The organism is Pseudomonas sp. FW306-02-D09B (assembly GCF_058782685.1).
The window spans coordinates 20,457-135,799 of record NZ_JBYSXY010000010.1; the positions used below are offsets into that span (position 1 = coordinate 20,457).

Below are 115,343 nucleotides of genomic sequence, written 5' to 3' on the forward strand. Positions count from 1 at the left end.
TCATTCGCCGGGGTGTCGACCACCACGGAACCGGAAGTCTTGCCGGCCTCGATATTGATCACGGCGCCATTCGACAGAGTCACGCTCATCGCGGTGCCGGCCGGATTGGTCAGCGTCGCGGTGTAGGTGATCTGGCCGCCTTCGGTAATCGTGTTGTCGGCGGTGAGTGTCAGCCCGGTGTTGTCGATCGAATCGGTGATGGTGGTGACCGCTGGCGTCGTGCTCGGGGTCAACTGCTCGAAATTGCCGCCCGTGGTGCTTTCAATGGTGGTGCTGACGGTGCTGCCGTTTTTGTAGACGTCATTCGCCGGGGTGTCGACCACCACGGAACCGGAAGTCTTGCCGGCCTCGATATTGATCACGGCGCCATTCGACAGGGTCACGCTCATCGCGGTGCCGGCCGGGTTGCTCAGGGTCGCGGTGTAGGTGATCTGGCCGCCTTCGGTAATGGTGTTGTTGGCGGTGAGCGTCAGGCCGGTGTTGTCGATCGAATCGGTGATCGTGGTGACCGCCGGGGTGGTGCTCGGGGTCAGCTGCTCGAAATTGCCACCGCTGGTGCTTTCGATGGTGGTGCTGACGGTGCTGCCGTTTTTGTAGACGTCGTTGGCCGGGGTATCGACCACCACCGAACCGCTGGTTTTGCCGGCTTCGATGTTGATCACGGCGCCATTCGACAGGGTCACGCTCATCGCGGTGCCGGCCGGGTTGGTCAGGGTCGCGGTGTAGGTGATCTGACCGCCTTCGGTGACCGAACCATTCGCCGTCAGGCTGAGGCCGGTGTTGTCGATCGAGTCGGTGATCGTCGTCACCGCCGGGGTGGTGCTCGGGGTCAACTGCTCGAAGTTGCCACCGCTGGTGCTTTCGATGGTGGTGCTGACGGTGCTGCCGTTTTTGTAGACGTCGTTGGCCGGAGTGTCGACCACCACCGAGCCGCTGGTTTTACCGGCCTCGATGTTGATCACGGCGCCGTTCGACAGGGTCACGCTCATCGCGGTGCCGGCCGGGTTGCTCAGCGTGGCGGTGTAAGTGATCTGACCGCCTTCGGTAATGGTGTTATTGGCGGTGAGCGTCAGGCCGGTGTTGTCGATCGAGTCGGTGATCGTCGTAACGGCTGGGGTGCTGCTCGGGGTCAGCTGTTCGAAGTTGCCGCCCGTGGTGCTCTCGATGGTGGTGCTGACGGTGCTGCCATTTTTGTAAACGTCATTGGCCGGGGTGTCGACCACCACCGAGCCACTGGTCTTGCCAGCTTCGATATTGATCACCGCGCCGTTGGACAGGGTCACGCTCATCGCGGTGCCGGCCGGGTTGGTCAGCGTCGCGGTGTAGGTGATCTGGCCGCCTTCGGTAATGCTGGTGTCGGCTGCCAGGGACAGGCCGGTGTTATCGATCGAATCGGTAATCGTCGTAACGGCCGGGGTGGTGCTCGGGGTCAACTGTTCGAAGTTGCCACCGGTGGTGCTTTCAATGGTGGTGCTGACGGTGCTGCCGTTTTTGTAGACGTCGTTGGCCGGAGTGTCGACCACCACCGAGCCGCTGGTTTTACCGGCCTCGATGTTGATCACGGCGCCGTTCGACAGGGTCACGCTCATCGCGGTGCCGGCCGGGTTGCTCAGCGTGGCGGTGTAAGTGATCTGACCGCCTTCGGTAATGGTGTTATTGGCGGTGAGCGTCAGGCCGGTGTTGTCGATCGAGTCGGTGATCGTCGTAACGGCTGGGGTGCTGCTCGGGGTCAGCTGTTCGAAGTTGCCGCCCGTGGTGCTCTCGATGGTGGTGCTGACGGTGCTGCCATTTTTGTAAACGTCATTGGCCGGGGTGTCGACCACCACCGAGCCACTGGTCTTGCCAGCTTCGATATTGATCACCGCGCCGTTGGACAGGGTCACGCTCATCGCGGTGCCGGCCGGGTTGGTCAGCGTCGCGGTGTAGGTGATCTGGCCGCCTTCGGTAATGCTGGTGTCGGCAGTCAGCGTCAGACCGGTGTTGTCGATCGAATCGGTGATCGTCGTAACGGCCGGGGTGGTGCTTGGAGTCAGCTGTTCGAAGTTGCCACCGGTGGTGCTTTCGATGGTGGTGCTGACGGTGCTGCCGTTTTTGTAGACGTCATTGGCCGGGGTATCGACCACCACCGAGCCACTGGTCTTGCCAGCTTCGATATTGATCACGGCACCGTTCGACAGGGTCACGCTCATCGCGGTACCGGCCGGGTTGGTCAGCGTGGCGGTGTAGGTGATCTGACCGCCTTCGGTAATGGTGTTGTCGGCAGTGAGCGTCAGGCCGGTGTTATCGATCGAGTCGGTGATGGTGGTGACGGCCGGCGTCGTGCTTGGGGTCAGCTGTTCGAAGTTGCCACCGGTGGTGCTCTCGATGGTGGTGCTGACGGTGCTGCCGTTTTTATAGACGTCATTCGCCGGGGTATCGACCACCACGGAACCAGTGGTCTTGCCAGCTTCGATGTTGATCACCGCGCCATTCGACAGGGTCACGCTCATCGCGGTGCCGGCCGGGTTGGTCAGCGTCGCGGTGTAGGTAATCTGGCCGCCTTCGGTAACCGAACCGGTCGCCGTCAGGCTCAGGCCGGTGTTGTCGATCGAGTCGGTGATCGTGGTAACGGCCGGCGTCGTGCTCGGGGTCAGCTGCTCGAAGTTTCCGCCCGTGGTGCTTTCAATGGTGGTGCTGACGGTGCTGCCGTTTTTGTAAACGTCATTCGCCGGGGTGTCGACCACCACGGAACCGGTGGTTTTGCCGGCTTCGATGTTGATCACCGCGCCGTTGCTGAGCGTGACGGTCATCGGCGTGCCGGCCGGATTGCTCAGGGTCGCGGTGTAGGTGATCTGGCCGCCTTCGGTGACCGAACCGGTCGCCGTCAGGCTCAATCCGGTATTGTCGATCGAATCGGTGATCGTGGTAACGGCTGGCGTGGTGCTTGGCACCAGGTTTTCAAAGTTGCCACCGGTAGCCCCGGTGATGGTGGTGCTGACCGTGCTGCCGTTTTTGTAAACATCGTTCGCCGGAGTGTCGACGTTCACCGTACCGGTGGTTTTACCGGCTTCGATGGTGATGGTCGAGCCGTTGGACAGGGTCACGGTGACCGGCGTTTGCGCCGGGTTGGTCAAGGTCGCGGTGTAGGTGATCTGACCGCCTTCGGTGATGGTCGAGCCTGCCGTCAGGGTGACGGTGGTGGTATCAATCGTGTCAGTGACCTGTGTGACGGCGGGCGTCGGATCGACGGTCAGCACCAGGCCGCCACCACCGGTGGTGCCGGTGACATTGACGGTGATCTGGTGCGGGTCGTTGTAGACACTGTCATTCGGTGCCAGCGGAACATTGACGCTGCCACTGACCTGGCCGGCCGGGATGACGATGACCGAGCCATTGGACAGGGTGATGCTCAGGTCAGTCAGCGGCGCCCGGGTGACGTTTGCGGTGTAAACCAGCACACCACCGGCTTCGGTGATGGTCGATGTAGCACTGAGGCTCAGGGTCGAGCCAACCAGCACGTTGGTGCCGTTATTGGTGTTCTGGCCACCCGTAGTGACGTCGACGGCGGAAGTAGTTGCGCCAATGCCTGCGGTCGGAAAACCAATGGTCGGGGCTACGCGGGCAGCTGTTTCGTCCAGTGCCACGAAGCTGTGGCCTCCGCCGGCAGCACCCGTGCCTGTTGCAGTCGGGCCTGCGGCGGCGGCTTCTATATCAGTGGTCGGGTCGACGCCCGCGAGGATGGCTTGTTGCAGTTCTGCTACCGAAGGCGCGGCTTGCGCAGTGGCTTGTGCCAAGTCAGTGCTGGAGTCCGGAGCGCTGCCGCTCCACTGGGTATCACGGCCCAGGTCCAACGTGCGACCGTCGGCCAGTTCAAGCGTCACCGCGCCCGTCGGACCGGTATCGAGCTGGTCGCCCGTGAACAGTCGGTCACCCTCAATCAGCACACGTCTGATGCCTTCCGGGGACACCGCGAAAACTTGACCAACAATGCTTTTGACGATGGCAACAACACTGCTCATTGAGGACTCTCCAAGTGTTCCGTTCAGTAGGCTTCCATAGACCTGAAGAGGCCGTCTGCCAATTCAGTCTGGACGTACTTTCAAAGTGGGGCGCATTAATTTGACGCTGCCGCGTCAATAATTTGGCTGGTTTTTTTCACGATTAACTTTGTGCCAAACTATTGACCTTCTGGGTGCCATCCTAAACAATCGCCCCGGTAATGTCACATTGATATTTGTGTGACGACCTGCCGGCAGCGTGTGACCCAGTTCTGATTTTTAACTTTCCGACATACGGTCATTTCGGTTGCCATTTTCCGTCGCAGCACTGCGATCTGCTGTGATTTGAGACAAGAAGTCCAGGGAAATTCTTATATGCGCTCACACCTGTTCAAGGCTCTACCATTTGTTCTTGCTGCCAGTTTTGTACAAGCTCAAACCCTGCCTCAAGCCATGCAACAAGCACTGGATGTCCACCCGGAAATCCAGGCTGGGGTGAACAGTCGCCTTTCCGCGGACTATCAGCTCAGAGCCGCTCAGGGTGGCTACTTGCCAAAGGTCGATCTGCTAGGGGGGTATGGTCGTGAAGGCACTGACAACCCGACCACTCGTGCTGGCGCCGGCAACAATCATTGGGAAACCTTGAACCGCGGCGAGTCGAGCGTGCGTTTGCAGCAGATGGTTTTTGACGGTTTTGCGACATCCAGCGAAGTCGGGCGTCAACAAGCCACCGTCAACTCCCGCGCCTATTCATTGCTGGGGACTTCCGAGCGCACGGCACTGACTGTGGCCCAAGTTTACCTCGACGTGCTGACCCGTCGCGAGTTCGTGCGCTTGGCCGAAGAGAACCTGAAGAGCCACGAACGGATTTTTGACCAGATCAAACTGCGCACCTCGCGTGGCGTGGGCAGCGGTGCCGACCTCGATCAGGCCGAAGCGCGTATGGCCCAGGCCCGCAACAACCTGATCACTGAGCAGACCAATCTTGCGGACGCCGAGACCAACTTCCTCAGCGCCGTGGGTCAGATGCCCGATCAACTGGAGCGTCCGGCACCCTTCCTTGCGCTGCTGCCGGCGAACCTGAATGAAGCCCGCCAGCAAATGCTCGAAAACAGCCCGGTACTGCGTTCCGCCGAGTCCGATATTGCCGCGGCCGAGAAGCAGTACGATGCTGCCAAGTCGACGTTCTATCCACGTTTCGATGCCGAACTGGGCCGCACCGCCGACAATAATCTGGATGGTGCGGTTGGTCATAACAATGAATGGCAGGCCATGCTGCGCATGCGCTTCAACCTGTATTCCGGCGGCAGCAACAAAGCTGATCTGGAATCCAAGTCCTATCTGTCGAACCAGGCGCTGGATATCCGCAACAACGCCTTGCGCGTGTTGAACGAAGAGTTGGGCCTGGCATGGAATGCCCTGAACAACGCCAACGCCCAAGTGCCGATCGCTCAGCAATATGTCGATCGCAGCAGTGCCGTGCGCACCGCGTATCAGCAACAGTTCAGTTTGGGTCAACGTACTTTGCTCGACTTGCTCGACAGCGAGAACGAACTGTTTACCGCTTCCCGTCGTCTGGCGGATATCAAAAACATTCAGTTATTTACTCAATATCGAATCAAGGCGACCATGGGCGAATTGCTCAAAAGTCAGGGTGTAGTTGCACCCATGGCTTCCGTCGTGTCGAACGATGTGAAGACCAAGGTCCAACTGCCCGGTATGAATTGAGCAGATCCTTCTAGTTAGTTAGCCAAGAGTGCCAAGCGTGGAATCAGAAGCCAGTCGAGTTCATCTCCGTCATGATCCACGCGCGTTGCACGACGATCCGTTACTGGACGGCCTGCTAGCCCTCTGCACGCTGCACCAGAAACCGGCGAGCGCGGCGATGCTGACCACCGGTCTGCCATTGCCCAAGCAGCGCCTGAGTGTCGAGTTGCTCCCGCGTGCGGCGGCCCGCGCCGGCCTGCAAGGGCGGGTGCTGCAACGCAAGCTGGCGCAAATTCCGGCGATTGCCATGCCGGCACTGTTGCTGCTCAAGGATGGTCGCAGTGCCGTGCTGCTGGGCTGGCTCGGCGATGACCAGGCGCGTCTGCTGCTCAGTGAAAGCGATGGCGGTGAAGTTCACGTCAGCCGCGAACTGCTGGCTGACGATTACACCGGGCAAGCATTTTTCGCCCAGCCTCAACATAAATTCGATGTGAACCACGGCACGCTGATCCCGCGTGCGCGCTCCTGGTTCCGCGATACCCTCAAGCGCTCGCGCTGGCTGTATGTCGACGCCATCGCCGCGAGTTTCCTGATCAACATCATCGCGATGGCCGCGCCGCTGTTCGTGATGAACGTCTACGACCGCGTGGTACCGAACCAGGCCGAAGCGACCCTGTGGGTGCTGGCTCTCGGCATCACCGGGGCTTACCTGTTCGACCTGGTCCTTAAAAGCCTGCGCAGTCTGTGCCTGGACCTGGCCGGCAAAAAAACCGACCTGATCATTTCCGCGACGCTGTTCGAGCGGATCGTCGGCATGGCCATGAAGTACCGCCCGGCGCGGGTCGGCAGCTTCGCCCAGAACATCCACGAGTTTCAGAGCCTGCGCGACTTCCTCGCCTCGCTGACCCTGACCAGCCTGATCGACCTGCCGTTCACCTTGCTGATTTTCCTGGTGATCGCCCTGCTGGGCGGGCACCTGGTGTGGATTCCGGTGCTGGCGTTCCCGATTGCCCTGCTGATCGGCTACGCCTTGCAGAAGCCGCTGGTGGCGACCATGGAGCGAACCATGGCGCTGGGGGCCGAGCGTCAGTCGAGCCTGATTGAAACCCTCGCCGGGCTTGATGCGGTGAAGGTCAACAACGCTGAAAGCGAGCGTCAGTACCAGTGGGAGCAGACTATCGGCACCCTCAGCCGCCTTGAGCTGCGGGTGAAAATGCTCTCCGGCCTGGCGATGAACATCACCCTGCTGATCCAGCAACTGGCCGGGGTGATCATGATTGTCTTCGGGGTTTACCAGATCATTGCCGGCAACCTCAGCATGGGCGGCCTGATCGCCTGCTACATGCTCAGTGGTCGGGCCCTCAGCCCGCTGGCGTCGTTGTCCGGTCTGCTGACCCGTTATCAGCAGGCGCGGGTCACCATGACCTCGGTCGACCAGATGATGGAGTTGCCGCAAGAGCGCAACTTCGAAGAGCGCCCGCTGAGCCGCAAAGTCCTGCAGGGTGGCATCGAGTGTCGTCAGTTGAACTTCACCTACCCGGGTCAGCAGAATCCGGCGCTGAAGAACATCAACCTGATCATCAAGCCGGGTGAAAAGATCGGCATCATCGGCCGCAGCGGCTCGGGCAAGAGCTCGCTGGCCAAACTGCTGGTCGGCCTGTATCAGCCGGACGATGGCGCGTTGCTGGTGGATGGCGTGGATATCCGGCAGATCGATGTCAGCGAATTGCGCCACAACATCGGCTATGTACCGCAGGACATCCAATTACTCGCCGGTACGTTGCGTGACAACCTGGTCTCCGGCGCCCGCTACATGGAAGACGAACTTGTTCTGCAGGCTGCTGAACTGGCCGGCGTGCATGAGTTCGCCCGTTTGCACCCGCAAGGTTACGAGTTGCAAGTCGGTGAGCGCGGGCAAAACCTCTCCGGCGGTCAGCGTCAGAACGTGGCCCTGGCCCGTGCCCTGCTGCTCAATCCGCCGATCCTGCTGCTCGACGAACCGACCAGCGCCATGGATAACACCGGTGAAGAACGCTTGAAACAACGCCTGCAAGCCGTCGTAGAGAACAAGACCGTGGTGCTGGTGACGCACCGGGCTTCATTGCTGTCGCTGGTCGATCGGTTGCTGGTGATCGATCGCGGGCAAATTCTGGCCGATGGTCCAAAAGCCTCGGTGATGGAAGCGTTGAAGAAGGGGCAGATCAGTGTTGCTTAAGTCCGGAATGCGCGACTCGATCCGCCGCTACTTCAAAGGCTCCGAATCGCTGCAAGGCCAACCCTTGCCCGAGGTGAACAAGGCGCTGATCGAAGACGCCCCGCGGGTGGTCCGCTTGACCATCTGGGCCATCATCGGCTTCTTTCTGTTCCTGCTGCTGTGGGCCAACTTTGCGGTGATCGATGAGGTCACCAAAGGCGATGGCAAGGCGATTCCATCCTCCAAACTTCAGAAAATCCAGAACCTGGAGGGCGGTATCGTCGCAGAACTTTTCGTTCGCGAAGGGCAAATCGTCGAAGCCGGTGCGCCGTTGATTCGTCTGGATGACACGCGCTTTCAGTCCAACGTTGGCGAAACCGAAGCCGACCGTTTGTCGATGTTGCTGCGTGTAGAACGCTTGAGCGCGGAAGTCGACGACCGCCCGCTGAGCTTTCCTGACGACGCAATGAAAGCTGTGCCCGGTCAGGCCGCCAGCGAAAAATCACTCTATGAGAGCCGTCGCCAGCAACTGCACGATGAAGTCGGCGGCCTGCAGGAGCAACTAATCCAGAAACAACAGGAGCTGCGCGAATTCACCTCCAAGCAGGCGCAGTACCGCAGCGGTCTGGCGTTGCAACGTCAGGAAATCAACATGTCTGAGCCACTGGTGGCTCAGGGCGCGGTGTCGCCGGTGGAAGTGCTGCGACTCAAGCGCGCCGAAGTCGAAACCCGTGGCCAACTGGACGCCACCACCCTGGCGATCCCGCGTGCCGAGTCGGCAATCAAGGAAGTGCAGCGCAAGATCGACGAGACCCGTGGCAAGTTCCGCAGTGAGGCGCTGACTCAGCTCAACGAGGCCCGCACCGACCTGAACAAGGCGAAGGCGACCGGCAAGGCGCTGGAAGACCGCGTCAGCCGGACGCTGGTGACCTCGCCGGTGCGCGGTATCGTCAAGCAGCTGCTGGTCAACACCATCGGTGGCGTGATCCAGCCCGGCAGTGACATGGTCGAAATCGTGCCGCTGGACGACACCCTGCTGGTGGAAGCGAAGATCCGTCCGCAAGACATCGCGTTTTTGCACCCGGGCCAGGAAGCCATCGTCAAGTTCACGGCCTATGACTACACCATCTATGGCGGGCTGAAAGCCAAGCTGGAGCAGATCGGCGCCGACACCATCACCGATGAAGACAAGAAAACCACCTACTACATGATCAAGCTGCGCACCGAGCGCAGCCACCTGGGCACCGACGAAAAACCCTTGCTGATCATTCCGGGCATGGTCGCCTCGGTGGACATCATCACCGGCAAGAAGACCATTCTCAGCTACCTGCTCAAGCCGATCATCAAGGCGCGGGCAGAGGCGTTGCACGAGCGTTAACTTTTTGGTGAGGCTGATGGCCTCTTCGTCGGATCGCCGCCCGGAGCAAGCCCGCTCCCACATTAGATCTGCGCCGTACACAAATTTTGTGTTCGATGGAGATCCAGTGTGGGAGCGGGCTTGCTCGCGAAGGCGGCCGCAAAAACTCCACATTACAAAAGCCATATCGTTATTCATTAACGGTATTTAAATTCGCATTCTTATATCTATAAAGTCAAACCCCTGCGTACCCACCGACCAATCGGCGTGCCGCACGAAATGAACCCACACGGGACCTCCGTGAGTTTCTGATCGACGCGCACGCCATTGGGCGTGCTCTGCGTGGGAGTGATATATGCCTGTACTGTCCGCTTCGCCCAGCGCCGCGAGCCTTGCGCCGCAATCGTTCGAGATCCGCCCGTTCAGTGGGGCTGTCGGTGCCGAAATCATCGGCCTGAACCTCGCCTTGCCCATCAACGATCAGGACTTCGCACGGATCCACCGCGCGCATCTGGATCACCACGTCGTGGTGTTCCGCGACCAGCGCATCAGCCCCGAACAACAGATCGCCTTCAGCCGCCGTTTTGGCGTGTTGCAGATCCACGTGCTCAAGCAATTTCTGCTGGCCCATCACCCGGAAATCCTCATCGTTTCCAACATCATCGAAAACGGCCAGGCTATCGGCCTCGGTGACGCCGGCAAGTTCTGGCACTCCGACCTGTCCTATAAAGAACTGCCGAGCCTGGGCTCGATGCTCCATGCCCAGGAGCTGCCATCCGAAGGTGGCGACACACTGTTCGCCGACCAGCACAAAGCCTGGGACACCCTGCCCGATGCGTTGCGCAAGGCGGTTGAAGGACGCTCTGCCGCACACTCCTATACCGCGCGTTACAGCGAGAACAAATTCGAAGGCAACTGGCGCCCGACCCTGACCCCGGAGCAACTCGCTCAGGTCAACGAAGTGGTGCATCCGGTGGTTCGCACTCACCCGGAAAACGGCCGCAAGGCACTGTTCGTCAGCGAGGGTTTCACCACCCGCATTGTCGGTTTACCGGAAGACGAAAGCCGGCAACTGCTGGCCGAGCTCTACGCCTACAGCGTGTTGCCGGAAAACATCTACCGCCATCAATGGCAGCCCCACGACCTGGTGTTCTGGGATAACCGCTCGCTGATTCACCTGGCCGCCGGTTGCCCGAGTCATCTGCGCCGCAAGCTCTACCGCACCACCATTCAGGGCGACGCGCCTTTCTGATCGGCTGCATTTCGGAGATACCTGCCATGTCCAAACGTATTCCATTCGCGCCGCTGGCCGCCGCCATCGGTCTGGGTTTCAGCCTGCTCGCCGGGAGTCTGGTCGCACCGACTGTGGCGCACGCCGAAGGCGAAATTCGCATCGCCGAGCAGTTCGGCATCGTTTACCTGCTGCTCAACGTAGTCCGCGACCAGCACCTGATCGAGAAGTACGGCAAGGAAGAGGGCATCGACATCAAGGTCGACTGGACCCAGCTCTCCGGCGGCGCGGCGGTCAACGATGCGTTGCTCTCAGGGTCCATCGACATTGCCGGTGCTGGCGTTGGCCCGTTGCTGACCATCTGGGACCGCACTCACGGCAAGCAGAACGTCAAAGCGGTCGCCTCGCTGGGCAACTTCCCGTATTACCTGGTGAGCAACAATCCGAAGGTCAAAACCATCGCCGATTTCACCGAGCAGGACCGTATCGCGGTGCCGGCGGTCGGGGTTTCCGTACAGTCGCGATTCCTCCAGTACGCGGCGGCCAAGCAGTGGGGTGACAAGGAATTCAATCGCCTCGACAAGTACACCATCGCTGTCCCGCACCCGGACGCCACGGCTGCGTTGATCGCTGGCGGCACTGAACTGACCGGGCACTTCTCCAATCCGCCGTTCCAGGATCAGGCGCTGGAAAACCCTAACGTCCATGTCGTGCTCAACACCTATGACCTACTGGGCCCGAATTCGCCGACCGTGCTGTTCGCCACCGAGAAATTTCGCAACGAGAACCCGAAAACCTACAAAGCCTTCATCGAAGCCCTGACCGAGGCTGCTGAATTTGCCCAGAACGACAAGGGCGCAGCGGCGGACACTTACCTGAGGGTGACCAAAGCTAAAATCGACCGCGCCGCGCTGCTGAAAATCATCGACAACCCGCAGTTCGAATTCAGCGTCACGCCGAAAAATACATATCCGCTGGCTGAGTTCCTCTACCGCGTCGGCGCGATCAAGAACAAACCGGACTCGTGGAAGGACTACTTCTTCCAGGACGCCAAACCGCTGCAAGGGAGCTGATTGCCATGAACGCTCGCTTGCAAGGCCACGCGGCCAGCAACCCGATCGCCAGCACCCAGGCGTTGCTCGCGGTCGATCACGTCAGCCTTGAATACCGCACGCCGCAACGGGTGGTCCGGGCAACGCATCAGGTCAGTTTCGAGGTCGATCCCGCCGATCGTTTTGTGTTGCTCGGCCCCTCCGGCTGCGGCAAGTCGACCTTGCTCAAGGCCGTTGCAGGGTTCATTGCGCCCTGTGAAGGGCAGATCCGCCTGCAAGGGCAGGTCGTCAATGCTCCGGGTCCCGACCGGATTGTGGTGTTTCAGGAGTTCGATCAACTGCCACCGTGGAAAACCGTCAAACAGAACGTGATGTTCCCGCTGCTGGCCTCGCAAACCCTCAAGCGTCGCGAGGCTGAAGAGCGGGCGTTGCACTACCTCGACAAGGTCGGGCTGGCGGCGTTTGCCGATGCCTATCCACATACCTTGTCCGGTGGCATGAAGGCGCGGGTGGCGATTGCCCGGGCCTTGGCTATGCAACCAAAAATCCTGCTGATGGATGAACCATTCGCCGCGCTCGACGCGCTGACCCGACGCAAGATGCAGGAGGAATTATTGCTGCTCTGGGAGGAGGTGCGTTTCACCCTGTTGTTCGTCACCCACTCCATCGAAGAGGCACTGGTGGTGGGTAACCGGATCCTGTTGCTGTCGCCTCATCCCGGTCGGGTGCGGGCGGAAATCCACAGTCATCAATACGATTTGCACAGCCTTGGCGGCGTGGCGTTTCAGCAGTCGGCACGACGCATTCATCGGTTGCTGTTCGATGAAGGTCAGTCTGCCGAGAGCGATCACGAACTGGATTTCAACGATATCCGCATCGCTTATTGAGCGGCTGGAGGAGTGCCCGATGAGCCATTCATCACCTGCGCGACAAGAATATGAAGTTGAGTTGCAACCCCTGTCGAGCGTTGCGCTGGAGCGCGAATTGCCCCTTGGCCAGCGCCTCTGGCAGCAGGGCTGGTTGCGTAAAAGCCTGATCCTGATTCTGCTGGCGGTGCTCTGGGAGGCCATCGCCCGCTATCAAGACAATGACCTGTTGCTGCCGAGCTTCCTGCAAACCGGCCATGCGCTGTACGACGGGTTGCTCAGCGGAGAGTTGCTGGGCAAGGTCGGGATTTCGCTGGTGGTGCTGCTCAAGGGGTATCTGGTCGGTATCGTCCTGGCGTTTGCCCTGACCACGCTGGCCGTGTCGACCCAGTTCGGCCGCGACCTGCTGAGCACCCTGACCTCGATGTTCAACCCATTGCCGGCGATTGCCTTGTTGCCGTTGGCACTGCTGTGGTTCGGGTTGGGGCAGAACAGCCTGATTTTCGTGCTGGTGCATTCGGTGCTCTGGGCACTGGCCCTGAACACTTATGCGGGATTTCTCGGGGTCTCGGAAACCTTGCGCATGGCCGGCCGAAACTACGGCTTGAGGGGGATCCGGTTTGTGCTGTTCATCCTGATTCCCGCCGCGCTGCCGTCGATCCTTGCCGGGCTGAAAATCGGCTGGGCCTTCGCCTGGCGCACGCTGATCGCCGCCGAACTGGTGTTCGGCGCCACCAGCGGCAAGGGTGGCCTGGGCTGGTACATCTTCCAGAACCGCAACGAGTTGTACACCGACAAGGTGTTCGCCGGGTTGGCGGTGGTGATCCTCATCGGTTTGCTGGTGGAGAACCTGGTGTTCGACACTCTGGAGCGAATCACGGTGAAGCGCTGGGGAATGCAGCGCTAGGCTTCTGGTTCTGTGGTGATAGGGATGTTTGCTAGGATTGCGCCTGAATCAATTCTGATCAGCGATGAGTGCTCAGCATGCAACTCCCGGACATGAACCTGTTGGTCGCCCTCGACGCCTTGCTCGACGAGGGCAGTGTGGTAGGCGCGGCGCGGCGGATGAACCTCAGCCCGGCGGCGATGAGCCGGACCCTGACCCGCGTTCGCGAAGCGCTCGGTGATCCGATTCTGGTACGTGCCGGTCGCGGGTTGGTACCGACGCCCAAGGCGCTGGAGTTGCGCAGCCAGGTACGTGATGTAGTGGAACAGGCGGCGATGCTCTTTCGTTCGGCGGACAAGGTGGATTTGCGCACCCTACGCCGACGTTTCAACGTGCGCGCCAACGACTTTTTCATCGGGGTCTACGGCGGCCGGTTGATCGACACGCTGAACCGTCAGGCACCGCATTGCGAGTTGCGCTTTGTGCCGCTGGGCGATGGTGACGATGAGGCGCTGCGCGAAGGGCGGATAGATCTGATGGTCAGCAACACGCGCCCGCGAACGCCGGAAGTTAAGGTCCAGAACCTGTTTGCCACGCATTTTGTCGGTCTGGTACGTGAAGGTCACCCACTGCTTGAAGGCGAAATCACTGCAGAGCGTTTCGCCGGGTTTTCGCACATTTCCATGTCTCGTCGCGGTATTGCCCGAGGGCCGATCGATACGGCGCTCAACGGTTTGGGGCTGGAGCGTCGCGTGGCCTTGATCGCTCCCAGCTTTCACGCGGCGATGTTCGTGCTGCCAGACTCCGATCTGATTCTGCCGGTTCCCAAAGAGGCATTGCTCAGCGTGGCCCGACTTGGGTTGCGGCTGAGCTCCTTTACTTTGCCGATCCCGCTGCCAACCTTGATGCTGACACAGGCCTGGCACCCGCGTTACGACAAGGACCCGGCCCACCGCTGGCTGCGCGAAACCTTGAAAGCCAGTTGTGATGAGACATGGCTGGCGGCGCAGCCGTCCTGACAGCAGCAGACTACTTTTGTGGCGAGGGAGCCTCGCGATTCGTGTGTCTGGCGCACTTATAACCTGTCGATAAGTCAGTTTTCGTCAGCTGTCTGCGTTCATAAACTGCCCCGGTATTCCTGTAATCCGGAGCTGTACTGAACATGACCTCCCTCGCTGTCCCCGCAACACTCGAAGCGGCCAGCAAATCTTCCGTCGGTATCCCACCGATCTTCGGTCCACGCATCATCATCGGTCTGATCGGTGTGTTGTTGGCGGTGCTGGTGTCGGGCCTGAATGACATGGTAACCAAGCTCGCCCTGGCTGACATTCGCGGTGCCTTGGCCATTGGTTACGACGAAGGCACCTGGCTCGTCGCCAGCTACACCGCGACCTCCGTGGCGGCGATGGCGTTTGCGCCCTGGTGTTCGGTGACCTTTTCACTGCGGCGTTTCACCCTGTGCGCTATCAGCCTGTTCACTGTACTCGGTGTGCTGAGTCCCTTCGCGCCGAACTATGAAAGCCTGCTGCTGATGCGCACCTTGCAAGGCCTGGCGGGTGGGGCGTTGCCGCCGATGTTGATGACCGTCGCCCTGCGGTTTTTGCCGGCCAACCTGAAACTCTATGGGCTGGCCGGCTATGCCCTGACGGCGACGTTCGGCCCCGGACTGGGCACGCCGCTGGCGGGTTTGTGGACGGAGTACCTGAGTTGGCGCTGGACCTTCTGGCAAATCATTGCGCCGAGCCTGCTGGCGATGGTCGCAGTGGCGTATGGATTGCCACAGGATCCGCTGCGTCTGGAGCGCCTGAAACAGTTCAACTGGCGTGGCCTGCTGCTGGGCTTCCCGGCTATCTGCATGCTGGTGATCGGGATCTTGCAGGGCAATCGCCTGGACTGGTTCGAGTCGAGCCTGATCGGTTGGCTGCTCGGTGGCGGGCTGTTGTTGCTGGTGCTGTTTCTGGTCAACGAATGGTCGCAACCGGTGCCGTTCTTCAAATTGCAGATGCTCGGCATCCGCAACCTGTCATTCGCCCTGTTGACGTTGGCCGGGGTGCTGGTGGTGTTGCTGGCGGTGATCATCATCCCGTCGAGTTACCTGGCGCAGGTTCAAGGCTATCGGCCGATTCAGACCGCCCCGGTAATGCTGCTGATGGCCGTCCCGCAACTGATTGCGCTGCCGCTGGTGGCGGCGCTGTGCAACTTGCGCTGGGTCGATTGCCGTTGGGTACTGGGCATCGGCTTGAGCCTGTTGGCGCTGTCCTGCATCGGCGGTTCGCAGCTGACGTCGGCGTGGATTCGCGATGACTTCTACGGGCTGCAATTGCTGCAGATTTTCGGCCAGCCGATGGCGGTGCTGCCGTTGTTGATGCTCGCGACCGGCAGCATCAGTCCGCAGGAGGGGCCGTTTGCGTCGGCTTGGTTCAACACCGTAAAAGGCCTAGCGGCGGTAATCGCCACTGGTGTGCTGGATACGCTGACCACGGTTCGCCTGCATTTCCACTCAACGGTGCTGGTCGACAACCTCGGCAACTCACCGCTGGCCGACAGCGACAGCGCGGGTCTCGCGCATCGGTTGCACCAGCAAGCGGTGGTGCTGACCTCGTCAGACTTGTACCTGTGTATGGCCGGGATCGCGCTGGCGCTGATCCTGCTGATTTTCTGGCTGCCGACGCGGATCTATCCGCCGCGCGCGCCGACGTGAACGCTTACTGAAACAGAAGGTTTTTATGACGATCCCTATGAAATCCAAACTCACCGGTGCAGCCGTCGCGGTGTTGGCGGCTGGCGTGCTGGTTTACCTGTTGGCGCCGGGCGTGTTCGGCAACAAACCTCAACAGACCACCAACGACGCGTTTATCGCTGCCGACTTCACGCTGGTCGCGCCGCGCGTGGCCGGGTTTATCAAGCAAGTGCTGGTCGAAGACAACCAGCAGGTCAAGGCCGGGCAGTTGCTGGCGCTGATCGATGACCGGGATCTGCGCGCCGCAGCGCAAGCCGCGGATGCCGAAACCCTGGTGGCCAAGGCACAGCTGCAAAACGCTCGGGCAACCCTCGAACGCCAGGCGTCGGTGATCGCTCAGGCGCAGGCCACGGTGGTGGCCGCGAAAGCAGAAATGGCTTTCGCCGAACATGAACTGAACCGCTACAACCACCTTGCCGGAGTCGGCGCCGGCACGGTGCAAAACGCCCAGCAAGCGCGCACCCGCATCGACCAGGCTGGCGCACGACTGGCCAATGCCACCGCAGCGCTGGCGGCAGAACGCAAGCAGGTGGAAATCCTCACGGCCCAGCGTGATGCGGCCGAAGGAGGGTTGAAGCGCGCCCATGCAGCGCTGGAAATGGCCAGTTTCGAGCTGTCCTATACGCGCATCGTGGCGCCGGTGGATGGCATGGTCGGCGAGCGTGCGGTACGGGTCGGTGCCTATGTCACGCCGGGCAGCAAGATTCTCGCCGTGGTGCCGCTGGCGCGAGCGTATGTGGTCGGCAACTTCCAGGAAACCCAACTCTCTGACGTACAGTCTGGGCAAAACGTGGAAGTGCGCGTCGATAGCCTCGGTGGTGAAACCTTGACCGGTCGGGTCGAGAGTGTCGCACCGGCTACCGGCGTGACCTTCGCTGCCGTGAAACCTGACAACGCCACCGGTAACTTCACCAAAGTCGTGCAGCGAATTCCGGTGAAGATCGTCCTCGATCCCGGCCAACCGCTGGCAGAGCGTTTGCGGGTGGGGATGTCGGTGGAAGCGAGTATCGACACCGTCGGACCAAAGGCCAGTGCGCGTGAGGTGACCCAGCGATGAGCACTGGCAAACACCCATTTCTGTGGCGAGGAGGCTTGCTCCCGTTGGGCCGCGAAGCGTCCCCAAAACCTGCCGCCGCGTTTCCCTTGGTACACCGCGACAGCTTTTTTGCGAGCACTACGCACTCGGGCGGGAGCAAGCTCCCTCGCCACAAAGGCCTTGGCCAGTCAGTGATTGTTGCGCTGGGTTTGTTTTCGCTGGCGGCCTGCACCGTCGGCCCGGACTTTGTGCGACCGCAAGCACCGCAGATCGAAGAATGGTCAAAACCACAAAAAGCCGCTGCCAGCCAAGCGGTGACGGCCGAAATGAACGAACGCTGGTGGGAGGTCTTTCATGACCCGCAGCTGTCGGCGCTCAGCCGCCGTGCATTGACCGGTAATCTCGACCTGCAACTCGCCAGCAGCCGCTTGCAGCAAAGCCGCGCGGCTCGCCAGGTGATCACCGCCGAGCAGTATCCCACCACCGCCGCAACCGGCAGCTACGGACACAAACGCAACAGCGCGCAAGGCTTGATGGACCCGTCCGGCAACAACGGCCGCTCGGCGTTCAACCTCTGGGATGGCGGATTCTCAGCCTCCTGGGAGCTGGATTTCTGGGGGCGTGTGCGGCGCGAAGCCGAAGCCGCCGACGCGACTCTGGAAATGGCAGAGAATGATCGCCGGGGTGTGCTGCTCTCAGTGTTGGCGGAAACCGCACAGGACTACATTCAACTACGCGGCGTGCAAAGCACCCGGGTTGTCACCGAGCAAAACCTCGAGGTCGCGCGGCACAGCCTGAAGTTGTCGCAGTTGCGTCTGGCCGATGGTGTGGCCACCGATCTGGATGTCGCCGAAGCCGCCGCTCAGGTGGCAAGCATCGAAGCGCGCCTGCCCGCACTTGAGCAGCGTCAGGTGCAGTTGATCAACGCCTTGAGCCTGTTGATGGGAGAACGGCCGCAAGCGCTGCAAGCCGAGTTGTCGAAGGACGCCCCGGTGCCGCAAACCCCGCGTCAAGTCGCGATCGGCCTGCCGTCGCAACTGGCCGAGCGGCGCCCGGACATTCGCCAGGCCGAGGCTCGACTGCATGCCACCACCGCCAGCATCGGTGTGGCCAAGGGCGATTTTTATCCGCGCATCACACTGTCTGGAAACCTCGGTTCGCAGGCCATGCAATTGAGTGATTTTGGTTCCTGGGGTTCGCGTCAATTCGGCATCGGCCCGCAGTTCAACCTGCCGCTGTTCGATGGTGGTCGCCTGCGCGGTATGCTCAATTTGCGCGAGGCGCAGCAACAGGACGCGGCGCTGGCCTACCAGAAAACCGTGCTGCGGGCCTGGCATGAAATCGACGATCAGTTGACGAGCTTCAACGCCAGCCAGCTACGCCGCGACAGCCTTGCCGAAGCCGTGCGCCAAAACCAGATCGCCCTGCATACCGCGCAACAGCAATACGTCGAAGGCGTGGTCGATTTCGTCAACGTCCTGACCGTACAGGGCGCGCTGCTGGCGACCCAGGAACAACTTGTGGAAAGCTCGACCGGCGTGTCGCTGGCGATGGTGGGGTTGTACAAGGCGCTGGGAGGTGGGTGGGAGTCGGTGTATCCGTTGGCTCAGAACGTGAGGGAGTGATGAGACTGAAGCGTGCCGTCACCAGTACTCGGGTTTGATTGCAGGTGCTTTGCGTGTAGGGACTCGAGAGGGAAACTGATGAGTCTCTAGCTCCTGCGCAGTGATGACCCGTCGCATCCAGTGTGAGAATTCTTTTAGAGAACCTGGAGCGGCACGCTTGAACTCAGGTCTGTGAGGTAGAACGATTCCTACGGTCATCTCAGGGAAGTCTTCTCGAATGGCTCTCAAGGCCGGTGTCATGTCGGTATCACCAGAGACCAATATCAGTTGTTCGATGCGATCTGTCTCGCTGATGAGGGCTTGTCTGGCTGCAATGCGGTACATGCTGATTGCGATATGTACGTCTGTTTCTTTCTCTTCGAGCTTCCAGATGTCGACTTTGTCCTGACGCGACGCTCCGGTTTTTTTATCAATGAAGCGTGGGGCCTTGGCGGGCTCGAGCTGATGTCGGCCATAGTGGACACGGACATCACTGGCTTTCAGCGCTCGGACATAGGAGTCTTGGGCTTCCTTTGATACTCGGCCGCGGGTCGCAAGCTCAGGTTTGACAGACGAGGTGAAATAATCGACGGATGCCAACGTGCTGGCCGGGTTTTCTACGTAAGCGATATGGGCCAGTAGTTTCGACAAGTCCAGCCACTTGTAGGGCGTACCCGCCAGCAGGCCATAGAAAAGGTTGTAACCGTCGACGAAGAACGCTGTGCGCACAATTCCAATCCCTGAAAACGAAAAAACCGGCCGAAGCCGGTTTTTTCACCCCAACTGCCAGCGAACTGAATCACTGCGTACGGGGTTGAGTAGTGGGGCCGATGCTAAGTCGAGTTGACACTGACGTCAACTGCAACCTAACAAAGAGATCATGCAGGGATGGCCGACGCTCCAGCACCCGCGGTGGTTGTTTTTGCCCTAGCAGGCCATTGGCGTCAAGTCATGGCGAGCTTGGTTTTATGAGCCCATATTACGGTTGCGTTTGCGTCATATAGCCTGCCTACCGATTCTGCAAAAACACCACATACCCGCGAAACCACTCGTTGTCCTTCAAATACCCCGGCTCCTCCCATTCGCCGCCCTGAATCAGCCCGACCTTGAAAGGTAAGCCGAGCCTGTTCAGCCTTGGCAGGTAGGCGGCGTAGTTGGGGATGCTGTGGCGGCCCTGGTAGGTTTGCACCACCACTTCGTCGACCACGCCTTTGAGTTGGCCGATCACCTGCGGATCGGCGTGGCTGCTCCAGTCCATCAGGCCGGTGATGCTCAGGCGATACTGGGCGGGCAGGCGTTGGCGCAGGTCTTTGAGGAAGCTGACGTATTCGTCGAGGTAGCGGGTGCGGGCGTCGAAGTCGATCTGGATGCCGACCACCGGGTTACCCGCTTGCTGCCAGCGCTGCACCTGCCCCAGCAATTGCTGATAGACCGGCTCCGGCCAGCGTAGCGTGTGGGCGCGGTAGGTCACCCAGACTTCGCCCTGGGTCAGGCGCGGGATAGCGATGCCTTGGGCGATGAAGCGCACGCCGCGTTGTGGCGTGCGGCGTGATTCGCTGATCTGCCCTTGCAGGACGTACAGGGTTTTCGCCTGGGCCAGCACCGGTTGCGTGCTGACCCCGCTCCACAGCCAAAAGGCGTCGTACTCGCCGGCGTCGACGGCCGCAAAGGACGGGGCGCTGACCAGCAGTGCGAGCAGCGCCAGGCCTTTGAGGAAATCTCTCATGGCTTACCAGTAATACTGCAGCGACTTGCCCCATTGAGTATCGGCAAAACCGCTTTTCAGCTGGCGGAACCAGGCCTTGCGCACAGCGGGTTCGACATCCTTGCCGCCGCAGCTGTTATTGCCCGAGGGCGCATAGCAGTTGATGGCGCGGAACAGAGCGTAAGCGCGGTCTTCCTTCGGCGCTTTGGCGTTGTCGATGACCTGGCGATAACCTTCGTGCCGGGCGTAGATCTCGTCTTTGAACGCCGATCCTGTGGCACCGAGTTCGGACTTGTTGGGTTTGGCTTCCAGCGGTGAACTGTCGAGGCCATTGCGCAGGATGAACTCACCCAGGCAGTTCAGGCCTTTGGGGTTCTTGCCGTCCGCCTGAAGGGCCGCGGCAATCTCGGCGATGCTCGGGCAGTGGTAACCCGATTCAGCCTTGTCGCCCTGCCAGCGGAACATCGTCAGCGGTTGGCCGGTGCTGTAGAAATAGCCAATGCTCACACCGAGTTTGTCCGTCGACGGCTCGGCCGGCAGTCGTTTGAAGTCTTCGGCAAACTCGGCGTACTGACTGCGCAGCAACTCTTTGTAGAGCAGCACGAACAGCGCGCTGTTGCGCTCGGTGGCGTCCGCGCCCTGGCTGAATTGCTGACGCAGCAGTGGGGCGTCGGCCACTAGCCGTTGCAGGCGATAACGCACGGCAGGTGTCTTGATCGGTGAGTCGGCGGCGAACACTTTGCCCAGCCGCTGGCTGAGTTCGTAGTTGAAGGCCAGCGCCAGTTCGACCTGCTCGCGCTGCAACGGCTGTTTGACCTTGCCCAGCAACTCCAGCCACAGCGCTTCGGCTTCCGGCCATTTGTGCTGCTCATGCAGGGCAATGCCACGCAGCATCTGTTGGCTGAAGGCCAGGTAATCGAGTTTGTCCGGGACGCTGCCCGGGAGGACGTTCAGTGCCTGCTCGGGATTTTTCTCGAGGTACACCAGCACCGCAGCTTGCAGGTAATCGTAGAGCGCTGGTTGCTGGGCAAACGAGGCTTTCTGCGCTTGCAGCGTCTTGAGGTTGAAAGGCGTCTGGTAGGTGCCGATGCTCAGCAAGTCTTTGACCGCCAGCAGCAGCGGCGCCTGAATACCGTTATCCGGCTGGGTCAGCAGTTTGCTGTCGACCTCTTCCACCAGTTCCGGCAGGGTTTTGTTGCGCTGGGCGTCAGTGGCCTGGGTGAGTTGCCAGGCGTAGTCATCGGCGAGTTTCTGATCTTCGCCGGCCAGCCAGTGCACGCGGCGGATCAGGCCTTTGGCCGACGCGCTGTATTCGCCCTGTGGATAAGTTTTCAGATAGTTGTCGAAGCCGGTTTCGGCCAATTGCAGGTTCGCGTTATCCACATGTTCGAGCGTCGGCAGGCCCATCTCGTCGAAAGCGTTTTGCTGGGCCGCGTTGAGCGCAATGCGCGCGGCCATGTACAGCGCGGTTTCCTTGAGCCAAGGCTGTTCGCTGTTGTTCAGGCTGGCGAAGGTTTGTGTGGCCTCGGCGAACTGGCCGCCATAGAACTGCGCCGCGCCGCGCACGTACGTGAGGAAGGCTTTACCCGGTTCCGAGGTGATTGAGGCGGGCAGCAGGCTGTTCAGTTGATCGGCTTCCCAACTGCATGCGGCGAGCATCTGGAGGCGACTTTGCGCCAGGCTTTGGCGTTCTTCGGCGGGCAATTGAGTGGTTTTCAGCAGTTGCGCGAGGAACGCGGCGGCGCTCTCTTCACTGTTGCTGCGGCAGCGGCTGCCTTCGCCTTCGATGAACTGATTGCCGGCAATGGTCGAGGCTTCGTGGCTGATGCCGAGTTGGCGCAGGGGCTCATCAAGTACGGAAACCGGGGCCGATTCTGGGGGAGGAGTAGGTGCAGGAGCTGACGGTGAGTCGAGACGTCCGAGGTCGAACGGCACCGGGCCGTAGCCGGCCTCGCGGTCAAAATCACTCAATGGCGCCGGGTTCAGCGCTAGCGCGCCTTGATCGGAGAGCAGCAAGCGCAAATTGGCGCGGCTGTCGTTGCCAGGGTTGAGGAAAGCCACATTGTTGCAGCGTCCGGCGCCGCTGAGCGACAGTTCAGGCGTACAGGCGTCCTGATCGTAGCTGGCGTGGGCCGGGAGTGCGCAGGTTGTGGCAAGTGCCAGAGCGAGGGGCGACAGAAGACCGGTACGCATGAATTGTCCTTAATCCGCAAACGCTGAAATCGAGGCCGTGATCATACCGCGCGCTGATCTCGAATTTGCAGTGCCGAGCCGCAATTTCGGGCAGTGATGGCTAATTGCTTGACGCTGGTCGAAGCTGTCTTAGACTCCGACCATCTGTCAGGGAGACATGGCTATGCGGCGTTTTCGTGGTTTGGCGTTAGGTTTGATCGGGCTGGCAGGCGTGTCACAGGCGCAAACGCCCGTGCCAGACGATCCGCTGCTGGAAAGCACCAGCACAGGCAGTCATGCCACAACCAGCAGCGAAGCCCGCGGTGTGTTGCGTGCTCGCGATCAAGCGGTGCTTGCCAGTGAACTGCCCGGCAGAATTGTCGAGTTGCCGTTCAGTGAAGGCGAGTCCTTCAAGAAGGGTGACACCCTGGCGCGTTTCGATTGCTCGGCCTTTCAGGCGCAGCTCAACGCCGCACAGGCCGCCAGCCGGGGTGCCGGCGAAGAGTTGGCGCACAACAAACAACTCGCTTCGTTGAACTCGGTCGGGCGTTTTGAAGTGGCGCGAGCCGAAGCCAAACTCAGCGAAACCCAGGCGCAATCTCAGGTGTATCAGGTTCAGGTCAAACGCTGCAGCGTCGTCGCGCCGTTTGACGGCCAGGTCGTCGCACGCAAGGTTCAGCGTTATGAAAGCGTCGCCGCCGGTGCGCCGCTGTTGGACATCGTCGACAACCGTAGCCTGGAAATCCACCTGCTGGTGCCCTCGCGCTGGATGGGCAAACTCAAGCCCGGACAGACCTTCAGCTTCGTTCCCGATGAAACCGGCCAGCCCATCGACGCCACGGTCAAACGCCTCGGCGCGCGAATCGACGAAGGCAGCCAGACCTTGCTGCTGGTCGCAACGGTGCCCAACGCCAGTGGCTTACTGGCCGGGATGAGCGGCACGGCGCGCTTCGCGGAGCTCAAATGAACGCGCCCGTCACGGGTGGCGCCGAGCAGGTCTTCGCGCGCTTTCTGGAGCTGGAGCGCCAGACTCGCGCCGCGCGCACTGCCGACCAACTGGCTTACAGCCTGGCCAATGACGGTCAATCCTTGTTCGGTTTTCGTCATGCGGCGCTGTTGATTGCCGGCAAGGTGCGGGCGATTACCGGTGTCAGTGCCGTGGAGCCGAATGCGCCGTTTGTAGCGTTCGTCGAGCAAGCGGTGGCGCAGTTGTTCAAGCTCGAACTGGTGAAGCAGGCGCGGGTTATACCGGCCTCTGCGTTAAGCGGCCCGATTCAGGCCGACTGGCAAAGTCTTTCTGCCGCACAGGTGTTCTGGCTGCCGCTGATTGATCGCCAGGGCCAGGTATTCGGCGGTGTGTGGCTGGCTCGCGATGTACCGTGGAATCCGTCCGAGCAAGTGCTGTTGTCGCAACTCGGTGACACCTACAGTCACGCCTGGCTGGCGCTGCAACCGCGTCAACCGTGGCGCTTGCGCTGGACCCGCAAACGTCAGGTCGCCTTGGCGGCGGTGCTGGTGCTGGGTTTGCTGATTCCGGTACGCCAGTCGGTGCTGGCGCCGGCCGAAGTCGTGCCGCTCGGCGGTCGGGTGGTGGCGGCACCGTTGGATGGGGTAATCGCCGAGTTCCTGGTCAAACCCAACCAAAGCGTGAAGACCGGCGACCTGTTGCTGCGCTTCGAAGGCACCACACTCAAAGCCCAGGCGGATGTCGCCGATCGGGCCTTGGGTGTGGCAGAAGCCGAGCTCAAGGCCAACGCCCAGCGCGCCTTTGCCGACGCCGAGTCGAGTTCGAAAATTGATTTGCTGGCCGCACGCGTCGAGCAGAAGCGTGCCGAACGCGATTACGCCCATGAGCTGCTCAAACGCAGCGAAGTGCGTGCCGAGCGCGATGGCATTGCGGTGTTCGCCGACGCCGAGCGCTGGACCGGCAAACCGGTGCAGACCGGCGAGCGGCTGATGGAAATCGCCGACCCGAGCCAGGCGGAGTTGCGCATCGAACTGGCGGTGGGTGATGCGATTGCACTGGAGTCGGGCGCGCAGGTGGCGCTGTTTCTCGACAGCGATCCGTTGCAACGGCATTCGGCCAGACTCGAACGCTCGGCCTATGAAGCGCAACCGACGGCCGGTGGCCAGTTGGCGTATCGGCTCGATGCCAGTTTCGAGGCCGCGCCGCCGCGTATCGGCTTGCGCGGTACGGCGAAAATCTTCGGCGATCGCGCGCCGCTGGCGCTGTACCTGTTGCGCAAGCCGCTGGCCGGCTTGCGCCAAAGTGTAGGTCTCTAGATGACATTGCCCAGCCTGCGTGCCGATTTACAGTTGCAGATGGCCGCCCCGGCGCTGGACGGATCGCCGCGTTGGACCTTGGCCGACCCGCTGCGCGGGCGCTACTTCAAGCTCGGTGCCGCGGCCATGCGCTTGCTGCGTCATTGGTCGTTGGGCGATCCCGAGCAAGTGCTGCGCGCCGCCAATCGCGAACCGGGCTTGCCTCTGGACGTTGCTGAGCTTGAGCAGTTGCTGAGTTTTCTGCGCGCCCACGACCTGATTTCCGCCCTCGACCCGCAACAGCGCGACAGTTATGGCCTCAAGGCCGCGGCACAACGTCAGAGTGTCTGGCAGATCTTGCTGCATCAATACTTGTTCTTCCGGATTCCACTGTGGCGCCCTGACGCTTTTCTCAATCGTGCCTGGCCATGGCTCGCGCGTTTTGGTCCTGGAGCGCTGCGTTATGGTTTGCCGCTGATCCTGGGTCTGGGGGTATTTCTGGTATCGCGGGACTGGCAGCGCTTTATCGCGACCTTCCCGCACTTGTTCAGTCTTGGCGGTGCGTTGGCGTTCGGGGTGGCGTTGTTCTTTGCCAAGCTCTGTCATGAGTTCGGCCACGCCTTCATGGCCAAGCGCGCCGGTTGTCGGGTGCAGAGCATGGGGGTGGCGTTCATGGTGCTGCTGCCGATGTTTTACACCGACGTCAGTGACGCCTGGCGGGTCAATGATCGGCGCGCGCGGTTGCTGATCGGCGCGGGCGGGGTGCTCGCCGAGTTGCTGCTGGCATGTATCGCCTTGCTCGCCTGGTCGCTGTTGCCGGACGGGCCGGCGCGGACGGCGGCGTTCATGCTCGCCAGCGCGACCTGGCTCACTACGCTTGCGGTCAACCTGAACCCGTTCATGCGCTTCGATGGTTATTTTTTGCTCAGCGACTTCTGGGAAGTGGACAACCTTCAGGGTCGGGCATTTGCCTTGTGTCGTTGGCGATTGCGCGAGGCACTGTTCGGTTACGGCGCGCCGGCACCGGAGCCTTGGTCGCCGTCGATGCAGCGGCGTTTGCTGTGGTGGGGATATGGCTCGTGGCTGTGGCGCGCGGTGCTGTTTTTCGGGATTGCGCTGGCGGTGTATCACCTGTTCTTCAAATTGTTGGGGATCTTCCTGATGATGGTCGAGCTGGTGTGGTTCATTTTCTTGCCGATTGCGCGTGAGTGGCGTGAATGGTGGAGCCGCCGCGAACAGGCCCATGCACCGCGGGCGTTGCTCAGTGGCCTGGGATTGCTGGCGGTGATTGCCGTGTTGGTGCTGCCGTGGCGTAGCGCGGTGGAATTGCCGAGCATGCTGGAAGCTGGCCGGGTCAGTGCCTTGCATGCGCCGGTGGCGGCCCGGGTCAAACAGTTGAATGTCCACGACGGGCAGATCGTCGCCCAGGGCGATGTGTTGATCGAGCTGGAGTCGCCGGACCTGGATTCGCGTCAGGCCATCGCGCGCCGGGAAATCGAGATCCAGCAATTGCAGATGCGTCGTCAGGCCGGACGCAGCGAAACCGCCGCCGATGCCGGTATCGTCGAACAGCGGCTGGCAGAGGCGGTGGCCGAGTATCGCGGTTTGGCGGCGCAGCGCGAGCGCCTGCTGCTGCGGGCGCCCCAGGCCGGTCAGGTGCGCGATCTGCTGCCGCAACTGGCTGTTGGCCGCTGGTTGTCGCCCAAAGAGACACTGGCCCGGGTTGTCGAAGACGGCGCGCGGTTGCGCGGTTATCTGGCCGAAGCCGAGCTGTGGCGGGTTGCACCCGGTGCGACGGGACGGTTTATCGCCGAGGACCCGATGCACCCGGCGGTGGCGGTCGAGTTGACTGAAATCGACACCAATGGCGCGGCGGTTGTCGATCAGGAAGCGCTGACCTCCGACCACCACGGGCCGATTGCCGTGCGCCGCGATCAGAGCCAGCGCGCCGAGCCTGTGCAAGCGCAATACGCGGTGCGGCTCAAGGTGCTCGAGAGCATTGCCACCCCGGTGCAGCCATTGCGGGGGCTGGTGGTATTGCAGGGCGGCAGTGAGTCGTTGCTGGGGACGGCCTGGCGCCGATTGGCGGCGTTGGGCGTGAGGGAGAGTGGTTTTTAGCGCAAGGAGCATCACGATGCTGAACAACAATGCCAATGCCGCAGACGGTCTGGTGGTGCGCCCTTCACGGGCAACCGATGGGCCGTTTCTGGAAAGCCTCTATCATGCGGCGCGCCCCGATCTGCAATGGATCGACGGCGAACGCGAGCTGGTCGAGGAAGTCATCGCCCAGCAGTTTAGGGTGCAGGAGCAGGGCACCGGGGAGCGTTTCCCCAACGCGATGCACTATGTGGTCGAGAAACTCGACACCCCGATTGGCGCCTTGAGCGCCGAGTTTGGCAGCAACGAAATTCGTGTCCTGTACCTGGCGTTCATTCCGGCGGCCCGCGGCAAGGGCTATGGCCGTACGGTGCTGCAAGGCGTGCAAAAAGCCGCCGAACAGGTGCGCTGCCCGGTGAGCACGGTGGTCTGGGCGAGCAACCCCCATGCGCGCCAGCATTATCTGGCGCTGGGGTTTCAGGTCGAGGAGCAAAGTGTCGCGGCCGAACGCCTGGTCTGGTATCCCGGCCAGCCGCAGATTCTGGTCAGTTGAAGGTGATGTAGAAATACGCCCGGCTTGCATCGCGCCCCAGGGCCAGGGTGCGCGATACGAATATGCCTTCGATACGGCCCAGTTCAGGCAAGTCGATCGCGCAGAGTCCATCGACGAACGAAGTGAGGTCCGGGCTGCTCAAGGTCACGCCAAAAGGCATCCGGCTGCTCTCTGACAAGCGTGCCCTTGGTACGTCCTCTACCAATTCGATGATTACGGACAGTTGGCTGCCATCCTCCAGGTACAAGAGGGTGGGTGTTTCCAATAGCTGTCGAAAATGATCGCTGTTGACCTGTTGCTGCATGGCCTGGCTCCAGAAAAGTAAAGAGCCGGGGCCTTGGGCCCCGGCGGCATGTTCAGTTGCGAGACGGGAAAAGACCGTTGAGGCACATGCTGAAGTTCAGCACCAGGAACGGGTTCATCGTGTCCATGGGCACGCCACCGCCGATGGGCGCTACGGAGACGGCGACGTTGACGGTGCCGCCAACGGAGGTGCTGACACCTTGCAGCGGCACGGGCGCAGTGCCCTGTGCGGTGGAGTAAATATTGGCCGTGCCCGGGCCGCCGCTGGAGGCACCGATAAAGGCATTGGTCGTTGAGGGCACGCTCGCGGGGGTGGCAGCGACACTGGCCAGGTTGACGGTGGTGCTGGCCGTCAGGTTAGGGGTGCCGACGGCGGTCGCGGTAGGCGTATGGATGGGCAGGTTGCTCACCGTGGCGGCGGTTTTTTCGGCGCCGGAGGCGGTGCCGATCACCCGTGGGGTGAGGTTCAGGCCCAACCCCTGACACAAAGGCAGGCGACCGCGCAGGTCCGGCAGCATGAAGTTTGTCGTGCCATTGCCGCCGTAATTGGTGCCGAGCAAGGCGAACAGCGCCTGGAACTGGCCGACTTGCATGGTCTGCCCGTTGCACAGCGCCCAGCCGCTGGGAGGATAGTTGAAAGCGAAGGTCTGGATGGTTCCGGTAAACACTTCCATGGTTGTTATCCCTGTGTTTTTTGGAGGAGGCCGGCGTGTCCGCCGACCACCGATCAGCGTAGCCGCAAAGACGAATGCCGCTACATTGCGTGCGTGCAGGGAATGGGGCAGCATCCACACCCAATTCGAGGTCCAAGCCTTATAGGGCCTTATCAATCACCCAGGGGGACAGATGGAATACCGAAGAGAAACAGAGCTTGCCGGCAAGCCTGATGCGTGTGCTGCGCGCACTCGGCTGGCGGCCTCGGCGCGTCTGTTTCAATGGCTGACCGATTACGGGATCTGGCCAATTTTGCTGTTGGCGGCGTTCATGCGGTTTTACGACCTGACAGCCGCGGCGATTTGGGGCGATGAAGGCTCCAGCCTGCTGATGAGCCAGTACGATCTGGCCGGGATCTGGTTCCACGCGGCCCGTGATGTGCATCCACCGCTCTACTTCATGGTGTTGCATGGCTGGATCGAACTGTTTGGCGACAGCATGCTCTCGATTCGCGGCTTGAGTGCGCTGCCGGGGATCGCCACGGTGGCAATGGGCGTCTGGCTGGTACGGTTGATCGCCAACCCGCGGGCGGCGTTGCTGGCCGGGTTGTTGCTGGCGCTATTCCCCTCGGCGGTGCGTTACAGCCAGGAAGTGCGGATGTATTCGCTGCTGGGCGTGTTGCTGCTCGGCGCGACCATTGCACTGGTGTATTGGGTCAAACAGCCCCAGCGTGCACGGTATCTGGTGATCTATGCAGTGCTGATGGCCGCCGGGTTTTACACCCACTACTTCACGGCCCTGTGCGTGATTGCCCATTGGTTGTACCTGCTGGTGCTGCGGGTGCAGCCAGGCGAGCGGTTGCGGCACATCAACCGCCCGGGCTGGTGGCTGACCAATGCGGCGATCGTGCTGCTGTTTCTACCGTGGTTCCCGGAGTTGCTGAGCCTGGTTCAGCACATGCCGGAACTCAAGGCCAGCGGCGATGTGGGCTGGGAAGATCCGGTCACTCTTAGCTCTCTGCCATCCATGGTCTGGACCTTCATGATCCAGAGCGATGATGACTTCCTGCCCAGGTCGGTGTTTTTCGCACTGCCGGTGCTGTTGCTGGGTGTGATCGTGTCGACGGTGCTGCGTGATCGTAGCGTCTACCGCTGGAGTGCCTTGCTGGCGATTTACGCGGTGGTGCCGCTGGTGCTGGTTTTCCTGGTGTCGTTCATTTCGCCGGTGTTTATCGAACGCTACGTGACGGCCTACGCGCTGGGGTTACCGCTGATCATCGCCCTGAGCGTCGATGGCCTGAAAAAAGGGGCCCGGGTGCTGGCCCTGGCATTTCTCATGCTGTTTATCGGCATTGAAGGGGTGGGCCTGAAAAACAACGCGACGGTCGATCCAAATGACCAGCTCAACGTGACGGTGGAGTTCATCAATCAGCATTACGAGCCGGGGGATCAGGTCGTCATCAGCGATCTGCTCTGGTACATGCCGTACGTCTACTACGATCGCACCGTCGTCCAGCCGCGGCTCTTTACTCCGCCCTTGGCCAATGGCACGTCCAGTCGCCCGAATGCCTACGGTTTCGGTACGCTGGTAGAGGAAGCCGCCGACAAGATTTACCTCGATCGGCTCACCGACCTGCCGCCCGAAACGCACCGTGTGTGGCTGTTCAGCACTGCTGACCAACCTGATGAGTTCGCACCGTTGCCCGCCGATTGGCAGAAGATCAGCGAAAAAGTCGCCGGCAATGCGCGGGCGCGGTTGTTTGTCATCAGCAGCCCCAAAAAATAACCTGTAAATCTGTAGGAGCTGGGCGCCCCCCCGCTCCTACAGACGCGCGTTGCAGCTGAAGACCGTACTCGATCAGCTTAAACGTTTCACTCTGTCCGCATTCGTTACAACCACACCTTCTGCAAGGTTTTTGCTCCGATTTGATATCAAAAGCCCACTAGTCGGATCCAAAATCGTAGGCTACGCTTTGTCCTACAAAGGACTGACGACTACGGTGAAGGGATTGCAGAAATTCCACTTTATCTCCGGCTTGCCGCGCTCGGGCTCGACCCTGCTTTCTGCAATTCTGTTGCAGAACCCGCGTTTCCATGCCGGCATGACCAGCCCCGTCGGCTCGCTGTTCACCAGCGTCCTGGAGCAATGCAGTGCCGGCAGCGAATTTGGCGCGGTGATTGACACTCCGCTACGCCGTCGTCTATTGCGCGGTCTGTTCGACTCCTTCTATGCCGATCAGGCAGATACACCCGTTATCTTCGATACCAATCGCCAATGGTGCTCGCGTCAGCCTGCGCTACGGGAACTGTTTCCCGAGGCCAAAACCATTGCCTGTGTGCGCAATGTCGCCTGGGTGATGGACAGCCTTGAGCGTCTGTACCGCGCCAATCCGTTCGAGAACACCAAGCTGTTCAATGACGAAATCGAGCGCCATACCGTTTACAGTCGTTGTGAAACCCTGGCCCAGCGCAATCGTCTGGTGGGTTTTGCCTGGACCGCGCTGAAAGAGGCTTATTACGGCGAAAACGCCGACTCGCTGCTGATCGTCGATTACGACCTGCTGAGCCAGGCGCCTGACCGGGTCATGCGGTTGATCTACGATTTCATTGGCGAACCCTGGTTCGAGCACGATTTCAACAACCTCGCCTACGATGCGCCGGAATTCGACCAGGCACTCGGGGTATCGGGGCTGCACAAGGTCAAGCGCTCGGTCGCACTGGAGCCTCGGCGCACGATCCTGCCGCCGGACCTGTTCGACAAATACGCAGAATTGTCCTTTTGGCACGATGGCTCAGCCAGCGCCGCCAACGTTATTCGCATGAAAGCCGACGCCGCGATCAGTTGATCACGGCGTTTTTTATTTGCGCGGTAATAAAAGTTCGAGTCCGGGTGAGCAGCATGTGGTGGAGCAAAGGCAAGTCGCAGGTCACGGAGGGCGTACGCGTCCTGGCATCGCCAATGATCATGTCCCTGGAACCGCGAATGCTGTTCGACGGCGCAGTGGCGGCCACGGTTGCCGATACCGCCGCCCAAGCTGACAGCCACGCCACGGCGGACGCTGCCAAGGCACCGGTTGCCGACCACCCGGTGGCCAGCAAGGACACCCACGGCCAGGCCGACAACACGTCAGCGGCCACGCCCGCGCCCGCTGCAACGCCCACCGCCGTGCCCGGTCAGAGCGTGGTGTTCGTCGATTCGCGCATCAAGGACGCCGATAGCCTGCTCAAAGGCGTGGCGCCCGGCACCCAGGTGGTCCAGCTCGACGCAACCAAGGACGGCTTGCAACAGATCGCCGATTATCTGGATACCCACCACGGCGTGAGTACCGTGGAAATCATCGCCCACGGCAATAGCGGCGACTTGTGGCTGGGCGACACTTACCTGTCGGCCGATAACGTGGCGGCTCGCAGCGCGGTGCTGGCGCGCATCGGCAATGACATGAACGTCGGCGGCGACATTCTGATCTACGCCTGCAACACCGCCGCAGGTGACAAGGGCATCAGCTTTGTCGACTCGCTGGCGCAACTGACCGGGCGCGATATCGCCGCGTCGAACAACCGTACCGGCGTGAGCGGTGACTGGGATCTGGAAATCGCCACCGGAACCATCGAGAGCCATAACGTGCTGTCGGCCCAGTCCATGGCTGCGTATCAGTACAGCCTGGCGACCCTGACGGTCACCAACAACGGTGACAGTGGGGTCGGCTCATTGCGTCAGGCGCTGAGCGATGCCACGGGGGGGGACACGGTGACGTTCAGCACCACCATGACGGTCAATCTGAATTCGCAACTGACCATCACCAAGAACGTCACGCTGGAAGGTGACCTGAACCACGACGGCATTGCCGATGTGACCCTCAACGGTCAGTACAAGACCCGGGTGGTTCAGGTCGCTTCCGGGGTCACTGCGACCTTCGACGGGCTGATCATCAAGCAAGGCCTGGTGACCGGCAATGGTGCTGCCGCCGGTACGGACGGCACGGCGTCCATGGGCGGCGGTATTTTCAACTCCGGCAACCTGACTCTCAAGAATGTCACCGTGACCAGCAACGCCGCTTCGGGCGGCGGTGGCGGTGGCGGGGTCACCTCACCTTACGTCGGTGGCGCGGTCGGTGGTGGTGGCGGCGGTGGCGGTGCGTTGGGCGGGCAAAGCGGCGGTCATGGTGGCACCTCCGGTTTCGGCACGGGTGTGTACGGCGGTACGAGTGGTAGTGCCAACACGGGCGGTAACGGTGGCGGCTACAACCCCAACTACATGGGCGGTCGCGGCGGTAGCAGCAGCGGTGGCGCGGGCGGCGTAGGGGCTGCCAACTACAGCAACGGTGGCGCGGGCGGTACGGCGAACAATGGCACGATTTCCATCGGCGGTGGCGGTGGCGGCTCCGGTTGGGACAAGCCCGGCAGGGCCGGTGCATCGGCTGCCGGTGGTATTTACAACGCCAGTAGCGGCACCCTGACGGTTATTGGCACTTCGGTGATTTCCGGCAATATCGCCGCCGGTGGTGGCGGTGGCGGCGGTGGTGGCCTGGGCGGTTCCGCCGACTCCGGTGGTGCGGCCGGTAAAGGCGTCGGTGCGATCTGGAACAAAGGTACGGTACTGATGACCGCCGCCAACTTCGCGGCGCTGTCCGGTAACGTCGGTGGCAGTGGCTCCGGCGGTCCGGCGCTGGGCGGCGGTAGTACCGGTGCCAGCGTGGCGGCCGTGAACAATATCTTCAACGACGGCGGCACCGTGAACACCGCCTATGCACCGGCACCGAGCGCTACCATCGTGGTGGCGAACAGCGCCCTGCACATCGGCCAGACTTCGCTGGTGACCATTACCTTCACTGAGGCGGTGACCGGTTTCACCAACGCCGACCTGACGATTGCCAACGGCACGCTGAGCGCGGTGAGCAGCAGCGATGGCGGGGTGACCTGGACGGCGACTCTCACCCCGACCAACGCCATTACTGACACCACTAACCTGATCACCCTGGATAACACCGGGGTCCAGAGTGTGTCGATGGGCACAGCCGGGGTTGGCACCAGCACGTCCAACAATTACACCATCGACACCGTACGGCCGACGGCGACCATCGTGTTCACCGATACCGCACTGAAAATCGGCGACACCTCACTGGTCACCTTCACGTTCTCTGAAGCGGTGAGCGGTTTCACCAACGCCGACCTGACGATTGCCAACGGCACGCTGACGGCGGTCAGCAGCAGTGATGGCGGCATCACCTGGACCGGGACCTTCACCCCGACCGCGAGCATCACCGACACCACCAACCTGATCACGCTGGATAACACCGGAATCGCCGACCTGGCGGGTAATGCGGGCACAGGTACGACAGATTCCAATAACTATGCCATCGACACCGTGCGCCCGACCGCGACCATCGTGGTCGCCGACAGCACCCTCACGGTCGGTGAAACATCGTTGGTGACCATCACCTTCTCCGAAGCCGTGAGCGGCTTCACCAACGCCGACCTGAACATCGCCAATGGCACGTTGAGCTCGGTGAGCAGCAGCGACGGCGGGATCACCTGGACCGCGACTTTCACCCCGACCGACGGGGTATCCGATGCCACCAACCTGATCACCCTGACGAACGCTGGTGTCAGTGACCTGGCGGGCAACGCGGGCAGCGGCACCACCGATTCGGGCAACTACGTGGTCAACACCGCACACCCGACCGCGACTATTGTGGTCGCGGACAACGTTTTGGCAATCGGTGAAACCTCGCTGGTGACCATCACCTTCAGCGAGGCGGTGACTGGTTTCACCAACGCTGACCTGACCATTGCCAACGGCACGCTGACCGCAGTCAGCAGCAGCGATGGCGGCATCACCTGGACCGCGACCTTTACCCCGACCAACGCCATTACTGACGCCACCAACCTGATTACCCTGGACAACACCGGTGTACAAAACACGGTGGGCAATATTGGCCTGGGTACGTCCAGTTCCAACAACTACGCGATCGACACAGTGCGGCCAACGGCGACCATTGTGGTCGCGGACAACGCCCTGAAAATCGGTGACACCTCGCTGGTGACCATCACCTTCAGTGAAGCGGTGACCGGCTTTACCAACGCCGACCTGACGATTACCAACGGTACACTGACCGCCGTCAGCAGCAGTGATGGCGGCATCACCTGGACCGCGACCTTTACGCCGAGCGCCAGCACTACCGACGCCACTAACCTGATTACCCTGGACAACACCGGGATCGCCGATCTGGCCGGCAACGCCGGCAGCGGGACCACCGACTCCAACAACTACGCCATCGACACTGTGCGGCCAACGGCGACCATCGTGGTGACGGACACCGCGCTGGGGATCGGCCAAACTTCGTTGGTGACCATCACCTTCAGTGAAGCGGTGACCGGTTTCACCAACGCCGACCTGACGATCCCCAACGGTACGCTGACCGCGGTCAGCAGCAGCGATGGCGGTATCACCTGGACCGCGACGTTTACCCCGACCGCGGGCATCAACGACACCACCAACCTGATCACTCTGGCCAACGCTGGTGTGGCTGATCTGGCCGGCAACGCGGGCAGCGGCACCACCAATTCCGGCAACTTCACCATTGATACCGTGCGTCCGACGGCGACCATCATCGTTGCCGACAACGCGCTGAAGATTGGCGACACCTCACTGGTGACCATCACCTTCAGCGAGGCGGTGACTGGATTCACCAACGCTGACCTGACCATTACCAACGGCACGCTGACCGCCGTGAGCAGCAGCGATGGTGGTATCACCTGGACGGCGACCTTTACCCCGAACGCCAGCACCACCGACGCGACCAACCTGATCAGTCTGGACAACACCGGGATCGCCGATCTGGCCGGTAATGCGGGTAGCGGCACCACCGACTCGAACAACTACGCTATCGACACCCAACGTCCGACGGCAACCATCGTGGTGACAGACACCGCGCTGGGAATCGGTCAAACCTCGTTGGTGACCATCACCTTCTCCGAAGCGGTGACCGGTTTTACCAACGCCGACCTGACAATCGACAACGGTACGCTGAGCGCGGTGAGCAGCAGCGATGGCGGCGTGACCTGGACCGCCACCCTGACGCCGGTGAACGGCGTCACCCACAGCGGCAACGTGATCACCCTGGACAACACCGGGATTGCCGACCTGGCCGGCAACGCCGGTACCGCGACCACCGATTCCAATACTTACGCTATCGACAGCCAGCGCCCGACCGCCACCATCGTGCTGGCCGACTCGACGCTGGCCGCCGGTGAAACCTCGCTGGTGACCATCACCTTCAGCGAGGCGGTGACCGGTTTCACCAACGCCGACCTGACAATTCCCAACGGTACGCTGAGCGCGGTCAGCAGCAGTGATGGCGGTATCACCTGGACCGCCACCTTCACTCCGAATGCGGGCATCTACGACACGACCAACCTAATCAGCCTGGCCAACGCCGGCGTGGCTGACCTGGCCGGCAACGCGGGCAGCGGCACCACCAGCTCCGCCAACTTCACCATTGATACCGTGCGTCCGACGGCGACCATTATTGTTGCCGACAACGCGCTGAAGATTGGCGACACCTCACTGGTGACCATCACCTTTTCCGAGGCGGTGACCGGCTTCACCAACGCCGACCTGACGATTACCAACGGCACGCTGACCGCCGTCAGCAGCAGCGATGGCGGCATCACCTGGACGGCGACCTTCACTCCGACCAGCGCCATTACCGACGCCACCAACCTCATCACCCTGGACAATACCGGCGTGCAGAACGGTTCCGGCAACGTCGGGACGGGCACCACCGATTCGAACAACTACGCCATCGACACCCAGCGTCCGACGGCGACCATCGTGGTGACGGACACCGCGCTGGGGATCGGCCAGACTTCGTTGGTGACCATCACCTTCAGTGAAGCGGTGACCGGTTTTACCAACGCCGACCTGACGATCGACAACGGTACGCTGAGTGCAGTGAGCAGCAGCGATGGCGGCGTAACCTGGACCGCCACACTGACGCCAGTGAATGGTATTACCCATAGCGGCAACGTGATCACCCTGGACAACACCGGGATTGCCGACCTGGCCGGTAATGCCGGTACCGCGACCACCGATTCCAATACTTACACGATCGACAGCCAGCGCCCGACCGCGACCATTGTGATCGCCTCGCCAACGCTGGCAGCCGGGCAGACGTCGCTGGTGACCATCACCTTTTCCGAGGCCGTGACCGGTTTCGACAACAGTGACCTGAGCGTGCCCAACGGCACCCTGACCAGCGTCAGCAGCAGCGATGGCGGCATCACCTGGACGGCCACCTTCACCCCGACTGCGGGCATAAAAGACACGACCAACCTGATCACCCTGGCCAACACCGGCGTCGCCGACCTGGCCGGTAACGCCGGTAGCGGCACCACCGACTCCGCCAACTTCACCATCGACACCGTGCGTCCGACGGCGACCATCGTGGTGGCCGACAACGCCTTGAAAATCGGTGACGCCTCGCTGGTGACCATCACCTTCAGCGAGGCGGTGACCGGCTTCACCAACGCCGACCTGACCATCGCCAACGGTACGTTGAGCGCGGTCAGTTCAAGCGATGGCGGTATTACCTGGACAGCGAGCTTCACCCCGGCCGCGAATATCACCGACACCACCAACCTGATCACCCTGGACAATACGGGGGTGCAGAACGTCTCTGGCAACGTTGGGGTGGGCACCACCGACTCGAACAACTACGCCATCGACACGCAACGTCCAACGGCAAGCATTGTGGTGACCAATCCGCTGCTGGGCATTGGCCAGACCTCACAGGTGACCATCACTTTCAGTGAGGCGGTCAGTGGTTTCGATCTGTCCGACCTCAGCGTGGCCAATGGCACTCTGTCCAATTTGCTGAGCAGCGACGGCGGCAAGACCTGGACGGCGACCCTGACGCCGACCGCGAATATCAACGATGCCACCAACCAGATCGTGCTCGACACCGCCAATGTGCAGGACAGCGCCGGTAATGCGGGCAGTACCGTAACGCTGTCCAACAACTACGTGCTCGATGCCGACCGGCCCACCGGGACCATCGTCGTCGCCAAACCGCTGCTGGGCATCGGTCAGACCTCGGGGGTGACCATCACCTTCAGCGAAGCGGTAAGCGGTTTTGACCTGTCCGATCTGAGCGTGACCAACGGCACGTTGTCCAACCTGGCCAGCAGTGACGGCGGCAAGACCTGGACCGCGACGTTCACGCCGACGGCGAACGTGACGGACCCCAGCAACCTGATTGTGCTCGACAACAGCAATGTCAACGACGCCGCAGGTAATGCCGGGACGGGGCTGGCCATCTCCAACAACTACGCTCTGGACAGTGATCGCCCGACCGCGACCATCGTCGTCGCCAACCCGAACCTGGGCGTTGGCCAGACCTCGCAGGTGACCTTCAGCTTCAGCGAGGCGGTGAAGCATTTCGATTTGTCCGACATCAGCGTGGCCAATGGCACCCTCACCAACCTGAGCAGCAGCAACGGCGGCAAGACCTGGACCGCCACCCTGACCCCGGCGGCCAACATCAACGATGCGACCAATTTCATCGGGCTGGACAGCAGCAACGTGACCGACCGCGCCGGGAACGCGGGCACTGGGGTCGCGATCTCCAACAATTTCACAGTCAACACGGTGCCGGCCGTCGTGGTCTTGGTCAGCGACCCGACACCGCCGCAAAGCACTCCGAACATACCGTTGCAGCCGATTGTCTTTGCACCGCCGACCGGCAATCTCGGCTCACCGCTGACTTTTGCGCCGTTGTTCGAACAGCGGGTATTGGGCGATGGCATCCGCCCACTGGGGGATATTTTCATCAATCGTGGCGCACTGAGCCCCAGCTATATCGCTCAGGTGTTCACTAGCAGCGACAGCGGCGGGAATGGCTCCGCTCACGGCTTCCTGGGTTTTGGCGGGGGTGATGGCGGGGTGTTTGGCAGCAGCACGCTGTCGAGTCTGTTCAGTCATGAGTCGGGCAATGGTGACAGTTCGTTCAATGCGTTCGGCGACAAGTCGATCCAGCACGGCGGCGATGCCGCTCAAGGCCTGCACGGTGTATATGGCGCACTGACCTTGGGCGAGCAACTTCAACAACTTGAAAACGCCGAGAAGCAGCAGATCCAGGCGTTGGCTGCAGCGTTGCAACAGGTTGGCATCAGCGAAATGCAGGCCTGACTAAAAACCTAAAATTGTGCGGTACCTAGGGGCGGTCCAAGGATGAAGAAAAGTCAGAAACTATTCGGCGCCAGCCTGCTGGCGCTTGCAATCAGCGGATGTGCGGTAACCAGTGAGCCGATTGAACGCAGTGTCAGCGAGCAGCGCGCCAGAAGCGATTTGGCGAGCATGTACAAGGATCAGGAGCCCCTTAGCGGCCCACTGACGCTGCATCAAGCCATGGCCCGCGCAGTGAAATACAACCTCGAAGGCCGGTTGAAAATCATGGAAGAGGCGTTGGCCAAGCGCCAACTCGACCTCGCCAGCTTCGACATGCTGCCGCGCATGGCCCTGGACGCCGGTTACGTGGGGCGAAACAACACCAGCGCCTCCAGCAGCCAGAGCGTGCGCACCGGCACCCAGTCCCTGGAGCCTTCGACCTCACAGGACCGCGACCGCAGAGTTGCCGACCTGACCATGGTCTGGAACGTCCTCGACTTCGGCGTCAGCTACATCAACGCCAAGCAGCAGGGCGATCAACGGCTGATCGTTCAGGAACGTCGGCGCAAGGTCATCAATACCATCGTTCAGGACGTGCGCTCGGCGTATTGGCGGGCGGTGGCCGCTGAACGCCTGCTCAAGCAGATCGATAGCCTGATGGCGCGGGTCGATGCCGCGCGCGACAACAGCCAGAGCATGAGCGAGCAGCGTATCGGCGACCCGGTGCAGGCCTTGGGTTACCAACGTTCGCTGATCGAAGCCACGCGCCAGCTCGAAGAACAGCGGCGGGCACTGTCGCTGGCGAAAACCGAACTGGCGACCCTGATCAACCTGCCGATGGGCACCGAGTTGACGTTGGCGACGCCGGAGGATTACCCGATTCCGGAACTCAAGGTCGGCATGGCCAGCCTTGAGCAGGAAGCCCTGGCCAGCCGCCCGGAACTGCGCGAGCAGGATTATCAGACGCGCATCAGCACCGCTGAAACCCGCAAAGCCATGCTACGGCTGCTGCCGGGGCTGGAACTTTCGGCGGGCGGGCACTACGACAGCAACTCGTTTCTGGTCAACGACAAGTGGGCCGACTACGGGGTGAAAATCACCTGGAACCTGTTCAACGTGATTTCCGCTCCGGCGGCCATCGACGTGGCCAAGGCCGGTGAAGAAGTGGCCAAGGCACGCCGTCAGGCAATGTCGATCGCGGTGCTGGCGCAGCTCTACGTGGCCAACGCCAACTACCGCGAAGCGCTGCGCCAGTTCGAGACCAACCAGCAGCTGTCGAATATCGACGGGCAGATCCTTGGCCAGTTGCGTAATCGTCATCAGGCCGCGGGCATCGGCGAACTGGAGCTGATCCAGGGCGAACTGAACACCCTGCAAGCCGACCTGCGCCGCGACCTGTCGTACGCGGATTTGCGCAACGCTTACGGGCAGATCTTCGCCAGCGCCGGGCTCGACCCACTGCCGGATCAGGTGCAGTCGACCCAAGTGCAGTCGATCGCCACGGAACTGGCCAGCCGCGAGGATGCGTGGGCCGCCGGCAACATCACGGTGCCGACAGCCCATGTCCAAAGCAAGTAATCTGCTGGCGCCCACGGCCAGCATCAGCCGGGCGCAACGCGAAGAGCGCCATGGCCATCGCGGAGCGGCGATCCTGCTGACCGGTTTACCGGCGGCAGGCAAGTCGACCCTGGCCCAGGCACTGCACGCCGCGTTGTTCGAACGCGGCCTGCACAGCCTGGTGCTCGATGGCGATGGACTGCGGGTCGGGCTCAATCGCGACCTCGGGTTTGCCGACAAGGATCGTCAGGAAAATATCCGCCGCGCCAGCGAGGTCGCAGCGTTGCTGGTGGAGAATGGGCAAATCGTTATTTTGGCGATGATTGCGCCGTTGGTTGAACTGCGAGAAATCTTCGCCCGGCGTTTGGGTGAGGACTACCGCGAAGTCTGGTGCAGTGCTGCGCTCAACGTTTGCGAGCAGCGTGATCCGAAAGGTCATTACGCCCGTGCGCGCAGCGGTGAACTGCCGGGCTTTACCGGTATCTCCGCACCTTACGAGCCACCCGCGTCGGCGGCGTTGGTGCTCGACACCGGCGTGCTGTCGGTGGACGCCTGCCTCGATCGCTTACTGACCTGGCTCGGCGAATGCGCGGTGCTACCGCACCGATGACTCGACCGGCGTTTTCCCGCCTGCCGGTGACGGTGCCTCTGCCGTTACTGTTGCAGGCATTGGCGCAAATCAAGGACAGCGACTGGCATAGCCATTTCAACAGCCACTATTTCAGTGGCGACTGGAGCGGGGTGGCGCTGATCAGCGCGGCTGATGCGCTGACGGAGCTATCCCCTGGCCATGGAAAACCGGTGTTGCGAGCGCCGTGGCTGCTCGATGGTCGATGGCAGCGTGCATTGCAGGAATTACCGTTGGACATCGTCTCGGCAAGATTGCTGAAGCTGGGGCCCGGCAGTCGGATTCACGAGCACCGCGACTATGATCTTGAGGAGCCAGAGGCCGATCTGCGGCTGCATATTCCATTACTCAGCCCACCGAATGTCGACTTTCTGCTCGACGGTTTACGGATGCCGATGGAGGCCGGCGAATGCTGGTTTCTCGACCTGTCGCGGCCTCACAGCGTCGACAATCGCGATAGCCGCGAGCGGGTGCATCTGGTGATCGATTGCAGACCCGACCCTTGGTTGGAACAGGCGATTGTCGAGGGCGTTTCAACCACGCCGGCGCCTGGCGTCGGTCATGCAGCGCAAGCGCTGGCACAGTTTCGACGGCTGCTGGAAAACGATCCGCAGCTCTGCAAGACCTTGCAGGGCGTGACCGACAGCGAAGCCTTTATCGCCACCACCCTGAAGCTGGCTGCCGAGCGCGGCCTGGCGTTCTCCCGTGAAGAGTTGCGTGCTGCGATGCGCAATGGCCGTCGCCAATGGAATGAACAATGCAGCGCCTGAACCTCGACGGCTGGTTGCCGATTCGCGTCTGGCAGCAGGCCGGGGAGTGGCGGGTCGATTGGTGCTGGTTTGGTGATCAGCCGTTGCGACAGCCGTTTTTCCGCGATGCGGTGGAGGAGGCGCTGCGCCTGCCATTCAACCAGGCTTTCCGCCGTCAAACGCCGCTGAGTGTGCTGAGTGATTGGCAGACGATCAGCCCGGGGCTGGTGCCGAGTGCGTTCATTTTTCATGCCTCGCGCTGTGGCTCGACGCTGATCAGCCAGATGCTGGCGCAACTCGACAACCACATCGTCATTTCCGAACCACCACCTCTGGATGCCTTGCTACGCAGCGAACTTCTGCCTGCAGAACGCAACGCGGCGATTCGCGGTTTGCTCTCGGCCTATGGCCAGCCGCGCCGAGGTGTGGAACAACGCTTGGTGATCAAGCTGGACGCCTGGAACATCGGTGAGCTGAAGCGGTTGCGTGAGTGCTTTGCTGAAACGCCCTGGCTGTTTGTCTATCGCGATCCGCTGGAAATCGCCGTGTCCCACCTGCGTCGTCCGGGCCTGCACATGGTGCCGGGGCTGATCGGCGCCAGTGCATTGGACGATGGGGCAGTATTCGATGGGCGAGAGGATTTCATCGCGCGGCGCTTGGGCAAACTGCTGCAATTAGGCGTTGAACATTGCCACGAATTTGCCGGACTGGCGGTCAACTATCGTGAGTTGCCGGGCGCCATGGAGGGCCGTTTGGCGGCGTTTTTTGCGTTGAATGCCGAGCAGCGGACCTGCGTGTTCAGCGCCGTGAGTCAGCACGCCAAACAACCGGCCGAAACGTTTGTGGCCGACAGCGAAGGCAAACAACAAGAGGCTTCGGCGCAGCTCAGAGAACGCGTTGAGTGTTGGGCGCACGGGCATTACGAAGCATTGGAGCAATGGCGAACCGCTTCTTGTGGCGAGGGAGCTTGCTCCCGCTGGGCCGCGGAGCGGCCCTAAACTGGCAACGAACGGTATTTTGTCAGGCGCACCGCATTGGCTGAATAACGACAGCTTCGCCCGAACGCGGATCGGCCGACGGGAGCAAGCTCCCTCGCCACAGGTGAATCAACAGCTCAGCTCTTCGACGATAATTCCGCCATGCCCTTGAGCAATTCGATCGGCAGCGGAAAGACGATGGTCGAACTCTTGTCGCCGGCAATCAAACTCAGGGTCTGCATGTAACGCAACTGCATGGCGCCGGGCTGGCGACCGAGCATTTCGGCGGCTTGCATGAGCTTTTCCGAGGCCTGCAATTCACCTTCGGCGTGGATCACTTTCGCCCGCCGCTCACGTTCGGCTTCGGCCTGTTTGGCGATCGCGCGGATCATCGATTCGTTGAGGTCGACGTGCTTGATCTCGACGTTGGCGACCTTGATCCCCCAGGCATCCGTCTGGGCGTCCAGCACTTGCTGGATGTCGAAATTCAAGCGCTCGCGTTCGGCCAGCAATTCGTCCAGTTCATGTTTACCGAGCACCGCCCGCAAGGTGGTTTGCGCGAGTTGGCTGGTGGCCATAAGGAAGTCTTCGACCTGGATGATCGCTTTCTGCGAGTCGAGCACACGGAAGTACAACACGGCGTTGACCTTCACCGAGACGTTGTCGCGGGTGATCACGTCTTGCGGCGGTACGTCGAGCACCACGGTCCGCAGATCGACCCGAACCATTTGCTGCACCACCGGAATCAACAGGATCAGCCCCGGGCCCTTGACCTGCCAGAAGCGTCCGAGCTGGAACACCACGCCGCGCTCGTATTCGCGCAGGATGCGGAAGGTCGATCCTGCCAGTGCAATCATCAGCACCAGCAGCGCGGCAAAACCCAGTTGCAGACCCATGATCATTCTCCTTGCGGCGCCGCGTCAGCCGCGGCCACTTCCAGCAGCGTTCCCTTGCGTGCCACCACTCGCACCCGTTGCCCGGAATGCAAGGGTGTCTTGCAGTGCACCTGCCAGCGTTCACCTTGCAAATGCACCCAGCCCTTGTGCGTGTTGTGACCCTGCAACGCGGTCACCTGCGTGACGCTGCCGAGCAGCCCGGCATCGCCACTGACAATGTGGCGCGGTCGGGTTTTCAGCGCGTGGAACAGCAGGGCGATCAACAGCAGGGCGCTGATCAGTCCAAGACCGATGATCAGTGGCGCAGGGACATCGGCGTTGCTCACCATCACCGCGCCGATCACAAACATCGTGATGCCGCCCAGCCCGACCACACCGTAATTGGGCAGCACCACCTCCGCCACGAGCAGCGCGATACCCACCATCATCAGCCAGACGCCAAGCGGGTTGGGGACGACCACCACAACCGTGTCTGTCGCGAAAGCCGATCCGCTCAAACCCAACAACAGCGCAACCACATACCACCAGCGAGTGTTCACTTGACCCTCCAGGAGAGTCATCCGTCCGCGAGCCACACGGTGGCCCTGCTTATAGTCTAGTTGAGCCTTTGGCTGGATGATTCTTGATCATTTTTTGCGAGTTTCCAGTGGGCAGATTTATCACCGGGTACCGGCAGCAGGCCTAGACTTTAGAGGAGACGCCAACCTGTCTAATCATCGTCCGTCCGCCTTGCGACGGACACCGAGGTGCATCATGCGTATGGCAAGAACCGTGCAGCGCAGCCTGGAAGAGGCGCACTGCGAATTCGACGTAGTCTCTCACCCACATTCGGCCAGCAGCCTGGAAACCGCCCGGGTCGCGGGCATTCCTGCTGAGCGCGTGGCGAAATCGGTGATCCTCGACGACCACCACGGCCACTACCTGATGGCCGTGTTGCCAGCCAGCCGACATCTGGACCTGACCAAAGTGCGTGGCAGCGGTGAATGGCAAGTCACCCGCGAAAGCACCCTGGCCCACCTGTTCAACGACTGTGAACGCGGCGCCGTTCCGGCCCTGGGCGAATCCTATGGCCTGGACATGGTCATCGACCCGATGCTGACCCGCCAGAAAGAGATCTACGTCGAAGCCGGCAACCACAACAACCTCGTGCACTTGAGCATGGACCAGTACCTGAAAATGGTGCCTCATGCCGAGGTATGCGAGTTGAGTCAGTAGCCATTACATTATTGGCGGTGAAAGCACCGCCGCCATCGCGGGCAAGCCGCGCTCCCACAGGAACCGCCGTGTGTGGGAGCGTGGCTTGCCCGCGATGGACTGCGCAGCAGTCCCCAACTTTCCCCCAAACAACTCAGGAGCCAACCCCCATGGAATCACCTACCCACAGCCTCCCCAACCTGTTCAAACAACTCGGCCTGCCTGACGACGCCGAAAGCATCGACAAATTCATCGCCACTCACTCACCGCTCAAACCCGAACTGCACCTGGCCGACGCGTTTTTCTGGACCAAGAGCCAGGCGGACTTCCTGCGCGAGGACATCCTCGACGATTCCGATTGGGCGGAGGTGGTGGATCAACTGGATGTGCTGCTGAGGAAGGGGCGGGGGGTGTAAAAAAGCTGAGAGAAAAGGGCGAAATGTAAAAAAATCTGAGGGAAAACGGCGCTTGTCAGTTTTTTCTGGGGTTGTTTAACAGGGAGCGATAGACCAGATTAACGGTCTGAATAGAGGTCTTGATGATGCAACGTGTTCTGGCCGACAAGGCTGTCAGCGTTTCCGAATTGAAGAAAAACCCGTCTGCCGTACTCAGCGGTGCAAACGGTGGGTCGGTTGCCGTGCTCTATCGCAACCGGGTGATGGGCTACATGGTGCCCACCGAGGAGTTCGAGTCCATGGTGGAACGTTTGGACGATCTTGAGCTTACCGAGCTGGTTCGGGCTCGAATCCACGAAACCCCGGTCCCGGTAACGTTGGATGATCTTTAAACTCGTTTCGATGGGGCTGTCGACAAGCATGAGCTCAATGCCCGTGTACGAACGGGCTAAAAAACGCTAGGAAAAGTCCGTAGCGGTTTTGCTCGGTTGCTAACACCGAAACACTTCCTATAGTTCGACACGTCGCCGCACATCGGCGACAGGATATGGCGATCCTAATTCTACGTAGAGGCTGTTCCTAAACTATCTACGAGATATTCCCTATGCACCCATATCGTCCGCTTAGTACCAACCCAACCCCCGGCTGCGTTCTGGCCTACAACATCCTCGCACCGACCCATTTTCTCCACGAAACTGCCTGTAGCCGAATCCGCATCGGCACCGATCTGCTGGAAACCCTCACCTCGATCACCCTTCGCGATCTCAACGACTAAGACTTCTATCGCCTGATCTATGCCGCGTATGTGTCATTGCGCGATGGGCTGGATCTTATGGAAGAGCTGCAACACCCTTAAGCCCCCCCCCATTCGAGGTGAACACCAAACCTGTGGCGAGGGGGCTTGCCCCCGTTGGGGCGCGTAGCGGCCCTGATAAGCGATCACCATATTTCTTCAGCCATATACGACGGGCGCCGCCATTGCGACTGCTCCGCAGTCGAGCGGGGGCAAGCCCCCTCGCCACAGGTGTTGTGTTTTGCCCGCTAGGCTAATTTGTTTCAAAACTTGACGGAATTTCCCCTCCAATGCGATATTGATAGTTAGCAAACTAACAGTGTGCGAATTCTCCTGTGTCCCAGACCCTCGACGCCCTTCAGATGAACATCAGCAGTGCCATGGTGGTGGCCGCGCGGCATTGGCGGAAAATCTGCCAGACCACGCTGGTCAACTACGGCATTTCCGAAGCCTGCGCGGTCCCGTTGTTGATGATCGGGCGGCTGGGCGAGGGTGTGCGGCAGGTGACGGTGGCGCAGGCGGCGGGGATGGAGAGTCCGTCGCTGGTGCGTTTGCTCGACCAGTTGTGCCAGTCCGGGTATGTCTGCCGCACTGAAGATCCCCTTGATCGTCGCGCCAAGTGCCTGAGCCTGACCGATGCTGGCCGTGAGTTGGTGCAAGCGGTGGAAGCCGAGTTGGTGCGCTTGCGCCGTGTGGTGCTTGAAGGCATTGATCCAGCGGATCTTGAAGCCGCGCTGCGGGTGATTCGCGCGTTCGAGACGGCAGAGCAGCAGTTACCGGTGACCCCCTCGTGAACGGATTTTTTAGCGGCATACCGCCGGCCCGCGACTGGTTTTACGGCGTGCGTACCTTCGCCGCGTCGATGATCGCGCTGTACATCGCCATGCTCATGCAAATGCCGCGTCCGTATTGGGCGATGGCCACGGTGTACATCGTTTCCAGCCCGTTCGTCGGGCCGACCAGTTCCAAGGCCCTGTACCGCGCCATCGGCACCTTGACCGGGGCAGCAGCGGCGTTGCTGTTTGTGCCGATGTTCGTCCAGAGCCCGTATGTGCTGGTGCTGGTCATCGCGCTGTGGACCGGCACCCTGTTGTTTCTGTCGATGCATCTGCGCACCGCCAATAACTACGCGCTGATGCTCGCCGGTTACACCTTGCCGCTGATTTCCCTGCCAGTGGTGGATAACCCGTTGGCGATATGGGATGTGGCAGAGGCGCGGACTGAAGAGATCTTCCTCGGCATCGTCTGCGCAGCGGTGGTTGGCAGTCTGTTCTGGCCCCGACGGTTGGCGCCGGTGTTCGATGGTGCGGTGAGCAAGTGGTTCAGCGACGCGGTGACCTACAGCCAGCGCTTCCTGACCCGCAACGTGCAACCCGACGAAGTCAGCACCTTGCGCGCCTCGATGGTGGCCACGTTCAACTCCCTGGAATTGATGATCGGCCAGTTGCCCCACGAAGGTGCGCGGCCGCAAACCGTGCGCAACATCAAAGAACTGCGCGGGCGGATGATTCACCTGCTGCCGGTGGTGGATGCGCTGGACGATGCGCTGTATGCCTTGCAGCGGCGCACGCCCGAGCTTGTGGACAAGTTCGCGCCGCTGCTGGCCGCGACCATTGAATGGCTCGACCGCACAGACGCTTCGGTCGAGCACTGGCAAGCCCTGCGCGCTCAACTTGAAGCCCTGCAACCGAGTGCCGAAGCGCTGGATGATCGCAAGCAACTGCTGTTTTCCAACGCGCTGTATCGCCTCGGTGAATGGATCGATTTGTGGCAGGACCTACGCAGCCTGCAAGAGGCGATTCGCTGCGAAAGCCAGGACAACTGGCGTGCGGTCTACCGTCATTGGCGGCTGGGCCGGCTGACACCGTTTCTCGACCGTGGGCTGATGCTCTATTCGGCGGCGTCGACGGTGCTGGCGATCATCGTCGCCTCGGTGCTGTGGATTCTGCTCGGCTGGACCGATGGCGGCAGCGCGGTGATTCTGGCGGCGGTGGCGTGTAGCTTTTTCGCCGCGATGGACGACCCGGCACCGCAGATTTACCGGTTCTTTTTCTGGACCGCGATGTCGGTGCTGTTCGCCAGCCTCTACCTGTTTTTGATCCTGCCGAACCTGCATGACTTTCCGATGCTGGTGCTGGCGTTTGCCGTGCCGTTTATCTGCGTCGGCACCCTGACCGTACAGCCGCGTTTCTACCTCGGCATGCTGCTGACCATCGTCAACACCTCGTCGTTTATCAGCATCCAGGGCGCCTACGACGCGGACTTTTTGAGCTTCGCCAACTCCAACCTCGCCGGGCCCATGGGCTTGTTGTTTGCCTTTATCTGGACTCTCGTAGCGCGGCCCTTCGGTTCGGAGCTGGCGGCCAAGCGCCTGACCCGTTTCAGCTGGCGCGACATCGTCGGCATGACCGAGCCGGCGAACCTCGCTGAACACCGTCACTTGGGTGTGCAGATGCTCGATCGGCTGATGCAGCATTTGCCGCGCCTGGCGATGACCGGTCAGGACACCGGCGTGGCGTTGCGCGAAGTGCGCGTGGCGCTGAACCTGCTGGACTTGCTGGCGTACGCGCCACGGGTGCAAGGGGGACCGAACGTCTTGCTGCGGCAGGTGGTGGCCGAGGTCGGCGAGTACTTCAAGGCCTGTCTCAAGGCTGGCGAACGCTTGCCAGCGCCAGCGCCGTTGCTGATGACCCTGGATCGCACCCGGCGCGCACTCAATGGCCAAGGCCTGCAGGGTGACGGCGAAACCCGCCTGCACCTGCTGCATGCCCTCGCCGGTCTGCGTCTGGCGCTGTTGCCGGGCGTGGAGTTCATCGGTAACGAGATCGATGAACCGTTTCCCCAAGGTATCGATGGAGCGCCTTTATGATCGGTGATCTGGACATCAGCGGGGTGTTCCTGCCCACGTTGCTGGTGCTGATGGGTATTACGTATGTGCTGTACCTGGTGGTGCACGGGTTGCTGACACGCCTGCACTTTTATCGTCTGGTCTGGCACCGGGCATTGTTCAACGTTGGTCTTTACGCCTTGCTGCTCGGCGCCGTGGACTCACTCAGTCGATACCTGATGACATGAAAAAACCTATTTTGACCCTTGGCCGTGTGGTGTTGACCCTGTTGGTGGTGACCTTTGCGGTCGTCGTGGTCTGGCGCATGGTGATGTATTACATGTTCGCTCCGTGGACCCGCGACGGGCACATTCGCGCGGATATCGTGCAGATCGCCCCGGACGTTTCCGGGTTGATCCAGCAAGTGGAAGTGCGTGATAACCAACCGGTGAAGCGCGGCCAGGTGCTGTTCAGCATCGACCAGGACCGTTTCAAACTGGCGCTGCGCCAGGCCAAGGCCACGGTCGCCGACCGTCAGGAAACCCTGGCCCAGGCGCAACGTGAAGCCAAGCGCAACCGTGGCCTGGGCAATCTGGTGCCGGGCGAGCAACTGGAAGAAAGCCAGTCCCGCGTGGCTCGCGCCGAAGTGGCGTTGTCCGAGGCCCAGGTGTCGGTGGACAGTGCCCAGCTCAACCTCGACCGCTCGGTAATCCGCAGCCCGGTGGACGGTTACGTCAACGACCGCGCACCGCGTACTCAGGAGTTCGTCACCGCCGGGCGTCCGGTGTTGTCGGTGGTGGACAGCAATTCCTTCCACATCGACGGCTATTTCGAAGAAACCAAACTCGACGGCATTCATGTCGGCCAAGGTGTCGATATCCGCGTGATCGGCGACCGTGCGCGATTGCGCGGGCATGTCGAAAGCATCGTCGCCGGTATCGAAGACCGTGATCGCAGCAGCGGTTCGAACCTGCTGCCCAACGTTAACCCGGCGTTCAGCTGGGTGCGGTTGGCTCAGCGGATTCCGGTGCGGATTGCCTTCGATGACGTGCCGGCAGATTTCCGCATGATTGCCGGGCGTACCGCGACCGTATCGATCATCGGCGACAAGCCTGAGCAGGAGCCGGAGCAATGAAAGCGGCCGCCTGTTTAGCGACGGCCGGTCTCGGCTTGCTGCTGTCGGCCTGTCAGGTGGTGGGCCCGGATTACCATTTGCCCATCGATGCGGCGGTGCACCGCGAGGACTTTCAGGGCGATCTGACTGCGCACGGAAAAAACGTGGTCTCGGCGCCGGTGCCGGGCGACTGGTGGCGGCTGTACCAGGACCCGCGTCTGGATGAGTTGGTGCGCCAGGCCATGGCCACCAATACCGATTTGCGAGTGGCGGCAGCCAACCTGTCGCGCGCTCGTGCCCGGGTCGAACAAGCCGAGTCGGCGGGCGGCTGGAGCGGTGGCGTGAAGGTCGGCGCCCAGCGTTTGCAGGAATCCGGCGAGGCGTTCTTACTGCCGGAAAAGATCCCGGTGACCAATGTCGGTGATATCGGCATCACCACGTCCTATCAGTTCGATCTGTTTGGCACCTTGCAGCGCGGCATCGAAGCGGCGAAAGCCAGCGCTGACGCAACGCAAGCGGCAGCCGATACGGCGCGAATTACCTTGGTCGCCGATGTGGTGCGTGCGTATACCCAGGTCTGCGCGGCCAACGAAGAGCGTGAAATCGCCGAGCACTCACTGGATCTGCAAGGCCAGAGCACCGCGCTGATTCAACGCCTGCGCGATGCTGGGCGCGGCGACGAAACCCAGGTCACCCGTTCGCAAACCCAGTTCAAATCCTTGCGCGCCGATATGCCGCGCTATGAGGCCGCCCGTCAGGCCGGGCTGTTCCGTTTGTCGATGCTGTTGGCCAAACCGGTGGATCAATTACCCGCCGGGACCAGCAGTTGTCACGAGCTGCCAAAGATTGCGCAATTGTTGCCGGTCGGTGACGGCGCCACGCTGCTTAAACGGCGGCCGGATGTGCGCCAGGCCGAACGTCAGCTGGCGGCCGCGACGGCGGACATCGGGGTTGCTACCGGTGCGCTTTACCCGGACATCAGCATTGGGGCGACCGTCGGTACCGTGGGTATTCTCGATCACCTTGGCCAACCGCAAACCAATCGCTGGGGGTTCGGCCCGTTGCTGACCTGGACAGTGCCATCCAACGGCTCCCGGGCACGGGTGCGTGAGGCTGAGGCGGCGACCCAAGGCGCGCTGGCGCACTTTGACGGGGTGGTGTTGAACGCGATCCGCGAAACCCAGACCGGTCTGGCGCAGTATTCCGCGCTATTGCAGCGCCGCGATGCCTTGGTCGATGCCGAGCAATCGGCGCAACAGGCGGCGGACCAGACGCACCGCTTCTTCCAGGCCGGTCGGGCGTCATTCCTCGCCGATTTGCAGGCGACCCGCACCTACACCGATGTGCGTGCGCAGGTGGCAGCCGCCAATACCCAGGTTGCCATGAGCCAGATCGATTTGTTCCTGGCGCTGGGCGGCGGTTGGGAAAGCGGACGAACGCAAGGTTCACAGCCAACGAAACCCTGAGGCCGTTGCTATGCTTTTAGATGTCGGGTCTGCACAGGCGGGTCCGGCAGTCAAAGCTCGCATTGGTCATGGGGATTCCAATAATGAAAAACCCTTATGCTCCCGGCTTCTGGTGCGCAATTGTCGCGCTGGTGCTGCTCTCGGCTACGTATTTTTATGGCGTGATGCTGACGCACCAGATTGATAAGGCTTTGATCTTTCTCGACAGTGCCAGTGCGCTGATCGGGGTGATGTCGATCGCAGTCGCCGCCTGGGCTTTGCTGCAAACCCGGCGGATCAAGAAAAAACAACTCGAGCAAGGCAAGACCCTGGTGCTGATCTGGGACACCAAGGTGGCGTTGCGCCGGGTTGAAACGGTATTCGACCGGTATTTCTGGGGCAGTTACTGGCAACCGGGACGTACTTTTCAGGAAGTCATGGGCGAACTCACCGGCACCCCGCTGGAAAAAAGCCTCGAAGCGCTCAAAACCCAATGCCTGGCCCTCGACAAACAGGTCACCGGTGAACGCTGGCACTGGCTGAACAATGCCCGCGAACTGTCTGACGTGGCCAACGCCATGGCCCGCGAACGCTATCAACTGGATTTTTGCGACCCGCGCTCGGACTCACCGAATGGCGCGGTGATCAATCGGGATTTCGAAGTGCTGGTCTATACGTGGACCGCACGGCTGAAAAGCTTTGATCATCAGCTGGATGAGATTGAAGTGCAGTATTCCTAATGCGATGTTGACAGGACTGCCGTCTTCGCGAGCAAGCCCGCTCCCACAGTTGACCGCGTTCTTATCCCGCGACTCGGTCCAATGTGGGAGCGGGCTTGCTCGCGAAGGCGATCGAATGAACAACGAAAATTCCGCCCCCTGCGAGTGGTCCACAGCCCCCGCGCTCCATCGACACTCTTTCACCTTTAATCATTGGGCCGCTCCACGGCACAAATGCTAATCTCATCGCACTTTTAGCGGAGTCGAGCCGCAACCCGTCGAGGGTTCAGGGAAGACGACCACATTTTCAACAACGGACATTGATCGGGTCATTCATGAATAAATCAGCAGGCGTGCTTCTGGGAATCGTCGTTGCCATCGGTGCAATCAGCGCCGGCGGCGCCTGGTACACCGGTACGAAACTGGAAGGGGTGCTGCAAACCTCGATTGCCGACGCCAACAAAGAGCTGCAAACGGCGATGGTCGGCTCCAAAGGCACCGCGACCCTGGAACTGGTGTCGCTGGATCGCCAGTTGTTCAGCAGCACCGCGCACTACCGCCTCAAGGGCCAGGGCGAAATGTTCGGCGAGAACTCTGAAGGCGTAGAGCTGCTGTTCGTTGACCACATCGAACACGGCCCGCTGCCATTCTCGCGCCTGGTGTCGCTGAAATGGCTGCCGGTCATGGCCACCAGTCACTACTCGCTGGAAAAGACTCCGACCACCGAGAAGTGGTTCGCCGCCACCAAGGATGCGTCTCCACTCAAGGGTGTGGTCAACATCGGCTATGACCGTGCTACCAGCGGCAACCTTGAACTGCTGCCCGTCGAAACGGCACTGGACGACAAGTCCACGTTGAAGTTTTCCGGTCTGAACATCGACGTGTCGGCCAGCGCCCAGGCACAGAAGGTCAAGGCTGACGGTTACATGGACAGCCTCACGCTGACCAGCGTTGCCGAAGATCAGTCCCCGGTGAAAGTCGAATTGAATGGCCTGACCCTGGCCAGCAACCTCAGCAAAAGCAGCTATGGCTACTACCTGGGGGAAAACGTCGTCGAGCTGACCAGCACCAAGACGACCTTTGGCGACAAACAGTCGGTGATGACCTTCAAGAACACTGAAATGAAGAGTTCCACCACCGAGTCCGGGACCAACGCAGCCGGTCGTGCCGATTACAAGATTGGCGAAATCGCCCTGAACGACAAGGCCCTCGGCTCGGCGCAAATGGCCTGGAGCATGAAAAACCTCGATATTCCGTCGACGCTGTCGCTGGTACAGATCTACCAGAACAAACTGCAGCCGTACGAAGCGGCCGCCGCGGCTGCTGCCGCTGCGGGTGAACCGGCGCCCGAACTGAAGCTGACCGACGCCGAACAAGCACAGGTCAAGGCGGGTCTGGAGACGTTGCTGGCCGCCCAGCCACAAGTCGCGCTGGAGAACTTTTCGTTCTCCACCCCGAACGGTGAAAGCCGTGCCAGCCTGGTGATTGACCTGACCAAGCCGACATCGCTGGACCTGCCACCCGACCAGTTGGGCAAGCAATTGATTGCCCTGCTGGACTTCAATCTGAAGATCTCCAAGCCGATGATCACCGATCTGGTGACAGTGCAGGCGCAGATGGAAGGCCAGACCGACGTCAAAGCCGTTGCCGATCAAGCCGCTGCGACCAGTGACATGGTCAGCAGCATGGCTGTCGGTACGCAACTGGCGACGCTGGACGGCAACAACATCGTTTCCAAACTGCACTACGCCAATAATCAGGTGGACTTCAACGGCCAGAAGATGACCGTCGAACAGTTCGTCGGTTTCGTGATGAGCAAGCTCGGTACCACTGGCGCACCCCAGTAAACGACCCACCGCTTGACTTAAGCGAACGCTCTAAACCGCAGGTTACAAGCTAGCGCCCGGCCCTCCGAATTTGTGGATTGGCTGGGCGTTTTGCTGTCTGGTGCCCGCAAATCAAGGCTGTAGGGCGCACGGGGGGCAAGCCGTTGTATTGAATCTGAACAAATGTTGTGTTCCTGATAGTGGTCTAACCTTGCGTGAAATACTGCGTTTGCAAAACCTTGTCGGGTGATTGCCCGACTTCCCGTTTCGAACCAGGCAAGGGGGGTATGAGACTCCGGCTCGCCATGTAAGGATGCTGACGAATGCCACGTATTACTCGTCCTTTTACTGTTCTTGGCCTGCGCCCTCTGATTCGCATGGCCTTGTGCAGCCAACTGCTTTGGCCGGGTCTGGCGTTCGCGGATACCGCCTACGACCAAATGATTCGCGATGCGCGTACTGGTAACTACGCACCGGTGTTGACGCTGTTACGCAACGTGCCTGCTAGCCAGGTGACCACCGGCCAGGTCAGCGACCATTTGCAGATCGCCAGTTGGGCCGGTCTCGACGCCGAAGTGGTTCAGGTTTATGAAACTCAGGGGCGCAACCGGGTGCTGCCGATTCAGGCGCTGACCGCCACCGCTCGTGCCTACCGCAATCTCAAGCGCTGGGACTCTGCCACCGAGCTCTACCGCAAGGCACTGGCGCTCGAACCTGCGAATGCTGACCTGCAACTCGGCCTGGCCATGACCCAGGCCGATTCTGGAAACCCCGTCGAGGCCGTCAACCGTGCCAAGGCTCTCGTCGCGGCCAAACCTGACGATCCGGCCCGGCGCCTGGCGCTGGGCTACGCCTTGACCCGTTCCGGTGCGACCTATGACGCGTTGTTCGAATACGACCAGGCGTTCATCCGCGCCGGGAGCAAACCTGACGTCGCCCGCGAATACGTTTTCGCCCTGCAACGCGCACGGCTGCCAGAGCCGGCTTTGCGTCTGGCCCGTCAACGTCCGGGGTTGATCGATCCGGTGACGCAGCGCCGCCTCGAAGGTGATGTGGCGGCAGAGCGCGTGCGGCTGGCGGAATTTGCCACGCGCAGTGAAAAAGAACGTTACGACATCGCCGATCGTGCCTTGAGCGACTACGACCAGTTGCTGGCGACCTGGACCCCGGATGCACAGGCTCACGACGACGTGGTTCGTTGGCGCATCGACCGCATGGGCGCACTCAAGGCCCGCGCGCGCACGGCTGAGGTCATCGGCGAATACCAGAAACTGCTCGCTGAAAACGTGAAAATTCCAACCTACGCCATGCGTTGGGTGGCGGCTTCCTATCTGGATCAACGTCAACCGGACGTCGCGACAGACTTGTATCGCCAAGTGCTGGTCGCACCGGACGCCGACCCGGCTGACCGGGTAGAAGACACCACGGCGCTGTTCTACGCCTTGATGGAAAGCGACAAACCGCAGGAAGCACGCACCGTCGCCGAAAACCTGGCCAAGACTCAGAGCTCGCGGGTGGAGCTCAAAGGCTTGCCGATCGGCAATCCCAACGATTCATGGATGGACGCGCAACAACTGGCCGCCCAGGCGGGCACCTATAGCGGTAACTTGCCCGCTAGCCAGCAAGGCCTGGATGCCTTGGTTGAAAAAGCACCGGGCAACGTCGGTTTGCGTCTGGCGCAGGCGAATGTCTACCTGGCGCGTGCCTGGCCACGCCGTGCAGAAAATCTGCTCAAGGAAACCGAGAGCATGGCCCCGCGAGATATCGGTCTGGAAGTCGCGCAAGGGCATACCGCGCAGGATTTGCAGGAGTGGCGCCAGCTCGATGCGTTGACCGATGACGTCGCTGCGCGATTCCCGGACAACCGTGCGGTGCAGCGTTTGGAGCGTCAGCGTGAGGTGCACGACATGGCCGAACTGCGCGTGTCGACCTATGGCGGCAAGAGTTATGGCGGTGGCAGCAACGGTGCCGGTGCAGTCGCTGGCAGCAAGGACTTTGGCATTGAGACCACGCTCTACAGTCCACCGATCAATGAGGACTGGCGTGTGTTTGCAAGTGCCGGTTATGCCACTGGTGACTTCCAGGAAGGCACCGGTCGTGACCGTGTCGAACGGCTTGGTGTCGAGCGCCGAACCCGCGATATGACACTGGAAGCGGAAGTCTCCAATCACAACTTCGGCTATGGCAACAAACAGGGCGCGCGCCTGTCGATTGCCCGCGACATCAATGATGCCTGGCAGTATGGCGGCAGCCTCGACTACCTCTCGGCCACTACGCCGCTGCGGGCACTGAACAGTAACGTCACCGCCAACGGCGGCAGCGGTTTCCTGCGCTGGCGCGCCAACGAAAGCCGCGAGTGGAAACTGGCGGTCAGCCCGTCGCACTTCAGCGATGGCAACAATCGTCTCGAAGCATTGCTGACCGGACGCGAAGGCGTGTACAGCGCACCGGGGGTGCAGGTCGACCTCGGTCTGGAGGTCGGCACCAGCCACAACAGCAAGAATGAGGACGTTCCCTACTTCAACCCCAAGTCGGACTTCAGCGTCCTGCCGACGGTCAGCGTCAATCACGTGCTCTATCACCGCTACGAAACTTCGTGGAGTCAGCAGTTCCAGGTCGGTGCCGGTACATACAGCCAGCGTGATTACTCCACTGGCGGTGTAGGCCTGCTCAGCTACGGCCAGCGCTTGAGCTGGAATGATGTGTTCGAGGTCGGTGCCGCGCTGAGCGCGATCAACCGGCCCTTCGACGGCGATCGAGAAACCGATCTGCGCCTGCTCGTCGACCTTACCTACCGTTTCTAGAAGAGTTTGAAGATGCCTCTGATGACCCGTTGCATCCTTCTGTTGGGCGTTTTGCTGATCAGCGCCTGCGCCCGGCAAGCCCCGACCTTTGCGCCACCGGCACAGCGACCGCTGCCGGCCAATGAAGCGCCATGGCCGAAAAACCATGTGTTGGGAATTGCCTATCACGATGTCGAAGACCGCGACCCTGATCAGGCGCTCGTTGCGGTGCGCACCGAGCGGATGATCGAGCAGCTCGCGTGGCTGCGTGAGAACGGCTACAAACCTGTCACCGTCGATCAGATCATCGCCGCGCGCAAGGGGGGGGGCGAACTGCCAACCAAAGCCATTCTGTTGAGTTTCGACGATGGTTATTCGAGCTTCTACACCCGTGTGCTACCGGTGCTGCGGGCCTATAACTGGCATGCCTTACTGGCGCCCGTCGGTACCTGGATCGATACACCACCGGATAAGCTCGTGGACTTCGCAGGTGATATGCGACCGCGTTCGGAGTTTTTGACCTGGACGCAGATCTCTGAAATTTCCAGGTCCGGGCTGGTGGAAATCGCCGCTCACACCGACGCCAGCCACAAAGGCATCCTGGCCAATCCGCAAGGCAACCTGCAGCCGGCGGCGGCGACTCGTCGTTATGACGCTGCGACCGGTCGCTATGAGTCGGAAGCGGATTTCCAGGCTCGTCTGCGCAAGGACGTGGTCACCATTACCGAAAAAATCCGCAAGGCTACCGGTTATAACCCGCGTGTATGGGTTTGGCCGTACGGCACGGCCGATGGCACCACATTGCAGGTGGTCGATTCCCAGGGTTACCAGATGGCCCTGACCCTGGATGACGGGCTCGATGCACTCGACAACCTGATGAGCAGTCCGCGTTTCCTGGTGGCCTCGGACCCGGATGGCGAACACTTTGCCAACAGCATCGTCGCGGTGCAGTCCAGCTCACCGATGCGCGTGGTGCATGTCGACCTGGACAACGTTTATGACCCGGACCCGGCCCAGCAGGAAGTCAATCTGGGCAAGCTGATCCAGCGCATGGCCGACATGGGCGCCAACACCGTGTTCCTGCAAGCCTTCGCCGATCCACAGGGCGACGGTCTGGTGCACTCGTTGTACTTCCCGAACCGCCACCTTCCGGTTCGCGCCGACATCTTCGACCGGGTGGCCTGGCAGTTGCGTACTCGCGCTCACGTCAAGGTTTTTGCCTGGATGCCGGTGCTCAGCTTTGCCCTCGATCCAAAACTGCCCCGGGTCACCCGTTGGGACCCGGCCACAGGCCAGACCTCGGTTGACCCGGGACAGTATCGACGGCTGTCGCCGTTCGACCCGACCGTGCGGCGCATCATCGGTGAAATCTACGAGGACGTGGCGCGTCTGACCTCGGTCGACGGCATCCTCTACCACGACGATGCAGTGCTGTCGGACTTCGAGGACGCCAGTCCCGAGGCCTTGCGCACCTATGCGGCCAACGGCTTGCCGGGGTCGATGGCGGCCCTGCGCGATGATCCGGCGATGATGCAGCGCTGGACTCGGTTCAAGAGTCGCTACCTGATCGACTTCACCAAAGAGCTCACCGCCAAGGTTCGCGCCATTCGTGGGCCACAGGTGCTGACGGCGCGCAACATCTTCGCCGAACCGATGCTCAACCCGCCCAGTGAGGCTTGGTTCGCGCAGAATCTCGACGACTTCCTCGGCACCTACGACTGGACCGCACCGATGGCAATGCCGTTGATGGAAGGTAAACCCCTCAAGCAATCGGGTGAATGGCTCGAAGAGTTGGTGGCCACGGTCAAGGTCCGGCCGGGAGCACTGGAGCGCACGGTGTTCGAATTGCAGGCCCGGGACTGGACGAAGAAAAGCGGCGCCGACATCGATGGCGGGCAACTGACCGACTGGATGGGTCGCCTCAAACGCCAGGGAGCGACCAGTTTCGGTTACTACCCGGACAACTTCCTTGAGAACCAGCCGGACCTGAAAACCGTGCGTCCCGCGCTCTCCGACAAGTGGAATCCATAACATGCTGGATAGACTTCTAGCTCTGCTGGTCCTGGCGATCGTCCTGGGGATTCCCCTGGGGCTGATCTTTCTGGTCACCGGGCAATTCTTGATGGACTTCGTGTTTTTCTATCCGCTGTTCATGTCCGGACTGTGGATCGCCGGTGGCCTGTATTTCTGGCTGCACTGGGAGCGCCACTGGCCGTGGAAGGACGATACGCTGCCGCCGCCGCTGGCGGGTGAACCGCTGATTTCGATCCTCATCCCTTGCTACAACGAGGGTGATAACGCGGCCGATACGATTCACGCCGCGCTGGGTCAGCATTACCCGAACATCGAAGTGATCGCGATCAACGACGGCTCCAAGGACAACACCGCCGCCGTCCTCGATGCCCTCGCTGCTGAAGACCCGCGCCTGCGGGTGCTGCACCTGGCGGAAAACCAGGGTAAAGCGGTGGCCTTGCGCATGGGCGCCATTGCCGCACGCAGTGAGTACCTGGTGTGTATTGACGGCGATGCCTTGCTCGCGCCGAACACGGCGGCCTATCTGGTGGCTCCCATGCTGGACAACGCCCGACTTGGTGCGGTGACCGGCAACCCACGGATTCGAACCCGTTCGACGCTGGTCGGGCGTGTTCAGGTCGGTGAGTTCTCTTCGATCATCGGTTTGATCAAGCGCACCCAACGGGTCTTCGGGCGGATTTTTACAGTGTCCGGGGTGATTGTGGCGTTCCGTCGTTCGGCGTTGCATCGGGTCGGCTATTGGAGCCCGGACATGATCACCGAAGACATCGACATCAGCTGGAAGCTGCAACTGGATCACTGGAGCATCTTCTACGAGCCGCGCGCGCTGTGCTGGATTCTGATGCCGGAAACCCTGTCCGGGTTGTGGAAGCAGCGTTTGCGCTGGGCCCAGGGCGGCGCCGAGGTGCTGTTCAAAAACATCCGCGGCATCTGGCAGTACCGCCATCGCTACCTCTGGCCGCTGCTGTTCGAGTACTGCCTGTCCACCGGCTGGGCCTTCACCTTTTTTCTGTCGGTGATTTTCTGGGGCGTGGGCAAGTTCGTCGACATGCCGGCCGCCATTGCCGTGCACCACTTGCTGCCGCCGGCCTTCACCGGGCTGTTGCTGGCGATGGTCTGCTTGCTGCAGTTCGCGGTCAGCATCCTGATCGACCGTCGCTACGAGCGCGGGCTATGGAAAACCATGTTCTGGGTGGTCTGGTATCCGTTGGTGTTCTGGTTCATCAGCCTGCTCACCACCCTGGTCAGCTTCCCCAAAGTCCTGTTTGGCCAACATCAGAAGCGTGCGCGCTGGGTCAGTCCCGACCGTGGCATCAAGCCGCTGAATGACGATGACGATGACGAGGAGTTCAGCAAATGAAAATCATCAGAACCCGTCAACGACCATTTCTGGTCGTCATTGATGCCTTTTTCACGGTATTGGCCTGGTTCGGCTTGCTGTACCTGCTGGTAAGCGGCCTCTGGCCATTGTTTGATACCCACGAAGGGTTGCGTATCGAATCGACGATGCTCGACGCCCTTGGCACGCTGCAAATCTACTTGTGGGTGGCGTTGTTCAACGCGGTGGTCCTGATCTCCTGGGCGCGTTACCAGCACCGCAAGAGCAAAAGCTTCGCCCAGCGTCGTCTACCGGCACCGGTGATCGATGACAAAGGCTTGAGCATAAGCTTCAACCTGACCGAAGAGCATCTGGCTCAACTGCGCGATCTGGGAACCATGGTGATCCACAACAACGAAGACGGCGACGTCAGCCACGTTGTCCCACGCTTCTTGCGCATCGATCCCGAGCTCCAGAAGCAGTTGCACCCGCCGGCCTCACTGGTGCATCAGAAGGCGTTGGTGTTGGCGGCAAATGACGATCAGATGCCTGTGACGTGAGCTGCGGTAAGGTTTGACTGAAAGTTTTACAGGGCTATTGCGGTCTGAGCGTTCAGGGCATTGGCGTCGTTCGTCGAAAGCGAGCACTATCGAGCCAATTACTGGTGCGTTGGAGGCCAGCTGTGACACAACGAATAGACCGCATTGCCCAATTGCTCAACTGCCCGATCAAGGGCGAAGAAATGCGCCGGGCGATCACTGAAGCGCGCAAGGACTTTCTTCTCGACGACGATGAAGAGGATGACGACGAGGAGGAGCCTGCCGAGGTGGACGTCGTGGATGAGCAGTCATCCAGGGCATGACTACCACCAGCTGCGGTTGCTCTCCAGTTCGCCCCTGCATTGCCGGAGTTGCCAGCCATAATCTTTCGCCTGTTGCTCAACCTTGCGCGCGACCTGCATCAGCCAGGGTTTCTGTAGATAGGTCTGGCGACTGAACCCGCCACGTCCTTCGTGGTAGGCAAGGTACTGGCTGTAGGCATCCCATTTGGAAACCCCCAACTGACGCTGAGTGCCGGCGACGTACCAGCCGACGAACATGATCGCGTCGTCAAAGTTGTCACGCGAACCGCCGTTGCCGGTCGCGCTCTTGTACTCGCTCCACACCGGATCCTGCGCCTGGGCATAGCCGTATGCCGAGCTGACCCGTCCCCAGGGAATAACCCACAAAAAGTAGTAGCGAGGGGGCAGGGCATCGTGCACAAAGCTGCTTTCCTGCTTGATGATCGCCATCGCCACATGCGGCGGCAGGCCCCAGGCCTTCTCCATCTTCAGCGAATCTTCGTACCAGGCCGGGTATTGGCGGTAGATGCTGCAAAGGTTGCTTTGCTCTCTTGGCGGTGTCGTCGAGCAACCCGCCAACAAGCCCAAGGCGATGAGTACGACTAAAAAACGTCCGTGCAAAAATCACTCACTTGGCGATTGGCCAATCCTTATCGGTTCAAAACAGGGTGGGGGATACAGCGTGATCGTTGTTTGCTAACAAGCCAGCCGCCAAACCACAGACTACCCAAGAAACCACCCAAGAAACTACCCAGGAAACCAGCCTGGAAACGGCACGAGGGCAGATCGTGGCTGTATTGTGTCATCAGCCAGCGACCACCCGGTGTGATCCGGCATGTGGGCCAAATGAAAAGTGGGCACTGGGAAGTACTCAAAGATCGTGTTGCCGCACACGCTTTGGCGAACGAACCAGCGGCCAGAACAGCTCCTGCTGCCACGTCACCGGATGCAAATCCTCAATGCCATAGGTTGAGGGGCGACGCCGGGTGATCTTGGCCGTACCGAATAGCACGTCCCAGAAGAACAGGAGATTGCCGAAGTTTCCCTTGTAGTGGGTTACGCCGTCATTGGCGTTCAAACCATGATGGGCCGCATGGGTGGCGGGGGTCGAAATGGTTCGTTCGAGGACCCACATCAGCGGACGCAAGGCCGGAATGCGGTAGAGTTTTTCATCCCAGGCGACGCTGCTGTGCGCGGCGAAGATGACCGTCATCTTGACGATCAAGTAACCGTAGTAAACCGGTGCCAGGCCCAGGTAGATGAGGGCTCCGGACAGCCAGATACCTGGCATCAGCAGGTAGTAAAAGCTGTTGTTTCGATAAACGATGCGAATGCTCATGTAGGGCGCCGAATGGTGAGCGCGATGCAGGGCATAGAGAAACGGCAGCCGATGGGTCAGGCGATGCCACCAGTACTGGGTCAAGTCATCGAACAGTAGAAACAGCCCGAGGCCTGCCACCCAGTGAATGTTGGCCAGGCTGTTCTTGAGTTGAGGGGCCAAACCGCCGAGCAGCAGGTTGCTGAGGAACATCACCAATGGAAAGGTGAGACCCAGCAGGAGCGACGAACCGATGATCTCGATCAGCGTATCGCGGCGCTGGCCTTTGGGTTGGCGGAAACAGGTGCACGCGATTTCCAGCAGGATGAAACCCAGAAAAATCCCGGCGACGACCAGAATTGGATTGTTGGCGAGCATTATTGTATTCATGGCAATCTCGAGTCAGGCCCGACCTGGGCATTGCCTGAGCAATAAGAAACCATGAGCCTTCCAGACAACATGTGCGAAATGGACAAAATCACTCGAGAAGAGGCCAATCAGCCAGCCCGCCGCTTTCATCGAGGGCAGCTCGGACAGGTTCTGGAACGTGTACTGCATAAGCAGACACGCAGTAACCGACGCGATTACAGCCTGCTTGAGCTTGAGCAATTGTGGACGGCGGCGGCCCAACAAGATCCTGCCATTGGCCTGCACCTGTTCGCCGGGTTCACCCCGCAGGACTGCCACGAGCTGACGTACATCTGCATGTATTGCCCGGACGTCAGCGCAGCTATCCAGTGCTGGTGTGACTATGCGGGGCTGGCGTCGGACATGGACAGCGTCAAGCTGATCAACGATGCCCATGGCCTGGGCGTAGAGCTGCGTATCGACGCCCCCGCCAAACTGGCCCGCTACGTGGTGGAACATTACTGCGTGATGGCCGTGACCCAACTGCGCAAAGCCACGGGCGAACCGGTCCGGCCGGTGCTGGCTCACTTCGCCCATCCACGACCAACCTACCACGCCGAATACACCCGATGGTTCGGGGATAACATCGTGTTCGAGTGCGCGCATAACTGCCTGTATTACGACCCGAGCGTCTTGCGGTTACCTTTGCTGACGCGACACGACGGGATGGCAGAGTTGTTGCGCAGTGAGATGGATCGACGGATCGCCCGGCATCTCCAGCTCAATGGCTGGACCGGAAAAGTCGCGGCCGGCATGCGACAAAGCCTGGCGCGCGGCGTGGTACCCAGCCTGGAAAATCAGGCAGAGGCTTTGCACCAGAGCCCGCGTACCTTGCGCCGGCGCATGGAAGAGCAAGGCATGACGTTCCGCCTGCTGCTCGATCTGGTGAGGGCCGAGCTGGAACAGCATCTTGAATTTCTGGGTGAGAACCGCGCGCAAATTGCCAGTCAACTGGGTTACGGGGACCTGGCTGCGTATCTGCATGCACGTAAACGATGGCGGCGTGAGCCATTTGACGATCGCATTCGCGATGTCGAGGAGGGTAAGTAACGCAGAGGAAGTGAACTGGTGTGGGTGGAAGCTCGGTTCACAGCGAGCAGCGCCTAGCTCTTGGCGGGCTTGCGCCTGTAATGCATTGACCATCACCAAAACGGCAGCAATCGGCCTACGGCAGTCAGCCTGCTTCAATCGAAGGCAGGCCCCCCTTTTTACATCACTTCAGTCAACCTCCACAAACCGCCGCCTGGTCACGAACAGCCCCGCGCCCATCGGCACGGCAAGGACCGACATCAATCCCAGGTCAAAGCCCAGCAACCGGGCCTGGCTCACTGCGACGCAGCCGATTGCGCCAGCCACCACCAGCGTCACCCCTAGCCACTTGCGCAGCGGGTACGGCTTAAGAAACCGATCAAGTAGAAAGGCCAGCGCCACGACGATGACCGTCTGGGTAATTTCGGACATGTGCAGCCCCACTCAGGTCTTGATGATCAGGGATTCGGAAGAGCGCTGTGGGCCAATCCCACCATTGACCTGCGCCTGGATGCTGACGATGACGTCGCCAGCATGGTAGGTGGGCAGAGTGTCATTGACGTACGAGCGCACACCCGCCGTTACAACAGTGCCTGCGGCGAAACTGCCTACAGGCCCGGCTAAACCGCCCACAGTACCGGCAGTGCCACCGAAGGCGGAGGCGGCCAGGTTGGCGAGTTTGGTGCGTTGGGTATCCAGGGCGTCGGCCTGTTGCCGGGTCAGCGGCTTGGAGATGCCGATCATCATCACGCACGGCAGGTTCTTGGCCTGCATCTTGTCGTACACCTCTACGACCTTGCTGTTGACCTGATAGTGGGCGCTTTTCGCTTCGCCAAAATGAAGCTCGCGCAGGCGGCCGCGCTCGCTGTCGGTGAGGGTGATCTGCGAGACGTTGAAGACGATCCCGTGCGGGGTCATGTATTGGAAAGTCCCTTCGGCCTTCATTGCGAGCATCCTTTCGAGCAAGAGGAGGATTCTCTATAAACAGCGCCCAAGATGCAAAGGCTTTGGTTTCGAAGGTTTTTCGTTGGGCTGGATAGCCCTTGTGATGGATTTGCGCTTCCCACTGTCCTTTATTAACGGCAGGGCCGCGATTCCTGATTGTTGCCTTTTCGACCATTCCCGCCACCGTGAGTGCGGCAAGCTTGTGGCAAAAACGACGATCAGGACCAGGACAGGTTTTTATCAGGAGCGCTATTCCCTTGTCATACAAGGGAAAGAAGATGGTGCACCAGGCGGGATTCGAACCCACGACCCCTGCCTTCGGAGGGCAGTACTCTATCCAGCTGAGCTACTGGTGCAATGCGGGCGCCATGATACTCATATGCGCTGCGGGCGTCCATGCTGCTGAATAGCCTGATGTTTCGCGCCCGCCGAGCGGGTGTTTACTACGTTGATCAGAAAAATATGGCAAATGCGGCGTTTTCGTTCTTTTTTTCGAACAGCCTATTGTCCTTTACCCCCTTTGATCCTAGGATTCGTTTGAGATTTCAAACGCTCTTGTCTGGGTGCTGAACCGCACGAGCTTCAATAGTGCGCTATTTATGTGCTTCAGCCCGGTGAATGATTTCCCTGACGGCAGCCTTCAAGGCGCCTTTCTACAATCATAATTTGCTCCGCGCGTGCGCGGTGCTGTTAAGGAAAGCCGACATGCAGCTTAAAGACACCCTGTTGTTCCGCCAGCAAGCCTTCATTGATGGCGCCTGGGTCGATGCGGACAATGGTCAGACGATCAACGTCACCAACCCGGCAACGGGCGAAATTCTGGGCACCGTGCCGAAAATGGGCGCTGCCGAAACCCGCCGTGCCATCGAAGCTGCTGACAAAGCGCTGCCGGCCTGGCGTGCACTGACCGCCAAAGAGCGCGCGAACAAGCTGCGTCGCTGGTTCGAACTGATTATTGAGAACCAGGACGACCTGGCTCGCCTGATGACTCTGGAGCAGGGCAAGCCATTGGCCGAAGCCAAGGGCGAAATCGTTTACGCCGCATCCTTCATCGAATGGTTCGCCGAAGAAGCCAAGCGCATCTACGGCGACGTGATTCCGGGCCACCAGCCAGACAAGCGCCTGATCGTGATCAAGCAGCCAATCGGCGTGACCGCTGCCATCACTCCGTGGAACTTCCCGGCTGCGATGATCACCCGTAAAGCCGGCCCGGCCCTGGCCGCTGGCTGCACCATGGTGCTCAAGCCTGCTTCGCAAACGCCTTACTCGGCCTTCGCCCTGGCTGAGCTGGCCCAGCGTGCCGGTATCCCGAAAGGCGTGCTGAGTGTTGTCACCGGCAGCGCCGGCGACATCGGCAGCGAGCTGACCAGCAACCCGATCGTGCGCAAGCTGTCCTTCACCGGCTCGACCGAGATCGGTCGTCAGCTGATGGCTGAATGCGCCAAGGACATCAAGAAAGTTTCCCTGGAACTGGGCGGCAACGCACCGTTCATCGTGTTCGACGACGCGGACCTGGATAAGGCCGTCGAAGGCGCGATCATTTCCAAATACCGCAACAACGGCCAGACCTGCGTCTGTGCCAACCGTTTGTACATTCAGGATTCGGTGTACGACGCGTTCGCTGAAAAACTCAAAGTGGCCGTGGCCAAACTCAAGATCGGCAACGGTCTGGAAGAAGGCACCACCACTGGCCCGTTGATCGACGGCAAAGCGGTAGCCAAGGTTCAGGAGCACATTGCTGATGCCCTGAGCAAAGGCGCGACCCTGCTGGCCGGTGGCAAGGTGATGGAAGGCAACTTCTTCGAACCGACCATCCTGACCAACGTTCCGAAAAGCGCTGCTGTGGCCAAGGAAGAAACCTTCGGTCCATTGGCGCCACTGTTCCGCTTCAAAGACGAAGCCGAAGTGATCGCGATGTCGAACGACACCGAGTTCGGCCTGGCCTCGTACTTCTATGCGCGTGACCTGGGTCGTGTGTTCCGTGTGGCTGAAGCCCTGGAATACGGCATGGTCGGCGTCAACACCGGGTTGATCTCCAACGAAGTCGCGCCGTTCGGCGGCATCAAGGCCTCGGGCCTGGGCCGTGAAGGCTCCAAGTACGGCATCGAAGATTACCTGGAAATCAAATACCTCTGCCTGGGCATCTGATCAGGTAAGGAATTAAACGCAAAGGGCACGAGAGCGCTGTCCCTTTGCGGGCTTCAAACGTTATTTCTCGGTGGCCGGGAAAGCTGTGGCAGTCGATCATCGCATGCTGCCGTAGTTGCCTCCCCGCCACGTATTCCTTGGACCACGCCGCCCGATGAGCGGTGAATGAGGACTTTATGAGCAAGACCAACGCATCCCTGATGAAACGCCGCGAAGCCGCCGTACCACGCGGTGTTGGCCAGATTCACCCGATCTTCGCCGACCATGCGAAGAACGCCACCGTGACCGACGTTGAAGGTCGCGAGTTCATCGACTTCGCCGGCGGTATTGCCGTGCTGAACACCGGTCACCTGCACCCGAAAGTCATCGCGGCCGTGACCGAGCAGCTGAACAAGCTGACTCACACTTGCTTCCAGGTGCTGGCTTACGAACCGTACGTAGAACTGTGCGAAAAAATCAACGCCAAGGTTCCAGGTGATTTCGCCAAGAAGACCCTGCTGGTGACCACTGGCTCCGAAGCTGTGGAAAACTCCATCAAGATCGCCCGTGCCGCCACCGGCCGTGCTGGCGTGATTGCCTTCACCGGTGCGTACCACGGTCGCACCATGATGACCCTGGGCCTGACCGGTAAAGTCGTGCCTTACTCGGCCGGCATGGGCCTGATGCCAGGCGGCATCTTCCGCGCGCTGTACCCGAACGAACTGCATGGCGTGAGCATCGACGATTCGATCGCCAGCATCGAGCGTATCTTCAAGAACGACGCCGAGCCGCGTGACATCGCTGCAATCATCATCGAGCCGGTTCAGGGCGAAGGTGGTTTCTACGTTGCGCCGAAAGAATTCATGAAGCGTCTGCGTGCCCTGTGCGACCAGCACGGCATCCTGTTGATCGCTGACGAAGTACAAACCGGCGCTGGTCGTACCGGTACCTTCTTCGCCATGGAACAGATGGGCGTTGCGGCCGACCTGACCACTTTCGCCAAATCCATCGCAGGCGGCTTCCCGCTGGCCGGTGTGTGCGGCAAGGCTGAATACATGGACGCCATCGCTCCAGGCGGCCTGGGCGGCACTTACGCCGGTAGCCCGATCGCTTGCGCCGCTGCGCTGGCGGTGATGGAAGTGTTCGAAGAAGAGCACCTGCTGGATCGCTGCAAGGCGGTTGGCGAGCGTCTGGTTACTGGCCTCAAGGCCATCCAGGCCAAGTACCCGGTGATCGGTGAAGTGCGTGCCCTGGGTGCGATGATCGCGGTTGAACTGTTCGAAAACGGCGACAGCCACAAGCCTAACGCCGCTGCTGTCGCCAAAGTCGTGGCCAAGGCGCGCGACAAGGGTCTGATCCTGCTGTCGTGCGGCACTTACGGCAACGTGCTGCGTGTGCTGGTGCCGCTGACTGCACCGGACGAGCAACTGGATAAAGGTCTGGCGATCATGGAAGAGTGCTTCTCCGAGCTCTGATTGCGCAGTGTGACCTGATCGACAAAAAACCCGCTTCGGCGGGTTTTTTTTGTCACTTGAAACACATCGGCGGCTTTTGCGCTGTATCGAATGGCCAGCATTGTCTAAGGTGCAAGCATTGCCTCGGAGTGAACTGATGACCGCTGTTGATTTACCGGCTGTACCGCGAGTGCTGATCGCCGAGGCTGACCCTTGGTCTCGAGACCTGCTCAAGCAGGTGTTGCTGCACGTGCGCTGCGATGCGCGGCTGGATCTGTGTGCTGATGGCCAGCAGGCGCTGGAGTTGTTGAGTGAACATCCCTATGACCTGGTGATTGCCGATTGGGAGCTTTCCGGTGTCGATGGCCTGGGCTTGCTACGTAGCGTGCGTCAGCGGCGGCGTAACCCGGTGTTGCCGTTCATTCTGATGAGCAGCCGCAACGACAGCGCCAGCGTGCGCGAGGTATTGCCGCTGGCCCCGACGGCCTATCTGACCAAGCCCCTGAACATGGAAGGTCTGACTCAGCGCCTGCAGGATTTGCTCCTGAGCGCCGGCCAGACGGTTTCCTGTGACGTTCCGGCGCTGGCGCCCGGCATGACCTTGTCGACCTTCCTTGAGCGTCGGCGTGAGTTGGCGGACGGCGCGCCGTTGCTCACCGACGTGCAACTGGCAGTCAAGCGCAGCCTGAACCCCAATGGCCTCGATCTGAAGCTGCTGGAAGAAGAAGTGCGCACTGACCCGCAGATCACTGCGGTGCTGATCGCCGCCGCCAACAGCGCCTCGCAGCACCTTGGCGACACGGTGCAGACCGTGTCCCAGGCCTTGCATCGCCTGGGCACCGGACAAAGCATGAACCTGATCGTTGGCCTGGCCCTCAAGCGCAGTGCGAAGCTGAGTGATCCGTGCCTGGCCGATTACGCCGAGCGCTACTGGGAGCTGTCACTGCACACCGCAGAATACGGACGGAGCCTGGCGCGCTTGCTTGATCTCGATCAGGAGCGTTGCTATTGCGCCGGCATGCTCCATCGTCTCGGCGATCTGGCGCTGTTGCGTTGCTTGCAGGAGTGGAAACAGGCGGGGGGCGAACTGGACGAGCTGGAAGAGGTCGGCGACGCATTGGCTGAATTTGGCGCGGCCTATGGTTCGGCGTTGCGTACTCGCTGGCGGCTTCCGTTGGAGTTGCGAGAGCTGATTGCGGCGGTCTATCAGCTCGGTGGCGGGGTGTATTCCCGTGAAGCGCTGGTGATGAACCTGGCGGCGCAACTCGCTCGCCTGACCGAGCATGAAGGCGTTGAAGAACTGGCCAAAAGCCGAACGGCGCGCCTGCTCAAAATCGGCCTGCCGGAACTGATGCGCTTGCGAAAAAAATGATCCCGATCCGAACCCCGTAGGAGCAAGGCTTGCCCGCGATTGGGGCACCTCGGTCTTGCAGAAACACCGCGGTGATGCAATCGCGGGCAAGCCTTGCTCCTACGGATCGGTGTTGTTCAAGCCATTGGGGTCAGCCGGAGATAATGCGGTTCTTGCCCTGGCGTTTGGCTCTGTACATCGCGGCGTCGGCGCGGGTGTACAGGCTGTCGATGGCTGCATCTTCTGCCGTGAGGCTGGTCAGGCCCAGGCTGACGGTGATACCGAAGGTCTGTCCGTCATGGCTGAAACTCAAGCGCTGGATTTCCCGTTGCAGGCGCTCGGCGACTTGCCTCGCCATCTCTGGCGCGCAGCCAGGGAATATCGCTGCAAACTCTTCACCGCCAATGCGCCCGAACAGGTCACCACGGCGCAATGCGGCGCGTCCGCATTCGGCGAGTTGTTGCAGCACTTGATCGCCTTGCTGATGGCCGTACGTGTCGTTGATGAGTTTGAAGTCATCGATATCCAGCAACAGAAACGCCAGCGGTGAACCTTGCAGGCGAGCCTGTTCGAACTCGTGGCTGGCGCATTCGAAGAAGTGTCGACGGTTGCTGCTTTGGGTCAGCACATCGGTGGTGGCGAGGCGTTGCAGCTCGGTTTCCAGCTGCTTCTTTTCGGTAATGTCCTCGGCGAAGCCGACTACGATCAGCGGTTGCCCGGGTTCGGCCTGACGATTGATGAAGCACTTGTCGCTGAGCCAGCGCACTTGGCCGTCGGCGGCGAAGATTCGGTATTCGCGGTCTTCAACTGCGCCTTTTTCCAGCACTTGGGCAAGGCTGCGTTCGGCATAGTCCAGATCGTCCGGGTAAACGCTGTCGCGCCATTGATGATAGTCAGCCAGCAGCAGGCCGGCCGAGCGACCGAAAATCCGTTCATAGGCCGGGCTGACATACAGCACCTGACGCGTTTCCCAGTTGAAAGCCCAGAGAACGGCATTGACGCTGACCAGCAACGAACTGAACAACTGTTCACGCTCGCTCAGGCGCGCGACTTCGCCCTGGGCATGCATCAAGGCCATCAGGGTTTGCGCGGCCTCGGGCCACTGTGGGTAGGGTAGGTCTTCCAGGTTCTTATTGACCATCGGCACAACTCTCAAAGGGCGTGCCGCAAGTTCGATAGCGGCCACAACAAAGCCCGCCTGGATGGCGAAGTGCTCTTTGAGATAGGGGATTTGAAGCTTAGTTCCCGCTTTTTGTGGCGAGGGAGCTTGCTCCCGCTGGGCGGTATACCGCCCCAATCTGGCGACTGCGTTTTGTCAGTTAAAACGTGTCGCCAAGATTGCGAATGCTCTGCATTCGAGCGCGAGCAAGCTCGCTCGCCACAGGGTCAGGCGGGGCGCAGAGAGTAGGTTTTCAACTGGTGGGCGAAGTCGCGCAGCGATTGAATACCGCTGGCTTCGGCTTCGTGGACCCAGTCCTTGATGGCCGCCAGCATGTCGTGGCCATTTGAGCTGGTCTTGATCCAGATCTGCTGCAAGGCCAGGCGCTTCTCGTAAATTACCTTCAGTGCGTGGCTGTGCTCGAGCATGGTCTGGATGCGCACATGGTGCTTGTCATCCAGCAGGCTGGTTTCTCGCGAGAGCAGGCGCTTGGCGCGATGGAATTGGTGGCGAACCGAATGGTCGACCTTTTCCAGCTCTTGCTTGACCAGCGGGCCGATCACCAGCTTGCGGTACTGGGCCATGATCTGGAAGCGGTTGTTGAGGATCGCCATGGCGGTGTCCATGTCCAGGCTGCCTTTGCCTTCGACACGGTGGGCGATCGGTGCAACCCGCTGAACCTTGGCCAGGCGCAGGAAGCTGAAGACCTGGATCCACGCCCAGCCGAGGTCGAATTCCCACTTCTTCACCGACAGTTTTGCCGAGTTAGGGTAGGTGTGATGGTTGTTATGCAGTTCTTCACCACCGATCAGAATGCCCCAGGGCACCAGATTGGTCGCCGCATCACGGCATTCGAAGTTGCGGTAGCCAACGGCATGGCCCAGGCCATTGACCACGCCAGCGGCCCAGACCGGGATCCACATCATCTGGATCGCCCAGATGGTGATGCCGATAGTGCCGAACAGCAGCAGGTCGATGACGGCCATGATCGCCACACCCAGTAGCGGATAACGGCTGTAGAGGTTGCGTTCGATCCAGTCTTCAGGGCAGTTCTTGCCGTAAATGCGCAGGGTTTCGGGGTTCTCCGCTTCGGCGCGGTACAGCTCGGCACCTTTGCGCAAGACCGTGGACAGGCCTTTGATCACCGGGCTGTGCGGGTCATCGACAGTTTCGCATTTGGCGTGATGCTTGCGGTGGATGGCAGTCCACTCGCGGGTGTTCTGCGCCGTGGTCAGCCACAGCCAGAAGCGGAAAAAGTGTTTCAGGCCGGCATTGAGCTCAAGGGAGCGATGGGCTGAATAACGATGCAGATAAACCGTGACGCCCACGATGGTGATGTGGGTCATTAACAGGGTGACTGCCACCAGTTGCCAGGGCGACAAGCCGAGTAAACCTTCGTACCACATAGGCTGTATGGCCCTCGATAAAGAAAAAAACAGCTGGCGCATTATCACTCAGCACACAGATAAAACCAGTCGCCCTTTCAGATAAGAGTGGCTGGATGTTTCTTTAATCTATAATTCCAACCTTTTTTGTAAGGCCATGGACGACCGAATGTCTGCTTCTTATCGCGATGCCTTGCGTGCAGCGCTGCTCTACCTGGTGTTTTCTGTCGTTTGGCTGAAATTCACTGGTTATTTATTAACCAATTTATTCGATGAATCCGCAGATCTTCAGCAATGGCAACTGATCAACGGTTATGTCTGGGTGGTGCTTAGCGCTGGGTTTATCTTCACCGCCCGGGCTCGTTTGCTGTGTTTTCTCGGAGTCGGCGCCAAATTGCGCCACCGTCACGAAGATCGCACTCGATTGCGCCAGGCGCAGGCGGTGTTCGATTGCACCCGTGAAGGGGTGTTGGTCACTGATCGCCGGAGGGTGATCGTCCATGTCAATCGGGCCTTTATGGACATCACCGGTTATCAGGCCGAAGAGGTGTTGGGCCAGAGTCCCAGCCTGTTCAAGTCCGGCCATCATCCGCCGGATTTCTATCAAGCAATGTTCGAGAGCCTGAAACGCACCCGCGAATGGAGTGGCGAGATCTGGAACCGGCGCAAAAGTGGTGAAATTTATCCGCAATGGCAGACCATCCGGGTCATTCACGATGACCACGGCCAGCTCAGCCACTATGTGGCGGTGTTTTCCGACATCAGCGCGATCAAGAATTCCGAGCACGAACTCGCGCATCTGGCGCACCACGACCCGCTGACCGACCTGCCCAATCGCTTGCTGTTCAGTGATCGCGTCGAGCAGGCGTTGGCGTCGGCGCAGATCCACAAGCGTGGGTGTGCGCTGCTGATGATCGATCTGGACCATTTCAAGATGATCAACGACAGCCTCGGGCATAACGTTGGCGATCAACTGCTCAAAGCGACGGCGGTGCGTCTGCAAGGCCTGTTTGGCCCCGGTGTTACGCTGGCGCGGTTGGGTGGCGACGAGTTTGCCGTGTTGGCCGAGAACTGTCCGCAAGTGGTGCAGGCTGCCGCGTTGGCGCAGCGGATCATTGAGGGCCTGAAAGAGCCGTTTTTCATCGTGGCTCACCCGTTGTTCATCAACGCCAGTGTCGGTATCAGCCTGTTCCCCAGCGACGCGCTGAGCGCCGAACAATTGCTGCGCAATGCTGATTCGGCGTTGTTCAAGGCCAAGAGTTCGGGGCGCGACGGTTATGCCTTGTACACCGAGGAGTTGACTGCCCACGCCCAGCACCGGGTCGAGATGGCCTTCGAATTGCGCCGCGCGCTGGAGCAGCAGGAGTTGCGGGTGTACTACCAGCCGGTGCACGACCTCACGACCCGCCGTTTGATCGGCGTTGAAGCGCTGGTTCGCTGGCAGCATCCACAGCGGGGGCTGGTGCCGCCGGGTGAGTTCATTCCGATTGCCGAACGCACCGGGTTGATCGCCGAGATTGATGCCTGGGTGATGCAACAGGCCTGTCAGCAGATGTGTGCCTGGCAGAACGCCGGGGTGGTGTTGTCATTTGTTGCGGTGAACGTTTCCACCCGCCTGTTTGCCCGGCGCGAACTGTTTGAGCGGGTTGCCCAAGTGCTGCACGACACGGGACTGGACCCGGCGTGCCTGGAGCTGGAAGTGACCGAAAGCGCAGTGATGGACGATCCGGAAGTCGCGCTGGAACAAATGCACCGCTTACGCGAACTGGGCGTGCGGCTGGCCATCGATGACTTTGGTACCGGTTATTCATCGTTGCTGCGACTTAAGCGTCTGCCAGTGCAGAAACTCAAGATCGATCAGGGCTTTGTCGCTGGCCTGCCGTTGGATGAGGACGATGCGGCGATCGTTCGAGTGATCATCGCCCTGGCGCAAAGCATGGGCATGCAGGTGCACGCCGAAGGCATCGAGCAGGTCGAGCAGGCGGCGTTTTTGCTCGAGCAGGGGTGCGATCTGGGCCAGGGTTACTGGTTTGGCCGACCGATGCCGGCTCATGAGCTGGACTGGGCGCGCGCCCCAGTGATTCGGTAAACACCGCGCTCTTGTGGCGAGGGGGCTTGCCCCCGTTGGGCTGCGCAGCAGTCCCGATATCAGCAGCCCGGTTCTTTCAGACATATCGCGTGTTCCGATTTTACGGCTGCTTCGCACCCGAACGGGGGCAAGCCCCCTCGCCACAGAGGCTGCGAAATTTTCAAAATCTGCAAATCCTTGTCCTGCCAGTTAATGTCTTTCGGTTATATAAACATTCTTAAATAGTATTTTTAAGAATATCTGCGTCTATCTACTATTGCCCTCACGCCGTAAGCAGTGCCGCCACTGCCAGGCACATCTCATTGAAGGAGCAGCACCATGAGCGCATCTCTACGTAGCGTTGACGGCCAGGACGAAGCAACCATTTTGCGCGAGATCCAGAGCGCACTGCGCGATCTGCGCTTTGGGGCAGTAGAAATCACCGTGCACAACGCCCAGGTAGTTCAGATCGAACGTAAAGAGAAATTCCGTTTGCAGAACCCAGGCAACAAGCCGAGCTGAAGCACTACTCAACGGGCAACCCGATTCCGGAAAACCATAAGAACAGCCAACACAAAAGAATTCAGGAGCTGCACCATGTCGTCGATTCGCCGTTACGCTTTGGCCGCTCTGGCCAGCGCTATTTTTACAGGTTCCGCGGTTGCCAAGGATTATGAACTGCTCAACGTGTCGTACGACCCGACCCGCGAGCTGTATCAGGACTACAACACCGAGTTCATCAACTTCTGGAAGAAAGAGCACGCTGGCGACAACGTGAAGATCCAGCAATCCCATGGTGGTTCGGGCAAACAGGGCCGGGCGGTGATCGATGGTCTGCGGGCCGACGTGGTGACCCTGGCCCTGGCCGGTGACATCGACGAAATCGCCAAACTCGGCAAAACCCTGCCGGCCGACTGGCAAAAGCGCCTGCCGGACGCCAGCACGCCGTACACCTCGACCATCGTGTTCCTGGTGCGCAAGGGCAACCCCAAAGGCATCAAGGACTGGGGCGACCTGACCAAAAACGGTGTTGAAGTCATCACCCCGAACCCGAAAACGTCTGGCGGTGCGCGCTGGAACTTCCTAGCGGCCTGGGCCTATGGCCTGAAAGCCAACGGCGGTAACGAAGCCAAGGCCAAAGAGTACGTGCAAACGCTGTTCAAGCATGTCCCGGTACTCGACACCGGCGCTCGCGGTTCGACCATTACCTTCGTCAACAATGGTCAGGGTGACGTGTTGCTGGCCTGGGAAAACGAAGCCTTCCTGGCGCTGAAAGAACAGGGCGGCGCTGACAAGTTCGACATCGTCGTGCCTTCGCTGTCGATTCTCGCCGAACCGCCCGTAGCGGTCGTCGACAAGAACGCCGAGAAGAAGGGCAACGAGCAGATCGCCGAAGCCTACCTCAAGCACCTGTACAGCCCGGCTGGTCAGGAAATTGCTGCGGAAAACTTCTACCGCCCGCGTGACAAGGACGTGGCCGCCAAGTACGCCAAACAGTTCCCGACCCTGGAGCTGGTGACCATCGACAAGGATTTTGGTGGCTGGAAATCCGCCCAGCCGAAATTCTTCAATGACGGTGGCGTGTTCGACCAGATCTATCAGGCGCAGTAACCTGAAATAGATCGGCAAACGAGCCCCGAATTCACCGTCGGGGCTTTATGCATTCTCAACCAAGGACTTTTATGTCGCGTCGTATCTCCCCCGTCATACCCGGCTTCGGGCTGACGCTGGGCTACACCTTGGTGTACCTCAGTCTGATTGTGCTCATACCACTGGCGGCGATGTTCGTGCATGCCGCTCAACTCACCTGGGATCAGTTCTGGGCAATCATCTCGGCGCCACGGGTGCTGGCGGCATTGAAGCTCAGTTTCGGCACCGCGCTGTACGCCGCGATCATCAACGGCATCATCGGCACGTTGCTGGCCTGGGTGTTGGTGCGTTACACCTTCCCCGGACGCAAGATCATCGACGCGATGATCGACCTGCCGTTTGCGCTACCGACGGCCGTGGCCGGTATTGCGCTGACGGCGCTGTACACGCCGACCGGTCTGGTCGGGCAGTTCGCCGCGGACCTGGGGTTCAAGATCGCCTACACGCCGCTCGGCATCACCCTGGCGCTGACCTTCGTCACGCTGCCGTTCGTGGTGCGTACGGTGCAGCCGGTACTGGCTGACATCCCGCGAGAAATCGAGGAGGCCGCCGCGTGCCTGGGTGCCAAGCCATTGCAGGTGTTCCGTTACATTCTGATGCCGGCGTTGCTGCCGGCGTGGCTGACCGGTTTTGCCCTGGCGTTTGCCCGTGGCGTCGGTGAGTACGGCTCGGTGATTTTCATCGCCGGCAACATGCCGATGAAAACCGAAATCCTGCCGCTGCTGATCATGGTCAAGCTCGACCAATACGACTACACCGGCGCTACCTCCATTGGCGTGCTGATGCTGGTGGTTTCCTTCGTCCTGTTGCTGCTGATCAACTTGTTGCAGCGGCGCATCGAAACCCCATAAGGAGGCGCGAAAAATGTCCCAATCGTCTATTGCCGCCGCGTCTTCGGCCAACGCCGCCCGTCGTGGCAGCGCTGTTTCTCGGCGAATTCTGATCGGCCTTGGCTGGCTGATTTTTGCGCTGTTCCTGCTGCTGCCGCTGTTCATCGTGGTGTCCCAAGGCTTGAAGCTGGGCCTCGGCGCATTTTTTACCGCGATCTTTGAGCCCGACGCCTTGTCGGCTCTGAAGCTGACCGTCATAGCGGTGTTGATTTCGGTGCCGTTGAACCTGGTGTTCGGCGTCAGCGCGGCCTGGTGCGTGAGCAAATACTCGTTCCGTGGCAAGAGCATGCTGGTGACCCTGATCGACTTGCCGTTCTCGGTGTCGCCGGTGATCGCCGGTCTGGTCTACGTGCTGATGTTCGGTGCCCAGGGGATTTTTGGCCCGTGGCTGCAGGATCACGACATCCAGATCGTCTTCGCCTTGCCGGGCATTGTGCTGGCGACGATTTTCGTCACCGTGCCGTTTGTAGCGCGTGAGTTGATCCCGCTGATGCAGGAGCAGGGCACGCAAGAAGAGGAAGCCGCACGGCTGCTGGGTGCCAACGGCTGGCAGATGTTCTGGCACGTGACGGTGCCGAACATCAAGTGGGGCCTGATCTACGGCGTGGTGCTGTGTACCGCGCGGGCGATGGGTGAGTTCGGTGCGGTGTCGGTGGTGTCCGGGCACATTCGCGGGGTGACCAACACCCTGCCGCTGCACGTCGAGATCCTCTACAACGAATACAACCACGTTGCCGCGTTTGCCGTTGCGAGCCTGTTGCTGATCCTGGCGCTCTTCATCCTGCTGCTCAAGCAGTGGAGCGAAAACCGTATTAACCGCCTGCGCGCCAGCGCCGCGGAGGAATAAGTCATGTCGATCGAAGTCCGTAATGTCAGCAAGAACTTCAACGCGTTCAAGGCGCTGAACAGCATCAACCTGGACATCCAGAGCGGCGAGCTGGTGGCGTTGCTCGGTCCGTCCGGCTGCGGCAAAACCACCTTGCTGCGGATCATCGCCGGCCTGGAAACCCCGGACGCCGGCAGCATCGTGTTCCATGGTGAAGACGTCTCCGGCCACGACGTGCGTGATCGCAACGTCGGCTTTGTGTTCCAGCACTACGCCTTGTTCCGCCACATGACCGTGTTCGACAACGTCGCGTTTGGCCTGCGCATGAAGCCGAAAAACCAGCGTCCGAGCGAAAGCCAGATCGCGGTCAAAGTTCATGAGCTGCTGAACATGGTGCAACTGGATTGGCTGTCGGATCGTTATCCGGAACAACTCTCTGGTGGTCAGCGTCAGCGCATCGCCCTGGCCCGGGCCTTGGCGGTAGAGCCGAAAGTCTTGCTGCTCGACGAACCGTTCGGCGCGCTGGATGCCAAGGTTCGTAAAGAGCTGCGGCGCTGGTTGGCGCGACTGCACGAAGACATCAACCTGACCTCGGTGTTCGTGACCCACGACCAGGAAGAGGCGATGGAAGTGGCCGACCGCATCGTGGTGATGAACAAGGGCGTGATCGAGCAGATCGGTTCACCGGGTGACGTCTACGAAAACCCGGCCAGCGATTTCGTCTACCACTTCCTCGGCGATTCGAACCGCCTGCACCTGGGCGACGACAATCACGTGCTGTTCCGCCCTCATGAAGTGTCGCTGTCGCGCACCGAGCTTGCGGATCACCACGCGGCGCAAGTACGTGATATCCGCCCGCTGGGTGCGACCACCCGCATCACCTTGAAGGTCGAGGGCCAGAGCGAACTGATCGAAGCTGAAGTGGTGAAGGATCATGACAGCCTGACCGGCCTGGCCAAGGGCGAGACGCTGTTCTTCAAACCCAAGGTCTGGCAGAAAGTCGCCAACCTCTGAAAAATATCGCCGGCTTGCCTCTCCCACGGGGTCTGCACTGACCTGTGGCGAGGGAGCTTGCTCCCGTCGGCCGGTCCGCGTTCGGGCGCAGCAGTCGCAAAGCAGGCCACCTTGTCCTGCCTGGAAAACGCGATTGCTGGTTTTAGGACTGCTGTGCAGTCCAGCGGGAGCAAGCTCCCTCGCCACAAAAGCGTCTTATGCTGCTGCATTTTTTCGATTAATTCGCACCCCACCCGCCCGCGCCTCGATCTGCTCTTTGAGCTCATGCCGCAAGCCCAGCAAAAACCCCAGTTCGGCCACCACAAATAACGGCCCGACGATCAACCCTGTCACATCATCGACAAACGCCGGTTTGCGTCCTTCGTAGTGATGGCCGACAAACTGGATCGCCCAGCCGACCACAAACATCGCAATGCCGCTGCTCAACCAGAGCAAGGTACTGTGCGCCGCGAGAATCTGGCCTAGCCAAACGGACAGGCCCAGCAGCACCGTCATCACCCCGCCAAGGCGTACTTCCAGGCGCAAATAGAACCACGCCGACGCCAGCGCCAATAGCACCGCCGGAGACAGCCAGAGCCCGGCCACCGGCCATCCTGGCCGTGACAGCAACACCGCGACGGCGACCACGATCAGCGGAATGCCAATGAAGTGGCTGGCGATGTTGCGCGGGTCACGGTGGTACGCGGCGTATTGACTGAGGTGGTCAACGAGGCTTTTCATTGTTATTCCTCCTGTAGGGATCTCGATCATGCCCTGCGGTCCGTCGTTGCTCTGTCAGCCAGACGACAATCATCTTGGAGTTTTCATGGATATGCAGGTCTGGCGGTCACGCCTGATGAGTGGCCAGTGGTTCAGCCATTTGCCGCCCTCGTTACAGGATAGTCTGCTGTCCCTGGCCCGCGTGCGGCGGTTGTCGCCGGGGCAACGGCTGTTCAAGCGCGGCGATCCACCGTGTGGTCTGTACGCGGTGCTCGAAGGTGCGATACGCGTGGGCGCCGTGAGCGAGCAGGGCAAGGAGGCGTTGTTGAGCCTGATCGAGCCGCCGCACTGGTTCGGTGAAATCAGTCTGTTCGATGGTCAGCCGCGCACCCACGACGCCTATGGCGTGGGCCACTGCATTCTGTTGCACATACCGCAGGCAGCGCTGCTCACCTTGCTCGAAGAACAGCCGCACTACTGGCGACAGCTGGCCTTGCTGATGAGCCATAAATTGCGCCTGACGTTCATCAATCTCGAACAGTTGACCCTGTTGCCGGCCCCGGCCCGCGTGGCGCATCGTTTGCTGATGATTGCCGACGGCTACGGTGAGATCGAGCCGGCACGGCGCACCTTGCAGCTGCCGCAGGAGCAGTTGGCGTTGCTGCTTTCGCTGTCGCGGCAGACCACCAACCAGATTCTCAAGGACCTGGAGAACCAGGGCATTCTCAACCTGAGTTATGGCGAGATAGAGATCCTCGATGCAGGTCGGTTGCGGGCGATGGCGAGCGTCTGAGTCGGCCGCCTCATCCGAAATAACCGTTAGTGATGGGCTTTGTGCGCCAAGGCGCCTAGCCTGTGGTGATGATTATTCGAGGTGTGCCATGCGTTTGCTGTTAGTGGAAGATGAACCCGAGACCGCGAAACATCTGGCCCAAGGCCTGAGCGAAGCCGGTTATGCGGTGGATGTAGCGGACAACGGCATGGCCGGGCGACGCTTCATCGAAGCGGGTGAGTATGATCTGATCATTCTTGATGTGATGTTGCCCGGCCTCAACGGCTGGCAGCTGTTGCAACAGATCCGCCAGCTCGGTGCAACGCCGGTGCTGTTCCTGACCACCACGGATGGCATTGAAGACCGGCTGCGCGGGTTGGAGCTGCATGAGGATGACTATCTGCTCAAGCCGTTCGCCGTGAGCGAGCTGGTGGCGCGGGTGCGCAAGTTGCTGCGCCGTGATCGGGGGCGCTGAGCCTTCTGTGGTGTCTGGGAAATTGCTATCGCGAGCAAGCTTTGCTCCTACGGATTTGTGGTGAAGCACAACGCTGGATCGACGCGAATCCGTAGGAGCAAGGCTTGCCCGCGATGAGGCCGGCAAAAGCGGCCAAATCCCGACGCTTTACCGCAACCCATCGCGAAACTGCCCCGGCGTCATCCCGGTCCAGCGTTTGAAGGCGCGGCTGAAGCTGCTGGTGTCGGCGAATCCGAGCAGGTAGCTGATTTCGCTCAGCGAGCATTGCGGGTCTCGCAAGTGCAGCAGCGCCAGATTCTCACGACACTCATTGAGCAACGTATCGAACCGGCAACCTTCGTCCGCCAGATGCCGTTGCAAGCTGCGCAAACTCAAGTGCAAGGTCTCGGCGATACGTTCGGCGCTGGGTTCGCCTTCCGGCAGTTGTGCTTCGATGGCATCGAGCACCTTGCGCTCCCAGGTCAGCAGGCGCAGTTGCGTCAGGGCGCGCTTGAGTACGGTTTCGTTGTGTTCGGCGAGTTCCGGGTTGGCGTCATCCAGATGGCTTTCGAAGTCTTCGATGGAAAACTCCAGCCGGTCTTCATCAGCAGCAAAGAAGATCGGCGCGCGGAACACCGCGTGCCATTGTTTCGGGTCGGCCGGTTCCGGGCGACGCAGGTACACCGCCAGCGGCGCGTAGTCCCGGCCCAGACGGTTGCGACAGGTGCGCACGTAGATCGCGGCAAAGGCGTCGATCGCTTCCCGTGCTGGCGCCGGGCTGCCTTCGGGCACCTTGAGGGTGAAGCAATAGCGATCTTCGCCGCGGGTCAGTTCCAGGTCCAAGGCGTCGCTGATGACCTGGTGATACCGCACGATACGCTCGAACACCTCGCGCAGACTGCCGCTGGCCACCAACGCATAACCCAGCGCGTGGAAGGTGGTCGGACTGACGAATCGCGACACCCGCAAACCAATCGCCGGGTCGCCGCTGACCTCGACCGCCAGTTCCCACAGTCGGGTCGTGGCCGATAACGGATAGCGGGCGTTCGGGTCGTCCATCAGCTGCGGGTCGAGCCCGGCTTGCAGGCACAGCGCGTTGCTGTCGAGGCCGAGGGCGTCGAGTTGCTTGCGCAAAGCGCGGGTCCAGCTGGCGAGGGAGGTGGGTTCAATCATGATGATTGGCGCTTCCGGTCAACAGGTTGGCGTTCACAGCTAACGCCCGAAGCAATCGCACAGGGCAGGATGCGAACATCAATAACTAAAGGATGGAAGCATGTACGGTACTTCTGCAAGTCCTCAACGCCTGAATGCACAACAACGATCTGCACATATTCGTGAAGTGGTGCTCGCCCGCGGTGTCGAACTGCGCAAGCGCTATCCGATTCTCGATCATCAGGACGCCTTGGGCGTGGGGATTCTGGCCTTCGCCCTGGCCGGGATGATCAGTTCGGCTGCGCTCTACATGACCGGACACATGGCCTGGTGGGCGTGTTTGCTGCTGAATGCGTTTTTTGCCTCGCTGACCCATGAGCTGGAACACGACCTGATCCACAGCATGTATTTCCGCAAGCAACGCCTGCCGCACAATCTGATGATGGGGTTGGTCTGGCTGGCGCGGCCAAGCACCATCAACCCCTGGATCCGCCGTCATCTGCACCTCAACCACCACAAGGTTTCCGGCAGCGAAGCCGACATGGAAGAGCGTGCGATCACCAACGGCGAGCCGTGGGGCATCGCGCGTTTGCTGATGGTCGGCGACAACGTGATGTCGGCGTTTATCCGCATGCTGCGGGCCAAGACCTGGGCGCATAAATTCAGCATCATCAAGCGCTCTTTGAAAGTTTACGCGCCACTGGCGCTGGTGCACTGGGGCGCGTGGTACCTGTTTCTCGGTTTTCACGCGGCCAACGGCATCGCGTATTTGCTGGGCAGCTCAGTGGAGTGGTCGGCGACTATGCTGTCGGTGATGCAGGTGATTGATATCGCCGCCGTGGTGATCATCGGCCCGAACGTGCTGCGCACCTTTTGCCTGCACTTCGTCAGCTCGAACATGCACTACTACGGCGACATCGAGCCGGGTAACGTGATCCAGCAGACCCAGGTGCTGAATCCCTGGTGGATGTGGCCGTTGCAGGCGTTCTGCTTCAACTTCGGCAGCAGCCACGGCATCCATCACTTTGTGGTGAAGGAACCGTTTTATATCCGCCAGCTGACCGTCCCGGTGGCGCACAAGGTGATGCGCGAGATGGGTGTGCGCTTCAATGATTTCGGTACGTTTGGACGGGCGAACCGGTTTGTGCGCAAGGCGCAGCAGACAACCGAAGCGGTGCGGGAAGCTCAAGCGTAAATCGTTCCCAGGCGTGTTCCTCGGCAGCTCTCTGATTCCGGGAGCTGGCAGGAAGTGTTGATTTTTATATGCGATACAGATCTATATAAATCATAAAATATTACTTTAAGAAATAAGTCATTGAAGCAATGATTCATCCATCGAAGCGGTCGCGTTGGGGGGAGGCACAGGCAGATCGATTCATTGAACCGCAACCTAACCGTGTTAAACATTTGAGGAACACCGAGCTGTCGTGATGAGCGCGCGGTACAAAATAGTGATTTCCGGGGCCGTCTCCTTGGCAGGGTGCGGCCCCTTTTTTTTGTCCTGAATAAACTGTCCGTCAAGCAGACCCTGTGGGAGCGGGCTTGCTCGCGAAGGGGCCCAGGCATTCAGCATTGATGTCGACTGATACTCCGCTTTCGCGAGCAAGCCCGCTCCCACAGAGTGATCAGTTTTATATTCGATATAGGTCTTAATAAATAGCTTCTTATTCCTTAGCGAATATAAATCCTATCCCTATACTCGACCAGGAACAGACACGCACAGGAGAGCTCCCCATGCGCAACGAGTCAATTCGCTACCTGATTGTGCCGGGCTGGCAAGGATCGCCAGAGGATCATTGGCAAAGCCATTGGCAGAACAGTCTGCCGAACAGCGCACGGGTAGAGCAGGCCGATTGGCTGACGCCGCGTCGCGAGGATTGGGTCGCGGCGCTGGCCGAAGCGATTGATGCCGACAGCACGCCGGTGATCCTGATCGCCCATAGCCTGGGCTGCATCACCGTTGCCCATTGGGCGGCTACTGCGCCGTTGCAGGCGTTGCGTCAGGTTCGCGGGGCCTTGCTGGTGGCGCCTGCCGACGTCGAACGCCCGGCCTGCGTGCCTGCGTTGCGTAACTTTGCGCCGATTCCGACGCACCTGCTGCCGTTCCCGAGCCAGGTGGTGAGTTCCGACAACGATGCCGCTGTCAGCGCTCCACGGGCGCTGGAGTTGGCACGTAACTGGGGCGCCGAAGCGGGGATTCTGGCGGGGGCTGGGCACATCAATGTGAAGTCCGGTCACCATCGTTGGGAGCAGGGTTTTGCCTACCTGTATCGCCTGCAAAACCGCATGGAACATCACGCCCTGCGCCGCGCTTGAACCTCTTTTTTATTTAAACGCCCCCGTCTCCCGGCGGTTTTGGGCGGGAGTCTGCCATGAGTTTGCATGAATCTTTCGGTCAGCCCTTGCTGACTTTTCCCGACGCTGAAAAAAGCCCGTTGAGCATTCGCGCCAAGGCGCTGGTATTTGTTGACCCGCGTTCGCGACAGCTGCGCCAGGAGCTGGAGCAACTGGCGCCGCGCTCGATCTCGGTGTTGATTCGCGGTGAAACCGGCAGCGGCAAAGAGCTGTTGGCACGGCACATTCACCGTGCCAGTGATCGCGGTGGTTTGTTCGTATCGGTCAACTGCGGCGCCATTAGCCCGACCTACGCCGATGCCGAGTTGTTCGGTTATGCCGGCGGCAGTTTCAGTGGCTCGGCCAGCAGTCGCGCTGGCTGGTTTGGTTCGGCCAATGGCGGCACGTTGTACCTGGATGAAATCGGCGATTTACCGTTGCCGATTCAGATCAAACTGCTCGCAGCCCTGGAGAATCACGAAGTCACCCGCGTCGGCGCGCAACAACCGAGCCCGGTGGATGTGCGCCTGGTGGCGGCGACCAGCATCGATCTGGCGCAAGCCGTGGCGGCCGGTAAATTCCATGAGCGGCTCTACCACTACCTCAGCGAAGGTCAGCTCGAATTACCGGCCTTGCGTGAGCGAGTCGGTGACATTCAGTCATTGGCCGAGTATTTCCTCGGCATCTACAGCCAGCGCCTCGACCTGCCGGTGCCGTTTATCAGCGATGCGGCCCAGCAGGTTCTGGAACGGCACAGCTGGCCGGGCAATACCCGTGAGCTGGAGAACGTCATTCACTTTGCGTTGCTGGTGAGCAGTGGCGAGGAAATAACGCCTGCGCATTTGAATTTGCCTCAGGTGCTTGCGCCATTGGAGTTGATCGAGCGAGAGGCAACGCAGGTGATCACCTCCGGTTCTGCCGGCGAGCGCGCAGCGCTTAAACGTTTGCTCGAAAACCTGACGCAAACCTTTTAACCCCCTGTGGCGCGGGAGCAAGCTCCCGCGCTACAGGAGTTAGGTGTCTTTTTTGTGTATGAACAAAATGGAATATGAAAGTGAATAAAAGATATTGTTCGGGAATAAAATATCTCGGTATCGTCCGCACCACACCAGCGATAGCACGTCACTGGCATTTCATTTTTTAGCCGTTGTCGACAACGACAAATAAGGACACTGCATGAAAAAGGTTCTGTTGTTCACCGCATTGGCGGCTGCCCTGACTGCGGGCCTGGCCCAGGCTGGCGAAAAACTGGTGGTTGCCGCAACGCCGGTGCCGCACGCCGAGATCCTCGAACTGATCAAACCGACCCTCGCCAAAGAAGGCGTGGATCTGGAAATCAAGGTCTTCACCGACTATGTACAACCGAACGTGCAGGTCGATCAGAAGCGTCTGGACGCCAACTACTTCCAGACCCTGCCGTACCTGCAAAGCTTCAACGAAGGCAAAGGCACTCACCTGGTGACTGTGATCGGCGTCCACGTCGAACCGTTCGGCGGCTACTCGAAAAAGGTTAAAACCTTGGCTGAGCTGAAAGACGGCGCGACCATCGCTATCCCGAACGAAGGCAGCAACAGCGGCCGTGCGCTGATCCTGTTGCAGAAAGCCGGCCTGATCGAATTGAAAGACCCGAAAAACGCCCTGGCTACCCCGAAAGACATCGCCAAGAACCCGCACAACTTCAAGTTCAAGGAACTGGAATCGGCGATGCTGCCGCGTGTGCTGGATCAGGTCGACCTGGACATGATCAACACCAACTATGCGCTGGAAGCGGGTCTGAACCCGGCTAAAGATGCACTGGTGATCGAAGGTGCGGATTCGCCCTACGTGAACTTCCTGGTCGCGCGTCCAGACAACAAGGACAGCGTAGCGATGCAGAAACTGGCCAAGGCCCTGACCAGCCCTGAAGTGAAGGCATTCATTGCCAAGAAGTACAACGGCGCGGTACTGCCGGCGTTCTGATTGAGCGGTAAACCCTTTCGAGGTTTCAACGCCGACGGCTTTCGATAGCGTCGGCGTTTTTATTGCTCGACCTGTGGCGAGGGGGCTTGTCGGAACGCCGCACCGCCCCGTTGGGCCGCAAAGCGGACCCGAGACCTGCCACTGCGTTTCATCAGGCTCACCCGAGATGCTGGATTTACGACTGCTACGCAGCCGAACGGGGGCAAGCCCCCTCGCCACGAGATCAAAAGCCTGGGAGCTGGGGGCATGAGTCAGGTCACTCTGGCCTTCAACGCCCTGCGTAACGCCGTCAATAACTTCACGATGTCCTGCGGATCCAGCCGCTGGGGTGTTTTCACGTCTGCCATTTTTATCGTCCTTGTGATGGTTTGGCCGGGGAGTGTGGCCGCGCGCTGCTCGTCCTTGGAGGGGCAATCTGAAAAAAAGATCCTTCCTACAGCGCAAAGGGAAATAGCTGTCTCCTGCTGCCGCCGCCAATCCAGCGAATAGTTTTTTGCGTGATATCAATATGCTTTATCGGTATTTAAATGTTTCTTTTTATACCTTTAAGGTTAGTGCCTGCCGGGTTGTTATCCACAGCCCAATGGACTGCGCCACCGTCGCTTACCCTGCGGCGTTCAGGATCTTCAATGACGTTCGATTACGCTTTCATCCTCAGCACCCTGCCGGCGTTTCTGCGCGCTGTGGGCGTGACGCTGCAGGTCGGTCTGATCGCCATCAGCACTTCGTTGCTGGTTGCCCTGATCAACGCGACGTTCCTGGTGTTCCGCACGCCGTACTTGCAGCGCCTGGTGGCGTTGTACGTGGAGCTGGCGCGCAACACGCCGCTGCTGATTCAACTGTTCTTCGTCTACTTTGCATTGCCAGCACTTGGGGTGAAGGTTTCCGGCTTTGCCGCGGCAATCATCACCATGACCTTCCTTGGCGGCGCCTACCTCACTGAAGTGTTGCGGGCCGGCGTTGAAGCGGTGCCTGCGGCGCAACTGGAATCGGGGCGCTCGATCGGCTTGTCTCGCTGGCAATTGCTGCGCTACGTGATCCTGCCGCAAGCGGGGATCCTCAGCCTGCCATCGCTGTTCGCCAACTTCATTTTCCTGCTCAAGGAAACCACCGTGGTCTCGGCGGTGGCGGTGCCGGAGATTCTCTACACCACCAAGAGCTACATCGCGCTGTATTACAAAACCTACGAAATGCTCGCCGTGCTGACGCTGATCTGCGTGTTGCTGTTCTTGCCGTTGTCGCTGCTGCTCAGCCGTCTGGAAAGGAGGCTCCAGCATGGCCAGTTCGGGTCTTGAGCTGCTTTGGGTGTCTTTGCCGCAGTTAGGCAAAGGCGCTGCGCAAACCTTGTCGATTTCGTTTTTGAGTATCGCCATCAGCACGGTGGGCGGAGTGCTCTACGGCGTGCTGTGCAGTCTGAATTCGAAGTGGTTGAACGCGTTGCTGCGAGTCTATCTGGAACTGTTCCGGGCGATCCCGGTGCTGGTCTGGCTGTATTTGCTGTTCTTCGGCCTGCCGATTTTTTTCGGCCTGAGCCTGCCGAGTTTCTGGTGTGCGGTGCTGGTGCTGTCGTTGTGGGGCGCCAGTGAAGTTGGCGAAGTGGTGCGCGGCGCCCTGCATTCCTTGCCCCGTGGCCAGCGTGAAGCGGGGTTGTCGATCGGGCTGTCCGGCCTCCAGCTGTTCGGTTACGTGTTGCTGCCCCAGGCACTGAAACGCATGACGCCACCGACCATCAACGTCTACACGCGGATCATCAAGACCAGCTCGCTGGCGGTGTTGATCGGTGTGGTCGACGTGATCAAGGTCGGCCAGCAGATCATCGAGCGTACCTACGAGTCGGTGTTGATCTACGGCGCGTTATTCCTGTTTTTCTTCTTTATCTGCTACCCGCTTTCGGCCGCTTCCCGCGTGCTGGAACGGCGCTGGACGCAAGCATGAGTGCATTGATCGAATTCAAGGGTTTCAACAAGTTCTTCGGTGAGCATCAGGTCCTCAACGGGATCGACTTAAGCGTCAAAACCGGCGAAGTGATCGTCATCCTCGGCCCCAGCGGCTGCGGAAAAAGCACCTTGCTGCGTTGCCTCAACGGTCTGGAAGTCGCCCACAGCGGCGAGCTGCGTTTCGCCGGGCGCGAGTTACTGAACAAGACCACCGATTGGCGCGAAGTGCGCCAGCAGATCGGCATGGTGTTCCAGAGTTATCACCTGTTCCCGCACATGAGCGTGCTCGACAATCTCCTGCTCGGCCCGCTCAAGGTGCAAAAACGCCCACCGCGTGAAGCTCGCGAACAAGCCTTGGCGCTGCTGGAACGGGTCGGTCTGGCGGACAAGCGCGAGGCTTTCCCGCGCCAGCTTTCCGGTGGTCAGCAGCAACGCATCGCCATCATCCGCTCACTGTGCATGAACCCGCAGGTGATGCTGTTCGATGAGGTCACTGCGGCCCTTGATCCCGAGATGGTCAAGGAAGTGCTGGAAGTGATTCAGGGCCTGGCCCGCGACGGCATGACGCTGTTGATCGTGACCCACGAGATGGCTTTCGCCCGCGCGGTGGCGGACCGCATTGTGTTCATGGACGCCGGGCGCATCCTCGAACAAAACCCTCCCGAGATTTTCTTTACGAACCCGCAAACCGCACGAGCGCAGCAGTTCCTGGAGAAGTTCTCCTACGTCGAAGCACTGCCCAAAAAGACACTTGCAAAGGAACTGGAACCCTCATGAAAACTGCCAAGTCTTCACTGCTGCTACTCCCATTGTTCGGCCTCGCGCTGTTGGCCGGGTGCAACAAATCCGAAGAAGCCGCCAAGCCTGCGGCCTCTACCGCCAGCGCGGCACCGGCGGCCAGCTACCTGGAGAAAATCAAGGCGCGGGACAAGCTGATCGTTGGTGTATTCACCGACAAACCGCCGTTCGGCTTCGTCGATGAAGCCGGACGCTACGTGGGGTTTGACACCGACATCGGCCGTCAATTTGCCAAGGACCTGCTGGGCGACGAGAACAAGGTCGAGTTCGTCGCGGTCGAGCCGGCGAGCCGGATTCCGTTCCTGCAAAGCGACAAGGTCGATCTGATCCTCGCCAACATGACCGTCACCCCGGAGCGTAAGGAAGCGGTGGAGTTCACCAACCCGAACCTCAAGGTTGCGGTTCAGGCGCTGGTGCCGCAGGCAAGTTCGGTCAAAAACCTCGATGACCTGGCGACCCGCACCACTATCGTGACCACTGGCACCACTGCCGATATATGGCTGACCAAGAACCACCCGGACTGGAAGCTGCTGAAGTTCGAGAAAAATTCCGAGTCCCTGCAAGCCTTGGCCAATGGTCGCGGCGATGCATATGCGCAAGACAACCTGGTGCTGTTCAGCTGGGCCAAACAGAACCCGGGCTACCGCGTGCTGACCGAAACCCTCGGTGCCGAGGCACCGATTGCGCCTGCGGTAAAGAAGGGCAACATCGAACTGCGTGACTGGGTCAACGCCGAGCTGGCGAAGCTGGGTGAAGACAAATACCTGCTCAAGCTTTACGACCAGTACGTGCGTAAAGAACTGAGCGATGACACCCACCCTGAAAGCGTGATTGTCGAAGGCGGGAAGTGGCAGGGCTGATTGTTTGAGCGTTCCCATGCTCTTGTGGCGAGGGAGCTTGCTCCCGCTCGGATGCGCAGCAGCCGCTTCTGACAAAACGCATTCTTAGGTTTAGGGCCGCTACGCGCCCCAGCGCGAGCATGCTCCCTCGCCACAAGAGCATGGGAACGATCTGTGTAGGTTCAATCCGGCCAGTTCCACGCTGGTTCGTCCAGCATCCCCTGGCCGACGATTCCCGTCTGGCCGAAATTTTTCTCCAGCACGATGGCGTTGCATTCGGGGGCTTGCTGCAATGCTGCGATCAAGCGGTTGGCGTGGGACACCACCCACACCTGGCACTGCTCCGAAGCGCGGATGATCAACCGCGCCAATGCCGGCAGCAGGTCCGGGTGCAGGCTGGTTTCCGGTTCGTTGAGCACCATCAGCGTCGGCGGCCTTGGCGTCAGCAGGGCGGCGATCAGCAGCAAGTAACGCAAGGTCCCGTCCGACAGCTCGGCGGCGGATAGCGGTCGCAATAATCCTTCCTGATAAAACTCGACGGCAAACCGCGCGCCTTGCAGCGGCTGGATGTTCAGCCGGGCGCCGGGGAATGCATCGCTGATCGCCGCGTGCAGCGCCTCGGGATCACCGATTTCTATGATGGTTTGCAACGCTGCCGCCAGGTCGCGGCCATCGTGATGCAATACCGGCGTGCGCGTGCCCAGTTGTGGTTGACGAACCGGCGCCTCGGCGTCGCTGCGAAAGTGATCGTAAAAGCGCCAACGGCGAATAAACTCACGCAGCTGCAATACCTCTGGCGAGGCGTGCAGGCTGCCGACCTGATCGAACAGGCTGTCGAATGCCGGTGTGTGCTGGGCCAGCACCTCCCAATCGCGCTCGACCCGCGAGCGAATCACCGCCCCTGCACGATTCACCAGCAGACTCGCCGGGCGGTACAGCGGCCCTGACCAGATGCATTCACGCTTGATTTCCGGGTCCAGGGAAAATTCTGAGAGCGACGGTTCCGGCAGGCCCAGGGCGATTGCGTAACTGAAATCCTCACCGGCAAAGCCCAGGCGCAAGCGCTTGGGCGACCGGCGCACGCTGGCTTCGACCGCCACCTCACCGTTGCGCATGCGCCGGCTGATGTTTTCCGGGCCGGCCCAGAAGGTCGAATCCAGCCCACCCTCGCGCGCCAGTGCGTTGACCACGCCGCCCTGAGCGGTTTCGGCCAACAGCCGCAGAGCGCGGTAGAGATTGGATTTGCCGCTTCCATTGGGCCCGGTGATGAGATTCAGGCGCCCGAGCGGGATCACCAATTTATTGATCGAGCGGTAATTGGCCACCGCGAGGGTTTTGAGCATCCGCGAGCTCCTGCTGTGTTGCCCGGCAGTGTGCCTTATTGTCGGCAGAACGATGATCCTCAAAAGTGTGCGGTTGTTGCTGTGCAACGCCGGTCCCGGACGGAAGTTCGTCGTTGGCCTGAGTTTCTTTGCCCTGCTGGCTGCGAGGCCTTCGGCAAGGCGCTGCACCCGCGCATAGACGAGCTGACGGCCGAGCTGCGCCGGAATTCCTTGTCGACCTGAATGGAGCGCGGGAACGATTATGCCTAAGAGGCTTTACGCCAGACACTCGCCAACCAAGGCTGCTGATCCCGCGGCAGCCCGGCCGGCCGGTAGTAATGCTCCAACTCGACAAACCCCGCCTCAGTCAGCAGCTTTTGCCACGCCGCCAGGTCGTGATACGCGCCAAAGCGCGGGCCATTCCAGCCTTCGCGGTTATCCCCGCGTGGATTCGAACTGAACAACACACCGCCCGGCTTCAACGTCCCGTGCAACTGCTTCAGCACCCGAGGCAATTCCTGAACCGGAACATGAAACAGCACCGCGTTGGCGAAGATCCCGTCGAAGCGTTCGGCCGGCAGATCGAGTTTCAAAAAGTCTTGCTGCCAGACCTCACAGCCGCTGTCCTCACGGGCCATCTGGGCGAAACGTTCGGAGCCGTCGAGGCCAATGGCGATATGGCCCATGCGGGTGAAGGTTTGCAGGTCGCGACCGGGGCCACAGCCGAAATCGAGCAGGGTGAACGGCGCCGAGCCCTGTATGTGCCGCAACAGCGCGTCGATGTTCTGGCTGACATCGTGGTCGCGTGTGCCTTCACGGAAACTCTCGGCCACCTGATCATAATGGCCCAGAGTGGTCGCGGTGATCTGTTTGAGGTCGTCGGGGGTGTGTTTCATGGCGGCTGCGCAGGCAAAGGGTGAGTTCGCCGAATATACCCCTTGAAGATGATCGTTCCCATGCCGATGATCGTTCAGCGCTTGTTCAATCCTCGAGCCAACCGATCCCCACCCAGCTGAATCACCGCCACCAGAATCACCAGCAACACAATCACCGTCAGCATGATCTGGCTATCAAAGCGCTGATACCCGTAGCGGTACGCAATGTCGCCCAGTCCACCAGCACCAATGGCGCCGGCCATGGCCGAGGAGTTGATCATCGTGACCAAAGTAATGGTGAAACCGCCGACGATTCCCGGTAGCGCCTCGGGCAACAACACGTGCCAGACGATATGCCAGCGTCGGCAGCCCATGGCCTGGGCGGCTTCGATCAGGCCGTGGTCGACCTCGCGCAAGCTGACTTCGGCGATGCGCGCGAAGAATGGCGTAGCGGCGATGGTCAGCGGCACCACGGCGGCCCAGACGCCGTAGGTGGTGCCGACGATCAAGCGGGTGAAGGGGATCAGCGCGACCATCAGAATCAGGAACGGGATCGAGCGGAACAGGTTGACGAAGGCCCCCAGCGCACGGTTCAGCGCCGGTGCCTGGTATATCCCGCCCTTGGAACTGGTCACCAGAATCACCGCCAGCGGAATACCCGCCAACAGCGCGATCAGCGATGACACGCCGACCATCAGAAAGGTGTCGATAACGCCCTGCAGCAATCGATCAAACCACATAACCCAGCACCTCCACCTGTTGTGCCCAGTGACTGGCGCGCTGGTGCAACTCTTCGGCGTCCAAGGACGAACCGGTTACCGCCAATAACAATTGCCCTAGGGCGTGCCCCTGAATCCGTTCGACGCCGCCTTGCAGCAAGCGCACTCGCCCGCCGAGCGCACTGAACAGCGCCGCCAGGTCGGGCTCATCAGTGCTGTTGCCGGTGAACTGCAAGCGCAGCACTACCGCGGATTCCGACGAGTGCGGTTGCGCCTGCAAGCGGCTTTGCAGTTCTTCCGGCAAGCCGTGTTGCAGAGGCGCCAGCAGGGTTTTGCTGACCTCGTGCTGCGGGTTGCCAAACACTTCCCAGACTGGCCCCTGCTCGACAATCCGCCCGTGTTCGAGCACCACCACCCGATCACAAATGTCGCGGATTACCGCCATTTCGTGGGTGATCAGAATGATCGTCAGCCCGAGGCGCTGATTGATCTCGCGCAACAGGCCGAGGATCGATTGCGTGGTTTCCGGGTCGAGGGCCGAGGTGGCCTCATCGCAAAGCAGAATCTCCGGGTCGTGCACCAGCGCCCGGGCGATGCCGACGCGCTGTTTTTGCCCACCCGAGAGCTGCGCCGGATAGGCCGTGTGTTTGCCTTGCAGACCGACCAGTTCCAGCAGTTCACGGACCTTCTGTTCACGCTCGGCTTTCGGCACGCCCGCGACCTTGAGCGGCAGCTCGACGTTCTGCCACACGGTTTTCGCCGACATCAGGTTGAAGTGCTGAAAGATCATGCCGATCCGCCGCCGCAGCGCCACCAGACGGTCTTCATCGAACTCGCCGATGTCCACCTGATCGATCAGCACCCGACCGGTGCTCGGTTGTTCGAGGCGGTTGATGGTGCGGATCAGCGAGGACTTGCCGGCACCGCTGCGGCCGATGATGCCGAACACTTCAGCGCGCTGGATCGCCAGGTCAATGCCGTGCAGCGCAGCGACCGGGCCTTGTTGGCCGTTGTAGGTTTTGCCCACGCTGATAAAGCGCACATGGGCACGGTTGAACTCAGGGTGCAGCTCGGTCTGTTCTGCACTGCTGGATGGCGGGATTTGCAGTCGAAGTTGGGCATTGGCGGCATTCATGGTCAGCCTTCCCAGCCAGCTTGGTAGAGCTTGCCGTGGGCTTTATCCAGCGCGGCGCGAACCACCGGCGAATGCTGGTAGATGTCGACGAACTTGATCAGGCGCGGGTCGGTTTTACTTTTTGGCTGGATCACGAACTGGATCACGTATTCCTTGTGGTCGAGGCCGTCGAACAGCAGCGCCGAGCCGGCATCGAAGGTCTTGGCCAGGCGAATGTAGGCCGGGTAGCCCTGCACCAGATCGGCGTCGTCATACGCGCGCACCAGTTGCACGGCTTCAACCTGAAGGATTTTCAGCTTTTTCGGATTGGCGACGATGTCGTCTTCGGTCGCCTTGTAGCCCACACCCGGTTTGAGGCTGATCAACCCGGCCTTGGCCAGCAGTTGCAAGCCGCGACCGCTGTTGATCGGGTCGTTGGCGATGGCCACGCTGGCGCCCTCGGGAAGCTCGTCGAAGCTTTTGTATTTCTTCGAGTACAGGCCGACGTTGTTGATGATGCCCGGCGCAAACGGCACCAGATCAAACCCGGCAGCGGCCTTGGCGTTTTCCAGAAACGGAATGTGCTGGAAGTAGTTCACATCGATGTCGCCCGAGGCCAGGCTGACGTTCGGTGCAATCCAGTCGCTGAACTCCACCAGCTCGACCTTCAGGCCTTGTTTACCGGCCTCTTCGACCGCCGCTTCCAATGGGATGGCGAAGGCCGCGGTGGTGCCGATTTTCAGCGGTGCGTCGGTGGCAAAAGTCATGGAGCTGAAGAGGCCGAGGGCCAGGGCCAGTGCTTTGACTGGGTGTTTTAAGCGTTTTTTGGTCATGATGGTTATTCCAGTCAGGGCATAAATGTGTGGTGTGTGATGGGGCCTCTTCGCGAGCAAGCCCGCTCCCACAGTGGATCTCCGGTGTTCACACAATCCCTGTGGGAGCGGGCTTGCTCGCGAAGCTTTTAGCGTCGAAACGCCGATCCCGAATGTTGTTCGGGTAGATGCGCCTGCGCGTGAAACAGCTTTTCGCGCAAGGTGCCTTCGTCATAAGCGGTCTTGTACGACCCGCGGCGTTGCAACTCGGGAATCACCAGGTCGATGAAATCGACGTAGCTTTCCGGGGTGACGATGCGGGTCAGGTTGAAGCCGTCCAGACCGGTTTCCGCGATCCAGGATTCCAGCTCATCGGCGACCTGTTCAGGCGATCCGACCACGGTGATGTAGCGGCCGCCCAAGGCGTGTTGCTCAAGCAACTTGCGTCGGGTCCAGTCGTTGTTTTGCAGGTTTTTGGTGGCGGACTGGATAGCGTTGTTTTTCACGTACTGGATCGGTTCATCGAGTTCGTATTCGGAAAAGTCGATCCCGGTGGACGCCGAGAAATGCGCCACCCCGGCTTCGGCGCTGGCGTAGCTCAGGTACTCGGCGTGCTTGGCCCAGGCCAGCTCCTCGGTTGCACCGACGATTACGTTCAGCCCCATGAAAACCTTGATGTCCTCGGGGTTACGCCCGGCAGCGGCGGCGCTGGCGCGGACCTTGTCCACCTGCACCTTGGTCGAGGCCTTGTTCTGGCCGCTGATGAACACGCACTCGGCGTGCTGCCCGGCGAACACCAGGCCGCGATCCGAACTGCCGGCCTGAAACAGCACCGGCGTGCGCTGCGGCGAGGGCTCGCAGAGGTGATAACCCTCGACCTGATAGAACTCGCCGTGGTGCTCGACCTTGTGCACTTTGCTCGGTTGGGCGTAGACCCGCTGCTCGCGGTCGTTGATCACCGCATCGTTTTCCCAACTGCCTTCCCAGAGTTTGTACAGCACCTCAAGGTACTCATCGGCCTGGTCGTAACGTCGGTCATGTTCGACCTGGGAGCGATGGCCCATGGCCTTGGCGGCACTGTCGAGGTAGCCGGTGACGATGTTCCAGCCGACCCGGCCACGGCTCAGGTGATCGAGGGTCGACAGGCGCCGGGCGAACAGGTACGGCGGCTCATACGTCAGGTTGGCGGTCAGGCCGAAGCCGAGGTTCCTGGTCACCGCGGCCATGGCCGACACCAGCAGCAGCGGGTCGTTGACCGGCAACTGGATCGACTCCTTGAGCGTTACATCGACCGAGTGCTGATAGACGTCGTACACCCCGACGATGTCGGCGATGAACAGCCCGTCGAACAAGCCACGCTCCAGCAACTGCGCCAGCTCGGTCCAGTACTCGACGGACTTGTACTGGGTCGAGTTGTCCCGTGGATGAGTCCACAGGCCGTGGTTGATGTGCCCGATGCAGTTCATGTTGAAGGCATTGAGCAGGATCTTTTTTTTCTTTGTCAGAGGCGATGGCATCAAATAGTCCCTCGCAGCGGCGGGTTTTCATCGTTGAGGTAGTAGTTGCCAATCGCGTGGTACTTCCAGCGCACCGGGTCGTGCAGGGTGTGCACGCGGGCGTTGCGCCAGTGACGATCCAGCCCGTGCTCGGCGAGGGTGGCCTGGCTGCCGGACAATTCGAACAGCGTGCTGCCGGCCGCCAGGGAGATTTCCGTGCTGATGGCGCGGACTTCGGCCACGGCAATCGAGGCCGCCGCGATCGTTTCGGCGTTGGTGTCGGCCTGGGCGCGGTCGAGGAATTCTCCTGCACGTTCAAGCAGTGCTTCCGTCGCGTGCAGGCGAATGCTCAGGTGGCCAAAGCTTTTGATTGTCAGCGGGTCTTCGGTGGCGTTGTCATTGCCGGAGTCGATCCACGGGCGGGTTTTGCTTCGCACGAAATGCAGCGCGTCTTCATAGGCTGCGCGGGCAATGCCGGTGTCGATGGCCGCGTGAAGAATCTGCGCCAGCGGGCCGACCGGGGTCGGACGTTCGAAGGCACTTTGAAACGGGATCACGTCGTCTGCCGAGACGTAGACGTCTTCAAACACCACCGAGCCGCTGCCGGTGGTGCGCTGGCCGAAGCCGCTCCAGTCATCGATGACCGTCAGGCCCTGGCTGTCACGCGGGACGAAGGCCAGTTGCTGGACGCCATTTTCATCGACCACCGTGGTCGGAATCCGTTGTGCGTAGATCGCCCCGGTGGAGTAGAACTTGCGGCCGTTGATTCGAAAACCGTTGCCATCGGGAGTCAGGCTGGTGACCCGGTGGAGAGCGGTTTTGGTCCCGAGTTCGGCCAGTGCATTGCCGAAGCGCTGACCGGCGAGGACTTCGGCGTACAGGCGTTTTTTCTGCTCGGATGTACCGTTTACGCGCAGTACTTCGAGGGCATAAAAATGGTTCTGCGGGATCTGCCCCAGTGAACCGTCGGCCTGGGCGATCAGCGCGATGATTTTGGCCAGGGTGACGTTGGAAACGCCGGCGCCGCCGTATTCCCTGGGCACGCTGATGCCCCACAGGCCGGAGCGCGAAAAGACTTCCAGTTCGGGGTAGGGCAGGCGTCGCTCACGGTCGCGCAGGGCGCTGTCGCGTTTGAAGTCTTCGGCCAGATCGCTGGCGACGACAAGGGCTTGCTCATCGCTGGTAATGACCGCGACGGGGTGAGAAAGAGTCATGTGTTTCTCCAGATGTCTGGTCGGTCAGATCCAGGAATGGCGGGCTGGTTTTGTGCCGTTCAGGTGATAAGTGCCCACGGCGTGGTATTTCCAGCGCACCGGATCGTGAAGGGTGTGCACGCGTGCGTTGCGCCAGTGGCGGTCGAGGTTGAACTCGGCGAGGGTGGCGCGGCTGCCGGCCAGTTCGAAGAGCTTTTCGCTGGCCAGCAGCGAGATCTCGGTGGTCAGCACCTTGGCTTCGGCGACCGCAATCGAGGCGCGTGCGGCGGATTCGGCGGTGACCGGCGCGGCGCTGACTTGATCGAGCACGTTCCCGGCTTTGCGCAGCAGCGCTTCGGCGGCGTGCAGTTCGATTTTCAGTTTGCCGATGTCGGCAATCACGTAGAGGTCATCGCTGGCGCGTTCGACGTTGGCGTCGATCCACGGCCGTGCGCGTTCGCGAACGAAGCTGATGGCGTCATCGATGGCGCCGCGGGCAATGCCGGCGTCGATGGCGGCTTGAATCAGCTGTGACACGGCGCCCTGGATGTTCGGGCTGTCGTTGATCCGCCAGTTTTCCACCACCAGATCAGCATCGACCCGCACATTGTTCAGCAGCACGGTGCCGCTGGCCGTGGTGCGCTGGCCGAAGCCCGACCAGTCGTCGACGATGCGCAGCCCCGGAGTGCCGCGACGGACGAAGGCGATAACTTGTTTGCCATCGTCGTTGAGTGCCTTGACCGCGACCCAGTGCGCGAACAGTGCACCCGTGGAGTAAAACTTCTGGCCATTGATGACGTAGCCATCACCGTCGGCGGTGATGCGGGCCTTGAGTTCCAGGGTGTTTTTGGTGCCGCGTTCCGGGCCCGCGTTGCCGATCCGCCAGCCGTCGAGCACGCTCTGGAACAGCTGCTTTTTCTGCCGTTCGTTGGCGGTGTGCTGGAGCAGGTTGAGAATCCCGAAGTGGTTCTGCGGGATTTGCCCGAGTGCCGGGTCGGCCGCGGAAATGATCGCGAAGACTTCAGCGATGGTGACGAATGAAACCTCGGGACCGCCGAACGCCTTGCCAATGGCAATACTGCCCAGGCCACTGCGGGTGAATTGTTCGATTTCCGCCCAGGGCAACTTGCGCTGTTGATCGCGTCGCGCGGCTTGCAAGCGGGCGACCTGAGCGAGTTCACGGGCTGCTTCGAGGGCTTGTGCGTCGTTGCGCAAAACGTGCGCGGGCAACAACAGCGGGGGAATGTCCAGATCACTCTGAACGTTTGCATCTGCCAGATTAGACATCAGCGCCGCTCCTTGGCTGCACGCAATGCCCTGGCGATTTGCACCGGGGTGATTATGTTCCTGACCATACCTACCTCACATCTCATGGATAAGCCGCAGCGTGCGGCGAAATCAAAATCAAGAATGTCCGGTGGTCCGGTTTATATACCCTAAACGCGTATAAAAAATTAATGAACTAACTTTTAGGAATATGCATAGAAGGGTGTCATCAGCCCTGTGGTTGTTCGCATGGGCGGATGTAACGCAACCCTGTAGCAGCTGGCTGCGCCAGCTGCTACAGGGATCTCATCGGTCGCAGGGGGCAGGGGCCTTCAGCACTTCCTGGCCGGTACTTTCAGATAGGTATTGGCGCAGCCGACTTTCAAGGTGCGTGCAGGCGCCCAGCGCGAGTTGTTACCGACGCGATCGAGGATGCAGTAGGTGACTTCCAGCCGGTTATCTTCACCGGCTTCAAGAATCACTGAGGGCGGCACCCAGACGTTGATCGGGTGGCCGACTTCGCCGGGTTTGATCTTGGGCAGGTCCATGCGCACATCGCCCCAGCGCAGGGTGATTTCATCATCAGCCGCCATGTTCAGATAAGGTTCGATGATCAGTGGCACGCCACGTTTGATCTGGTTCGGATTGACCCCGTGACGGCGAATCATCTCGGGAATACCCAATGGCTCCAGGTGCTGGTTTTCATCTGCACACAGGGTGTGTGGCTGACCACCCGGGCAGTCGAGTTTGACCTGGACCTGTTTCGCCGCGGACAGCGCCGGACCTTGCCCGACTTGCATGAGCCGGTAGTGGATACGCGAGCTGCCGTTGCGGATAAAACTCTCGGGAATCCGCAGGTTGAGTGGCTGACCGACTTCTGCGCGGTTGAGCACCTTTGAGGCCACATAGCAGTTATCCCAGAACAGTTCGATCAGATCACCTTCGTCCATACCGGCATAAGGTGGTATTTCGATCAGCAGGTAAGCAGCGGAAGTGATGTTGATGGCAGAGCCGGGCGACTGCGTCAGGCCGGGAGCCGCCAGTTCAACTTTGTTCGACATACAAGTCATGTGTGTTCTCCTTGAAACATCGCAGCGAAGTCCATTTCGGAAGTGTCGAAGGCGTTAGGGTAGTAGGCGATTAACTATATTCAAGTACTGTGAAATGCCTGTTAGCGCCTAGATAAGGGAGTGGTCGACGGGGTGTCAATAGACGCCAGTTGAGAACGTGGGAATGCCAGGCTATTCAGATATTTCCTACCTCTAATTAGCGATCGATGGACATGCTGTTCGGCTTTTTCCTGGGTGTGCTCGATTTGTGAGCCAGTGTTTCCAGTGTTTTTCGGCATTGAATCAGTCTGAGTGTGTTGGAGGTTACGTGGCGGGAGGATGTTGCAGGAGGTATCTATATACCGTTTTCGACTGGGGTGATTAATTAATTACGGAAATCGGTGGGAGGCAGGTGAGGCGAGTCAAGTTATGTGATGAATGTCACTTCCGTCCGTGGAAGTTGACAGTGCTTACTCTATTTCTGAAGGTGATTGTTAACTTCAGGAGTTAAGGAACTTGTTGAGGAATTGTCGGGTTCGTTCTTCTTTAGGATTGGCAAACAATGCCTTTGCTTCACCTTGTTCGACGATGACGCCCTTGTCGAAAAACACCACCCGGTTCGCCACATCACGAGCAAAACTCATTTCGTGGGTAACGATGACCATCGTGCGTTTTTCTTCGGCCAGGCTGCGAATGGCCGCCAGCACTTCGCCGACCAGTTCCGGATCGAGCGCCGAGGTTGGCTCGTCGAAGAGAATCACTTCCGGCTCCATGGCCAGCGCCCGGGCGATTGCCACGCGCTGTTGCTGCCCACCGGACAGCCTGCGCGGATAGGCGTCTTCCTTGCCTGCCAGGCCGACCTTGGCCAGCAGTTTGCGACCCAGCGCCAACGCTTGGTCCCTTGGCATTTTCTTCACCACCAAAGGGCCTTCGATGACGTTTTCCAGGGCCGTGCGATGGGGGAACAGATTGAAGTTCTGAAACACGAAACCGACATGCTGGCGCAGCCGGCGTACCAGGCTCTGCTGCTGGTTCAGCGGGCGGCTGCCATCGATCTCGATGTCGCCGACCTTGATCCGGCCGCTGGTGGGTTCTTCAAGAAAGTTCAGGCAACGCAGGAAGGTGGTCTTGCCCGAGCCGCTAGGGCCGATGATCGCCACCACTTCGCCTTCTTCAACCTTTAGATCGATGCCATTGAGCACCACTTGACCCTTGAACTGCTTTGTCAGTTTTTCCACGACAATCATGGGGTCAGGACTCCTGGTCGTGCCGATTGACCCGCTCTTCCAACTGGTTTTGCAGGTGCGAGAGCACCGTTGCAAGCACCCAGTAGATCAGTGCGGCGGCAAGATACATGGTAAAAATTTCGAAGGTACGGGCGGTGATCAGCTGTGCCTGACGGAACAGTTCCGGCACCTGAATGGTCGCCGCCAGCGCGGTGTCCTTGACCAGCGAAATGAAGCTGTTGCCCAGTGGCGGTAACGCCGTTCGCGCAGCTTGCGGCAGGATGGCCCGGCGCAGGGTTTGCGCGCGGGTCATGCCGATACTGGCAGCGGCTTCCCATTGGCCGCGTTCGATGGAACTGATTGCGGCACGGAGGATTTCGCAGGCGTAGGCGGCCATGTTCAGCGAGAAGCCGATCAAGGCCGCTGGCAGCGGATCAAGTTCGATACCCAATTGCGGCAAGCCGTAATAGATCACGAACAGTTGCACCAGCAACGGCGTGCCGCGAAAGAACGACACGTAGATGCGGGCGATCCAGCTCACCAGCTTGAAGCGCGACAAGCGCATCAAGGCCAGGCTAAACCCCAGCAACAGACCAAAGAACATCCCGCCCAGGCTGAGGATGACCGTGAAATACGCGCCCTTGAGCAAAAAGGGCGCGGAGTCCAGTGCGAGTTGGAAAGCTTCTTCCATTATTGGGTGACGTCAGCGCTGAAGTATTTTTCCGAAAGCTTTTTCAGCGTACCGTCGGCACGCAGCTTGTCGATGGCCTTGTTCACCGCGGCCAGCAGCTCAGGCTCGCCTTTGCGCAGGGCGATGCCGGCTTCCTGACGGGAGAACGGTTCGCCGGCGGCGGTGGTGTCCTTGGCCTTCTTGGCGTATTCCAGCGCGGCGAGGCGGTCGATCAGAATGACGTCGGTGCGGCCAACGCGCAGGTCCTGGAACTTGGTCGGATCGTCTTCGTAGGTGCGGACTTCAGCGCCTGGCACATTGGCCTTTACCCACTGCTCATAGTTGGTGCCCAGGCCTACGCCGACTTTCTTGCCGGTCAGGTCGGCGGCGGTCTTGATGTTCAGCGCCGCAACCTTCTTCGTCAGCACCAGCGCCTGAATCCCGGAAACGGTGTAAGGCTCGGAGAAGTCATACTTCTTCTTGCGCTCTTCGGAGATGGTCACCTGGTTGATCACTGCGTCCAGACGCTTGGACTCCAGCGCCGCGAGGATGCCGTCCCATTTGGTCGGTTGCAGTTTGACCTTCACGCCCAGCTCTTTGGCCAGGGCTTCGGAGAACTCCACTTCGAAGCCGGCCAGTTTGCCGTTGGCATCGACGAAACTGAACGGTGGGTAAGTGCCTTCAAGGCCGACGTTGATCACGCCAGCTTCCTTGATTTTTTGCAGCTGCTCACCGGCCACTGCTTGCCCCAACAGGCCAGCACCGAGTACCAGGCCCAGCGAGCCCACCAGCAGATTTCGACGAAATGCGGAAAAATTCATGACAAGCCCCTGTGTTTTTTTATGAAGACGTTTTTTGGAGAAGCAGGCAAAACCGAGAATTGAACGGCTGCAACATCGTGCCCTAAAAGCAGCGTATGCGTCTCGCGGCAATTGCGCCTGCGGCGCGACTATATGACGAGGCTTTTAGATGTGAAAATAATATAAATTCAGCTTGTTATTCTTTATTGGAATATAAATGCTTCGTGTAATTCCTATGGTGAGGGAGCTTGCTCCCTCACCACAGAAGATCTTTTTCCGGCTGGCTCAAAACGCCGAGCTATAGGCAAACAACGCCGGCGCACCTCCGGTGTGCAGGAAGATGATCGGGCCGTCATTGAAGCGCTGCCGGCCGATACCGTCGAGCAAACCGGCCATGGCCTTGCCGGTGTAGACCGGGTCGAGCAACAGCCCTTCCTGACTGGCCAGCAACTTGACGGCAGCGAGGGTTCCAGCGTTCGGCTCGCCGTAACGCGGAGCGAAATACTCGTCCCACAATTGCACCTTGAAACTCGCCGGCAGGTTCACGCCCAGCAGTTCGGCAGTGCGCTCGGCCAGGCCCTGGACTTTCGGCCGCTGGTCTTCGTCGCTGCGCGAAACGGTGACGCCGATCACCGGCAAGTCCGGCAGTACTTCGCTCAGCGCCAACGCCAGACCGCTGTGAGTGCCGGCGCTGCCCGAAGCCAGCACCACGGCGGCGAATTCCAGGCCGCTGTCCTCGATTTGCCCGGCCAGCTCCAGTCCGGCTCGTACATAGCCCAGCGCGCCCAAGGCGTTGGAGCCGCCAATCGGCACCAGATAAGGTTTTTTGCCGTTACTGCGCAGACGCTCGGCCAGGGCTTGTAGCTGTTGGTCGGCGTTATCGAGGTTCTCTACCAGTTCGACCTTGGCATCGAACAAGTCCAGCAGCAGGCGATTGCCGTTGCCCAGGTAGTTAGCGTCATCAGTGCCAATCGGATTCTCCAGCAAGGCGACGCAGCCCAGGCCCAGTTTGGCGGCAAGCGCTGCTGTCTGACGCACATGGTTGGACTGGATGGCGCCGGCGGTAATCAGCGTATCGGCACCTTGCGCGAGCGCGTCGGCGGCAAGGTATTCGAGTTTGCGCAGCTTGTTGCCGCCCATGGCCAACGGTGTCAGGTCGTCACGTTTGACGTAGACATCACGCCCCAGCCAGGCCGACAAGCGTTCGAGTTTTTCCAGGGCGGTAGCATTGGCAAGAAGGTCCAGACGATTAAAACGAGCCAGCTGTTGTTTGATCATGGGGCCGCACGGGTTGTGGGAGATGACTGGACTATAGGCAGGCCGATTTGCTCGGGCAACCGACAATGTCGCTTATGCCAAAAAGTGCTTAATACAGCACTATTCGTTCTTAATTCCGCTTTGAGCGCATACCGTAAAGTGAACTCCGTTCAGGCGGCCTTACTGTCCGGCCGCCGCACGTGAGGAGTTTTACCGTGAGCCAGCGTTCCAGCCATTGGCAATTACAGACCATCGTCAGCCAACTGCGCACTGCCCGCGACCAGTGGCGTGCGCAGAACGGTCGTATCAGCGGCGAGCAGGGCGGGCGTGAGCTGCCATCGCGTGCGGCGATGGCGGAGATTCTCGAAGCATTGTGCGGTGCGCTGTTCCCGATGCGCCTGGGCCCGGTGGATCTGCGTGAAGAGAGCGAAGACTTTTACGTCGGGCATACGCTGGATGTGGCGCTGAACGCGCTGCTGGCTCAGGCGCGGTTGGAGCTGCGCTATGTCGCGCGACAAAGCGCCCGGGTCGATACCGAAGTCGAGGCGCGGGCGATCAGCTTGATCCAGGACTTCGCCCTGGCCTTGCCAGGTCTGCGCAGCCTGTTGGATTCCGATGTACTGGCGGCGTATCACGGTGACCCGGCAGCACGCAGTGTCGATGAAGTGCTGCTGTGCTATCCGGGGATTCTGGCGGTGATTCACCATCGTCTGGCCCACCATTTGTACCGCGCCGGGCTGCCATTGCTGGCGCGGATCAGTGCGGAAATCGCGCACTCGGCGACCGGCATCGACATTCACCCGGGCGCGCAGATCGGCCGTAGCTTCTTCATCGACCACGGCACGGGCGTGGTGATCGGCGAAACCGCGATCATCGGCGAGCGGGTACGCATTTACCAGGCCGTGACCCTCGGCGCCAAACGCTTCCCGGCTGATGAAGACGGCCAGTTGCAGAAAGGCCATCCGCGCCATCCGATCGTTGAAGACGATGTGGTGATCTATGCTGGCGCAACCATCCTCGGACGGATCACCATCGGCAAGGGCTCGACCATCGGCGGCAACGTCTGGCTGACCCGCAGCGTACCGGCCGGATGCAACCTGACCCAGGCCAATCTGCAGCATGATGACGGGACGCAGAAGTAAGCCCTGAGGCTGATGATAGTTCCAGCCATTCCCTCCTTGAGCTGGCGTGAAGGCACTCATTTTTGTGGCGAGGGAGCTTGCTCCCGTCGGCCGGTCCGCGTTCGGGCGAAGCAGTCGTCAGCTTCTATGTTTTTAGGGCCGCTGCGCGTCCCAGCGGGAGCAAGCTCCCTCGCCACAGACGTACCGCCGAGCCTTGCGATTAGTCCTCACAGCCTATCCATGTTTAACTTGAACGTTCATTCAAGTTAAACCGGTGGTTCGCTGCCCGCTCACAACAGGAGGCTAGCCTTTGCTGAGTCCGTTATTGACAGCCACGTTTTACCCCCTCGAGGTGCACGTTTCATGAGTGCATCGTTCACCCCTCCAAGCGGCCAGATCCGCATGAATCCGCCGGTGTTCTACTTCGCGGCGACCTTCATTTTACTGTTCGGCCTAGTGGTCATCGCCTTCCCGCAAGAGTCTGGCGCCTGGTTGCTGGCGGCACAAAACTGGGCGGCCAACACGGTCGGCTGGTACTACATGCTGGCGATGACCCTGTATCTGGTCTTCGTGGTGGTCACCGCCTTGTCCGGCTACGGCAAGATCAAGCTCGGTGCCGACCACGACGAGCCCGAATTCAGTTACCTGTCCTGGGCCGGCATGCTGTTCGCCGCCGGGATCAGCATCACGCTGTTTTTCTTCTGCGTCTCTGAACCGCTGACGCACATGCTGCAACCGCCCCAGGGGGAGGCCGGTACGGCCGATGCGGCGCGCCAGGCGATGCAGGTGCTGTTTCTGCATTGGGGCCTGCATGGCTGGGGTGTGTTCGCGTTTGTCGGCATGGCGCTGGCCTATTTCGCCTATCGGCATAACCTGCCGCTGGCCCTGCGCTCGGCGCTTTATCCGCTGATCGGCAAACGCATCAACGGCCCGATCGGTTACGCGGTGGATGGCTTCGGCATCATCGCCACGGTGTTCGGTCTGGGCGCTGACATGGGCTTCGGCGTGTTGCACCTCAACTCCGGCCTCGACTACTTGTTCGGCATTGCCCATACCCAGTGGATTCAGGTCGGCCTGATCACGCTGATGATGGGCGCGGCGATCATCGTCGCCGTCGCCGGCGTCGATAAAGGCGTGCGGGTGATGTCCGACATCAACATGCTGCTGGCCTGTGCGTTGTTGCTGTTCGTGTTGTTCGCCGGCCCTACCCAGCACCTGCTCAATACTCTGATCCAGAACCTCGGCGATTACCTCGGCGCCTTGCCGATGAAGAGTTTCGACCTTTACGCCTATGACAAACCCAGCGACTGGCTGGGCGGCTGGACGGTGTTCTACTGGGCCTGGTGGATCGCGTGGTCGCCGTTCGTGGGCCTGTTCATCGCACGTATTTCCCGTGGTCGGACCATCCGTGAATTCGTCTTCGGCGTGCTGTTGATTCCGCTCGGCTTCACCCTGGCGTGGATGTCGATCTTCGGTAACAGCGCCATCGACCAGGTACTCAACCACGGCATGAGTGCCCTTGGCCTGTCGGCCATCGAGAACCCGTCGATGACCCTCTACTTGCTGCTGGAAACCTACCCATGGAGTAAAACGGTGATCGCCGTTACGGTGTTCATCAGCTTCGTGTTCTTCGTCACCTCGGCCGACTCCGGCACCGTGGTGCTCTCGACGCTGTCGGCCAAGGGCGGTAACGCCGATGAAGACGGGCCGAAATGGTTGCGGGTGTTCTGGGGCGCGATGACCGCGCTGGTCACCAGTGCATTGTTGTTTGCCGGCAGCATCGACTCGTTGAAGTCAGCGGTGGTACTGACCTCGTTGCCGTTCTCGCTGATTCTGTTGCTGATGATGTGGGGGCTGCACAAGGCGTTCTACCTCGAATCGCAAAAGCAGATCGCCCAGTTGCATTCGTTGGCGCCGGTCTCGGCGTCGTCACGACGCGGTAAGGGTGGCTGGCGTCAGCGTCTGAGTCAGGCTGTGCACTTTCCGTCGCGTGACGAGGTGTACCGTTTTCTCGATACGACGGTGCGTCCGGCGATTGAAGAAGTGACGGCGGTGTTCGCTGAAAAAGGCTTGAACGTAGTCACCCAACCGGACCCGGCCAACGACAGTGTCAGCCTGGAAATTGGTCACGGTGAGCAGCATCCGTTCATCTACCAGGCGCAAATGCGCGGTTACTTCACACCGTCCTTCGCCCGTGGCGGGATGGGCTCCAAAGAGCTCAACAACCGTCGCTACTACCGGGCTGAAGTGCACCTGAGCGAAGGCAGTCAGGATTACGATCTGGTGGGCTACACCAAGGAGCAAATCATCAACGACATCCTCGATCAGTACGAGCGACACATGCAGTTCCTGCATCTGGTGCGCTGATCGAGGCCGGTGCTGCTCAGGCGATGTTCAAGGTCATGAACAACACCAGAGCGGCCACCGGTACGCTGAACACCATGAAGCCCACCATCAATTCGGAGGTCAACGGTTGCCCGGCTGTGATCATGCCGATAGCGCCGTTGATCACCGTCAGCGCCAGCCAAAGGACGACGAAACTGTAGGTCAGGGTCTGGCGGCTGAAGCCGAGCTTCTCACCGATGAACAGCATCAGCGCCAGCAAGACCAGGCCGAAGGTGATGATAATCGTGGTGTGCATGATGGTGTGCTCCTGAGCCGGTGTTTGTCATACCGAGCATAGGCGTCGTTCAGCACAATGGCGCTGGATTAGGTGGCGGTCAAATGTCGCCACCCTCAATACAAACATTCGGCGTAAGGGCCAAAATCAAGAACTGTATGAAACGTTTCAGCATTTAGTCGAACACCCCGTTTTGAATGCGTTGCCTGAGCGTATGCTGGGCAGCGCTGACGACTTCGTCGCTCATAACAAGAGAGGGTTCGATGACTTACACCGCTGCTGCTGATCGTTACGACTCCATTCCTTACCGCCGCGTCGGTCGCAGCGGGCTGGTGCTGCCGGCACTGTCGTTGGGCCTGTGGCACAACTTTGGCGACAGCACGCCGATCGATACCCAGCGATCTTTGCTGCGTACCGCCTTCGACCTGGGCATCAACCACTTCGACCTGGCCAACAATTACGGTCCGCCGTACGGCAGTGCCGAGATCAATTTCGGCCGTTTGCTGCGCGAAGACTTCAAGCAGTACCGCGACGAGCTGATCATCTCCAGCAAGGCCGGTTGGGACATGTGGCCGGGCCCTTACGGCCAGGGCGGTGGCTCACGCAAATACGTGCTGGCCAGCCTCGACCAGAGCCTGCAACGCCTGGGCGTCGACTACGTGGATATTTTCTACTCCCACCGTTTCGACCCGGACACTCCGCTGGAAGAAACCGCTAGTGCGCTGGCCACCGCCGTGCAGCAGGGCAAGGCGTTGTACATCGGTATCTCGTCGTATTCCGGGGCGAAAACCCGCGAAATGGCTGCACTGCTGAAAGAGTGGAAAGTCCCGCTGTTGATCCACCAGCCGGCCTATAACCTGCTCAACCGTTGGGTGGAAAAGGATCTGCTGGACGCCACCGATGAACTCGGCGCGGGTGTGATTGCCTTCACGCCGTTGGCTCAAGGACTGTTGACCGACAAGTACCTTAACGGCGTACCCAAAGATGCACGGGTCAATCGTCCGGGCGGTGACTCGTTGCAAGCCTCACACCTGTCCGATGCCAACATCGCCCTGGTGCGCGCCCTCAACGAAATCGCCAAGCGCCGTGGCCAAAGCCTGGCGCAAATGGCCCTGGCCTGGACACTGCGCGACCCGCGTGTGACCTCGGCACTGATCGGCGCAAGTCGACCGGAGCAGATTATCGAGAACGTCGGGGCGCTGAAGAACTTGAGCTTCAGCGTTGAGGAACTGGAAGAAATTGACCGCTTTGCCCAGGAGGGCGGGATCAATTTGTGGGAGAGGCCTTCGACGGCGGAGTAAGAGTCCGGCGCCAGGTAATCTGGCGCCTGTCACACCGCTTTCGCGAGCAAGCCCGCTCCCACAGTTGACCGAGTTCTTAGCTATTACTCGATCTAATGTGGGAGCGGGCTTGCTCGCGAAGAGGCCTTGCCTGTCAGTAAAGAAGTTCGGTGTTTAGCTGAAAAACGGCACATCCCCCAACACCGTCGCCCGGTGCATCACCCGCCGTGCTGGCCGGTAGTCGTCCACCGCAAAATGCTGGGTTACGCGGTTATCCCAGAACGCCACGTCGTTCTCCTGCCAACGCCAGCGAATGGTAAATTCCGGCCGGGTAGCATGGGCGAACAGCAGCTTCAGAATCGCTTCGCTTTCGGTTTCCGAGAGTTCATTGATCTTCGTCGTGAAGCCTTCATTGACGAACAACGACTTGCGCCCGCTCACCGGGTGCGTGCGGATCACCGGATGCGACAGCGGCGGGTTTTTCTTGCGCGCGTCTTCCCACTGAGCCAGTGCTTCAGGCGTGTTTCCAAAGCGTTCCAGCGGGAAGGATTTGACGAAATCGTGGGTCGCGGTCAGGCCTTGCAGCAGGTTTTGCAGATGCACTGAAAGGGCCTCATATGCCGCAATACCGCTGGCCCACAAGGTGTCGCCACCAAACTCCGGCAACAGCTTGGCGCTGAGCACCGCGCCAAGGGCCGGGGTCGGCAGGAAGGTCACGTCGGTGTGCCACACGGCGTTGTCACGCACATCGGTATGAGCGGTGTCGAGGATCAACACTTCTGGCTGTTCCGGCACATTCGGGTAGATCGGGTGAATATGCAGGTCGCCGAAGTTCGCCGCGAAGCGTGCCTGCTGTTGCGGGTTGATCGGCTGCTCGCGGAAGAACAGCACTTGGTGCTTGAGCAGTGCCTGCTCGATCGCATCGCGCTGTTCGAGGTTCAACGGCTGGGAGATATCGACGCCGCTGATCTGCGCGCCTAGGGCGGTGCTGAGTGGGGTGACGGTCAGGCTGCTCATGGCTTTCTCTTCAATTCGGGCGCCGAACTGTCGGCGTAGTCAGTGCTTAAAAAAACGTCTCAATGCGTCTGGCCATGCCACGGCACCAGTTTGCGTTGCAGCGCACGCAGGCCCATTTCCATGGCGAAGGCGATCAGCGCAATCACCAGAATCCCCAGCACCACCACATCGGTGACCAGAAATTGCGCGGCCGACTGCACCATGAAGCCCAGGCCGCTGGTGGCGGCGATCAGCTCGGCAGCCACCAGCGTCGACCAACCCACGCCCAAGCCAATACGCACGCCGGTCAGAATGTCCGGCAACGCGCTCGGCAAAATCACATGGCGAATCAGCTGGGCCCGGGTCGCGCCTAACGACTGCGCCGCGCGCAACTTGGCCGGGTCGACGGTGCGCACACCGGTCGCGGTGGCGATGGCGATCGGGGCGAAGATCGCCAGATAGATCAGCAACACCTTGGACAGCTCACCGATGCCGCACCAGATCACGATCAGGGGCAGGTAGGCCAACGGTGGTATCGGCCGGTAGAACTCGATCAGCGGGTCGAGAACGCCGCGTGCGATGCGGTTGTGACCGATGGCGATACCGACCGGCACGGCGGTCAGGACTGCAAAGCCCAGGCCCAGACCAATCCGGCTGAGGCTTGCGCCCAGATGTTGCCAGAGGGTCGAGTCCATATAGCCCGTGGTCGCCAGCAACCAGCCTTTTTGCAGGACAGCCGCCGGCGGTGGCAGGAACAACGGCTCGATCAGACCACTGGCGGTAACAGCCCACCAAACCGCGAGCAAAGCGATCAGCGTCAGTACGCTGATCCAGCGTGTGCCGAGGCTGCGACGCAGCGGAATCAGCGTCGATGGGCTGGTGGGGCTGGCCGTCGTGGCCGGGATTTCATAACTGCTCATGCGCGCTCCTGCCGCTGGGCGGCGCTGCGTTGGGAGAACACACGGGCGAGTACGTGTTCGCGGGTTTCGATAAAGCGTGGGTCGGATTTGATCGCCCGAGCCGATTCGCCAGCGGCGTAACGCTGACCGAAATCCAGCTGCAGGCGCTCGACGATTTGCCCAGGGTTGGGCGCCAACAGAATCAGATCCGTGGCCAGGAATACTGCTTCTTCAATGTCATGGGTAATCAGGAACACCGGTTTGGCGGTGCGTCGCCAGACTTGCAGCAACAGTTCCTGCATCTGTTCGCGGGTGAACGCGTCGAGGGCGCCGAAGGGTTCGTCCATCAGCAGCACGCGTGGGTCGGCAGCGAGTGCGCGGGCCAGGCCGACACGTTGTTTCTGACCGCCTGAGAGCTGCCAGATGCGGCGCGCATCAAAGCCTGCGAGGTCGACCAGCGCGAGCATTTTCCGGGCACGGACTTCGCGTTTATCACGCGGTACACCGGCCAGTTCCAGACCGAAACCGACATTGGCCAACACGTCCTGCCAGGGCAGCAGCGCGTCGTCCTGGAACACCACCCCACGCTCGGCGCTCGGACCTTTGACCGGCACGCCGTCAAGGGTGATGCGTCCGGCGCTGGGTTCGACGAAGCCGGCGATCAGGTTCAACAGCGAGGTCTTGCCGCTGCCGGACGGGCCGAGGGCGACCAGCAATTGCTGGGGCCCAAGGCTTAAGGAAATGTCCGCCAGCACCGGTTCGGCAGTGCCGGGGTACTGTGCGCTGATGCGCTCCAGCTGAAGCAAGGCCATCGCGGTCAACTCCCGATCAGTTAGTGATGTACTTGGCGCTGACGTAAGGGGCGTAGTCCGGCAGCACGGCCTCGACCTTGCCTTGTTCCTTGAGGAACGCCGCGGTATCGGTGATGGCCTTGGTGGTCGGCGCGCCAAGGGTGATCACCTGATCAGCTGCCAGCGGGTAGACGTTGCCTTGCAGCAGCAACGGGATGTCGCTGGCCTTGGCGCCGGAGAGTTTCACCAGTTTGTCGACATTGCCCTTATCCGCCAGCCAGGCTTGTGGGTCTTTGCGGTAGTGGGCGTAGGCGTCGAGGGTGACTTTGGCGAAGGCACTGACGATTTCCGGGTGCTTCTCGGCGAAATCCTTGCGCACGATCCACGCATCGAAGGTCGGCGCGCCGAACTTGGCCAGTTCGCCGGAAGTGATCAGCACGTTGCCGTTTTCCTTGGCAACACCCAGCGCCGGGTCCCACACGTAGGTCGCGTCGATGTCGCCGCGTTTCCATGCGGCAATGATTGCTGGCGGCGCGAGGTTGAGGATCTGGACTTTCGACGGGTCGATGTTCCAGTGCTTGAGCGCGGCCAGCAGGCTGTAGTGACCGGTGGAAACGAATGGCACGGCGATTTTCTTGCCGATCAGGTCCTGCGGGGTCTTGATCCCGGAACCGTCACGGGCCACCAGCGCTTCGGCGGCGCCGATCTGGGTGGCGATGAGGAAGGTTTCGACCGGAACCTTGCGGGTGATTGCAGCCGTCAGCGGGCTGGAGCCGAGGTAGCCGATCTGCACGTCGCCCGAGGCGATGGCAGCGATGATGTCGGCACCGTTGTCGAACTTGCGCCAGTCGATTTTGGCGTGGGTGGCGGTTTCGTAACTGCCGTCAGCCTGGGCGACTTTGGCTGGGTCGACGGTGGTCTGGTAGGCAACGGTGACATCAGCCGCTTGGGCGAAAAAGCTCGCTGCAGCCAGGGAAGCGGCCGCCAGGAGGCGTAGGGGGAAGTGCAGTTTCATCATGAAAGTCCTCATCAGGCGGCCGGGGTTTCGGCGAGTGATGAGACTAAATGATCTAAGAATTCGAAAATAAATAACTTTTTCGAATGAGCTTATGAGCGGAAAAACCTGACAGCGACCTGTGTACAGCATTGTGGCGAGGGAGCTTGCTCCCGCTCGTCTGCGAAGCAGACGCAAAATCAGCGACGGGTTTTATCAGGTAAAACACTATCGCTGGAATTGGGAGTCCTTCGGACTCCAGCGGGAGCAAGCTCCCTCGCCACAGAGGTGTATATCTAGTTACTGATCGCCAGAATGCTCGCCTGGTACGACCCGACAAACACGTCGAAATCACCGACTTCGTTCTGCTCAAGCTCAGTTTGCTGAGCCAGCGACGAGCGCGCCAGCTCTTCAAAGCGCGCCTGCTCTTCGGCAGGCAGCGGCTCGCTGCGGAAGAACTCGGCGTGGGCCTGACTCTGGCGCAGGGAGAACTGGGCGAAGCTTTCCTTGTGCTCGGTCATCGCTGCCAGCACTTGCGCAGAAGGGGTCAGGGAAGGGTTCTGGATTTTCGCCAGTTGTGCGTCGAGGGCTTTGCTGTGGGCGTCACCGCCGTGGCTCTGATCGAGCAGCGCGGCCAGCGGGGCGATTTTTTCCAGTAGCTCCAAGGCCCACTCTTTCATGTCCACCGACTGACCATCGCGTTGCAATTGCAGGCCCGGACGACGACCTTCCTTGACCACGCTGAGGAAGTTCGAGGTGGCGTTGCCGCAAGTGGTGGCGGTCAGCAGCGGGCTGTCGTTCAGCGCGCAATACAGCAGGAATGCGTCGAGGAAACGTGCCTCTGGCAGGTCGATACCCATTGGCATGAACGGGTTGATGTCCAACAGGCGCACTTCAACGTACTGAATGCCACGGGCCATCAGCGCCTGAATCGGCCGTTCGCCGGTGTAGGTCACGCGTTTCGGGCGGATGTTGGAGTAGTACTCGTTTTCGATCTGCAGGATGTTGGTGTTGAGCTGAACCCACTCACCGTCCTGGTGCGTGCCGATTTCGACGTACGGCGGGTACGGCGTGGCCACTGCTTTGCGCAGGCTGTCGGTGTAGCTGTTCAGGTCGTTGTAGCACGGTGTCAGTCCGGCTTGCGCGTTGCTCTGGTAACCCAGGTCGCTCATGCGCAGGCTGGTGGCGTACGGCAGGTACAGGGTTTCGGCGTCAAATTGCTCCAGCTGATGGGAGCGACCGCGCAGGAAGCCGGCGTCCAGCGCTGGCGAAGAGCCGAACAGGTACATCAGCAGCCAGCTGTAGCGGCGGAAGTTGCGGATCAGCGCGATATAGGCCGCCGACTGATAGTCGCGGTCGGTGCCGACAAAGCCTTCAGCCTCTTTGAGCAGCGGCCAGAGCTTTTCCGGCAGGGAAAAGTTGTAGTGAATCCCGGCGATGCATTGCATGGTCTTTCCGTAACGCAGGGCCAGGCCTTTGCGGTAGACGTACTTGAGCTGACCGATGTTGGAGGTGCCGTAGTAGGCGATCGGGATATCTTCCTCGGCCGGCAGCGGGCACGGCATCGACGGACTCCACAGGTACTCGTTGCCGAGCTTGCTGTAGGCAAAACGGTGAATCTTGTCCAGGCTCGCCAGCGTGTCCGCTGGGTCCGGCAGGGCAGGCGTGATGAACTCCAGCAGCGACTCGGAATAGTCGGTGGTGATCTGTTCGTTGGTCAGCGCGGAACCCAGGCTTTCAGGGTGCGGCGTTTGCGCCAGGCGACCTTCGCCCGTCACGCGCAGGCATTCACGTTCGATGCCGTGAAGACACTGTTCGAGCAGAGAGAGGTTAGCGCGCTCGCCGAGCAGAGCCAGGCGGCGGTTGAGAAGTTCGCTCAAGTTGGATTCCTTCACGCGTCAGTCGCCCCAATATGGGGGTGGGCAGGACGGTCTACAAGGGTGAAGTTAAAACTGGCGTTTTCGCCTCATTATCGAGCTGCACAGGCCTGCTGCCAGTCAGTCAGGAACTAATCGCCGCAATCCCTGTGGGAGCGGGCTTGCTCGCGAAGAGAGAGTGTCAGTCAACATTGAAGTCGCCTGACACACCGCCTTCGCGAGCAAGCCCGCTCCCACAGGAAACGTCGGCGCAGCTTTCGCAGCGCCGAAATTAACTCAAATTGATGATGCGCATCTACAGGACAGCGAACGTGCCTTGTGCTTTTGCGACCAGTTTGTCGCCTTGCATCACATCGGCTTCGACCACCAGCGTGCGCCGGCCCGGGTGAATCACCCGCGCCGTGCACATCACCTCGCCTTCAGCCACGGCGCGGATGTAGTTGATCTTGCACTCGATGGTCGCGCTCTGCTGGTCAAAACCATGGGAACTGGAACAAGCCAGCCCCATGGCAATGTCCACCAGACTGAACAACGCCCCGCCATGCAGCTTGCCGCCGCGATTACGCAGCTGCGGCTCAAGTGCCAGGGCGACTTGCGCCACCCCGACCTCAAGACTGTGCAAGCGGCAACCCAGCAGCTTGAAAAAAGCGCTTTCGGTCAACCCCGCAGGGATTTCCATCAGCGTTTCTTCAGCTGCTTGGCATTGGCGAACAGCGACGCCATGGCATTGTTGCCTGGAGCGGCTGCCGTGGTTTCTTTACGCGGTGCAGGGTTCGAAGACTGACGCGGCGCCGAGCCTGGACGCGCGCCACGAGCGCCGTCGATCTTCTCACCCGGGGTGTCGCTCATGCGCATCGACAGACCCACACGTTTACGCGGGATGTCGACTTCCATGACCTTGACCTTGACCACGTCACCGGCTTTCACCGCTTCACGCGGATCCTTGATGAATTTCTCCGAAAGCGCGGAGATATGCACCAAGCCGTCCTGATGCACGCCGATATCGACGAAAGCACCGAAGTTGGTCACGTTGGTCACCACGCCTTCGAGGATCATCCCCAGCTGCAAGTCCTTGAGGTCTTCGACGCCTTCCTGGAACTCGGCAGTCTTGAACTCTGGACGCGGGTCGCGGCCGGGCTTTTCCAGTTCTTGCAGGATGTCGGTGACCGTTGGCAGACCGAAGGTTTCGTCGGTGTACTTCTTCGGATCGAGACGCTTGAGGAAAGCGGCGTCGCCGATCAGCGAGCGGATGTCACGGTCGGTTTCAGCGGCGATGCGCTGCACCAGCGGGTAGGCTTCCGGGTGAACCGCGGAGGAGTCCAGCGGGTTGTCACCGTTCATCACGCGCAGGAAGCCGGCGGCCTGTTCGAAGGTCTTTTCGCCGAGACGGGCGACTTTCTTCAAGGCAGCACGGGTTTTGAATGCACCGTTTTCATCGCGGTGGGTCACGATGTTCTGCGCCAGGGTCGCGTTGAGGCCGGAAATGCGGGCCAGCAGCGCAACGGAGGCGGTGTTCACGTCGACGCCAACGGCGTTCACGCAGTCCTCGACCACCGCGTCCAGGCCGCGCGCCAGTTTCAACTGCGACACGTCGTGCTGGTACTGGCCGACACCGATGGATTTCGGGTCGATTTTCACCAGCTCGGCCAGCGGGTCTTGCAAGCGACGGGCAATCGACACCGCGCCACGGATCGACACGTCGAGGTCCGGGAATTCCTTGGAGGCCAGTTCCGAGGCCG

98 protein-coding genes, 1 tRNA gene and 1 pseudogene (1 of these 100 only partly in view) are annotated in these 115,343 nt (G+C 60.4%); 62 read left to right on the plus strand and 38 right to left on the minus strand.

Annotated elements, in window-relative coordinates; genetic code table 11:
- On the minus strand, positions 1-3,998 hold a 3,998-nt coding region (locus AC3WK5_RS17405), incomplete at its 3' end, for a beta strand repeat-containing protein (protein ID WP_492574152.1).
- A 354-nt stretch (positions 3,999-4,352) separates the two neighbouring features.
- On the opposite strand from AC3WK5_RS17405, the gene AC3WK5_RS17410 reads away from it, so the two are divergent.
- The 11 genes from AC3WK5_RS17410 to AC3WK5_RS17460 all read left to right on the plus strand — a co-directional run bounded on the left by AC3WK5_RS17410 (position 4,353) and on the right by AC3WK5_RS17460 (position 18,671).
- Positions 4,353-5,705 (plus strand): TolC family outer membrane protein, encoded by a 1,353-nt coding sequence (locus AC3WK5_RS17410; protein ID WP_103319979.1) that lies wholly within the window; start codon positions 4,353-4,355, stop codon positions 5,703-5,705.
- Positions 5,706-5,742: 37 nt separating this feature from the next.
- Entirely contained in the window at positions 5,743-7,899 is a 2,157-nt protein-coding gene (locus AC3WK5_RS17415) for a type I secretion system permease/ATPase (RefSeq protein WP_103319977.1), read from the plus strand.
- Entirely contained in the window at positions 7,889-9,256 is a 1,368-nt protein-coding gene (locus AC3WK5_RS17420; protein WP_103319975.1) for an HlyD family type I secretion periplasmic adaptor subunit, read from the plus strand. The genes AC3WK5_RS17415 and AC3WK5_RS17420 overlap by 11 nt, the downstream gene beginning before the upstream one ends.
- Before the next feature lie 334 nt (positions 9,257-9,590).
- Positions 9,591-10,487, plus strand: a complete 897-nt coding sequence (locus AC3WK5_RS17425; protein ID WP_103319973.1) for a TauD/TfdA dioxygenase family protein — start codon at positions 9,591-9,593, stop codon at positions 10,485-10,487.
- Positions 10,488-10,513: 26 nt separating this feature from the next.
- Positions 10,514-11,539, plus strand: a complete 1,026-nt coding sequence (locus AC3WK5_RS17430) for an ABC transporter substrate-binding protein (protein ID WP_103319971.1) — start codon at positions 10,514-10,516, stop codon at positions 11,537-11,539.
- A gap of 5 nt (positions 11,540-11,544) precedes the next feature.
- Positions 11,545-12,405, plus strand: a complete 861-nt coding sequence (locus tag AC3WK5_RS17435; RefSeq protein ID WP_103319969.1) for an ABC transporter ATP-binding protein — start codon at positions 11,545-11,547, stop codon at positions 12,403-12,405.
- A 19-nt stretch (positions 12,406-12,424) separates the two neighbouring features.
- Positions 12,425-13,291 (plus strand): ABC transporter permease, encoded by an 867-nt coding sequence (locus tag AC3WK5_RS17440; protein WP_103319967.1) that lies wholly within the window; start codon positions 12,425-12,427, stop codon positions 13,289-13,291.
- Positions 13,292-13,368: 77 nt separating this feature from the next.
- Complete coding sequence (locus AC3WK5_RS17445) at positions 13,369-14,289, plus strand: LysR family transcriptional regulator (protein ID WP_054594998.1); 921 nt, start codon at positions 13,369-13,371, stop codon at positions 14,287-14,289.
- Positions 14,290-14,432: 143 nt separating this feature from the next.
- Positions 14,433-15,971, plus strand: a complete 1,539-nt coding sequence (locus AC3WK5_RS17450) for an MFS transporter (protein WP_103319965.1) — start codon at positions 14,433-14,435, stop codon at positions 15,969-15,971.
- Between the two features lie 25 nt (positions 15,972-15,996).
- Positions 15,997-17,067 (plus strand): HlyD family secretion protein, encoded by a 1,071-nt coding sequence (locus AC3WK5_RS17455; protein WP_103319963.1) that lies wholly within the window; start codon positions 15,997-15,999, stop codon positions 17,065-17,067.
- The gene (locus tag AC3WK5_RS17460; RefSeq protein ID WP_256585325.1) at positions 17,064-18,671 is read left to right on the plus strand and encodes an efflux transporter outer membrane subunit; all 1,608 of its coding nucleotides are present in this window, start codon (positions 17,064-17,066) and stop codon (positions 18,669-18,671) included. Before AC3WK5_RS17455 ends, AC3WK5_RS17460 begins: the two co-directional genes overlap by 4 nt.
- 18 nt (positions 18,672-18,689) lie before the next feature.
- On the opposite strand, the gene AC3WK5_RS17465 is transcribed toward AC3WK5_RS17460, so the two are convergent.
- The 3 genes and pseudogenes from AC3WK5_RS17465 to AC3WK5_RS17475 all read right to left on the minus strand — a co-directional run bounded on the left by AC3WK5_RS17465 (position 18,690) and on the right by AC3WK5_RS17475 (position 22,548).
- Positions 18,690-19,379 carry an NYN domain-containing protein gene (locus tag AC3WK5_RS17465; protein WP_054595001.1) on the minus strand — a complete coding sequence of 230 codons (690 nt, stop codon included), beginning with the start codon at positions 19,377-19,379 and terminating at the stop codon, positions 18,690-18,692.
- Between the two features lie 280 nt (positions 19,380-19,659).
- A pseudogene (locus tag AC3WK5_RS17470) lies at positions 19,660-20,364 on the minus strand (DUF3142 domain-containing protein); the annotation flags it as partial.
- Positions 20,365-20,379: 15 nt separating this feature from the next.
- A complete protein-coding gene (locus tag AC3WK5_RS17475) occupies positions 20,380-22,548 on the minus strand; it encodes a PA5441 family protein (RefSeq protein WP_103319959.1) in 2,169 nt (722 codons plus the stop codon).
- 163 nt (positions 22,549-22,711) lie between these two features.
- Between AC3WK5_RS17475 and AC3WK5_RS17480 the strand changes: the two genes are divergently transcribed.
- From AC3WK5_RS17480 to AC3WK5_RS17495, 4 genes are read left to right on the plus strand one after another with little or no spacing between them, the layout of a single operon-like run.
- On the plus strand, positions 22,712-23,494 hold the full coding sequence (locus AC3WK5_RS17480) for an efflux RND transporter periplasmic adaptor subunit (RefSeq protein WP_103319957.1): 783 nt from the start codon (positions 22,712-22,714) through the stop codon (positions 23,492-23,494).
- Entirely contained in the window at positions 23,491-24,810 is a 1,320-nt protein-coding gene (locus AC3WK5_RS17485; protein ID WP_103319955.1) for an efflux RND transporter periplasmic adaptor subunit, read from the plus strand. The genes AC3WK5_RS17480 and AC3WK5_RS17485 overlap by 4 nt, the downstream gene beginning before the upstream one ends.
- Complete coding sequence (locus AC3WK5_RS17490; protein WP_103319953.1) at positions 24,811-26,907, plus strand: site-2 protease family protein; 2,097 nt, start codon at positions 24,811-24,813, stop codon at positions 26,905-26,907.
- A gap of 16 nt (positions 26,908-26,923) precedes the next feature.
- Positions 26,924-27,439: a GNAT family N-acetyltransferase gene (locus AC3WK5_RS17495; protein WP_103319951.1), complete on the plus strand. Its 516-nt coding sequence runs from the start codon at positions 26,924-26,926 to the stop codon at positions 27,437-27,439.
- Here the strand turns inward: AC3WK5_RS17495 and AC3WK5_RS17500 are convergent.
- Positions 27,432-27,743, minus strand: a complete 312-nt coding sequence (locus AC3WK5_RS17500; RefSeq protein ID WP_103319948.1) for a DUF6916 family protein — start codon at positions 27,741-27,743, stop codon at positions 27,432-27,434. The genes AC3WK5_RS17495 and AC3WK5_RS17500 overlap by 8 nt on opposite strands.
- Positions 27,744-27,795: 52 nt before the next feature.
- Complete coding sequence (locus AC3WK5_RS17505) at positions 27,796-28,416, minus strand: phage tail protein (RefSeq protein ID WP_103319946.1); 621 nt, start codon at positions 28,414-28,416, stop codon at positions 27,796-27,798.
- A 172-nt stretch (positions 28,417-28,588) separates the two neighbouring features.
- Between AC3WK5_RS17505 and AC3WK5_RS17510 the strand changes: the two genes are divergently transcribed.
- From AC3WK5_RS17510 to AC3WK5_RS17540, 7 genes are all read left to right on the plus strand, one after another.
- Entirely contained in the window at positions 28,589-30,181 is a 1,593-nt protein-coding gene (locus tag AC3WK5_RS17510) for a glycosyltransferase family 39 protein (RefSeq protein ID WP_103319943.1), read from the plus strand.
- A gap of 214 nt (positions 30,182-30,395) precedes the next feature.
- Positions 30,396-31,241, plus strand: a complete 846-nt coding sequence (locus tag AC3WK5_RS17515) for a sulfotransferase family protein (RefSeq protein WP_103319940.1) — start codon at positions 30,396-30,398, stop codon at positions 31,239-31,241.
- A 53-nt stretch (positions 31,242-31,294) separates the two neighbouring features.
- Entirely contained in the window at positions 31,295-38,584 is a 7,290-nt protein-coding gene (locus tag AC3WK5_RS17520) for an Ig-like domain-containing protein (RefSeq protein ID WP_103322135.1), read from the plus strand.
- A gap of 42 nt (positions 38,585-38,626) precedes the next feature.
- Positions 38,627-40,141 carry a TolC family protein gene (locus tag AC3WK5_RS17525; protein WP_054595013.1) on the plus strand — a complete coding sequence of 505 codons (1,515 nt, stop codon included), beginning with the start codon at positions 38,627-38,629 and terminating at the stop codon, positions 40,139-40,141.
- Positions 40,125-40,730: an adenylyl-sulfate kinase gene (gene cysC / locus AC3WK5_RS17530; RefSeq protein WP_103319487.1), complete on the plus strand. Its 606-nt coding sequence runs from the start codon at positions 40,125-40,127 to the stop codon at positions 40,728-40,730. Before AC3WK5_RS17525 ends, cysC begins: the two co-directional genes overlap by 17 nt.
- On the plus strand, positions 40,727-41,518 hold the full coding sequence (locus AC3WK5_RS17535) for an aspartyl/asparaginyl beta-hydroxylase domain-containing protein (protein ID WP_103319496.1): 792 nt from the start codon (positions 40,727-40,729) through the stop codon (positions 41,516-41,518). The genes cysC and AC3WK5_RS17535 overlap by 4 nt, the downstream gene beginning before the upstream one ends.
- The gene (locus AC3WK5_RS17540; protein ID WP_103319485.1) at positions 41,506-42,495 is read left to right on the plus strand and encodes a sulfotransferase family protein; all 990 of its coding nucleotides are present in this window, start codon (positions 41,506-41,508) and stop codon (positions 42,493-42,495) included. Before AC3WK5_RS17535 ends, AC3WK5_RS17540 begins: the two co-directional genes overlap by 13 nt.
- Before the next feature lie 116 nt (positions 42,496-42,611).
- On the opposite strand, the gene AC3WK5_RS17545 is transcribed toward AC3WK5_RS17540, so the two are convergent.
- Together AC3WK5_RS17545 and AC3WK5_RS17550 are read right to left on the minus strand one after the other, a co-directional pair.
- A complete protein-coding gene (locus AC3WK5_RS17545; protein WP_054595016.1) occupies positions 42,612-43,370 on the minus strand; it encodes a slipin family protein in 759 nt (252 codons plus the stop codon).
- 2 nt (positions 43,371-43,372) lie between these two features.
- Positions 43,373-43,909 carry an NfeD family protein gene (locus AC3WK5_RS17550; protein WP_054595017.1) on the minus strand — a complete coding sequence of 179 codons (537 nt, stop codon included), beginning with the start codon at positions 43,907-43,909 and terminating at the stop codon, positions 43,373-43,375.
- Positions 43,910-44,123: 214 nt separating this feature from the next.
- Here AC3WK5_RS17550 and AC3WK5_RS17555 point away from each other — a divergent pair, with 214 nt between their 5' ends.
- From AC3WK5_RS17555 to AC3WK5_RS17630, 16 genes are all read left to right on the plus strand, one after another.
- A complete protein-coding gene (locus AC3WK5_RS17555) occupies positions 44,124-44,585 on the plus strand; it encodes an aminoacyl-tRNA deacylase (RefSeq protein ID WP_054595018.1) in 462 nt (153 codons plus the stop codon).
- 149 nt (positions 44,586-44,734) lie between these two features.
- A complete protein-coding gene (locus AC3WK5_RS17560) occupies positions 44,735-44,980 on the plus strand; it encodes a DUF2789 domain-containing protein (protein WP_019691148.1) in 246 nt (81 codons plus the stop codon).
- Positions 44,981-45,105: 125 nt separating this feature from the next.
- Positions 45,106-45,351, plus strand: coding sequence for a type II toxin-antitoxin system Phd/YefM family antitoxin (locus AC3WK5_RS17565; RefSeq protein WP_103319493.1), 246 nt, complete (start codon positions 45,106-45,108; stop codon positions 45,349-45,351).
- 212 nt (positions 45,352-45,563) lie between these two features.
- On the plus strand, positions 45,564-45,734 hold the full coding sequence (locus AC3WK5_RS17570; protein ID WP_158248927.1) for a hypothetical protein: 171 nt from the start codon (positions 45,564-45,566) through the stop codon (positions 45,732-45,734).
- A 380-nt stretch (positions 45,735-46,114) separates the two neighbouring features.
- Entirely contained in the window at positions 46,115-46,546 is a 432-nt protein-coding gene (locus AC3WK5_RS17575) for a MarR family winged helix-turn-helix transcriptional regulator (RefSeq protein WP_054598214.1), read from the plus strand.
- A complete protein-coding gene (locus AC3WK5_RS17580; protein ID WP_103319482.1) occupies positions 46,543-48,621 on the plus strand; it encodes an FUSC family protein in 2,079 nt (692 codons plus the stop codon). The genes AC3WK5_RS17575 and AC3WK5_RS17580 overlap by 4 nt, the downstream gene beginning before the upstream one ends.
- Positions 48,618-48,827, plus strand: a complete 210-nt coding sequence (locus tag AC3WK5_RS17585) for a DUF1656 domain-containing protein (protein ID WP_017478036.1) — start codon at positions 48,618-48,620, stop codon at positions 48,825-48,827. Before AC3WK5_RS17580 ends, AC3WK5_RS17585 begins: the two co-directional genes overlap by 4 nt.
- Positions 48,824-49,714 carry an efflux RND transporter periplasmic adaptor subunit gene (locus AC3WK5_RS17590; protein WP_103319480.1) on the plus strand — a complete coding sequence of 297 codons (891 nt, stop codon included), beginning with the start codon at positions 48,824-48,826 and terminating at the stop codon, positions 49,712-49,714. The genes AC3WK5_RS17585 and AC3WK5_RS17590 overlap by 4 nt, the downstream gene beginning before the upstream one ends.
- A complete protein-coding gene (locus AC3WK5_RS17595; protein ID WP_103319478.1) occupies positions 49,711-51,159 on the plus strand; it encodes an efflux transporter outer membrane subunit in 1,449 nt (482 codons plus the stop codon). Before AC3WK5_RS17590 ends, AC3WK5_RS17595 begins: the two co-directional genes overlap by 4 nt.
- Before the next feature lie 83 nt (positions 51,160-51,242).
- Positions 51,243-51,878 (plus strand): NADH:ubiquinone oxidoreductase subunit N, encoded by a 636-nt coding sequence (locus tag AC3WK5_RS17600; protein ID WP_103319476.1) that lies wholly within the window; start codon positions 51,243-51,245, stop codon positions 51,876-51,878.
- Between the two features lie 314 nt (positions 51,879-52,192).
- The gene (locus AC3WK5_RS17605) at positions 52,193-53,704 is read left to right on the plus strand and encodes a YdgA family protein (RefSeq protein ID WP_103319474.1); all 1,512 of its coding nucleotides are present in this window, start codon (positions 52,193-52,195) and stop codon (positions 53,702-53,704) included.
- Positions 53,705-54,006: 302 nt separating this feature from the next.
- Complete coding sequence (gene pgaA, locus AC3WK5_RS17610; RefSeq protein WP_103319472.1) at positions 54,007-56,487, plus strand: poly-beta-1,6 N-acetyl-D-glucosamine export porin PgaA; 2,481 nt, start codon at positions 54,007-54,009, stop codon at positions 56,485-56,487.
- 12 nt (positions 56,488-56,499) lie between these two features.
- Positions 56,500-58,497, plus strand: coding sequence for a poly-beta-1,6-N-acetyl-D-glucosamine N-deacetylase PgaB (pgaB, locus tag AC3WK5_RS17615; RefSeq protein ID WP_103319470.1), 1,998 nt, complete (start codon positions 56,500-56,502; stop codon positions 58,495-58,497).
- A gap of 1 nt (position 58,498) precedes the next feature.
- Positions 58,499-59,860 (plus strand): poly-beta-1,6-N-acetyl-D-glucosamine synthase, encoded by a 1,362-nt coding sequence (gene pgaC / locus AC3WK5_RS17620; protein WP_054595027.1) that lies wholly within the window; start codon positions 58,499-58,501, stop codon positions 59,858-59,860.
- Positions 59,857-60,378: a poly-beta-1,6-N-acetyl-D-glucosamine biosynthesis protein PgaD gene (gene pgaD / locus AC3WK5_RS17625; RefSeq protein WP_054595028.1), complete on the plus strand. Its 522-nt coding sequence runs from the start codon at positions 59,857-59,859 to the stop codon at positions 60,376-60,378. The genes pgaC and pgaD overlap by 4 nt, the downstream gene beginning before the upstream one ends.
- A gap of 122 nt (positions 60,379-60,500) precedes the next feature.
- Positions 60,501-60,680, plus strand: a complete 180-nt coding sequence (locus AC3WK5_RS17630) for a hypothetical protein (protein ID WP_103319469.1) — start codon at positions 60,501-60,503, stop codon at positions 60,678-60,680.
- Here AC3WK5_RS17630 and AC3WK5_RS17635 read toward each other — a convergent pair whose 3' ends face one another.
- Entirely contained in the window at positions 60,681-61,280 is a 600-nt protein-coding gene (locus tag AC3WK5_RS17635) for a transglycosylase SLT domain-containing protein (RefSeq protein WP_256585307.1), read from the minus strand.
- A 250-nt stretch (positions 61,281-61,530) separates the two neighbouring features.
- On the minus strand, positions 61,531-62,367 hold the full coding sequence (locus tag AC3WK5_RS17640; protein WP_103319467.1) for a sterol desaturase family protein: 837 nt from the start codon (positions 62,365-62,367) through the stop codon (positions 61,531-61,533).
- A 69-nt stretch (positions 62,368-62,436) separates the two neighbouring features.
- Between AC3WK5_RS17640 and AC3WK5_RS17645 the strand changes: the two genes are divergently transcribed.
- Positions 62,437-63,435, plus strand: a complete 999-nt coding sequence (locus tag AC3WK5_RS17645) for an AraC family transcriptional regulator ligand-binding domain-containing protein (protein WP_103319465.1) — start codon at positions 62,437-62,439, stop codon at positions 63,433-63,435.
- Positions 63,436-63,603: 168 nt separating this feature from the next.
- Here AC3WK5_RS17645 and AC3WK5_RS17650 read toward each other — a convergent pair whose 3' ends face one another.
- The 3 genes from AC3WK5_RS17650 to AC3WK5_RS17660 all read right to left on the minus strand — a co-directional run bounded on the left by AC3WK5_RS17650 (position 63,604) and on the right by AC3WK5_RS17660 (position 64,715).
- Positions 63,604-63,846 carry a hypothetical protein gene (locus AC3WK5_RS17650; RefSeq protein WP_103319463.1) on the minus strand — a complete coding sequence of 81 codons (243 nt, stop codon included), beginning with the start codon at positions 63,844-63,846 and terminating at the stop codon, positions 63,604-63,606.
- Positions 63,847-63,858: 12 nt separating this feature from the next.
- Positions 63,859-64,359 (minus strand): hypothetical protein, encoded by a 501-nt coding sequence (locus AC3WK5_RS17655; RefSeq protein ID WP_103319461.1) that lies wholly within the window; start codon positions 64,357-64,359, stop codon positions 63,859-63,861.
- 279 nt (positions 64,360-64,638) lie between these two features.
- A tRNA-Arg gene (locus tag AC3WK5_RS17660) sits at positions 64,639-64,715 on the minus strand.
- Between the two features lie 349 nt (positions 64,716-65,064).
- Between AC3WK5_RS17660 and gabD the strand changes: the two genes are divergently transcribed.
- The 3 genes from gabD (at position 65,065) to AC3WK5_RS17675 (ending at position 69,312) form a co-directional block, all read left to right on the plus strand.
- Positions 65,065-66,507: an NADP-dependent succinate-semialdehyde dehydrogenase gene (gene gabD, locus AC3WK5_RS17665; protein ID WP_054595050.1), complete on the plus strand. Its 1,443-nt coding sequence runs from the start codon at positions 65,065-65,067 to the stop codon at positions 66,505-66,507.
- Positions 66,508-66,683: 176 nt separating this feature from the next.
- Positions 66,684-67,961, plus strand: coding sequence for a 4-aminobutyrate--2-oxoglutarate transaminase (gabT, locus tag AC3WK5_RS17670; RefSeq protein ID WP_103319459.1), 1,278 nt, complete (start codon positions 66,684-66,686; stop codon positions 67,959-67,961).
- A 136-nt stretch (positions 67,962-68,097) separates the two neighbouring features.
- On the plus strand, positions 68,098-69,312 hold the full coding sequence (locus AC3WK5_RS17675) for a response regulator (protein WP_103319456.1): 1,215 nt from the start codon (positions 68,098-68,100) through the stop codon (positions 69,310-69,312).
- Between the two features lie 130 nt (positions 69,313-69,442).
- Here the strand turns inward: AC3WK5_RS17675 and AC3WK5_RS17680 are convergent, their stop codons facing one another.
- On the minus strand, positions 69,443-70,432 hold the full coding sequence (locus tag AC3WK5_RS17680) for a GGDEF domain-containing protein (RefSeq protein WP_103319454.1): 990 nt from the start codon (positions 70,430-70,432) through the stop codon (positions 69,443-69,445).
- 245 nt (positions 70,433-70,677) lie between these two features.
- Entirely contained in the window at positions 70,678-71,856 is a 1,179-nt protein-coding gene (desA, locus tag AC3WK5_RS17685; RefSeq protein ID WP_103319451.1) for a delta-9 fatty acid desaturase DesA, read from the minus strand.
- A gap of 148 nt (positions 71,857-72,004) precedes the next feature.
- Between desA and dibA the strand changes: the two genes are divergently transcribed.
- From dibA to AC3WK5_RS17715, 6 genes are all read left to right on the plus strand, one after another.
- Positions 72,005-73,924, plus strand: a complete 1,920-nt coding sequence (gene dibA / locus AC3WK5_RS17690) for a phosphodiesterase DibA (protein WP_103319449.1) — start codon at positions 72,005-72,007, stop codon at positions 73,922-73,924.
- A 318-nt stretch (positions 73,925-74,242) separates the two neighbouring features.
- Positions 74,243-74,425, plus strand: a complete 183-nt coding sequence (gene oscA, locus AC3WK5_RS17695) for a sulfur starvation response protein OscA (protein WP_007941032.1) — start codon at positions 74,243-74,245, stop codon at positions 74,423-74,425.
- A gap of 75 nt (positions 74,426-74,500) precedes the next feature.
- Complete coding sequence (locus AC3WK5_RS17700; RefSeq protein ID WP_103319445.1) at positions 74,501-75,514, plus strand: sulfate ABC transporter substrate-binding protein; 1,014 nt, start codon at positions 74,501-74,503, stop codon at positions 75,512-75,514.
- A 71-nt stretch (positions 75,515-75,585) separates the two neighbouring features.
- On the plus strand, positions 75,586-76,404 hold the full coding sequence (gene cysT / locus AC3WK5_RS17705) for a sulfate ABC transporter permease subunit CysT (RefSeq protein WP_054595057.1): 819 nt from the start codon (positions 75,586-75,588) through the stop codon (positions 76,402-76,404).
- Positions 76,405-76,417: 13 nt separating this feature from the next.
- Positions 76,418-77,290, plus strand: a complete 873-nt coding sequence (cysW, locus tag AC3WK5_RS17710) for a sulfate ABC transporter permease subunit CysW (RefSeq protein ID WP_054595058.1) — start codon at positions 76,418-76,420, stop codon at positions 77,288-77,290.
- Positions 77,291-77,293: 3 nt separating this feature from the next.
- Positions 77,294-78,283 carry a sulfate/molybdate ABC transporter ATP-binding protein gene (locus AC3WK5_RS17715; RefSeq protein WP_054595059.1) on the plus strand — a complete coding sequence of 330 codons (990 nt, stop codon included), beginning with the start codon at positions 77,294-77,296 and terminating at the stop codon, positions 78,281-78,283.
- A 195-nt stretch (positions 78,284-78,478) separates the two neighbouring features.
- On the opposite strand, the gene AC3WK5_RS17720 is transcribed toward AC3WK5_RS17715, so the two are convergent.
- Positions 78,479-79,003 (minus strand): Mpo1 family 2-hydroxy fatty acid dioxygenase, encoded by a 525-nt coding sequence (locus tag AC3WK5_RS17720; RefSeq protein ID WP_103319443.1) that lies wholly within the window; start codon positions 79,001-79,003, stop codon positions 78,479-78,481.
- Between the two features lie 85 nt (positions 79,004-79,088).
- Here AC3WK5_RS17720 and AC3WK5_RS17725 point away from each other — a divergent pair, with 85 nt between their 5' ends.
- Both AC3WK5_RS17725 and AC3WK5_RS17730 read left to right on the plus strand, forming a co-directional pair.
- Positions 79,089-79,775 carry a Crp/Fnr family transcriptional regulator gene (locus AC3WK5_RS17725; RefSeq protein ID WP_103319441.1) on the plus strand — a complete coding sequence of 229 codons (687 nt, stop codon included), beginning with the start codon at positions 79,089-79,091 and terminating at the stop codon, positions 79,773-79,775.
- A gap of 88 nt (positions 79,776-79,863) precedes the next feature.
- Positions 79,864-80,229 (plus strand): response regulator, encoded by a 366-nt coding sequence (locus AC3WK5_RS17730; protein ID WP_103319439.1) that lies wholly within the window; start codon positions 79,864-79,866, stop codon positions 80,227-80,229.
- Between the two features lie 147 nt (positions 80,230-80,376).
- On the opposite strand, the gene AC3WK5_RS17735 is transcribed toward AC3WK5_RS17730, so the two are convergent.
- A complete protein-coding gene (locus AC3WK5_RS17735) occupies positions 80,377-81,381 on the minus strand; it encodes an AraC family transcriptional regulator (protein WP_103319437.1) in 1,005 nt (334 codons plus the stop codon).
- Positions 81,382-81,481: 100 nt separating this feature from the next.
- Here AC3WK5_RS17735 and AC3WK5_RS17740 point away from each other — a divergent pair, with 100 nt between their 5' ends.
- The 9 genes from AC3WK5_RS17740 (at position 81,482) to AC3WK5_RS17780 (ending at position 89,248) form a co-directional block, all read left to right on the plus strand.
- Complete coding sequence (locus AC3WK5_RS17740; protein ID WP_103319435.1) at positions 81,482-82,555, plus strand: fatty acid desaturase; 1,074 nt, start codon at positions 81,482-81,484, stop codon at positions 82,553-82,555.
- Between the two features lie 539 nt (positions 82,556-83,094).
- Entirely contained in the window at positions 83,095-83,676 is a 582-nt protein-coding gene (locus AC3WK5_RS17745) for an alpha/beta hydrolase (RefSeq protein ID WP_103320512.1), read from the plus strand.
- A gap of 56 nt (positions 83,677-83,732) precedes the next feature.
- Complete coding sequence (locus AC3WK5_RS17750; RefSeq protein ID WP_103320514.1) at positions 83,733-84,668, plus strand: sigma 54-interacting transcriptional regulator; 936 nt, start codon at positions 83,733-83,735, stop codon at positions 84,666-84,668.
- 202 nt (positions 84,669-84,870) lie between these two features.
- On the plus strand, positions 84,871-85,653 hold the full coding sequence (locus AC3WK5_RS17755; protein ID WP_054595067.1) for a MetQ/NlpA family ABC transporter substrate-binding protein: 783 nt from the start codon (positions 84,871-84,873) through the stop codon (positions 85,651-85,653).
- A gap of 246 nt (positions 85,654-85,899) precedes the next feature.
- Positions 85,900-86,142, plus strand: coding sequence for a hypothetical protein (locus tag AC3WK5_RS17760; RefSeq protein ID WP_177474933.1), 243 nt, complete (start codon positions 85,900-85,902; stop codon positions 86,140-86,142).
- A gap of 140 nt (positions 86,143-86,282) precedes the next feature.
- Complete coding sequence (locus AC3WK5_RS17765) at positions 86,283-86,948, plus strand: amino acid ABC transporter permease (protein ID WP_103320515.1); 666 nt, start codon at positions 86,283-86,285, stop codon at positions 86,946-86,948.
- A complete protein-coding gene (locus AC3WK5_RS17770; RefSeq protein WP_103322142.1) occupies positions 86,929-87,588 on the plus strand; it encodes an amino acid ABC transporter permease in 660 nt (219 codons plus the stop codon). Before AC3WK5_RS17765 ends, AC3WK5_RS17770 begins: the two co-directional genes overlap by 20 nt.
- A complete protein-coding gene (locus tag AC3WK5_RS17775) occupies positions 87,585-88,367 on the plus strand; it encodes an amino acid ABC transporter ATP-binding protein (protein WP_103318306.1) in 783 nt (260 codons plus the stop codon). Before AC3WK5_RS17770 ends, AC3WK5_RS17775 begins: the two co-directional genes overlap by 4 nt.
- The gene (locus tag AC3WK5_RS17780; RefSeq protein ID WP_103318304.1) at positions 88,364-89,248 is read left to right on the plus strand and encodes a transporter substrate-binding domain-containing protein; all 885 of its coding nucleotides are present in this window, start codon (positions 88,364-88,366) and stop codon (positions 89,246-89,248) included. The genes AC3WK5_RS17775 and AC3WK5_RS17780 overlap by 4 nt, the downstream gene beginning before the upstream one ends.
- Positions 89,249-89,409: 161 nt before the next feature.
- Here AC3WK5_RS17780 and AC3WK5_RS17785 read toward each other — a convergent pair whose 3' ends face one another.
- The 13 genes from AC3WK5_RS17785 to AC3WK5_RS17845 all read right to left on the minus strand — a co-directional run bounded on the left by AC3WK5_RS17785 (position 89,410) and on the right by AC3WK5_RS17845 (position 103,047).
- Positions 89,410-90,570, minus strand: a complete 1,161-nt coding sequence (locus AC3WK5_RS17785; protein ID WP_103318301.1) for an AAA family ATPase — start codon at positions 90,568-90,570, stop codon at positions 89,410-89,412.
- A gap of 245 nt (positions 90,571-90,815) precedes the next feature.
- Entirely contained in the window at positions 90,816-91,445 is a 630-nt protein-coding gene (locus tag AC3WK5_RS17790; protein WP_054595073.1) for a class I SAM-dependent methyltransferase, read from the minus strand.
- A 74-nt stretch (positions 91,446-91,519) separates the two neighbouring features.
- Positions 91,520-92,164: a methionine ABC transporter permease gene (locus AC3WK5_RS17795; RefSeq protein ID WP_103318299.1), complete on the minus strand. Its 645-nt coding sequence runs from the start codon at positions 92,162-92,164 to the stop codon at positions 91,520-91,522.
- Entirely contained in the window at positions 92,154-93,278 is a 1,125-nt protein-coding gene (locus AC3WK5_RS17800) for a methionine ABC transporter ATP-binding protein (protein ID WP_103318297.1), read from the minus strand. Before AC3WK5_RS17800 ends, AC3WK5_RS17795 begins: the two co-directional genes overlap by 11 nt.
- Before the next feature lie 2 nt (positions 93,279-93,280).
- Positions 93,281-94,090: a MetQ/NlpA family ABC transporter substrate-binding protein gene (locus AC3WK5_RS17805; protein ID WP_103318295.1), complete on the minus strand. Its 810-nt coding sequence runs from the start codon at positions 94,088-94,090 to the stop codon at positions 93,281-93,283.
- Between the two features lie 128 nt (positions 94,091-94,218).
- The gene (locus AC3WK5_RS17810) at positions 94,219-95,586 is read right to left on the minus strand and encodes an LLM class flavin-dependent oxidoreductase (protein ID WP_103318293.1); all 1,368 of its coding nucleotides are present in this window, start codon (positions 95,584-95,586) and stop codon (positions 94,219-94,221) included.
- The gene (locus AC3WK5_RS17815; RefSeq protein WP_103318291.1) at positions 95,586-96,779 is read right to left on the minus strand and encodes an SfnB family sulfur acquisition oxidoreductase; all 1,194 of its coding nucleotides are present in this window, start codon (positions 96,777-96,779) and stop codon (positions 95,586-95,588) included. The genes AC3WK5_RS17810 and AC3WK5_RS17815 overlap by 1 nt, the downstream gene beginning before the upstream one ends.
- A 24-nt stretch (positions 96,780-96,803) precedes the next feature.
- The gene (locus tag AC3WK5_RS17820; RefSeq protein WP_103318288.1) at positions 96,804-98,045 is read right to left on the minus strand and encodes an SfnB family sulfur acquisition oxidoreductase; all 1,242 of its coding nucleotides are present in this window, start codon (positions 98,043-98,045) and stop codon (positions 96,804-96,806) included.
- Between the two features lie 311 nt (positions 98,046-98,356).
- Positions 98,357-99,094, minus strand: a complete 738-nt coding sequence (locus tag AC3WK5_RS17825; RefSeq protein ID WP_103318286.1) for a hypothetical protein — start codon at positions 99,092-99,094, stop codon at positions 98,357-98,359.
- 479 nt (positions 99,095-99,573) lie between these two features.
- The gene (gene tcyN / locus AC3WK5_RS17830; protein ID WP_103318285.1) at positions 99,574-100,320 is read right to left on the minus strand and encodes an L-cystine ABC transporter ATP-binding protein TcyN; all 747 of its coding nucleotides are present in this window, start codon (positions 100,318-100,320) and stop codon (positions 99,574-99,576) included.
- 4 nt (positions 100,321-100,324) lie between these two features.
- On the minus strand, positions 100,325-100,990 hold the full coding sequence (gene tcyL / locus AC3WK5_RS17835; protein WP_054595082.1) for a cystine ABC transporter permease: 666 nt from the start codon (positions 100,988-100,990) through the stop codon (positions 100,325-100,327).
- Complete coding sequence (tcyJ, locus tag AC3WK5_RS17840) at positions 100,990-101,790, minus strand: cystine ABC transporter substrate-binding protein (RefSeq protein ID WP_103318283.1); 801 nt, start codon at positions 101,788-101,790, stop codon at positions 100,990-100,992. The genes tcyL and tcyJ overlap by 1 nt, the downstream gene beginning before the upstream one ends.
- 264 nt (positions 101,791-102,054) lie before the next feature.
- The gene (locus AC3WK5_RS17845) at positions 102,055-103,047 is read right to left on the minus strand and encodes a D-cysteine desulfhydrase (protein ID WP_103318281.1); all 993 of its coding nucleotides are present in this window, start codon (positions 103,045-103,047) and stop codon (positions 102,055-102,057) included.
- A 194-nt stretch (positions 103,048-103,241) separates the two neighbouring features.
- On the opposite strand from AC3WK5_RS17845, the gene epsC reads away from it, so the two are divergent.
- Complete coding sequence (gene epsC / locus AC3WK5_RS17850; protein WP_019691211.1) at positions 103,242-104,168, plus strand: serine O-acetyltransferase EpsC; 927 nt, start codon at positions 103,242-103,244, stop codon at positions 104,166-104,168.
- 381 nt (positions 104,169-104,549) lie between these two features.
- On the plus strand, positions 104,550-106,514 hold the full coding sequence (betT, locus tag AC3WK5_RS17855) for a choline transporter BetT (protein ID WP_162491283.1): 1,965 nt from the start codon (positions 104,550-104,552) through the stop codon (positions 106,512-106,514).
- A 16-nt stretch (positions 106,515-106,530) separates the two neighbouring features.
- Here the strand turns inward: betT and AC3WK5_RS17860 are convergent, their stop codons facing one another.
- Complete coding sequence (locus tag AC3WK5_RS17860; protein WP_103318279.1) at positions 106,531-106,788, minus strand: hypothetical protein; 258 nt, start codon at positions 106,786-106,788, stop codon at positions 106,531-106,533.
- A 242-nt stretch (positions 106,789-107,030) separates the two neighbouring features.
- Between AC3WK5_RS17860 and mgrA the strand changes: the two genes are divergently transcribed.
- Positions 107,031-108,068, plus strand: a complete 1,038-nt coding sequence (gene mgrA / locus AC3WK5_RS17865) for an L-glyceraldehyde 3-phosphate reductase (RefSeq protein ID WP_103318276.1) — start codon at positions 107,031-107,033, stop codon at positions 108,066-108,068.
- Between the two features lie 153 nt (positions 108,069-108,221).
- Here mgrA and tauD read toward each other — a convergent pair whose 3' ends face one another.
- The 7 genes from tauD to AC3WK5_RS17900 form a co-directional block, all read right to left on the minus strand.
- The gene (tauD, locus tag AC3WK5_RS17870) at positions 108,222-109,064 is read right to left on the minus strand and encodes a taurine dioxygenase (protein WP_103318274.1); all 843 of its coding nucleotides are present in this window, start codon (positions 109,062-109,064) and stop codon (positions 108,222-108,224) included.
- Between the two features lie 59 nt (positions 109,065-109,123).
- On the minus strand, positions 109,124-109,963 hold the full coding sequence (tauC, locus tag AC3WK5_RS17875) for a taurine ABC transporter permease TauC (RefSeq protein ID WP_103318272.1): 840 nt from the start codon (positions 109,961-109,963) through the stop codon (positions 109,124-109,126).
- A complete protein-coding gene (gene tauB / locus AC3WK5_RS17880; protein ID WP_103318270.1) occupies positions 109,960-110,754 on the minus strand; it encodes a taurine ABC transporter ATP-binding subunit in 795 nt (264 codons plus the stop codon). Before tauB ends, tauC begins: the two co-directional genes overlap by 4 nt.
- Positions 110,755-110,770: 16 nt before the next feature.
- Positions 110,771-111,748, minus strand: coding sequence for a taurine ABC transporter substrate-binding protein (gene tauA / locus AC3WK5_RS17885; RefSeq protein WP_103318310.1), 978 nt, complete (start codon positions 111,746-111,748; stop codon positions 110,771-110,773).
- A 275-nt stretch (positions 111,749-112,023) separates the two neighbouring features.
- Positions 112,024-113,607 carry a glutamate--cysteine ligase gene (gene gshA / locus AC3WK5_RS17890; protein WP_054595092.1) on the minus strand — a complete coding sequence of 528 codons (1,584 nt, stop codon included), beginning with the start codon at positions 113,605-113,607 and terminating at the stop codon, positions 112,024-112,026.
- A gap of 292 nt (positions 113,608-113,899) precedes the next feature.
- The gene (locus AC3WK5_RS17895) at positions 113,900-114,283 is read right to left on the minus strand and encodes a PaaI family thioesterase (RefSeq protein ID WP_054595093.1); all 384 of its coding nucleotides are present in this window, start codon (positions 114,281-114,283) and stop codon (positions 113,900-113,902) included.
- On the minus strand, positions 114,283-115,343 hold the 3' end of the coding sequence (locus AC3WK5_RS17900; protein WP_103318267.1) for a Tex family protein. 1,264 nt of this gene lie beyond the right edge of the window; the window shows 1,061 of its 2,325 coding nt (coding positions 1,265-2,325); its start codon lies off the right edge, out of view; the stop codon is at positions 114,283-114,285. Before AC3WK5_RS17900 ends, AC3WK5_RS17895 begins: the two co-directional genes overlap by 1 nt.

Bases quoted from the DNA above. Each gene is read 5' to 3' on its own strand.
- cysW (WP_054595058.1), top strand. From the start codon at position 76,418: ATGTCCCAATCGTCTATTGCCGCCGCGTCTTCGGCCAACGCCGCCCGT.
- AC3WK5_RS17780 (WP_103318304.1), top strand. From the start codon at position 88,364: ATGAAAACTGCCAAGTCTTCACTGCTGCTACTCCCATTGTTCGGCCTC.
- AC3WK5_RS17555 (WP_054595018.1), top strand. From the start codon at position 44,124: ATGCGTATGGCAAGAACCGTGCAGCGCAGCCTGGAAGAGGCGCACTGC.
- AC3WK5_RS17445 (WP_054594998.1), top strand. From the start codon at position 13,369: ATGCAACTCCCGGACATGAACCTGTTGGTCGCCCTCGACGCCTTGCTC.
- AC3WK5_RS17570 (WP_158248927.1), top strand. From the start codon at position 45,564: ATGCACCCATATCGTCCGCTTAGTACCAACCCAACCCCCGGCTGCGTT.
- AC3WK5_RS17600 (WP_103319476.1), top strand. From the start codon at position 51,243: ATGAAAAACCCTTATGCTCCCGGCTTCTGGTGCGCAATTGTCGCGCTG.
- AC3WK5_RS17750 (WP_103320514.1), top strand. From the start codon at position 83,733: ATGAGTTTGCATGAATCTTTCGGTCAGCCCTTGCTGACTTTTCCCGAC.
- AC3WK5_RS17745 (WP_103320512.1), top strand. From the start codon at position 83,095: ATGCGCAACGAGTCAATTCGCTACCTGATTGTGCCGGGCTGGCAAGGA.
- AC3WK5_RS17640 (WP_103319467.1), bottom strand. From the start codon at position 62,367: ATGAATACAATAATGCTCGCCAACAATCCAATTCTGGTCGTCGCCGGG.
- AC3WK5_RS17790 (WP_054595073.1), bottom strand. From the start codon at position 91,445: ATGAAACACACCCCCGACGACCTCAAACAGATCACCGCGACCACTCTG.
- AC3WK5_RS17655 (WP_103319461.1), bottom strand. From the start codon at position 64,359: ATGAAGGCCGAAGGGACTTTCCAATACATGACCCCGCACGGGATCGTC.
- desA (WP_103319451.1), bottom strand. From the start codon at position 71,856: ATGTGGTACGAAGGTTTACTCGGCTTGTCGCCCTGGCAACTGGTGGCA.
- AC3WK5_RS17605 (WP_103319474.1), top strand. From the start codon at position 52,193: ATGAATAAATCAGCAGGCGTGCTTCTGGGAATCGTCGTTGCCATCGGT.
- AC3WK5_RS17410 (WP_103319979.1), top strand. From the start codon at position 4,353: ATGCGCTCACACCTGTTCAAGGCTCTACCATTTGTTCTTGCTGCCAGT.
- AC3WK5_RS17450 (WP_103319965.1), top strand. From the start codon at position 14,433: ATGACCTCCCTCGCTGTCCCCGCAACACTCGAAGCGGCCAGCAAATCT.
- betT (WP_162491283.1), top strand. From the start codon at position 104,550: ATGAATCCGCCGGTGTTCTACTTCGCGGCGACCTTCATTTTACTGTTC.
- AC3WK5_RS17730 (WP_103319439.1), top strand. From the start codon at position 79,864: ATGCGTTTGCTGTTAGTGGAAGATGAACCCGAGACCGCGAAACATCTG.
- AC3WK5_RS17810 (WP_103318293.1), bottom strand. From the start codon at position 95,586: ATGCCATCGCCTCTGACAAAGAAAAAAAAGATCCTGCTCAATGCCTTC.
- AC3WK5_RS17475 (WP_103319959.1), bottom strand. From the start codon at position 22,548: ATGCGTACCGGTCTTCTGTCGCCCCTCGCTCTGGCACTTGCCACAACC.
- AC3WK5_RS17590 (WP_103319480.1), top strand. From the start codon at position 48,824: ATGAAAAAACCTATTTTGACCCTTGGCCGTGTGGTGTTGACCCTGTTG.
- AC3WK5_RS17675 (WP_103319456.1), top strand. From the start codon at position 68,098: ATGACCGCTGTTGATTTACCGGCTGTACCGCGAGTGCTGATCGCCGAG.
- pgaD (WP_054595028.1), top strand. From the start codon at position 59,857: ATGAAAATCATCAGAACCCGTCAACGACCATTTCTGGTCGTCATTGAT.
- AC3WK5_RS17430 (WP_103319971.1), top strand. From the start codon at position 10,514: ATGTCCAAACGTATTCCATTCGCGCCGCTGGCCGCCGCCATCGGTCTG.
- AC3WK5_RS17545 (WP_054595016.1), bottom strand. From the start codon at position 43,370: ATGGGTCTGCAACTGGGTTTTGCCGCGCTGCTGGTGCTGATGATTGCA.
- AC3WK5_RS17495 (WP_103319951.1), top strand. From the start codon at position 26,924: ATGCTGAACAACAATGCCAATGCCGCAGACGGTCTGGTGGTGCGCCCT.
- AC3WK5_RS17540 (WP_103319485.1), top strand. From the start codon at position 41,506: ATGCAGCGCCTGAACCTCGACGGCTGGTTGCCGATTCGCGTCTGGCAG.
- AC3WK5_RS17440 (WP_103319967.1), top strand. From the start codon at position 12,425: ATGAGCCATTCATCACCTGCGCGACAAGAATATGAAGTTGAGTTGCAA.
- tauC (WP_103318272.1), bottom strand. From the start codon at position 109,963: ATGAGCAGTTATGAAATCCCGGCCACGACGGCCAGCCCCACCAGCCCA.
- AC3WK5_RS17435 (WP_103319969.1), top strand. From the start codon at position 11,545: ATGAACGCTCGCTTGCAAGGCCACGCGGCCAGCAACCCGATCGCCAGC.
- AC3WK5_RS17680 (WP_103319454.1), bottom strand. From the start codon at position 70,432: ATGGTCAATAAGAACCTGGAAGACCTACCCTACCCACAGTGGCCCGAG.
- tauA (WP_103318310.1), bottom strand. From the start codon at position 111,748: ATGAAACTGCACTTCCCCCTACGCCTCCTGGCGGCCGCTTCCCTGGCT.
- AC3WK5_RS17525 (WP_054595013.1), top strand. From the start codon at position 38,627: ATGAAGAAAAGTCAGAAACTATTCGGCGCCAGCCTGCTGGCGCTTGCA.
- AC3WK5_RS17735 (WP_103319437.1), bottom strand. From the start codon at position 81,381: ATGATTGAACCCACCTCCCTCGCCAGCTGGACCCGCGCTTTGCGCAAG.
- AC3WK5_RS17820 (WP_103318288.1), bottom strand. From the start codon at position 98,045: ATGTCTAATCTGGCAGATGCAAACGTTCAGAGTGATCTGGACATTCCC.
- AC3WK5_RS17795 (WP_103318299.1), bottom strand. From the start codon at position 92,164: ATGTGGTTTGATCGATTGCTGCAGGGCGTTATCGACACCTTTCTGATG.
- cysT (WP_054595057.1), top strand. From the start codon at position 75,586: ATGTCGCGTCGTATCTCCCCCGTCATACCCGGCTTCGGGCTGACGCTG.
- AC3WK5_RS17825 (WP_103318286.1), bottom strand. From the start codon at position 99,094: ATGACTTGTATGTCGAACAAAGTTGAACTGGCGGCTCCCGGCCTGACG.
- AC3WK5_RS17520 (WP_103322135.1), top strand. From the start codon at position 31,295: ATGTGGTGGAGCAAAGGCAAGTCGCAGGTCACGGAGGGCGTACGCGTC.
- AC3WK5_RS17595 (WP_103319478.1), top strand. From the start codon at position 49,711: ATGAAAGCGGCCGCCTGTTTAGCGACGGCCGGTCTCGGCTTGCTGCTG.
- pgaB (WP_103319470.1), top strand. From the start codon at position 56,500: ATGCCTCTGATGACCCGTTGCATCCTTCTGTTGGGCGTTTTGCTGATC.
- AC3WK5_RS17845 (WP_103318281.1), bottom strand. From the start codon at position 103,047: ATGATCAAACAACAGCTGGCTCGTTTTAATCGTCTGGACCTTCTTGCC.
- tcyJ (WP_103318283.1), bottom strand. From the start codon at position 101,790: ATGAATTTTTCCGCATTTCGTCGAAATCTGCTGGTGGGCTCGCTGGGC.
- AC3WK5_RS17425 (WP_103319973.1), top strand. From the start codon at position 9,591: ATGCCTGTACTGTCCGCTTCGCCCAGCGCCGCGAGCCTTGCGCCGCAA.
- AC3WK5_RS17585 (WP_017478036.1), top strand. From the start codon at position 48,618: ATGATCGGTGATCTGGACATCAGCGGGGTGTTCCTGCCCACGTTGCTG.
- pgaA (WP_103319472.1), top strand. From the start codon at position 54,007: ATGCCACGTATTACTCGTCCTTTTACTGTTCTTGGCCTGCGCCCTCTG.
- AC3WK5_RS17805 (WP_103318295.1), bottom strand. From the start codon at position 94,090: ATGACCAAAAAACGCTTAAAACACCCAGTCAAAGCACTGGCCCTGGCC.
- AC3WK5_RS17720 (WP_103319443.1), bottom strand. From the start codon at position 79,003: ATGAAAAGCCTCGTTGACCACCTCAGTCAATACGCCGCGTACCACCGT.
- tcyL (WP_054595082.1), bottom strand. From the start codon at position 100,990: ATGGAAGAAGCTTTCCAACTCGCACTGGACTCCGCGCCCTTTTTGCTC.
- AC3WK5_RS17565 (WP_103319493.1), top strand. From the start codon at position 45,106: ATGCAACGTGTTCTGGCCGACAAGGCTGTCAGCGTTTCCGAATTGAAG.
- AC3WK5_RS17460 (WP_256585325.1), top strand. From the start codon at position 17,064: ATGAGCACTGGCAAACACCCATTTCTGTGGCGAGGAGGCTTGCTCCCG.
- AC3WK5_RS17490 (WP_103319953.1), top strand. From the start codon at position 24,811: ATGACATTGCCCAGCCTGCGTGCCGATTTACAGTTGCAGATGGCCGCC.
- AC3WK5_RS17700 (WP_103319445.1), top strand. From the start codon at position 74,501: ATGTCGTCGATTCGCCGTTACGCTTTGGCCGCTCTGGCCAGCGCTATT.
- mgrA (WP_103318276.1), top strand. From the start codon at position 107,031: ATGACTTACACCGCTGCTGCTGATCGTTACGACTCCATTCCTTACCGC.
- tauB (WP_103318270.1), bottom strand. From the start codon at position 110,754: ATGGCCTTGCTTCAGCTGGAGCGCATCAGCGCACAGTACCCCGGCACT.
- AC3WK5_RS17505 (WP_103319946.1), bottom strand. From the start codon at position 28,416: ATGGAAGTGTTTACCGGAACCATCCAGACCTTCGCTTTCAACTATCCT.
- tcyN (WP_103318285.1), bottom strand. From the start codon at position 100,320: ATGATTGTCGTGGAAAAACTGACAAAGCAGTTCAAGGGTCAAGTGGTG.
- pgaC (WP_054595027.1), top strand. From the start codon at position 58,499: ATGCTGGATAGACTTCTAGCTCTGCTGGTCCTGGCGATCGTCCTGGGG.
- AC3WK5_RS17575 (WP_054598214.1), top strand. From the start codon at position 46,115: ATGAACATCAGCAGTGCCATGGTGGTGGCCGCGCGGCATTGGCGGAAA.
- AC3WK5_RS17510 (WP_103319943.1), top strand. From the start codon at position 28,589: ATGGAATACCGAAGAGAAACAGAGCTTGCCGGCAAGCCTGATGCGTGT.
- gabD (WP_054595050.1), top strand. From the start codon at position 65,065: ATGCAGCTTAAAGACACCCTGTTGTTCCGCCAGCAAGCCTTCATTGAT.
- AC3WK5_RS17480 (WP_103319957.1), top strand. From the start codon at position 22,712: ATGCGGCGTTTTCGTGGTTTGGCGTTAGGTTTGATCGGGCTGGCAGGC.
- AC3WK5_RS17785 (WP_103318301.1), bottom strand. From the start codon at position 90,570: ATGCTCAAAACCCTCGCGGTGGCCAATTACCGCTCGATCAATAAATTG.
- cysC (WP_103319487.1), top strand. From the start codon at position 40,125: ATGTCCAAAGCAAGTAATCTGCTGGCGCCCACGGCCAGCATCAGCCGG.
- AC3WK5_RS17560 (WP_019691148.1), top strand. From the start codon at position 44,735: ATGGAATCACCTACCCACAGCCTCCCCAACCTGTTCAAACAACTCGGC.
- AC3WK5_RS17775 (WP_103318306.1), top strand. From the start codon at position 87,585: ATGAGTGCATTGATCGAATTCAAGGGTTTCAACAAGTTCTTCGGTGAG.
- AC3WK5_RS17500 (WP_103319948.1), bottom strand. From the start codon at position 27,743: ATGCAGCAACAGGTCAACAGCGATCATTTTCGACAGCTATTGGAAACA.
- AC3WK5_RS17760 (WP_177474933.1), top strand. From the start codon at position 85,900: ATGAGTCAGGTCACTCTGGCCTTCAACGCCCTGCGTAACGCCGTCAAT.
- AC3WK5_RS17765 (WP_103320515.1), top strand. From the start codon at position 86,283: ATGACGTTCGATTACGCTTTCATCCTCAGCACCCTGCCGGCGTTTCTG.
- AC3WK5_RS17770 (WP_103322142.1), top strand. From the start codon at position 86,929: ATGGCCAGTTCGGGTCTTGAGCTGCTTTGGGTGTCTTTGCCGCAGTTA.
- AC3WK5_RS17535 (WP_103319496.1), top strand. From the start codon at position 40,727: ATGACTCGACCGGCGTTTTCCCGCCTGCCGGTGACGGTGCCTCTGCCG.
- AC3WK5_RS17895 (WP_054595093.1), bottom strand. From the start codon at position 114,283: ATGGAAATCCCTGCGGGGTTGACCGAAAGCGCTTTTTTCAAGCTGCTG.
- AC3WK5_RS17800 (WP_103318297.1), bottom strand. From the start codon at position 93,278: ATGAATGCCGCCAATGCCCAACTTCGACTGCAAATCCCGCCATCCAGC.
- oscA (WP_007941032.1), top strand. From the start codon at position 74,243: ATGAGCGCATCTCTACGTAGCGTTGACGGCCAGGACGAAGCAACCATT.
- AC3WK5_RS17725 (WP_103319441.1), top strand. From the start codon at position 79,089: ATGGATATGCAGGTCTGGCGGTCACGCCTGATGAGTGGCCAGTGGTTC.
- AC3WK5_RS17455 (WP_103319963.1), top strand. From the start codon at position 15,997: ATGACGATCCCTATGAAATCCAAACTCACCGGTGCAGCCGTCGCGGTG.
- AC3WK5_RS17715 (WP_054595059.1), top strand. From the start codon at position 77,294: ATGTCGATCGAAGTCCGTAATGTCAGCAAGAACTTCAACGCGTTCAAG.
- AC3WK5_RS17755 (WP_054595067.1), top strand. From the start codon at position 84,871: ATGAAAAAGGTTCTGTTGTTCACCGCATTGGCGGCTGCCCTGACTGCG.
- AC3WK5_RS17860 (WP_103318279.1), bottom strand. From the start codon at position 106,788: ATGCACACCACGATTATCATCACCTTCGGCCTGGTCTTGCTGGCGCTG.
- AC3WK5_RS17650 (WP_103319463.1), bottom strand. From the start codon at position 63,846: ATGTCCGAAATTACCCAGACGGTCATCGTCGTGGCGCTGGCCTTTCTA.
- AC3WK5_RS17485 (WP_103319955.1), top strand. From the start codon at position 23,491: ATGAACGCGCCCGTCACGGGTGGCGCCGAGCAGGTCTTCGCGCGCTTT.
- AC3WK5_RS17645 (WP_103319465.1), top strand. From the start codon at position 62,437: ATGTGCGAAATGGACAAAATCACTCGAGAAGAGGCCAATCAGCCAGCC.
- gabT (WP_103319459.1), top strand. From the start codon at position 66,684: ATGAGCAAGACCAACGCATCCCTGATGAAACGCCGCGAAGCCGCCGTA.
- AC3WK5_RS17815 (WP_103318291.1), bottom strand. From the start codon at position 96,779: ATGACTCTTTCTCACCCCGTCGCGGTCATTACCAGCGATGAGCAAGCC.
- tauD (WP_103318274.1), bottom strand. From the start codon at position 109,064: ATGAGCAGCCTGACCGTCACCCCACTCAGCACCGCCCTAGGCGCGCAG.
- dibA (WP_103319449.1), top strand. From the start codon at position 72,005: ATGTCTGCTTCTTATCGCGATGCCTTGCGTGCAGCGCTGCTCTACCTG.
- AC3WK5_RS17740 (WP_103319435.1), top strand. From the start codon at position 81,482: ATGTACGGTACTTCTGCAAGTCCTCAACGCCTGAATGCACAACAACGA.